At 64.7% G+C, this 82,289-nt stretch carries 79 protein-coding genes, 1 tRNA gene and 1 pseudogene (1 of these 81 only partly in view); 59 read left to right on the top strand and 22 right to left on the bottom strand.

The window, feature by feature from the left end:
• Nucleotides 1-779, top strand: partial view of an NAD(P)/FAD-dependent oxidoreductase gene (locus Q7T26_05760; protein MDO8531658.1) — the 3' portion only. It extends 607 nt beyond the left edge of the window; only the last 779 of its 1,386 coding nucleotides appear in the window; its start codon lies beyond the left edge, outside the window; its stop codon occupies nt 777-779.
• Between the two features lie 438 nt (nt 780-1,217).
• Here Q7T26_05760 and Q7T26_05765 read toward each other — a convergent pair whose 3' ends face one another.
• The gene (locus Q7T26_05765; GenBank protein ID MDO8531659.1) at nt 1,218-2,168 is read right to left on the bottom strand and encodes an IS110 family transposase; all 951 of its coding nucleotides are present in this window, start codon (nt 2,166-2,168) and stop codon (nt 1,218-1,220) included.
• Between the two features lie 269 nt (nt 2,169-2,437).
• Here Q7T26_05765 and Q7T26_05770 point away from each other — a divergent pair, with 269 nt between their 5' ends.
• From Q7T26_05770 to Q7T26_05785, 4 genes are all read left to right on the top strand, one after another.
• Complete coding sequence (locus Q7T26_05770) at nt 2,438-2,911, top strand: NAD(P)H-dependent oxidoreductase subunit E (GenBank protein ID MDO8531660.1); 474 nt, start codon at nt 2,438-2,440, stop codon at nt 2,909-2,911.
• A gap of 17 nt (nt 2,912-2,928) precedes the next feature.
• Entirely contained in the window at nt 2,929-4,659 is a 1,731-nt protein-coding gene (locus tag Q7T26_05775; GenBank protein MDO8531661.1) for an NADH-ubiquinone oxidoreductase-F iron-sulfur binding region domain-containing protein, read from the top strand.
• A gap of 18 nt (nt 4,660-4,677) precedes the next feature.
• The gene (locus Q7T26_05780) at nt 4,678-7,428 is read left to right on the top strand and encodes a molybdopterin-dependent oxidoreductase (GenBank protein ID MDO8531662.1); all 2,751 of its coding nucleotides are present in this window, start codon (nt 4,678-4,680) and stop codon (nt 7,426-7,428) included.
• Between the two features lie 125 nt (nt 7,429-7,553).
• Complete coding sequence (locus tag Q7T26_05785) at nt 7,554-9,056, top strand: FAD-dependent oxidoreductase (GenBank protein ID MDO8531663.1); 1,503 nt, start codon at nt 7,554-7,556, stop codon at nt 9,054-9,056.
• Between the two features lie 354 nt (nt 9,057-9,410).
• Here Q7T26_05785 and Q7T26_05790 read toward each other — a convergent pair whose 3' ends face one another.
• Nucleotides 9,411-10,037 (bottom strand): DUF1573 domain-containing protein, encoded by a 627-nt coding sequence (locus tag Q7T26_05790; protein MDO8531664.1) that lies wholly within the window; start codon nt 10,035-10,037, stop codon nt 9,411-9,413.
• A gap of 355 nt (nt 10,038-10,392) precedes the next feature.
• On the opposite strand from Q7T26_05790, the gene Q7T26_05795 reads away from it, so the two are divergent.
• Together Q7T26_05795 and Q7T26_05800 are read left to right on the top strand one after the other, a co-directional pair.
• The gene (locus Q7T26_05795) at nt 10,393-10,716 is read left to right on the top strand and encodes a zinc-ribbon domain containing protein (GenBank protein ID MDO8531665.1); all 324 of its coding nucleotides are present in this window, start codon (nt 10,393-10,395) and stop codon (nt 10,714-10,716) included.
• A 193-nt stretch (nt 10,717-10,909) separates the two neighbouring features.
• Nucleotides 10,910-11,689: an enoyl-CoA hydratase-related protein gene (locus Q7T26_05800; GenBank protein ID MDO8531666.1), complete on the top strand. Its 780-nt coding sequence runs from the start codon at nt 10,910-10,912 to the stop codon at nt 11,687-11,689.
• 15 nt (nt 11,690-11,704) lie between these two features.
• Here Q7T26_05800 and mutL read toward each other — a convergent pair whose 3' ends face one another.
• Nucleotides 11,705-13,420, bottom strand: a complete 1,716-nt coding sequence (mutL, locus tag Q7T26_05805) for a DNA mismatch repair endonuclease MutL (GenBank protein ID MDO8531667.1) — start codon at nt 13,418-13,420, stop codon at nt 11,705-11,707.
• A gap of 9 nt (nt 13,421-13,429) precedes the next feature.
• Nucleotides 13,430-14,038 (bottom strand): hypothetical protein, encoded by a 609-nt coding sequence (locus tag Q7T26_05810; protein ID MDO8531668.1) that lies wholly within the window; start codon nt 14,036-14,038, stop codon nt 13,430-13,432.
• Between the two features lie 254 nt (nt 14,039-14,292).
• On the opposite strand from Q7T26_05810, the gene Q7T26_05815 reads away from it, so the two are divergent.
• Entirely contained in the window at nt 14,293-16,515 is a 2,223-nt protein-coding gene (locus Q7T26_05815; protein ID MDO8531669.1) for a PQQ-binding-like beta-propeller repeat protein, read from the top strand.
• A 1-nt stretch (nt 16,516) separates the two neighbouring features.
• Here Q7T26_05815 and mutS read toward each other — a convergent pair whose 3' ends face one another.
• Nucleotides 16,517-19,114 (bottom strand): DNA mismatch repair protein MutS, encoded by a 2,598-nt coding sequence (gene mutS / locus Q7T26_05820; GenBank protein ID MDO8531670.1) that lies wholly within the window; start codon nt 19,112-19,114, stop codon nt 16,517-16,519.
• Nucleotides 19,115-19,249: 135 nt separating this feature from the next.
• Between mutS and Q7T26_05825 the strand changes: the two genes are divergently transcribed.
• The 5 genes from Q7T26_05825 (at nt 19,250) to Q7T26_05845 (ending at nt 22,489) form a co-directional block, all read left to right on the top strand.
• A tRNA-Arg gene (locus Q7T26_05825) sits at nt 19,250-19,324 on the top strand.
• Nucleotides 19,325-19,379: 55 nt separating this feature from the next.
• Nucleotides 19,380-19,964: a 2-oxoacid:acceptor oxidoreductase family protein gene (locus tag Q7T26_05830; protein ID MDO8531671.1), complete on the top strand. Its 585-nt coding sequence runs from the start codon at nt 19,380-19,382 to the stop codon at nt 19,962-19,964.
• 20 nt (nt 19,965-19,984) lie between these two features.
• Complete coding sequence (locus tag Q7T26_05835) at nt 19,985-20,266, top strand: 4Fe-4S binding protein (GenBank protein MDO8531672.1); 282 nt, start codon at nt 19,985-19,987, stop codon at nt 20,264-20,266.
• Nucleotides 20,267-20,288: 22 nt separating this feature from the next.
• Nucleotides 20,289-21,515: a pyruvate ferredoxin oxidoreductase gene (porA, locus tag Q7T26_05840; GenBank protein ID MDO8531673.1), complete on the top strand. Its 1,227-nt coding sequence runs from the start codon at nt 20,289-20,291 to the stop codon at nt 21,513-21,515.
• A gap of 32 nt (nt 21,516-21,547) precedes the next feature.
• The gene (locus Q7T26_05845) at nt 21,548-22,489 is read left to right on the top strand and encodes a thiamine pyrophosphate-dependent enzyme (protein ID MDO8531674.1); all 942 of its coding nucleotides are present in this window, start codon (nt 21,548-21,550) and stop codon (nt 22,487-22,489) included.
• A 100-nt stretch (nt 22,490-22,589) separates the two neighbouring features.
• On the opposite strand, the gene Q7T26_05850 is transcribed toward Q7T26_05845, so the two are convergent.
• From Q7T26_05850 to Q7T26_05865, 4 genes are all read right to left on the bottom strand, one after another.
• On the bottom strand, nt 22,590-23,642 hold the full coding sequence (locus Q7T26_05850) for a hypothetical protein (GenBank protein MDO8531675.1): 1,053 nt from the start codon (nt 23,640-23,642) through the stop codon (nt 22,590-22,592).
• A gap of 152 nt (nt 23,643-23,794) precedes the next feature.
• A complete protein-coding gene (cofC, locus tag Q7T26_05855) occupies nt 23,795-24,499 on the bottom strand; it encodes a 2-phospho-L-lactate guanylyltransferase (protein MDO8531676.1) in 705 nt (234 codons plus the stop codon).
• On the bottom strand, nt 24,496-25,434 hold the full coding sequence (gene cofD / locus Q7T26_05860; GenBank protein MDO8531677.1) for a 2-phospho-L-lactate transferase: 939 nt from the start codon (nt 25,432-25,434) through the stop codon (nt 24,496-24,498). The genes cofC and cofD overlap by 4 nt, the downstream gene beginning before the upstream one ends.
• 15 nt (nt 25,435-25,449) lie before the next feature.
• Nucleotides 25,450-25,920, bottom strand: coding sequence for a pyridoxamine 5'-phosphate oxidase family protein (locus Q7T26_05865; protein ID MDO8531678.1), 471 nt, complete (start codon nt 25,918-25,920; stop codon nt 25,450-25,452).
• A gap of 107 nt (nt 25,921-26,027) precedes the next feature.
• Between Q7T26_05865 and npdG the strand changes: the two genes are divergently transcribed.
• The 8 genes from npdG to Q7T26_05905 all read left to right on the top strand — a co-directional run bounded on the left by npdG (nt 26,028) and on the right by Q7T26_05905 (nt 31,730).
• Nucleotides 26,028-26,675 (top strand): NADPH-dependent F420 reductase, encoded by a 648-nt coding sequence (gene npdG / locus Q7T26_05870; protein MDO8531679.1) that lies wholly within the window; start codon nt 26,028-26,030, stop codon nt 26,673-26,675.
• A gap of 201 nt (nt 26,676-26,876) precedes the next feature.
• Nucleotides 26,877-28,088, top strand: a complete 1,212-nt coding sequence (locus Q7T26_05875; protein ID MDO8531680.1) for a CaiB/BaiF CoA-transferase family protein — start codon at nt 26,877-26,879, stop codon at nt 28,086-28,088.
• 116 nt (nt 28,089-28,204) lie between these two features.
• Entirely contained in the window at nt 28,205-29,293 is a 1,089-nt protein-coding gene (locus Q7T26_05880) for a hypothetical protein (GenBank protein MDO8531681.1), read from the top strand.
• A gap of 54 nt (nt 29,294-29,347) precedes the next feature.
• A complete protein-coding gene (locus Q7T26_05885) occupies nt 29,348-29,656 on the top strand; it encodes a hypothetical protein (GenBank protein MDO8531682.1) in 309 nt (102 codons plus the stop codon).
• Between the two features lie 21 nt (nt 29,657-29,677).
• Nucleotides 29,678-29,920: a hypothetical protein gene (locus Q7T26_05890; GenBank protein ID MDO8531683.1), complete on the top strand. Its 243-nt coding sequence runs from the start codon at nt 29,678-29,680 to the stop codon at nt 29,918-29,920.
• 114 nt (nt 29,921-30,034) lie between these two features.
• Nucleotides 30,035-31,102: a hypothetical protein gene (locus Q7T26_05895; protein MDO8531684.1), complete on the top strand. Its 1,068-nt coding sequence runs from the start codon at nt 30,035-30,037 to the stop codon at nt 31,100-31,102.
• A gap of 55 nt (nt 31,103-31,157) precedes the next feature.
• On the top strand, nt 31,158-31,463 hold the full coding sequence (locus Q7T26_05900; GenBank protein MDO8531685.1) for a hypothetical protein: 306 nt from the start codon (nt 31,158-31,160) through the stop codon (nt 31,461-31,463).
• Nucleotides 31,464-31,484: 21 nt separating this feature from the next.
• Entirely contained in the window at nt 31,485-31,730 is a 246-nt protein-coding gene (locus tag Q7T26_05905) for a hypothetical protein (protein ID MDO8531686.1), read from the top strand.
• 76 nt (nt 31,731-31,806) lie between these two features.
• Here Q7T26_05905 and Q7T26_05910 read toward each other — a convergent pair whose 3' ends face one another.
• The 3 genes from Q7T26_05910 to Q7T26_05920 form a co-directional block, all read right to left on the bottom strand.
• On the bottom strand, nt 31,807-32,730 hold the full coding sequence (locus Q7T26_05910) for an ABC transporter permease (GenBank protein MDO8531687.1): 924 nt from the start codon (nt 32,728-32,730) through the stop codon (nt 31,807-31,809).
• A gap of 10 nt (nt 32,731-32,740) precedes the next feature.
• Entirely contained in the window at nt 32,741-33,688 is a 948-nt protein-coding gene (locus Q7T26_05915; protein ID MDO8531688.1) for an ABC transporter permease, read from the bottom strand.
• Nucleotides 33,689-33,750: 62 nt separating this feature from the next.
• On the bottom strand, nt 33,751-35,538 hold the full coding sequence (locus Q7T26_05920; GenBank protein ID MDO8531689.1) for an ABC transporter substrate-binding protein: 1,788 nt from the start codon (nt 35,536-35,538) through the stop codon (nt 33,751-33,753).
• A gap of 231 nt (nt 35,539-35,769) precedes the next feature.
• Between Q7T26_05920 and Q7T26_05925 the strand changes: the two genes are divergently transcribed.
• The 8 genes from Q7T26_05925 to selB all read left to right on the top strand — a co-directional run bounded on the left by Q7T26_05925 (nt 35,770) and on the right by selB (nt 44,538).
• Entirely contained in the window at nt 35,770-36,648 is an 879-nt protein-coding gene (locus Q7T26_05925) for a cyclase family protein (GenBank protein MDO8531690.1), read from the top strand.
• Between the two features lie 28 nt (nt 36,649-36,676).
• On the top strand, nt 36,677-38,407 hold the full coding sequence (locus tag Q7T26_05930; GenBank protein MDO8531691.1) for an ABC transporter substrate-binding protein: 1,731 nt from the start codon (nt 36,677-36,679) through the stop codon (nt 38,405-38,407).
• A gap of 76 nt (nt 38,408-38,483) precedes the next feature.
• On the top strand, nt 38,484-38,747 hold the full coding sequence (locus tag Q7T26_05935) for a hypothetical protein (protein MDO8531692.1): 264 nt from the start codon (nt 38,484-38,486) through the stop codon (nt 38,745-38,747).
• Between the two features lie 18 nt (nt 38,748-38,765).
• Entirely contained in the window at nt 38,766-39,446 is a 681-nt protein-coding gene (locus tag Q7T26_05940) for an ABC transporter permease (protein ID MDO8531693.1), read from the top strand.
• Between the two features lie 6 nt (nt 39,447-39,452).
• Nucleotides 39,453-40,358 carry an ABC transporter permease gene (locus tag Q7T26_05945; protein MDO8531694.1) on the top strand — a complete coding sequence of 302 codons (906 nt, stop codon included), beginning with the start codon at nt 39,453-39,455 and terminating at the stop codon, nt 40,356-40,358.
• A gap of 42 nt (nt 40,359-40,400) precedes the next feature.
• The gene (locus Q7T26_05950) at nt 40,401-41,330 is read left to right on the top strand and encodes an enoyl-CoA hydratase-related protein (GenBank protein MDO8531695.1); all 930 of its coding nucleotides are present in this window, start codon (nt 40,401-40,403) and stop codon (nt 41,328-41,330) included.
• Nucleotides 41,331-41,429: 99 nt separating this feature from the next.
• A complete protein-coding gene (hemW, locus tag Q7T26_05955; protein MDO8531696.1) occupies nt 41,430-42,608 on the top strand; it encodes a radical SAM family heme chaperone HemW in 1,179 nt (392 codons plus the stop codon).
• Between the two features lie 70 nt (nt 42,609-42,678).
• Entirely contained in the window at nt 42,679-44,538 is a 1,860-nt protein-coding gene (selB, locus tag Q7T26_05960; GenBank protein MDO8531697.1) for a selenocysteine-specific translation elongation factor, read from the top strand.
• Nucleotides 44,539-44,723: 185 nt separating this feature from the next.
• Here selB and Q7T26_05965 read toward each other — a convergent pair whose 3' ends face one another.
• Complete coding sequence (locus tag Q7T26_05965) at nt 44,724-45,413, bottom strand: phosphoribosyltransferase family protein (protein ID MDO8531698.1); 690 nt, start codon at nt 45,411-45,413, stop codon at nt 44,724-44,726.
• A 186-nt stretch (nt 45,414-45,599) separates the two neighbouring features.
• Here Q7T26_05965 and Q7T26_05970 point away from each other — a divergent pair, with 186 nt between their 5' ends.
• From Q7T26_05970 to Q7T26_05980, 3 genes are all read left to right on the top strand, one after another.
• Complete coding sequence (locus tag Q7T26_05970; protein MDO8531699.1) at nt 45,600-46,373, top strand: dienelactone hydrolase family protein; 774 nt, start codon at nt 45,600-45,602, stop codon at nt 46,371-46,373.
• Nucleotides 46,373-47,212: a coenzyme F420-0:L-glutamate ligase gene (gene cofE / locus Q7T26_05975; protein MDO8531700.1), complete on the top strand. Its 840-nt coding sequence runs from the start codon at nt 46,373-46,375 to the stop codon at nt 47,210-47,212. Before Q7T26_05970 ends, cofE begins: the two co-directional genes overlap by 1 nt.
• A gap of 151 nt (nt 47,213-47,363) precedes the next feature.
• Complete coding sequence (locus tag Q7T26_05980; protein ID MDO8531701.1) at nt 47,364-47,951, top strand: hypothetical protein; 588 nt, start codon at nt 47,364-47,366, stop codon at nt 47,949-47,951.
• A 67-nt stretch (nt 47,952-48,018) separates the two neighbouring features.
• Here the strand turns inward: Q7T26_05980 and ychF are convergent, their stop codons facing one another.
• Entirely contained in the window at nt 48,019-49,107 is a 1,089-nt protein-coding gene (gene ychF, locus Q7T26_05985; GenBank protein ID MDO8531702.1) for a redox-regulated ATPase YchF, read from the bottom strand.
• Nucleotides 49,108-49,229: 122 nt separating this feature from the next.
• Between ychF and holA the strand changes: the two genes are divergently transcribed.
• Nucleotides 49,230-50,219: a DNA polymerase III subunit delta gene (gene holA / locus Q7T26_05990; GenBank protein MDO8531703.1), complete on the top strand. Its 990-nt coding sequence runs from the start codon at nt 49,230-49,232 to the stop codon at nt 50,217-50,219.
• A 25-nt stretch (nt 50,220-50,244) separates the two neighbouring features.
• On the opposite strand, the gene Q7T26_05995 is transcribed toward holA, so the two are convergent.
• The 3 genes from Q7T26_05995 to Q7T26_06005 form a co-directional block, all read right to left on the bottom strand.
• On the bottom strand, nt 50,245-51,231 hold the full coding sequence (locus Q7T26_05995) for an ABC transporter ATP-binding protein (protein MDO8531704.1): 987 nt from the start codon (nt 51,229-51,231) through the stop codon (nt 50,245-50,247).
• 142 nt (nt 51,232-51,373) lie between these two features.
• Nucleotides 51,374-52,030 carry a PHP-associated domain-containing protein gene (locus Q7T26_06000; protein ID MDO8531705.1) on the bottom strand — a complete coding sequence of 219 codons (657 nt, stop codon included), beginning with the start codon at nt 52,028-52,030 and terminating at the stop codon, nt 51,374-51,376.
• A 32-nt stretch (nt 52,031-52,062) separates the two neighbouring features.
• Entirely contained in the window at nt 52,063-53,427 is a 1,365-nt protein-coding gene (locus Q7T26_06005) for a hypothetical protein (protein ID MDO8531706.1), read from the bottom strand.
• 208 nt (nt 53,428-53,635) lie between these two features.
• Here Q7T26_06005 and ndhC point away from each other — a divergent pair, with 208 nt between their 5' ends.
• From ndhC to Q7T26_06120, 23 genes and pseudogenes are all read left to right on the top strand, one after another.
• Nucleotides 53,636-54,007 (top strand): NADH-quinone oxidoreductase subunit A, encoded by a 372-nt coding sequence (gene ndhC, locus Q7T26_06010; GenBank protein ID MDO8531707.1) that lies wholly within the window; start codon nt 53,636-53,638, stop codon nt 54,005-54,007.
• A gap of 102 nt (nt 54,008-54,109) precedes the next feature.
• Nucleotides 54,110-54,619 (top strand): NADH-quinone oxidoreductase subunit B family protein, encoded by a 510-nt coding sequence (locus Q7T26_06015; GenBank protein MDO8531708.1) that lies wholly within the window; start codon nt 54,110-54,112, stop codon nt 54,617-54,619.
• Nucleotides 54,620-54,633: 14 nt separating this feature from the next.
• Entirely contained in the window at nt 54,634-55,113 is a 480-nt protein-coding gene (locus Q7T26_06020) for an NADH-quinone oxidoreductase subunit C (protein ID MDO8531709.1), read from the top strand.
• Between the two features lie 10 nt (nt 55,114-55,123).
• The gene (locus Q7T26_06025; protein MDO8531710.1) at nt 55,124-56,230 is read left to right on the top strand and encodes an NADH-quinone oxidoreductase subunit D; all 1,107 of its coding nucleotides are present in this window, start codon (nt 55,124-55,126) and stop codon (nt 56,228-56,230) included.
• A gap of 93 nt (nt 56,231-56,323) precedes the next feature.
• Nucleotides 56,324-57,418 carry an NADH-quinone oxidoreductase subunit NuoH gene (gene nuoH / locus Q7T26_06030; protein ID MDO8531711.1) on the top strand — a complete coding sequence of 365 codons (1,095 nt, stop codon included), beginning with the start codon at nt 56,324-56,326 and terminating at the stop codon, nt 57,416-57,418.
• A gap of 1 nt (nt 57,419) precedes the next feature.
• Nucleotides 57,420-57,914, top strand: a complete 495-nt coding sequence (locus Q7T26_06035; GenBank protein MDO8531712.1) for an NADH-quinone oxidoreductase subunit I — start codon at nt 57,420-57,422, stop codon at nt 57,912-57,914.
• Complete coding sequence (locus tag Q7T26_06040) at nt 57,908-58,387, top strand: NADH-quinone oxidoreductase subunit J (GenBank protein MDO8531713.1); 480 nt, start codon at nt 57,908-57,910, stop codon at nt 58,385-58,387. The genes Q7T26_06035 and Q7T26_06040 overlap by 7 nt, the downstream gene beginning before the upstream one ends.
• An 18-nt stretch (nt 58,388-58,405) precedes the next feature.
• Nucleotides 58,406-58,717: an NADH-quinone oxidoreductase subunit NuoK gene (nuoK, locus tag Q7T26_06045; GenBank protein MDO8531714.1), complete on the top strand. Its 312-nt coding sequence runs from the start codon at nt 58,406-58,408 to the stop codon at nt 58,715-58,717.
• Nucleotides 58,718-58,765: 48 nt separating this feature from the next.
• Complete coding sequence (locus Q7T26_06050; GenBank protein MDO8531715.1) at nt 58,766-58,957, top strand: DUF2007 domain-containing protein; 192 nt, start codon at nt 58,766-58,768, stop codon at nt 58,955-58,957.
• Nucleotides 58,958-58,959: 2 nt separating this feature from the next.
• Nucleotides 58,960-60,954 (top strand): NADH-quinone oxidoreductase subunit L, encoded by a 1,995-nt coding sequence (gene nuoL / locus Q7T26_06055; protein ID MDO8531716.1) that lies wholly within the window; start codon nt 58,960-58,962, stop codon nt 60,952-60,954.
• A 28-nt stretch (nt 60,955-60,982) separates the two neighbouring features.
• Nucleotides 60,983-62,449 (top strand): NADH-quinone oxidoreductase subunit M, encoded by a 1,467-nt coding sequence (locus Q7T26_06060; GenBank protein ID MDO8531717.1) that lies wholly within the window; start codon nt 60,983-60,985, stop codon nt 62,447-62,449.
• The gene (locus tag Q7T26_06065) at nt 62,446-62,925 is read left to right on the top strand and encodes an NUDIX domain-containing protein (protein MDO8531718.1); all 480 of its coding nucleotides are present in this window, start codon (nt 62,446-62,448) and stop codon (nt 62,923-62,925) included. The genes Q7T26_06060 and Q7T26_06065 overlap by 4 nt, the downstream gene beginning before the upstream one ends.
• Before the next feature lie 23 nt (nt 62,926-62,948).
• Nucleotides 62,949-64,391 carry an NADH-quinone oxidoreductase subunit N gene (locus Q7T26_06070; protein ID MDO8531719.1) on the top strand — a complete coding sequence of 481 codons (1,443 nt, stop codon included), beginning with the start codon at nt 62,949-62,951 and terminating at the stop codon, nt 64,389-64,391.
• Nucleotides 64,392-64,450: 59 nt separating this feature from the next.
• Nucleotides 64,451-64,591, top strand: a pseudogene (locus tag Q7T26_06075) (DEAD/DEAH box helicase family protein).
• A 289-nt stretch (nt 64,592-64,880) separates the two neighbouring features.
• Nucleotides 64,881-66,650 carry an ABC transporter substrate-binding protein gene (locus tag Q7T26_06080; protein MDO8531720.1) on the top strand — a complete coding sequence of 590 codons (1,770 nt, stop codon included), beginning with the start codon at nt 64,881-64,883 and terminating at the stop codon, nt 66,648-66,650.
• A 78-nt stretch (nt 66,651-66,728) separates the two neighbouring features.
• On the top strand, nt 66,729-67,871 hold the full coding sequence (locus tag Q7T26_06085) for an acyl-CoA dehydrogenase family protein (protein ID MDO8531721.1): 1,143 nt from the start codon (nt 66,729-66,731) through the stop codon (nt 67,869-67,871).
• The gene (locus tag Q7T26_06090; GenBank protein ID MDO8531722.1) at nt 67,868-68,692 is read left to right on the top strand and encodes an amidohydrolase family protein; all 825 of its coding nucleotides are present in this window, start codon (nt 67,868-67,870) and stop codon (nt 68,690-68,692) included. The genes Q7T26_06085 and Q7T26_06090 overlap by 4 nt, the downstream gene beginning before the upstream one ends.
• Nucleotides 68,693-68,721: 29 nt before the next feature.
• Nucleotides 68,722-69,636, top strand: coding sequence for an enoyl-CoA hydratase-related protein (locus Q7T26_06095; protein MDO8531723.1), 915 nt, complete (start codon nt 68,722-68,724; stop codon nt 69,634-69,636).
• A 42-nt stretch (nt 69,637-69,678) separates the two neighbouring features.
• Nucleotides 69,679-70,614 (top strand): enoyl-CoA hydratase/isomerase family protein, encoded by a 936-nt coding sequence (locus tag Q7T26_06100; protein MDO8531724.1) that lies wholly within the window; start codon nt 69,679-69,681, stop codon nt 70,612-70,614.
• Between the two features lie 11 nt (nt 70,615-70,625).
• Complete coding sequence (locus Q7T26_06105) at nt 70,626-71,483, top strand: enoyl-CoA hydratase/isomerase family protein (GenBank protein MDO8531725.1); 858 nt, start codon at nt 70,626-70,628, stop codon at nt 71,481-71,483.
• 54 nt (nt 71,484-71,537) lie between these two features.
• Entirely contained in the window at nt 71,538-72,494 is a 957-nt protein-coding gene (locus Q7T26_06110; GenBank protein MDO8531726.1) for an ABC transporter permease, read from the top strand.
• A 10-nt stretch (nt 72,495-72,504) separates the two neighbouring features.
• A complete protein-coding gene (locus Q7T26_06115; GenBank protein MDO8531727.1) occupies nt 72,505-73,395 on the top strand; it encodes an ABC transporter permease in 891 nt (296 codons plus the stop codon).
• Nucleotides 73,396-73,492: 97 nt separating this feature from the next.
• The gene (locus Q7T26_06120; GenBank protein MDO8531728.1) at nt 73,493-74,275 is read left to right on the top strand and encodes an enoyl-CoA hydratase/isomerase family protein; all 783 of its coding nucleotides are present in this window, start codon (nt 73,493-73,495) and stop codon (nt 74,273-74,275) included.
• Nucleotides 74,276-74,284: 9 nt separating this feature from the next.
• Here the strand turns inward: Q7T26_06120 and Q7T26_06125 are convergent, their stop codons facing one another.
• The 3 genes from Q7T26_06125 to Q7T26_06135 all read right to left on the bottom strand — a co-directional run bounded on the left by Q7T26_06125 (nt 74,285) and on the right by Q7T26_06135 (nt 76,182).
• Entirely contained in the window at nt 74,285-75,193 is a 909-nt protein-coding gene (locus Q7T26_06125) for an enoyl-CoA hydratase-related protein (protein MDO8531729.1), read from the bottom strand.
• A 6-nt stretch (nt 75,194-75,199) separates the two neighbouring features.
• Nucleotides 75,200-75,628 carry a hypothetical protein gene (locus tag Q7T26_06130; protein ID MDO8531730.1) on the bottom strand — a complete coding sequence of 143 codons (429 nt, stop codon included), beginning with the start codon at nt 75,626-75,628 and terminating at the stop codon, nt 75,200-75,202.
• A 98-nt stretch (nt 75,629-75,726) separates the two neighbouring features.
• A complete protein-coding gene (locus tag Q7T26_06135; GenBank protein ID MDO8531731.1) occupies nt 75,727-76,182 on the bottom strand; it encodes a MaoC family dehydratase N-terminal domain-containing protein in 456 nt (151 codons plus the stop codon).
• 268 nt (nt 76,183-76,450) lie between these two features.
• On the opposite strand from Q7T26_06135, the gene Q7T26_06140 reads away from it, so the two are divergent.
• From Q7T26_06140 to Q7T26_06150, 3 genes are all read left to right on the top strand, one after another.
• Nucleotides 76,451-77,257 (top strand): glucose 1-dehydrogenase, encoded by an 807-nt coding sequence (locus Q7T26_06140; GenBank protein ID MDO8531732.1) that lies wholly within the window; start codon nt 76,451-76,453, stop codon nt 77,255-77,257.
• A gap of 432 nt (nt 77,258-77,689) precedes the next feature.
• On the top strand, nt 77,690-78,898 hold the full coding sequence (locus Q7T26_06145) for a CoA transferase (GenBank protein ID MDO8531733.1): 1,209 nt from the start codon (nt 77,690-77,692) through the stop codon (nt 78,896-78,898).
• 2 nt (nt 78,899-78,900) lie between these two features.
• The gene (locus Q7T26_06150) at nt 78,901-80,100 is read left to right on the top strand and encodes a CoA transferase (GenBank protein ID MDO8531734.1); all 1,200 of its coding nucleotides are present in this window, start codon (nt 78,901-78,903) and stop codon (nt 80,098-80,100) included.
• 159 nt (nt 80,101-80,259) lie between these two features.
• Here Q7T26_06150 and Q7T26_06155 read toward each other — a convergent pair whose 3' ends face one another.
• Nucleotides 80,260-80,997 carry a glucose 1-dehydrogenase gene (locus Q7T26_06155; protein ID MDO8531735.1) on the bottom strand — a complete coding sequence of 246 codons (738 nt, stop codon included), beginning with the start codon at nt 80,995-80,997 and terminating at the stop codon, nt 80,260-80,262.
• A gap of 93 nt (nt 80,998-81,090) precedes the next feature.
• Nucleotides 81,091-82,207 (bottom strand): IS630 family transposase gene (locus tag Q7T26_06160; protein MDO8531736.1). Its coding sequence is split into 2 segments (ribosomal slippage): nt 81,091-81,790 and nt 81,789-82,207, totalling 1,119 coding nucleotides; the frame shifts between segments, so codons are not numbered across the junction.
• Between the last annotated feature and the right edge of the window lie 82 nt (nt 82,208-82,289).

Genomic DNA, 82,289 nt, shown 5'->3' on the forward strand with positions numbered 1-82,289 from the left:
CGCTGGAGCAGCGCATCCGCGCAATGGGCGGAGAGGTCCACGCGCCCGCACAAATCAACCGGATTGTGGTGGAGGACGGGCGAGCCGTCGGACTTGAGCTGGGCGGCGACGGCGGGCCGACGGTGCGCCGCTTTGACCGGGTGCTCGCCACCGTGCCGTCGTACGTCTTCCCCCGGCTTGCGCCGGACCTACCCCCGGCCTACCTGGACAAGCTCCAGCGCGTGCGCTACCACACGGCGTTCTGCCTCATCCTTGTCATGAAACGGCCCCTGAGTCACATCTACTGGCTGAACGTGGCCGACAGGACGATTCCCTTCGTGGCGGCCATTGAGCAGACAAACTTCATCCCGCCGGAGCAGTACGGGGGCAAGCACATCGTGTACCTGTCCAACTACCTGCCCAAGACGCACCCTCTGTACGCCAAGAACGCGGACGAGATGTTCCAGGAGTTCCTCCCGCACTTGCGGCGCATCAACCCCCAGTTCGACCCGTCGTGGGTGGAGGAGAAGCACTTGTTCAAGGACGAGGCCGGGCAGCCCATCATCACCACCAATTACCTGAAGCAGATTCCGGAGCACAAGACGCCGTTCCGCGACCTGTGGCTCGCCAACACGACGCAGGTGTACCCGGAGGACAGGGGGACCAACTACAGCGTCCGGCTGGCGCGCAAGGTGGTCATCCTGATGCTGCGCGACGCGGGCCTGGACGTGCCCGCCAAGATGCTCCCCGGCCGGGTGCCGCGCTCCCTCGTGGGCCTGGAGCGGGAGGGCCTCTCCTGAGTGAGCTTTCCACGAAGCTTCGCGTGGCCTACGAATACACGTCGCCTGTGCGTCCGCTCATGGTTCCACATGTCCACCACAAGGGGGCTAGAGAATCGGGCATTGGAAGGCAGGTACTGGTTGTAGGGAAAGCGTCTCTCTTTTCCATTTACTGTTGCTTCCCCGCTCAAAAGAAATCTATGCAACTTAGTGGACGGAGATCCCCATATGACTCGCGAAAGTTCACGTCAATCTGAAAGAATGGAGATAATGCGGCGAGTGTGGGCCCTTGTGGCCGGGGTGGGCTGGGAGAATGCGCGGCGCAATATAGCGAGACTGTTTCATGCTGCTGTAGAGCGTGAGATCCCTTACCTAAGTAACTTGGGTGAAATATGGGTCAACAAAGAAAAGGAATGGACCGACCTACGGCGTGAGAAATACAAGCAACTGTCTTGGATGTCAAGAAGTGAAGGCATAATCTACCTGCCAGGGGACGTGATGCTTCAGCATGGCGTTCAGGATAGTAAGCAGCTTGTGCATGCAGGCGGTGAGGGCTACCTTTTTAGGCTTACCGGCAGCGCACAGCCGTTGGTAGAAGCTGCGGATCAGCAGGTTGTACCGGCTGGCCACCAAGGTTGCCATGTACAGCGCCGCCCTTACCGAGGCCCTACCACCCCAAGTAGTGCGCTTCCCTCGCAAGGTGCCACTGTCCCTGTTCAGTGGTGCCACCCCTGCCAGAGCAGCTATCTGCCGCCGATCCAGGGTTCCCAGCTCCGGCAGTTCTGCCAGCAGGGTCATGGTGAGCACCGGCCCTACCCCAGGCACACTGCGCAGCAGGTCCTCCTTCTCTCGCCACAGGGGACTCTGTCGCAGAGTACGCCCCAGTTCATCATCCAGCTTGGTCAACTCCTGTTCCAGCCAGTTGATATGGTCCTGGACCCCTGGCTTCACTCTGGGCAGTGCCGATCCCAGTCGGTTCTTCTCGGCTGTCCGCATCTCCACCACCTGACGCCGCCGTGCCAGCAAAGCTCCCAAGGCTTGGGCTTCGGCGTCGGGCAAGGGACGTGGCGTGGGCCGGACCCGCTCGGCAAACAGGGCCAGGGTCTGGGCATCCAGCCGGTCTGTCTTGGCCAGCCTACCCATGGCCTTGGCAAAGTCCCGCACCTGGCGGGGATTGACCACCGTCAGGGGCACCGCAGCGGCAGCCAGGGCAGCTACCAAGGGCAATTCCAGACCTCCGGTGGCTTCCAAGACCACCAGCGCAGGTTGCAACTCCTGCAAACGGGTCACCACTTGAGCAATCCCCGCTCCATCATTGGTGGCCCGCCATTGTGCTTCCGTGGGGGTCACTGCAACATCCAGATGGGCCTTGGCCACGTCAACTCCCACGTATTGTGGTATGGTTTCCATCAGTCACCCTCCTTTCTGGCCCGACCTTGCATGATACGGGCTCATATGGCCCTGACAACTGTTCGGGCTCTAACCAATATAGGGTGGGACGACCTTGCTGAGCTACGGTCTCATTGGACCTAGGATGACACGGCCTATCACACCCCTTACTAAGATACAAGGGTGAGCGGCGATTTTCCGAGATTGCTCTTGCCGCATTCCCCGCGCCCATGCTAAGATAAACAGCCCATTGTGCGGGAATTCACGACCCTGGTCTGCAAGGAGGGTCTATGGCGACTGCCCTGGCGGATGTCATCGCCGCTTTGAAGAAAGAGTCTGAAGTCACCGTCCTCTCCGCCCTCATCGAAGTCCAGGAGCAGCTTCACTACCTGCCGCCCGAGTCCATCCCCGCCGTCGCTGAGCTGACCGGCCTTTCCGTCAACGACGTGTACACGGTCGCCACGTTCTATACCCACTTCCGCTTCAGTCCACCCGGAGAGCACGTCGTCGAGGCGTGCTGGGGCCCGTCCTGCCACCTGCGCGGCGCTTCGGAGGTGATGGCCGCCATCGAGAAGGCGGTGGGCGCGACGTTCGACAGCGATACGCCCGACGGCAAGTTCACGCTGCGCAGGCTCTCGTGCGCGGGCGCCTGCGGCCACGGGCCGGTGGTCGTGCTGGACCACAAGATGCGCGGCAACATAGGCCCGGCGGACGTGACCGCCTTTGTTGAGCAGGCACGGAAGTCCGGCGGCGAGCATCATTAGGCGAGGGTGAGGAAGCGATGCCGAGCACATACGATGAGTTGAAGCGACGCGCCCTCGCCGAAGCGCAGGTAGCGGGCCTGGGCGGCAGGCCCGTCATCACGGTGGGCATGGGCATCTGCGGCGTCTCCGCGGGCGCCCGCGAGGTGTACGCCGCCCTCCAGGATGAGCTGAAGAAGCAGGGCGTTGACGCCGTGCTGCATCCGGTGGGCTGCGTCGGGTTCTGCTACGCGGAAACGCTGGTGGACATCGCCCGGCCCGGACAGCCGCGCATATCGTACAAGAACATCACGCCGGAGCGCGTGCCGGAGCTGGTCCGCGACGCCGTCACGGGCGCCAACCTCCGCTCCGACCTGGCCCTGGGCGCATGGGGCGCATCGCCGTCGCCGGCCATTCCGAACATCCATGAGTTCCCGGAGTGGAAGCACCAGGTCCGCATCGCCACGCGCAACTGCGGCGTCGTGGACCCGGAGAACACACTGGACTACATCGCACGGGGCGGGTATGCCGCGCTGAACAAGGCGCTGTTCGACATGAAGCCCGACCAGGTCATTGACGAGGTCATCAAGTCGAACCTGCGTGGTCGCGGCGGCGCGGCCTTCCCGACGGGCCAGAAGTGGAAGTTCCTGGCGGGCTCGCCCGGCCCGGTCAAGTACATCCTCTGCAACGGGGAAGAGGGCGACGCCGGCGCGTTCAACGACAAGGCGCTGCTGGAGAGCGACCCGAACACCGTGCTTGAGGGAATAATCCTGGCCGGTTACGCCACACGGGCCACCAAGGGGTACATCTTCATCCGCTGCGAACACTGGCTCCCCATCCAGCGGGCGCGTCGCGCCATCAAGCAGGCGTATGATCTGGGTATCCTGGGCAAGAACATCATGGGCTCTGAGTTCAGCTTTGACGCCGCGGTAGCCCAGACGGGGGAGTCCTACGTCTCTGGTGAGGAGACAGCCCTGATGGAGGCCATCGAGGGCAGGCGCGCCATGCCGCGCCCGCGACCGCCGTTCCCCGCGGCGGTCGGACTTTGGGGCAAGCCCAGCAACATCAACAACGTGAAGACATACTCGTATGTGCCAGAGATAGTGGCCAGGGGCGGCGCGTGGTACGCCTCCGTTGGCAGTGAGCGCAGCAAAGGCACGGGCCTGGTCTGCCTCTCCGGCGATATTCGCAAGCCCGGCCTATATGAGCTGCCCTTCGGTCTGCCGCTGACCGCCGTCATCCGGGACGTCGGCGGAGGCTGTCCGGACGGCAAGAAGGTCAAGTTTCTCCAGACCGGCGGCCCGCTGGGCGGCTTCCTGCCCGCCTCGCTGATGGAAAAGACGCCCATGGACTTCGATGCCATGAACGCCACGGGCGCCATGTTCGGCTCCGGCGGCATCATCGTCGGCAGCGAGGACGCGTGCGTGGTGGATGTGACCAGGGTGCTGACCGAGTTCAACGCGGACGAGTCCTGCGGCAAGTGTTTCCCGTGCCGCCTGGGCACGCACCACATCAACCAGATCATGAGCCGCATCGCCGAGGGCAAGGGCAGGCCCCAGGATATGCAGACGGCGCTGGGCCTGGCGCCGAGCCTGGCGGCGTCGCTGTGCGCCCACGGCCAACTGGCCACGAATCCCATACGCACCGCCTATCAATACTTCAAGGATGAGATCGAAGCGCACATCAAGGAAAGACGCTGTCCCGCGGGCCGGTGCGCCGCCATGCGGTCCCACGGGTCGGGAGCGCTCGCGGGCGCCGGCAACAAGCGGTAGAGATAGGAGACGGCGACCATGACCCAGCAGCAGAGCAAGCTGGTTACCCTCACCGTTGACGGTGTCGAGGTCAAGGTGCCGCCGGGGACCACTATCCTGGAAGCGGCCAAGCAGGTGGGCATCAACATACCGTACCTGTGCTACCACCCCATGCTCAAGCCCTACGGCGCTTGTCGCATGTGCGTGGTGGAGGTGGAGAAGCAGCGCGGTCAGCCTGCCTCCTGCACCTCGCCTGTCTCCGAGGGCATGATGGTCAAGACCAACACTCCGGACGTGCAAAAGACGCGCAATGACATCATGGACCTTGTCCTGTCCGAGCACCCCCACGGCTGTCTCACATGCTGGCGCGTGATTCACTGCGGGCCGGAGGACATCTGCCTGCGCAACGTCAGCGTCATTGATCGGTGCGTCATCTGCCCCAAGAACTATCGCTGCGAGCTTCAGTTCATGGCCTGGGACTTCAAGGCGAAGGACACGCCCCTGGGCTATCACTACCGCAACATCCCGCTGTGGAACAAGAATCCCCTCATCGACCACGACATGAACCTGTGCATCGTCTGCGGGCGCTGCGTCCGCGCCTGCAACGAGATAGAGGGCGTGGACGCCATCGTCTTCATCCAGCGGGGCGGCAGGACCATCGTGGGCACGTCGCAGGCCGGCAGTCTGGCGGAGTCCGGCTGCACCTTCTGCGGCGCGTGCGTGGACGTCTGTCCCGTGGGCGCTATCGTGGAGAAGGACAGCAAGTGGGCCGGCCCGGCGCGGCGCACCGCCACGACGATATGTCCGCATTGCCCTGTGGGCTGCCAGCTCGGCGTGGGCCTGGACAAGGACGGCAAGATCATCCGTGTCATGCCTGACCTGGACGGCCCCGTGAACCGGGGCCACGCCTGCGCTTGGGGGAAGTTCGGCATCGTGGACTACGTGCACAGCAAAGATCGGCTGACGACTCCGCTTGTCCGCAAGGACGGTCAGCTTGTGCCCGCCACATGGGACGAGGCGCTGGAGGCCGCGGCCAGGGCCTTCGCCTCCCACACGGGAAGCGAGGTCGGAGTCGTCGCTTCGCCGCGCTCCACCAACGAGGACCTGTTCGTCCTGCAGAAGTGGGCGCGGGTCGTCGCGCTGACTAACAACATTGACCATACTGACCACATGTTCCTGCCCAGCTCGCCGCAGGGCATCTCCAGGGCCCTCGGCGGCGCGCAGATGACGGGGAACTGGCAGGACATTGAGAAAGCAACCTGCCTCCTGGCCGTGGGCGCGGACCTGATGGCGGACCAGCCGGTCATCGGGGCGCGTGTGCGCAAGGCGGTCCAGCGTGGCCAGAAGCTCATCGTCGTGGACCCGCGCCGCACCGAGTCGGCGCTGCTCTCCACTGTGTGGCTCCGGAACAGGCCCGGCACAGAGGTGGCCGTCCTGGGCGGCATCATGCGCGTCCTCCTGGACGAGCGCCTGTGGAACGCGGCGTACGTGGAGCAGAGGTGCGAGGACTTCGCTGTCGTGCAGAAGGCGGTCGCCGCTTTCGACCTGGACACCGTCGAGAAGACAACGGGCGTGCCGAAGGCCCACATTGAGCTGGCGGCGCGCCTGCTGGCGAAAGCCAGCCCTCCGTGCATCGTCTATTCCGCGCGCACGAATTTGCCCGGTCACGACACGGACATAGCGGCGGCGCTGGCGGACATGGCCCTGCTCACCGGCGCCATCGGCCGGCCGGGCGGAGGGCTGAACATCATGCGCCGCGAGGCGAACGGACAGGGCGCCACGGACATGGGATGCGTGCCTATCGCCCTGCCCGGCTCCGGGCATCTGGACGACGTGGCTGCGCGCACTCCGTTCGAGCGGGTGTGGGGCAAGGCCCTGCCCAGTCAGCCGGGGTTTTTCGTTCGGGATATGCTGGCCGCCGCGCGCCAGGGTAGCCTGAAGGCCATGCTCGTCGTGGGGAACGGCGACCTGGCGGCCCGCTACGCCGCCTACGGAGCGGAGGAAGCGCTGCGGTCGCTGAAGGCGCTGGTGGTGGTGGACATGGCGATGACGGATATGGCCCGGCGGGCGGACGTCGTTCTGCCCGCGGCCTCGTTCGCCGAAGCGGACGGCAGCTATACCAACGTGGAACGGCGTATCCAGCGGCTGCGCAAGGTCCTGGACGCGCCCGGGCAGGCCAAGCCTGCCTGGTGGATTATCGCCAAGCTGGCGGAGAAGGCCGGCGCTCAGGGGTTCGACTATCACGCGCCCGTTGATGTGCTGAAGGAGATCACCGGCCTGGTCCCCACCTACGAGGGCGTCACCTACGCGGGCATCGAGCGGGGCGGCCTCCAGTGGCCGGTCGCCGGAGCGCGACACGCAGGCACACCCATCCTCCATACCGAGACGTTCTCGCGCGGCAAGGGCCGCTTCCAGCCGTTCCAGCACAAGGCGCCGCAAGCGCCGCTCGCGGACGGACGCCTGACCGTGATGACGGCGCTCATGCGTGAGATTGCGGGCGTGCGGGAGCTGAAGCACAGGAACCTGGCGGAGGTGCACCCGGAGGACGCCGCGGCCCTTAAGCTTGTGGAAGGGGACCTGGTGGCTGTTCAGACCCCCGCGGGCGTCGTTGAGGCCCATATCAGGGTGACGGCCGAGGCGGCCAGAGGCTATGTGATGCTGAGCCTCTCCATGGGCGATGTGGAGCCGCCAGCCATCCTCTCCCAGCCCGTCGGCAACCCTGCCGCGGCTCTTGCGGATATCGTCGTTGCGCACGTGGCGCTGGAAAAAGCGGCGGCGCCCGTGGTATAATGAGCCATGATATGAGTGGAGTGAACCACATCTCCGCGCCTGACAAAGTATCCAGCAGGCCCATTACGACTGCCGGAGGAAGGGTAGTTTGACCGCAACCGCGAGGGTGCGGTCGTTTCTTTTGTATGACCACTATAGCGACTGAGGCGCCCAAGAAGAAAGCACAAATTCGCCTTGTAGCTCCGTGCACACGCGACTGCCCCGCGGGCATTGACATCCCGCGGTACATAGGCTACGTGCTGCAGGGCCGTTACTCGGAGGCGATGGCTGTCGTACGTGAGCGGATGCCGTTTCCCTCGGTGTGCGCGCACGTCTGCTACCGCCCCTGCGAGACCGGATGCCGTCGCAGCAAGCTGGACGAGCCGGTGGCCATTAACGCGCTCAAACGCGTGGCCGCGGACAACGACGTGAAGAAGGTCTGGCGGCGTGACTGGAAGCTCGCCCCGCCCACGGGCCGGCGCGTTGCCATTGTCGGCTCGGGGCCCGCGGGGCTCACCGCCGCGTACTACCTGTCGAAGGTGAAGGGACACGGCGTCACCATCTTCGAGGCGCTGCCGGAGCTGGGCGGGCAACTGCGCATCGGCATACCGGCGTACCGCCTGCCACGCACGCTGTTGGACGAAGAGATCGACATCATCGTGGAGGCGGGCGTCAAGGTCGTCCGCAACACGCGGCTGGAGCGCCCGACCGACCTGCTGGACATGGGGTTCAACGCCGTGCTCATTGCCTGCGGCACGATGAAGCCGAACACGATGGGCATCCCCGGCGAGGACCTGTCGGAGGTCATTGACGGCGTGCGCTTCCTGGCTGACGCCAACTTGGGCCGCCGCACATCCGTCGGCGCGCGTGTCGCGATCATCGGCGGCGGCAACGTCGCCCTCGACTGCGCGCGGGTGGCGCTGCGCCTGGGTGCCCAACACGCCGTCATCATCTACCGGCGCACCCGGCAGGAGATGCCCGCGTATGACTTCGAGGTTGAGGAGGCGGTGCGCGAGGGCGTGGACCTGATGTACCTGGCGTCGCCGCAGAAGATTGAGCAGGTGGGCGGCGCGCTGCGGCTCCATCTCCAGCGGATGCAACTCGGTGAGCCGGACGCGTCGGGCCGTCGCCGCCCCGTGGCCGTCCCGGGTGAGACGTTTACCATGGATGTGGACAACGTTCTTGCGGCCATCGGGCAGTCGGCGGACACCGCGCCGTTCGGCCTGGATGTGAACAAGGACGGCACGATCAAGGCGGAAAAGGGGTCGGTCAAGGCGTCTATGCCCGGTGTGTACGTCGCGGGCGACGTTCTGACTGGCCCGGTGAGCGTTATCGAAGCGATAGCCGGCGGGCGGACTTCGGCGCAGGCCATCGACAAGTACCTGGGTGGCAATGGCGACATAGGTGAGACGCTGGCACCGCCGCCGGGCGAGGAGCTGCTGATGCCCGCCACAGTGGCGCCCAGGGGCGAGAAGCGGACGCTGGTGATAGAGCTGGACCCGAAGGAACGCATTCAGAGCTTTGGCGAGTGCGCTCTGGTCCTCACCGAGTCTGAGGCGCACCGCGAGGCCCTGCGCTGCATCCACTGCGACCAATGGCGCGCGCAGGGCGTGCCCTCTGTCTGGCCCAAGGGTGTCAAGACTGATTAGGGCTTACCCGTCGTTAGTCAAAAGAGGGCAGGCCGCGCGGCCTGCCCTCTTTGTTTGCGTGCGCCATACCGCGCGAGTCGCTCGCGGTTGGGAGCATCTGTCCCGGTTTTAGGATTCAGGGCGCCGGGGCCATGTGGCTGCTGGCCGCGCGGGTGCTTGCTATTGCTTCACGTCCTGCACGTTGAAGCGCCAGCGAAGGGTCTGCACCGGTTCCACCGGGTCGTTGCTGCGCACGTCAATAGCGAACACGTGTGGTCCGCCCATTCCCTGGTGCATGCCCATCCACAGGGGCACCTCAAGGATCGTTCTTTCACCCTGTTGCAGCGTGGTCGCACCGACCACGGCTTCGGGCGGTCAGCACCCCTGCTCGACGCGCACGACGGGCGCCTTGTTCAGCACGAGTGGCGAGGTCCCAACGTTGCGCAGGGTGAACTGCTCGTACATCGGCCAGTCGTAGGGCACGGTGCCGACGTCTATGATACCTTTGTCAACCTGCAGTCTCGGCCCGGAGCCTGACGGCGGCGCGTCGTTCGCTACCGCAAAACGCAGGGACAGTGTGGTCATCGGCTTCGCGGGGTCGTTCGACGGCACTTTCACGAGGAGCCGGTGCGGGCCAAGCTGCGTGTGCCGACTGAATGTGATGGGGAGCAGCACCGCGTCATTGGGCTGGATATCGGTGGTCTTCTCGACGGTCTTTGCCGTCGCGCATCCCTGCTCGACGTCAATGCTGACCGGCCCCACGCGGAGCGGCTTGTCGCCGCGGTTCATGACCACGAAGGTCTGCACGCCCATCTGGTCCTGCGGCACCATGCCCATGTCCACGGCGAGCGTGTCAAAGTCCAGCGCAGGGGCGCCGCGAACGGCGGGCGCCGCGGGCTTTTGCGCGCTGGGCGCGGGCGCGGCGGGCGCGCATGCGGCAGCAACGGCTGCTGACAGCGACGCGGCCAGGACAAGCGATGCCCTGAGGCCCATCTTGCTCATGACGTTCTGACTCCTTGCGGCCAGCGGTGAAGTCTCTGGACTGTTTGCTGTGCGGGAGTGGACTCGCTCGGTGGACGGGCCACGCCGCTGGCTGGCTCTCACGCTATTGTAACATCCGCCAGGTCGCCCGCCCGCGCGCATTGCTTTCCGAGCAGTTCAGCGGACATAACGTGTCTTGATGGCCTCAGTGTAAGGGATGTAGTGGACGAGTACAACCCGTTGCTTTGACCGACGAATTGTGGTATACCACACCCGGTGGTTTCTGAGAGGGATCCGTTATCCGAACAGTTCCTCGGGAATTGCGTCGGCCCGGATGGCCTCCCTGGAACCAACTCCTGGAGAAAGGAGGTCATTCGTGAGCTACACTGACAAGACTTTGACTTGCAGTGACTGTGGCGCGACGTTTACGTTCAGCGCCAGTGAGCAGGAGCTCTTCGCGCAGAGGGGCTACACCCACGAGCCCAGGCGGTGCGCCACGTGTCGCGAGACGCGCAAGTCGGAGCGGACCGGGGATACGGGCAGCGGCGGCGGTTTCGGCGATCACCCGCGCCGCGAGATGTTTGAGGCTGTGTGCGCCAGCTGTGGACAGAAGGCCATGGTCCCGTTCCAGCCCCGTGGCAACAAGCCTGTGTACTGCGGCGACTGCTACCGCAAGGTCCAGCAGTCGTCCAATCGCTAGGATAGTCACCTGACAGGTAAGGCGAGGGGCTTTGTACCAACATGGCCCCTCGTTGTTTTAGGCGGCCACTCCGGGGGTTGCCCCCGCGCTCGGATTGTTCGGATGGCTTTCCCGCGACGCCTGGCGAGGGTCGGTTGACATCCGCTTGACCCCGGCATAGAGTAAGGCCACACTACTGGCAAGGAGAGCAGACATGACCAGGAAGACCTACGACGGCCTTTTGCTGGAAAAGAAAGGCCACGTCGCCGTCATCACCTTGAATCGCCCCGAGAAGCTGAACGCCCTGAACATTGATATGCGCGTGGGCCTTGCGGAGTTCTCCCGGGAGCTCGAGCGGGACGTGGATGTCCGGGTGGTGGTGCTCACGGGCGCGGGACGGGCCTTTTGCTCGGGGGCCGACCTGTCGGCTCCTCCCGGAGCGTTCAAGGCGGACATCGCGGAGGCGGCGGGTGCGTGGGTCGTGCCCTTGTTCAAGCTGGAGAAGCCAACCATCGCCGCAGTCAACGGCGTGGCCGCGGGGGGTGGTCTCTCCGCGGCGCTTGTCTGTGACATCCGTATTGCGTCCGACCAGGCGCGCTTCACGGCGGTATGGAGCAAGCGGGGTCTGATACCTGACAGCCTGGCAAGCTGGCTGCTGCCTCGTCTTGTTGGCATGTCCCATGCCTGCGAGCTGTCGTATACCGGACGCATCATTGACGCACAGGAAGCCGCGCGCATCGGCATGGTGAGCAGGGTGGTGCCCCACGACAGGCTGATGGCGGAGACGATGGCCCTCGCTGAGGAGATCAGCCAGCAGGCGCCCATTGCGCTGCGCCTGACCAAGCGCGCTTACCAGAGCGGAGCGGCGAGCAGCGCGGACGCGCAGGTATTTCACGAGTCGTCGTCCGTAGCCATCTGCCACAGCACGGAGGACTACCTGGAGGGACGCAAGGCCTTCCTTGAGAAGCGCGCTCCCGTGTTCAAAGGCAAGTAATGCCTGCGGGCTGGCCTATCTGCGCCCGAACTGGCGCTCCAGGTCGGCGGCGCTCAGGTGGACCATGGTGGGTCGCCCGTGAGGGCATGTGTGTGGCTGCTCCGTCTGCTCCAGGAGGCGCAGCAGTTCCTCCATCTCCTCGCGGAGCAGCACCTTCCCCGCGCGTATGGCCCCGTGGCAGGCCAGAGAGAACGCCACACGGTCCTCCCGCTGCACCGGCAACTCCTGGCCCAGAAGCTCCAGCACCTCCCGTAGCGCCTCGACGGGCGCGGAGGCTTGCACCGCCGCGGGAATAGAGCGGACCAGGTACGTCCGCTCGCCGAAAGGCTCCAGCGCGAAGCCGAATGCCTCCAACTCCTCTCGGTGGGCCTGGAGCATTTGCTCCTGCGCGGGCGACACCTCCACCGGCGCCGGTTCCAGCAGCCCCTGCGTCTCCACTGACCTGCGCCGTCGCTGCTCGCGCAGGCGCTCGAAGAGCACCCGCTCGTGGGCGGCGTGCTGGTCAATGAGATAGACGCCGTCCGGCCCCTCCGCGATGACGTAGGTGCTGGCCACCTGGCCCAGAGGCCGGAGGATGGGCAGCGCCATCAAGGGTTGCGCCTGTGGCAGATTCGCGGGCTGCACTGGCGGCGCGGAGGGCATGCGGGCGTGCGCGTCCCACGGGGCGAGAGGGTGCGCCGTCGCGGGAGCGGCGGGCGACGGAGCCGACATCGCCTGCGCGGGCAGGGCGACGCTCTGCGCCGGCGCCTGTCGCAGGAGCGCCTGTCGCACGGCGTCCCGCACCGCCGCAAAGGCTTCTCCCTCGCGGCGGAAGCGGACCTCCGCCTTCGCCGGGTGCACATTCACGTCCACGTCCTCCAGGGGCAAGTGGATATGCACGACGGCGATGGGGCGTCGTCCGGTCATGAGCATGCCCTCGCAGCCCTGTTCCAGGGCGGCGGTGAGCGTGCGGCTCTGCACCCAGCGCCGGTTGACAAAGAGGCTGATGCCGGTGCGGCTGGCCCGGCTCAGCGAGGGCGGGCTGACGTACCCGCTGACACGCACCGGACCGTCGCCTGGCGTGACCTCCAGCAGAGCGGCGGCGGTCTGCGCGTCAAAGACCCGCGCCAGAGCGTCCCGCGCGTCGCCGGAACCGGTGCTGGAGAAGGTGGCGCGCCCCTCTACTTGCAGGGTGAAGCGCACCTCCGGATAGGCCAGCGCGTACTGGGTGACAAGGTGGACAATGCGATGCGCCTCGGCGGGGTCCGACTTCAGAAACTTGAGGCGGGCAGGCAGATTGCGAAAGAGGTTGCGGACGGTGACGACCGTGCCCGGGGAGCAGGCCCGCACGCCGCGCTCTGCCACATGGCCGCCCTGCAGCAGGACGTACGTCCCGCCCTCGGCGTCCGCCGTGCGCGTGACCATCGCCACCTCGGCAACGGCGGCGATGGTCGGCAGCGCCTCGCCCCGGAAGCCCAGGGTGATGATGGCGTCCAGGTCTTCAGCGCGGCTGATCTTGCTGGTGGCGTGGCGCTGAAAGGCCAGCTCCACCTCTTCAGCCGGGATGGCGCTGCCGTCGTCGGCCACGCGAACCATCCGCACGCCGCCGCCCAGCACCTCGATGGCGACGGCTCTTGCGCCGGCGTCCAGCGCGTTCTCCAGCAGCTCCTTGACCACCGAGGCCGGCCGCTCGATGACTTCGCCTGCGGCGATGCAGGCGGCGACATCCGGGGCAAGGAGACGGATGGGCATGGCGTGGGCCTAGCCTTGGGCCTTGTTAATGGACTCCAGGCCCCAGCCCGCCGCCCACTTGTTCCAATAGGCGTCGCTTATGGCGCCGCTGACGCGCAGGAAGGCGTCCTTGACGCCCTGGCTCTTGATCTCAAAGAGCTTGAACCGCACCTCAAGCTCGAAGGTCACTTTGCGGCCTGACCCGTCCGAAGTGTTCTCCAGACGGCGCGCGATGTGGTTCAGGTGCTCGCGCGATATTTCGAACTCCCAGAAAAGGTGGAATGCCTGCTTCGGCTGGACTGAGAGGTCAATGATGTTCAGGTAGTATGTGACGCCGCCGGGAAGGGCGGGCGAGTTGAAGCTCTTTCCTTCGCTCCGGCTGACGCCGACGGTCATCTCGTAGTAGCCGGCGCTCATGAAAATGAATTCGTCGAAGACCTTGAGCAGGCCGGAGCCGGGCAGTAGGTTGATCTGCTCGTCCGTGCTGTTGCGGATGACCACGCTGGCCTGGATGCGTGGCTTGTTGAAGGGGGGCAGCGCCTCCACGGCGATATTCTCTACCGCTAGATAGGGCATCAGCTCCATGGCCGGGCGTGCATCCTCGGGCGGCTTCTGGTCCTGCCGGGGCGCCTGCTCCACGACTGCCTCCTCATGCTGACATCAAGTTTTGCGCTTCGCCTTCTCTGGTGTGCCAACATCATAGGCTACGTAGGCGAGAGGGTCAATCGGGGCGCGGTCAGGCGGGCTTGCTGGCGGCCATCGGATGCAGGATGCAATCCAAGGCTGGTTATAATTCGTACCTCTTTATAACACAGGTCCGCCGCCTGTCCAGGCCGGGCGTTGCGCGGCAGGCCCGTCGGTTACAATAGCGTGGGGACCAGGGAGGGAGTGCGATGCGTTATCCGCTGGGACGCGCGGGAAGGCCGTTCCTTGCCGCCCTCGCTATCGTCGCGGTCGCCCTCGTCGGGCTGACGCCGCGCTCCGCGAGTGCGCTCCCCGCCGCGCTCATCGCGTTCGTGTCCTCCCGCGACGGCAACAGCGAAATCTACGTTGCACGGGCCGATGGCGCGGGAGCGACCCGCCTGACATCCAACCCCGGCTGGGACTGGCAGCCCGCGTGGTCGCCGGACGGCGCGCGCCTCGCGTTCACCTCCCGCGTGGACGGCAACACCGACATTTACACCGTTCGCGCCTCTGATTTGGGCATGACGCGCCTGACCACGGACTCCGCCGATGACCGTGATCCCGCGTGGTCGCCGGATGGCAAGCGCATTGTGTTTGTCTCGCGACGCGACGGCAATCCTGAGATATACGTCATGAACACGGACGGCTCGGGGCAGACGCGCCTGACGAACAACCCTGCCTGGGACTGGAACCCCGTCTGGTCTCCCGACGGCCAGCGCCTCGCTTTTATGTCGTACCGCGACAACAGTTATGAGATTTACGTGATGCGAGCGGACGGGACGGGGTTGGCCCGCGTCACGACCAACCCGGGTGGGCACCTTGCGCCGGCGTGGTCGCCGGATGGAGCGCGCATCGCCTACGTGACGGAGAAAGGGCGAACCGCCAGCCTGTGGGTGGTCAACGTGACCACACTGGAGGCGCGGATGCTGGCGTCGCCGGGGGAGAAGGTCAAGCAGGCGGCATGGTCTCCGGACGGGAAGCTCCTGGCGATCACCGCGCTCGAAGGATGTCCCGGGACCGAGTGCTACGATGCCCTGTACCTTGTCAACGACGATGGCTCCGGTCTCCGGTATCTGAACATGTTTCCCCCTGCCGACGGCGAGCTGGCCTGGTCGCCCGACGGCCTCTGGCTCGCGTACACCACGTCGGGTGGCGCGGCACAGGCATACCAGGTCTGGATTCGAGAGATAGGCGGGTCCGGCCAGTCCGTCCCGTTCCTGGACGGAGAGTCACCGGTCTGGCAGCCAGCCGCGGGCGCTCTGTGGCCGACTCCCACGCCGACTCCGGTCGCGCCAACTCCCACCGCCACGCCGACGCCGACTCCTATGCCCACGCCCGCCGGTGCGACACCTACTCCAACCGCCACTCCCGGACGCAGGACGGTGGGCCTGACGTACCTGTTCTGGCCCATGTACCGCCGCGACGCTCAGCATACGGCGCGGCACCTGTATTTGGGGCCTCAGGCCCCCGCGCTCAAGTGGGCCTTCGGCACGTTGAACGTTATCCAGTCCTCGCCAGCCATAGGGCCGGACGGAACCATCTACGTCGGCTCCAACGACAACAGGCTCTACGCCCTCAGTCCCGGCGGCGTCCTCAAGTGGAGCTTCCCCACGGGGAACTGGGTATGGTCATCCCCGGCCATCGGGGTTGATGGCACTGTCTACGTCGGGTCTTTCGACAAAAAGCTCTACGCCGTCGCGTCCAACGGCCTCTTGAGATGGAGCTTCCCCACGGGGGATATCGTGTACTCTTCTCCGGCCATCGGCGCGGACGGCACCGTCTACGTAGGGTCGAACGACCACAACCTCTACGCTGTCAACCCGAACGGCTCCCTCAAGTGGAGCTTCGGCACCGGCAGCATCATCCACTCATCGCCCGCCATCGGATTCGACGGCGCCATCTACGTCGGCTCTTTCGACAAGAAGCTGTATGCCGTCAATGCGGACGGCTCCCTCAAGTGGAGCTTTACGACGGGCGGCGCCATCCAGTCGTCTCCCACCATTGGAGAGGGGGGCGCCGTGTACGTGGGGTCCACGGACGGAAATCTCTACGCCATCAACGCGGACGGCTCCCTAAAGTGGAGTTTTCCGGTCGGCGCCGCTATCCAGTCTTCGCCTGCCATCGGAGCGGACGGCAACATCTACGTGGGGGCGGATGACCGTAACCTCTACGCGGTCAGCTCGAGCGGTGCGCTCAATTGGAGCCTCTCCGTCGGCAGTATCATCTCCGCGTCCCCCGCCGTTGGAGCGGACGGCACCATCTACGTCCACTCCATTGACCACAAGCTCTACGCCGTGCGGCCGGACGGCTCTCTCAGATGGGGCTTCACAGCAGGAGCGGGGATTGTAACCGTGTCCTCTCCGGCGATCGGCGCCGACAACATCCTGTACGTGGGGTCGGGGGACGGAAAGCTCTACGCCATCGGGCCGTAGCTTAGTGTGCGGCCTGGCCGCCTTCACCCTTCGCCTTCCGTTGTAGCTCGTAGAGCCTGGTCAACGCCTCCAGAGGCGTCAGCCCGTTCACGTCCAGGGCCAGCAGTTCCTCCAGCCAGGGCGGCGTCTTGCCGAAGAGCGGCATCTGCTCCCCTTCCGTGGAAGGGTCGGCGCGGGGGGCGGAGCGTCCACGCCGCCAGTCGGACTGGGCGCGGCCATCGGCGCTCTCCAGTTCCGCGAGCACCTCGCGCGCCCGGTGGACCACGGGGCGCGGAAGCCCGGCGAGCTGCGCCACATGAATGCCGTAGCTCTTGTCCGCGCCGCCCGGCGCGATGCGGTGCAGGAACACCACGTCTCCACCCTCCTCCGCGACGGCTACGTTGTAGTTACGCACGCGGGGCAGGTAGCGGGCCATCTCCACCAGTTCATGGTAGTGCGTGGCGAAGAGGGTGCGGGCGCCCAGGCGCGGGTGATTGTGGATGTACTCGATGACGGCGCGGGCGATGGCCATGCCGTCGTACGTGCTGGTGCCGCGTCCTATCTCGTCAAGAATCAGCAGCGAGCGGGACGTGGCGTTGTGCAGAATGTGGGCCGTCTCGATCATCTCCACCATGAACGTGGACTGGCCCGTCGCCAGGTCGTCCTGGAGTCCCACGCGGGTGAATATGCGGTCCACGAGGCCGACGGTGGCGGCCTGCGCCGGGACGAAGCCGCCCATCTGGGCCATGAGGACGATAAGCGCCGCCTGGCGCAGGAAAGTGGACTTGCCCGCCATGTTGGGGCCGGTGAGGACGACCACCTGGGCGTCCTTGCAGGAAAGGAGAGTATCGTTGGGCACGAACTCTCCCCCGGACAGGAAGCGCTCTACGATTGGATGGCGCCCCGCCTTGATGTCCAGCGTATCGCCGTCCGTGAGGGTGGGACGCACGTAGTTGTAGCGCGCCGCGGCCTCCGCCAGCGCGGAGAGCGCATCGGCGTGGGCGAGGGCGTCGGCGGTGTCCAGGATGCGGTCGGCCATGGCCGCCACCTGGGCGCAGACCTGCCGGAACAGCGCGGCCTCCATCTCGGCGATGCGCTCCTGGGCGTTCAGCACCAGGGACTCGTACTCCTTCAGCTCCGGCGTGTAGTAGCGCTCGGCCCCGGAGAGCGTCTGCTTGCGGATATAGGTCGCCGGGACCAGCGCCAGGTGGGGCGTCGTCACCTCGATGTAGTAGCCGAAGACCCTGTTGTAGCCCACCTTCAGGCTTTTGATGCCTGTGTGCTCGCGCTCGGTCTTCTCCAGTGAGGCGATGTAGTCGCGGGCGTTGCGGGACGCCGAGCGCACCTGGTCCAGCTCCGGCGAGAACTCCTGGCGGATGACGCCGCCGTCGCTCAGCAGGGCCGGCGGGTCCTCGACGATGGCGTAGGCGATAAGCTCGACGGCGTCGGGGCACGCGTCCAGCCGCTCCACGAGCCAGGCCGGGGCGCTCTCCAGCGCCTGCCGGACGGGCGGCGCCGTCTCCAGGCTGCGGCGCAGGGCCGCCATGTCCCGCGGCGACGCGGCGCCCGCGCGGACGCGCACGGCCAGCCGTTCGATATCCCCCACAGTGTGTAGCATCTCCAGCACCCGCGTCCGCTGGATGGCGTGAGCGTGCAGCCATGCGACGGCCTCCTGGCGCTTCAGGAGGGGGGCCAGCTCGCGCAGGGGCTGCCCCAGCCAGCGCCGCATCAGGCGGCCGCCCATTGGAGTGCGGGTCAAGTCGAGCACCGCATACAGCGAGTGCTCCGTACCGCCGTTGCGCCCGCCCTGGAACAACTCCAGGTTTCGGCGGGTCTGGGAGTCAAGGGCCATGTACGATTGGGGCGACACGGTGGACAGGCGATTCAGATTCGGCAGGGCCGCCTTCTGGGTCTCCGCCACGTACGCCAGGATGGCGCCCGCGGCGCGCACCGCGCCGGCCATCCCCTCGCAACCATAGGCCTCCAGGCTGGTGGCGCCCAGGTGGCGCAGGAGCAGCGCCCGGCACTCCTCCTCGTCGAAGGTGCGCGCGTCGCGTTTCGTGACCGGCGCGCCACCCGTTGCGCCGGGCGGCGATGCGCCCTCCGGCAGCAGCACCTCGGCGGGTCGCAGCCGCTCCAACTCCAGCGCGGCGTCCTGGGGAGACAGCTCCGCGGTGGCGAACTCGCTGGTGGACAGGTCTATGTAGGCAAGACCCCATCTGTCTCCGGCGGGCGCCAGGGCCACCAGGTAGTTGTTGGCCTTCTGTTCCAGCAGGTTTGGCTCCAGCACTGTCCCTGGCGTGACCACCCGGACTACCTCGCGGTCCACCAGCCCCTTGCTGGTGGCGGGATCGCTCATCTGCTCGCAGATGGCGACGCGGAAGCCCCGCCGGATGAGCTTGGCCAGGTATCCGTCCAGGGCGTGGTACGGGATGCCGGCCATGGGGTAGCGCTGGCCCTTGCCCAACTCCCGGCCGGTCAGGGTCAGGCCCAGTTCGCGGCTGATGGTGCGGGCGTCCTCGTCAAAGGTCTCGTAGAAGTCTCCCAGGCGGAACAGGAGCAGACAGCCGGGGTGCTGCTGCTTGGCCTGAAGGTACTGACGGCGTATGGGGGTAGACACGTTCTGCCTCGCGCTCTTCTGCGCCTATTCTACCGGACAACGCGCCGCGCAGGAAGCGCGTAGCGACCCGACTCGCCCATCCTTGCTCTTGCGAGAGTATGGACAGCGGGAGTATGATAGATAACGATTGAACGTGCCCCTGTAGCTCAGCGGATAGAGTACCGGCCTCCGAAGCCGGGTGCGGGCGTTCGAGTCGCCCCAGGGGTACCATAACAAGCACTTCTCTTTTCTTGCGGGGAGGCAAGGGAGCGGAAAGGACGGCTTAATGGTCCGCACCCGATTAGCTCTCCTTGAGGTACGTTGGCATGGCCGCGGAGGCCAGGGCGTGGTAACCGCCAGCGCCATGCTGGCCGACGCAGCCCTGGAAGAAGACCTCTACTTTCAGGCCTTCCCGGAGTACGGAGCGGAGCGCTCCGGAGCGCCGGTCACCGCCTACAGCCGCCTCAGCGAGTCCCCCATCAGTGTCCGCAGCCAGATTACCGAGCCCGACGTTGTCGTCGTCGTTGACCCTACGCTCCTCGGCAAAGTTGACGTCACGCGCGGCCTCAAGCCCGAAGGCATCCTCTTAATCAATACCACGCTCTCGCCCGCGGAGGTGCGCAAGCGTCTGAACGTCCAGGGCGGGCGTGTTTTCACCGTGGACGCCACGGGCATCGCGCGGGCGACGGTGGGCCGCCCGATTCCGAATACGCCTATGCTGGGCGCTCTGCTCCGCATCACCGGCGTGGTCAGCAAAGACGCCGCGCTGCGCGCGGTACGGGGCCGTCTGGGCACACGGCTCAGTCCGGACGTCATCCAGGCGAACATCCTCGCCTTTGAACAGGCGTACGCGGGTATCCAGGAAGGGTAAGCCAGGAAAGGGGAGGGCATATGTCACAAGATTGGAGAAAAGTCGCGCCCGGCGGGACCGTCACCGAGCCGGGGAGTGCCGTGACCGTTGAGACGGGCACGTGGCGGTCCAGCAGGCCCGTCGTGGACTACGACCATTGCGTGCACTGCATGATCTGCTGGGTCTTCTGCCCGGACGACTGCTTCCAGACGGAGAACGGCAAGCTGGTCGGCGTGGACTACTTCCACTGCAAGGGCTGCGGCATCTGCGCCGTCGAGTGCCCCAAAAAGTGCATCTCCATGCAAGAGGACGTCCTGGCGTAGCCGTCCTCGGAAGAGGTTTTGTATGACCCTCAAGGCAAGTGAGCGCCGCAGGGCCCGTTCCGCCACGGGCCGCGCCGTCGCCATCAACGGGGCGACGCTGGTGGCGCATGCCATGCGTCAGATCCATCCCGACGTGGTCGCCTGCTATCCCATCACGCCGCAGACCATCATCACGGAGACGTTCAGCGAGTTTGTGGCGAACGGGCTGGTGCAGACGGAGTTCGTGGCGGTGGAGAGCGAGCATGCCGCCATGAGCGTGTGCATCGGCTCGGCGGCGGCGGGCGCCAGGACGCAGACCGCCACATCAGGGCCGGGCCTGGCGCTCATGTGGGAGCTGCTCTGGGTGGCCTCGGGAAGCCGCCTGCCCATCGTCATGCACCTGTGCACCCGCGCCCTGAGCGCGCCGCTGAACATCCTCTGCGACCATAGCGACGTGATGGGCGCGCGGGACACGGGCTGGCCCATCCTCTTCAGCGAGGACGGACAGGAAGCCTACGACAACGCCATCCAGGCGGTGCGCGTCGCCGAGCACCCGGACGTGCTGCTGCCTGTCATCAGCACGCAGGACGGCTTCACCATCACCCACGGCATCGAGCGCGCGGAGATCCTGGATGACGCTTCGGTCCGCTCCTTTGTCGGCGAGTATTCTCCGCATCGTCCTCTCCTGGACGTGGAGCATCCGACGACCTACGGAGCGTGGGACTATCACGACTTCTATTTCGAGCACAAGCGCCAGCAGGCCGACGCCATGGAGAAGGCGCTGGGTGTCATAGAGGCGGTGGGGCAGGAGTTCGGGAAGCTGAGCGGGCGCTCCTATGGCCTGGTCCAGCCCTACCGGCTGGACGACGCGGAGTTCGCAGTGGTGGTGCTGGGGTCGGCGGCGGGCACTCTGCGGTCGGTGGTGGACGATCTGCGCTCTCGCGGGGTCAAGGCGGGCATGCTCCGGGTGCGCGTCCTTCGACCGTTCCCGACGAAGGCGGTGGCGGAGGCGCTGGCTGGAGTCAAGGTGGCGGCGGTCCTGGACAGGGCGCTCGCCTTTGGCGCGCCAGGCGGGCCGCTCTTTGAGGACGTGTGCGTGGCCCTGACGACGAATGGCGTCGGCCCGCGCCTGGTCAACTACGTGTACGGACTTGGAGGCCGGGACACCCTGCCGGCGCAATTCCTGCAGGCGTTTGAAGACATCCGGCGCATCGCCAAGGGGGCCAGCGCTCAGCCGGTCGTGCGCTACCTGGGCCTGCGCGAGAGCTAGGGTTCCGGGAACGTTCTCGGGAGGGAATACCAATGGTCAAGACGCTACGCGAGATGACGGAGCAGGCGGAGGGCCTCTCCTCCGGACACTCTTTGTGCGCTGGGTGCGCGGAGTCCATCATCGTCCGGCAGGTTCTGCACGCCGTCGGCCAGCCGGTGGTCGTCGCGTGCGCCACGGGCTGCCTGGAGATCGCCACGAGCCGCTTTCCCACCACCGCGTGGAATGTTCCCTGGATACACAGCGCCTTCGAGAACGCCGCGTCCACCATCAGCGGCGTCGAGGCGGCGTACCGCGCGCTGGTGCGCAAGGGGCGCATGCCTGAAAAGAACATCAAGTTCGTCGCCTTCGGAGGCGACGGCGCGACGTATGACATCGGCCTGCAGTGGCTGAGCGGAGCGCTGGAGCGGGGGCACCGCTTCATCTACATCTGCCTCAACAATGAAGGCTACATGAACACGGGCATTCAGCGGAGCGGCGCCACCATCCAGGGGACGTGGACGACGACCACGCCCGCGGGCAAGGTGGTGCCCGGCAAACCCGAATGGCGCAAGGACCTCACCGCCATCATCGCCGCGCACCACATCCCGTACGTGGCGCAGGCGGCCGCCCATGCGTGGAAGGACCTGGAGACGAAGGTGGAGAAGGCGGCTGCGGTGGACGGCCCCGCGTTCATCAACGTTCTCTCACCGTGCACCCGCGGCTGGCGCTACGACCCCAGCAAGACGATGGAGATTTCCAAGCTGGCGGTCGAGACGCGCCTCTGGCCCCTTTTTGAGGTGGAGAACGGCGTCTGGCGGCTCACCTACAAGTCCACGGCCCCCAAGCCGGTCACCGACTGGCTCAAGTCGCAGGACCGGTTCGGCCACCTGCTGCGCCCGGAGAACGAGCACGTGGTGGAGTCCATTCAGCGCAACGTTGACAGGGAGTGGGCGTGGCTCCAGCGCCAGTGCAGCCTGGCCACCGTTACTGCTTAGGCGGTACGTTCTGTCTATAGTGGGGCCTCTCTTTCATCCCAACGGATGAAATAACCGGACTCCAGAAAGCGCGGCTTTTGCCGTCTGGTTGATTGAAATGTTAGGTATTATCGGAGATTGGCGGTTTCTTTAAGCGCAGCCGTTCGAGATTCCATTCTCTAGCAAAGAACCAGTTGTAGTGTTCAGTAATGCGCCGGTACACGCGAGTGATGGCCGCATCTAGGTCGCAGAAAAGACCGTCTATTCGCTCGTCTGTCATGGTCGGGTCAAGAGCCGCTCTGTGAATAAACTCGTGACGGCTGAGTACAAGAGACTCAAGCGACTCAAAAAGTGACCGAGATCGCCGATGATAAGGTTTTCGTAGCGCACCTGCGATATCGAGCTTCGTGTCGAGTGCCTCGAAGTGGCGGCAGACAGCCGATAATCTTTGAAATGACAAGGTCTCGGAGATTTGTTCTTCGACGGTGGATTGGCCATTTGATACAGCGAGCAGCTGTTCTCCTTGAAGGTGAATACTCTTTAGTACCGCGTCTTTTCGCGCCGAGTACCGCAGAAGAGCGATAAATGTAGATTTGAAGTAATCCTCTATGGCCGCGACAAGGAACAGCACAAGAGTATTATTGGCAAGTGTTCTCGGATCCATATTTGGGAGAAACTCTATACCCTTCTTCCACCCGTCGGCGCTGCGGAGAGGATGGTTAGGAAAGTCGCGTGTTTCGTGATAGGTATGGGCCATAAAAAGATTGTGGCCGAAGCGATTGAATGCAAGGTAGCACCCCGACGCTGGAGCAGGAGGCGGTTCGCCTCTAGGCCTCAAATATCTCCCACGTCCTTCATCTGTTGCGAACTCGCCTCCAAACCGCTTTCGAATACCGGAAATGGTATTGTTCTGATGATTGAGGTCGAAATAGCTTCGGCGTATCGGCGTGTGAGTTTCAACTGCAAGCCTTTCTTCGTCAACACGGTAGATTGAAAGCCCGACCCCTGTCCATGATCGGTAGTCGGTGGCGTCAAACCACCGATACTCTTCGAATTGACCGTATTCCTCAGATTTCAGTGCACCGGACTTCGCATAGCCCAACAGCAGCACAAACTCACGAACGTCCTGAATACGCGTGCCTGGTGCGAGAATACTTTCGGATGAGTAGCTCATGAATTCGTTACTTATTGCGACCTACCGACTCGGATGATTTGGAAATCACACTGGTGATTTCCTGCTGTGCCCCGAACGCCGCCATTCTAAGGCGTCCGTCAACTCCGTGTCCACCGCCACGGTCGTGGAGCGCAGCGGGCGAACGAGAGCCGCTACTGCTTAGCGCGCAGGGAGAAGGGCAGCTCCGCCAGTCTCTTGGCCAGGCCAAGGCGCTCCAGCGCGGCGTAGGCCCGCGTTGTCCGCCTCGGTCGCAACGACGGGACGTTCTCATACGCCACGAACAGCCCCAGGTCGTCAGGCGTGTCCACGTCCAGCTCCAGCCGGAAATTGCGCACTGTCCTGACGGGTATGCCGCACGCGGCAGCCTCTTCCTGGTGCTCGCGGAAGCTGGTCGCGCCGAAGTGCGACCCGATGGCGTCCGGCGGGCGCCGGAGCACGGCGTTGGACCCCGTGCCGTCCCGCGAGGACACCAGCACCAGCCCCGGCTGGCCTGAGTCGGCGGCCAGCACTGACTGGACATCCTCGGGCCGGACAAGCGGCGCGTCGCCCGGGATCACCAGCATGGCCGGAATGCTCCGCTGAACGCACTGCCGCGCCGCGAACTCCACCGCCGCGCTCTCGCCGCTGTTGCGCTCCTCCCGCCAGATCTGCGCCCCGACTGCCTGGGCCAGTGCCTCCGCCTCAGGGTCGCGGGTGATGACGGCGATGCCGTCGAGCGCCGGCGTGTTCGCCAGCGCGTCCAGCACGTCGTGCAGCATGGCGACGGCCAGTGCATGCCGCTCGTCGGGCGACAGCACGTCGGACAGGCGGTTCTTTGCGCCCGCCAGGTCCTTGACCGGCACCACGGCCCAGATCATGTGTCTCGCGCCTGGGCCAGCAGGCCCAGCACCGCGTCCGCGACGCGCGCCGCGTCCTCCGGCGTGGGCATCATGGTGTCCGTGATGGCGGTGCGCACGCCCAACTCCGCGATGCGCTCTTCCAGGGCGGCGTCGCGCTGGTCAATGACGAACCCGTCCAGGAAGTCGCTGTACAGGTGCGCGACCCCGTACGCCGACGGCTCGACGCCCTGCGCCGTCAGCATGGGCACCGAGGGGCCTTTCACCGCCGCGCCCGCCACGATGGGGCTGACTCCCACCACCGGCGCGTCCGTCAGCCGCAGCGCTTCCCGGACGCCCGGCACGCTCAGGATGGGGCCGATGCTGATGATCGGGTTGCTGGGGCAGACGACGATTCCCTGCGCGGCAAGGATGGCCTCGATGACGCTGGGGCCGGCGTGCGCGCCCTCGATGCCGTGCACATAGACGCGCTGGATGGCGCCCTCGGCGTGGTCGCGGGCCAGGAACTCCTGGAGGTGCATGTCGCCGCGCTCCGTCACCACGCGCGTCTCGACCGGGCTGTCGGTCATGGGCAGGACGCGGACGGCGAGGCCCCACGCCTCGCACAGCGCGAAGGTGACCTCGGAGAGGGCATGGCCGCGGCCCAGCAGCATGGTCCTGTGGATGTGCGTGGCGAAGTCGCTGTCGCCGAGAGCGAACCACTTCTGGTGCCCCAGGCGGCCCAGGGCGCGCAGGACGTGAAAGGTGTCGCCCTTCAGTCCGTAGCCCTTCTCGTCGTCCACGGCGCCCGCCAGGGTGTAGATGATCGTGTCAATGTCGGGAGAGACGTGCAGGCCGTGGAAGACGGCGTCGTCGCCGGTGTTGACGATGACCACCAGGTCTTCCGCCTTGACGCGGCGGAGCAGGCCCCGCAGGAACCGGGCGGCGCCCACGCCGCCCGCAAGTGCAACGAGCATGGCTTGAGAGACTTTCTAGCGCCCCGATCCATCGGGGGCCAGGCGGATTTTGCTGTTGTCCCAGGTGCGCACCTTGTCCGGCGTCACCTTCAAGATGACCCAGGGGCCCGCGTAGTGGTTTCTGATTCGCTCAGGGAGGAGATGTTCGGGGCGCTTCAGTCCGGCGTACTTGCGGTTGTAGGCGGCGTCAAAGCATGCTATCTGCTCAGGGTCTTCAATGACGCTGCACCGTCCCTGGATGGCCACCCCCTTCAGTTCCTTCCACGCGTCTCCGGCTTCTACGACAACGCAGACGCGCGGTTCCCTCAGGGCGTTGCGCACTTTGGCGCCGGACTTCAGCGAGTGCATGTGAATGCAGCCGTCCTGGTAGATAAACCACATGGGGACGGAGACGGGGGAGCCGTCCTTACGCAGGGTGGTCAGCACAAGGGTCTTCTTCTGCTGAAAGAATGCCTCTATCTCCTGGGAGTCCAGTGTAATCGCCATGCGCGCCTCCGAATGGTTTTATACGAGAGGGAGTGACGCACGGTTGCCCGTGGTGTCCCGTCTGTTATTATAGATGGGCAGTCCGCCAGCTACAAGGAGGCGTATTCATGCTTGCCTTTCTCGGAGGGACCGGCCCGGAGGGTCTGGGACTGGCCGCCCGCTTTGCGCTCGCCGGCTACGAGGTCGTTATCGGCTCGCGCTCGGAGGAGCGCGCGCGGGAGGCGGCAGAGAAGGTGCGGAAGCTCGTCCCGAAAGCCAAGGTGCGCGGCGACGGCAACGAGGGGGCGGCCCGCAAGGGCGACATCGTGTTCATCTGTGTCCCCTTTGAGGGGCATAAGGCCTTGCTGGAGTCCCTGCGCGGTGAGTTGAAGTACAAGCTGGTCATTGACGTGGCTGTGCCGCTCGCTTTCGAGAAGGGCAAGGGCGCCTGCGCCGTCCCCGTCCCGGAAGGTTCCGCCGCCGAGCAGGCCCAGGCGCTGCTGCCGCGCGCCCGAGTCATAGGCGCGTTCCACAACCTTTCGGCCAAAGAGCTGCAAGACGTGGGGCATCCCATCCCGTGCGACGTGCTGGTGTGCGGCGACGACGAGGAGTCAAAGAAACAGGTGATGGCGATGGCGCAGCAGATGACGGGCATCCGCGCGGTGGACGCCGGACGTCTGTCTAGCGCGCGGTACGTCGAGAACTTGACCGTCATGCTCCTCTCCATCAACCGGATATACAAGGCCCAGGCGGGCATCAAGATTGTAGGTATCTAACGTCCTGTCCCTGAAGTACGCGTACTGATTCATGCATGAGAAGCTGTTCGAGGAAACGCCCCTGGACACTTACCGTCTTTCCGGCGAAAGCCGGAATCCAGCGTTCCCTGGTGCTTCTCTGGATACCGGCGGAAGCCGGTATGACATGGAATAAGGAACAGATTGTCGAAACGGAACGCTAACGCGAAAGGGGACCGCTCTATGACTTTGCCTTTGGACGGCGTTCGCCTCATTGACATGACCAAGAACGGGCCCGGTCTGTACGCCGCCATGCTCCTCGCGGACATGGGCGCCGACGTCATCAAGGTGGAGGAGGTGGGCGAACCCACGGGGCGCCGCGCCGAGCAGGCCAAGGGCGCCGCCTCTCTGCAGACCACGATGGGCCGCTGTCCCCGGGACTCGGAGTTCTACGCGCCCAACCGGAACAAGCGCAGCATTTGCCTGAACCTCAAGGACCCGGCGGCGCGGGACGTCTTCCTTCGTCTGGCGAAGACCAGCGACGTGGTGCTGGAGGGCTTTCGCCCCGGCGTCACCAAGCGGCTGGGCATCGGCTATGAGGCGCTGAGCCAGCTCAATCCGCGCATCATCTACTGCGCTCTCACGGGCTATGGCCAGGACGGCCCCTACCGTGACCTGGTGGGCCATGACCTGAACTATATCTCCTTCGGGGGCGCGCTTGCCATTACGGGCAAGCCGGACGAGGCGCCCACGATGCCGGGCTTTCAGTTGGGCGATTTCGGCGGGGGTGGCCTGCACGCCGTCATTGGCATTCTGCTGGCCCTCATGGCGCGGGAGCGCACCGGACGGGGCCAGGTGGTGGACATCGCCATGACGGACGGGGTCATCTCGTTCCTGAGCACGATTGTCTCCGACTACCTGTGGGGCAAGCGTGTCATGGTGCGTGGTGGAGAGAACCTGAACGGCGGCGCGCCCTTCTACAACGTGTACGAGTGCAAGGACGGCAAGTACCTGTCTCTGGGCATCGCCGAGCCGTGGTTCTTCGCCAACCTCTGCCGCGAACTGGGCCACGAGGAGTTTATCCCGCTTCAGCATACAACCGGCGAGCCGCGGGAGAAGATATTCCAGACCTTCCGCCAGATATTCAAGACAAAGACGCGGGACGAATGGTTCAACCAGCTATCGAAGATTGACACATGCGTGGGCAAGGTCTACACCATGGACGAGCTTGCGTCCGACCCGCACATACGGCATCGAAAGATGCTAACCGAGTTCCATGACCCCAAGCTGGGCGCTGTCCCACAGGTGGGCGTCGGCATCAAGCTGTCGGACACGCCGGGCAGCATCCGCAGCATCGCACCCAAGCAGGGCCAGCACACCGAGGAGGTCCTGCGCAGCCTGAAGTACACGCCCGAGCAAATAGCGGCAATGCGCCAGGGGGGCGCCGTCAAGTAATAGCCGCATGGCTGACTTGGCGATGCCCTTGACACTGGAAAGGGGGCTGAGTAGAATCGCCAGAGTCCCGTTAGTATTCCGCCTATCTATGCATCTTGTCGCAGGAAGGACGTCTCATGAAGCAAGTCGCTGACCGGATCAATGTGACCGACCTGGACGCAGCCGTTGAGCTGATGTTTGAGAAGCGCTGGACCGACGGCCTGCCAGCCATTCCGCCGACAGAGGCCGCGGTCGGCAGAATGCTGTCCTACATTAAGCGCTCGCCAGACGAGGTCATCGGCCCCGTGCCGCCGCGGGACGCCCCCGCGACCATCGAGAAGATTGCCATCAACTGCGTCATGGCGGGCTGCAAGCCGGAGTACATGCCCATCGTTATCGCGGGGCTGGAGGCGATGCTCGCCCCGGAGTTCAATCTGAAAGGCATACAGACGACCACGCATTGCGTGGCGCCCATGACCATCGTCAACGGGCCGCAGATCAAGGATCTGGGGTTCCACTACGGGGACGCCGTCTTTGTGGCGGGCGCCCGTCCCAACGGGACAATCGGGCGCGCGCTGCGGCTCATCCGGTGGAACGTCGGCGGAGCGTACCCCGGCGAGACGGACCGCTCCACGATGGGACACCCGGGCGAGATATGCTTCTGCATCCCGGAGAACGAGGATGAAAACCCCTGGGAGCCGCTCCACGTGGAGCAGGGCTTCAAGAAGGAGCAGAACGCCGTCAGCGCGTTCGGGTGCGAGTCGCCGCACCACATCATGACCGGCCCCGGCGACGCCCACTGTATCTTGAACAGCCTGTCGGACTCCATGGCCGTGCTGGGCAACAACAACACGCACATAGGCGGGTGGATGCTCGTCGTCATCGGTCCCCGCGCGGCGGCCCACCTGGTCAAGGGAGGGTTTACATCCAAGAAGCAGGTCAAGGAGTACCTGTTTGAGAAGGCCCGTATCCCGGTAGCGAAGCTGCGTCGCGGCCCGGGCGTCGGGCGCGACCAGGCCACGGACGCTCCCACCTGGCTGCGCTGGCCCATTGACCCCGAGGACGACGACGCGCGCGTGCCGGTGGTGCGCCGACCAGAGGATTTCGTTATCATGGTTGCCGGCGGATGGGGCGCCGCCGCCGCCTTCTGCGCCATCTGCCCCGGCTGGGGCTACATGGGAGGGCAGCTGGTGACCCGCCTTGTGACGCCGCCGGGCGGCAAATAGCGCGACCCGCGAACATACCAAGCGATTTACCGTCACACCTGTAAGGAGGGCACTATGAGCACTGGGGCAACGTCCAAGGGGATGGTCCTGCTGGACCCGGTAGGCTATGTCCCGGAGGAGGCGGCCAAGAAGCTGACCACCCGCCTGTCGGACCTCACCAACAAGAAAGTGGGGTTTGTCTTTGACGGTCATTACATGGCCGAGCACTTCTGGCCGGCCATGGAAGAGGACCTGGTGAAACGGCTTCACCTGGCGGGCAAGGTCTCTCGCATCAAGCCCAACGTGGGCGCGCCCGCGCCGCAGGCGATGGTGGACGAGGTGGCCTCGCAGGTGGACATCGCCGTCACCGGGATGGCGGCCTGAGGGAGCTGCACCAGTGGCGCCGTGCGCGACGCTGTAGCCATGGAGAGGAAGGGCATTCCCGCCGTCGTGATTGCTCACGACAGGTTCGAGAAGGCGGCCAGGGCCCAGGCGCGAATGCTGGGCATGCCCGACCTGCCCGTGATCGTCGTTCCGCAGCCCCAGTCCTGGACGACGAAGGAAGAAGAGGTCAAGAACGCCGCCGACGCCGTGGTGAAGATCCAGGCCGCGCTGCAGGCGCGGCCATCAGCTCAGCCGGCCCGTTAGACGTTGCCCGGCGGCGCGTCCCGCAAGCCCGTCGTGGTCTGACAGGTGGGCGGTAGCGCGTCTCAGTTCCGTGTCCCCGGGCGTCTGGCCCAGGGGGAGAAAAGAGGACAGGTTATGGCCTTGGACATGAAAGCCGCCCGACTTGACGTGGGCGACTACTTCGAGTGGCTGGAGATGGCCTTCGAGAAGCGCTGGACGGACGGCCTGCCCGTGGTCCCGCCCACTCCGGAGCGCGTCCAGGCGTTCATAGACTATGTGGGACGCGACCCCTTGGATGTCGTGGGTGAGGTGCCGCCCAAGTACGGCATCGCTACCATCGAGAAGCTGGCCGTGAACGCGGTGATGGGCGGGTGCCGCCCTGAATACTTTCCCGTGGTCATCGCCGCCATTGAGGCCATGCTGGAGCCGCAGTTCAACCTGAACGGCGTCCAGACCACCACCCACAATAACGAGCCGCTCGCCATCATCAGCGGGCCCATCGTCAAGCAGATAGGATTGAACGCGCACACGCGCGCTTTTGGCTCCGGTTACCGGGCCAACGGGACCATCGGCCGGGCCATCAAGCTGGTCCAGTGGAACCTGGGAGGCAGCTATCCAGAGGAGCCGGACAAGTCCTGCTTCGCCCATCCCGGTCAGTGGACCTACGTTCTGGCGGAAAACCAGGACGCCAACCCGTGGGAGCCGCTCCACGTGACCCGTGGCTTCCCCGCGGAATCAAGCTGCGTTACGGTCTTCGGCTGCGAGGCGCCGCACAGCGTGTTCAGCTACGGCACAGCCGTCCAGGTGCTCAACGGCATCGGGCATGCCATGGCGACTCCCGCGAACAACAACGTCCAGCTCATGGGGGAGATACTCGTCGTCCTCAATCCGTTCAACGCGGCCGCGGTGGCGGGAGAGGGCTGGAGCAAGCAAGACGCCAAGGTCTATCTATGGCAGCACGCGCGGGTGTCCCGGCGCATCCTTGATGAGTGCTCGTTCCACTGGGACTACGCCAAGCACTACTGGCCCAAGTGGATAAGCCTGGACAACCCCAACGAGATGATCCCCCTTACTGAGCGGCCGGAGGACATTCATGTGGTTGTGGCCGGCGGGGACAAGAAGTTCTGCATGGTCTGCCCCGGCTGGGGCAAGATAGGCGGCCTGGCGGCGACCAAGGAGATCAAGCTGCCGCGCAAGAAATAGGACGGACGCCGCGTTAGGCTATGGTCAACACAGACAACGCATAAGGGAGGCGGCAATGGCGACAAAAACAGCTCAGATGACGGTGCTTGATCCGGTGGGTATCACCCGCGCCGAGATGGAGAAGCGGACGGTGACGCGCCGGCTGGACGACCTGCGCGGCAAGACCATCGGCTTTGTTGACGACGGGTTTTCCGGCGCGGACTATTTCATCAAAGGCGTTCAGTCCCTCGTCGAGCAGCGCTTTCCCGGCGTCAAGACTCACTACTGGCTCAAGCCCATGATGTCGAGGCCCGCTCCGCCTCAGCTCATCGAGGAGGTGGCGCGCTCGTGCGACGCGGTAGTGGTCGGCATCTGCGCCTGAGGGTCCTGCACGTCGGGCAGTGTGCACGACACGGTGGCGCTGGAGAAGAAGGGCATACCCGCGGTGGCCGTCTCTTATACGACGTTTGATGGCGCGGCCCGCACCCAGGCCAAGCTTATGGGCCTGCCGGACATGAAGCTCGCCGTGATTCCTTTTCCCACGCCCGTGGACCCTGAGGCGGTGAAGAAGGAGCGCGTGAACCAGCTATTCGAGATGGTGGTCAAACACCTGACGGTGGACACCGCTCCCAAAATGCCTGCGCGGTAGAGCCGCCTCGCGCCCTCAGGGGACAATACAAAGCCCCTGGCCGTGGCCAGGGGCTTTGCCTTTGCTGGAACGATGTTCAGGTGGAGCCTTGGGAGCCTTTGAGTCGCGGGTCCAGGACATCCCGCAGGGCGTCGCCCAGCATGCTGAAGCCGAAGACGGTCAGGCTGAGGGCGATGCCCGGGAAAAGGGCTATCCACGGGGCCTGCTCCATCAGCTCGCGGCCCTTGCCGCTGATCATCCGGCCCCAGGACGGGTCGGGCGGCGGCACGCCAAAGCCCAGGAAGCTCAGTGAGGACTCGGCCAGGATGGCCTGTGCCCACGTCAGGCTGGCGATGACGATGAGGGGCGCGAAGGTGTTGGGCAGGAGGTGGTGCACCATGATGCGCATGCCGGAGCTGCCGATGGCCCGGGCGGCGTCTATGTAGGCGTTCTCCTTCAGGCTCAGGACCGCCGCGCGCACGACGCGGGCGTTCTTCACGCCCAGGACAAAGCCCAGGGCGATGAACAGGTTCTCCATGCTGCTGCCGAACATCATCATCAGCGTCAGCATCAGGATGAGGAAGGGGAACGCCATGATGGCGTCAACGATGCGCTGGGTCAGGGAGTCGAACGTGCCGCCCAAGTAGCCGCTGAGGATGCCGACGGCTGAGGCGATGATGGTGTTGATGACAACCGTGCCCAGGGCCACATACAGCGAGACGCGGGCGCCGAAAAGCACGCGGCTGAGTACGTCGCGGCCCTGCTCGTCGGCCCCGAACGGGTGCGCCGTTTCGGGCGGAAACAGACGCCAGTCGGCGCGCACCTGAATGGGGTCGTAGGGGGTCAGGATAGGCGCGAGGACAGCGACGAGGATGAGGAAGACGACGATGATGCCGCCGATGGCGCCGAGCGGTTTGTTCCGGATGAAGGACATGGTCCACCGCCACGAGCGTACCGTCGCCGACGGCACGGGCCGCCGCATCACCAGGACGTCTCGGGACGTTACGCCGCTTTGCTCCATGGTTTAAATCCTACTTATAGCGGATGCGCGGGTCGAAGTAGGCCAGCGACATGTCCACCGCGAGGTTGATGCCCACGGTGAACGTAGCCAGCAGCAGGTTGACCGCCTGGACCGCCGGGTAGTCGCGCGCAAGGATCACGGTGTAGATATAGTGCCCCAGCCCTGGCAGCGCGAAGATAGGCTCGACGACGACGGCGCGCCCGACGAGAGACGCTATCTCAATGCCCAGGATGGTCACGACGGGGATGAGGCTGTTCTTCAACGCGTGGCGCACGAGCACTGTCCGCTCCCTCAGTCCCTTGGACCACGCCGTCCGAATGTAGTCCTGGCGGAGCACCTCCAGGAGGCTGGTGCGCATCATGCGCATGACGATGGCGCCGGTGTAGAGGCCAAGGATAACCGCTGGGAAGATGAACTGCTGGAAGTTCTCCCAAGGCGCGTCCAAGACGCTTTCGTAGCGGAGTGGCGGTATCCAGCCGAAGGCAATGGTGAACATAAAGATGGCCATGGTGGCGAGCCAGAAGGAGGGTATGGCCAGGCCGCCAATGGCGAAGCTGCGTGTGAGGTAGTCCGCCCAGGAGTCCTGCCGGATGGCGGAGATGGTGCCGATGGGCACGCCAATGAGCAGGGCCACCACGAGGCTCATGAGCACAAGCTCGACGGTGACCGGTATGCGCTGCTCCAGGTCCTTGATAACGGGACGGTTGCTGGACAGAGACCTGCCCAGGTCGCCCTGCAGGACGTTGCCGAACCAGACGACGTACTGGAGATGAATAGGTTGGTCCAGCCCCAGGCGGTGCAGCTCCTTTTGTATCTCCTCCTGGCTTGCGCCTGCGTCGCCGACGAGGATGGAGACCACGCTGCCCGGAAGGAAGCGGACAAACGAGAAAACCAGGATGCTGATCAGGATGATCGTTGGCACGAGGAGCAGCAGCCGGCGGAGCAAGTACTGTTGCATAGCGTGTCTATAGACCCCGCAATATGTTCAAGGGCAGCCTGCTACGTGTGCCCATGCCGTCGTTACCGGTCAATCCAGACAGAGGCGGTGTCACCCCATCTCCGGTAGACGCTGGGCTGCACCACCACCCAGGACTGGTTCGGGAGATAGGTCTCACGGGTGTGCAGCCACATCTGCGGGTACAGGCTCCACAGCTTCTCCTGGGCTTGCATCACGAGTTGCTTGCGCTTGGTTACATCCAACTCCTGCCGCTGGGCGTCCAGGAGTTTGTCCAGTTCAGGGTTGCTCAGCTTCTGGAAGTTCCGGCCCGCGCCCGTGTGGTGGCGCGTGAATAGCTGGGCGTCCGGCTCAACGGGCGCCGTATAGCCTCGGGTACGCAACAGGAAATCGCCCGAAGCATCTGAGTCGAACCACTGGGTCCGCTCCATCAGCTTGATGGTGGCGATGTCAATGTAGACCTTGCGTAGCTCGGACTTGGCTATTTCCGTGGGCGTCAAGTTGATGTACGCGAAGACCTGCGTCCCTTCCGCCTCCACGACGAGAGGTTTGTCGGGGCCGTATCCGGCCTCGCGCATCAGGCGCTGTGCCTCGGCAATGTCCTTCTGGCCGTCGGGCGTATCCTTGGGCCGGAAGCCCTCGCGTTTCAGAAGCTCTTCCTCCGTCCACGTCCACCCGGGAAAGAGTCGGGGCGACATCGGCCCGCTCAGATGGCCTCCGCCGCCTATGTTAACCTTGAGCATCTCTTGCCGGTCCAGAGCCAGGAACATCGCCTTGCGGATGCGGATGTCATCAAAAGGCTTGCGGTTCACGTTGGGGATCAGGGCGAGGGGGTATGGGTCCGGCGCGGCGGTGAGCTTCATGCCCGGGTTGGTCCGCTCCAGGTCGCGCTTGGCGACGACGTCGAAGGCGGCCGCATAGCTGATAATCGAGTCCACCTTGCTCGTGCGAAACGCGGCGATCATAGTGGCGGAGTCCGGCACGATGAACATTTGAACGCCGTCCAAGTAGGGCTTGCCCGTGTTCCAGTAGTCCGGGTTGCGCACCGCCTCGGCGCCCACGTCGCGCGTGTAGGACTTGATCATGAAGGGGCCGGTGGAGCGGGCGTTGGTCAGCGTCTTGTAAGCGTCCTCGCCGCCCAGCTTCTCCTCCACCTCCGGCGCAAGCATGAGCTGGTTTGCCGCTGGCCCGCCCTTGAGGTAGGTCAGAATGGGCGCGAAGGGAAACTTTGTCTTGACCTGAACTATATATTTGTCCGGCGCGGTGAACGTGTCCACCGGCTCAAAGTTGCTCTTCCAGAGGTACTGAGCGCCGGGGCGCCTGATGCGCTCCAGGTTCCAGACGATGTCCTGCGCGGTGAGTTCGCGGCCATTGACGGGCGGGAGGTTGTGGAACTTGACGCCCTTGCGTATGGAAAGCACGAGCGTTTGCGGGTCCTTGAACTCCCACTTTTCCGCCAGCTCCGGAATGGGTAAGCCGTCGTTGATGTTAAAGTTGACGATATAGCTGCCCAGGTAGTCCCAGAACCCGATAGTTCCGGGGGAGCGGTGCGGGTCGCTGTGCGCCTCCTCAGACGGCGCCACCATCTTCAGGACGCCGCCGCGCTTGATCTGGACCGCCGGCGCGGGCGTGGGCGCGGCGGGCCGCGCTGTCGGCGTCGGCGCGAGTGGCGGGCTTGTCGTAGGCGCTGCGGCAGGTCGCGCCTGGGTGGGCGCAGCGGCGGGAGCGGTGGTGGGATTCGGCGCCGGAACCGGCTGCGCGGCGGGGGAGCAGCTCGCGGCGACGAGAGACAGCATGGCGATTCCGTAGAGACTGTAAGCCCAAGCCTTGCGGTGGACGTTCCTGCGAGTCATGGAAACCTCCCGTGACGTGCGAACGAGGACGATAGGCCTGTCACCACACTGGGAAATGTATGCACAGTCTAGGGGGCGAGGAAGCCGTTGTCAATCCCTGGACTGGGGGTCTGAGTACGGTGGTGCGGACGCTGGCCGCGGCCAGCGTCCGCACCCTTGACAGGGGCACCCCCAGACGATAAGGTAGGGGCGCTCTGACAGCGTGTACGTACAACTCCAGGAGGTGTCGCGATGAAATCCCAGGCAGCGTTGGAAGTCAGTAACTGGGGTCGCTGGGGCCCGAACGACGAGCGAGGCACCCTCAACTGGATCACGCCCGAGGTCATCGCCAAGGCGGCGCGGCTTGTGAAGAAGGGCAAAGTCTACAGCCTCTCCGTGGAGATTCACAAGGACACGCCCTGCGCGCCACACAAGAACACGCCCTGGAAGCAGGGCCTCGTCAGGGAAGACCACACTACCAGCGATCGGGTGGTCTTCCAGGACGTCATCATGATAAACACACACGGGGCCACCCACATGGACCCCCTGTGCCATGTCACGTACGGGCGCAAGCTGTACAACGGGTTTCCCATTGAGGGTAACGTGAGTGAGGGCGGCGCGCTGAAGTGCGGCATTGACAAGGTGGGAAGTGTGGTTGGCAGAGGCGTACTGCTGGACCTGGCCCGGCACAAGGGCGTGGACGTCGTGCCCCTGGGGTACCCCATCACGCCCGCCGATCTGGATGGGTGCGCCCGCGCTCAGGGCGTGGAGATAGGCCAGGGCGACATCGTGCTGCTGCACACGGGCTACCTCCGCAAGTTTGAGAAGGATCGCTCGCTGTACTCCTCGGCGCCGGGCCTGGGACGGGCCTCCATCTCGTGGCTTGCGGAAAAGCGGCTGACCGCCGTGGGCGCGGACACCGTCGGTGTGGAAGTGAAGCCGCCGGAAGACCCCAGCCGTGCGCTGGTCGTGCACGAACACTTCATCCGTGACTTGGGCGGCTATCTGCTAGAGCTGTTGGACCTGGAGGAGATAGCTCGGGACAAGGTCTACGAGTTCCTGTTCGTCGCCGCGCCGCTGCGCGTCCGCAACGGCATGGGCGGCCTGATCAACCCGTTGGCGATTGTGTAGCACGATAGCCAGCCATAGGAGGAAACTCATGTCTCTGGCCCTGCGGAAGAAACTTGGCCTCTCCGTCCTGGCGCTCGGCCTTGTCGTTGGCGCCTGCGCCCCGGCCGCCGCGCCTGTTCCGGCGGCGCCAGCCGCGCCGTCAACCGCGCCTGTGGCGCCCTCGGCGCCCGTTCCCGCAGCCCCTGTGGCTCCGGCCGCGCCACAGGCCCGCGCTACGCCGGCTCCCGCTCCCGCCGTGATTCCGACCTCGACGCCGCTGCCTCGCGCTCAGCAGGAAGGGCCGCGCCGTGGCGGCATCCTGCTCGCCTCGAACTCCGGCGACCCCGGCCACCTTGACCCGCACCAGCGGCGGGGCATTGTGCTGCATTCTCTGAGCAACGTCATCTACACGCAGGTCGTGAAATGGGACCCGGAGAAGCCCCAGAGCGTCATGGCCGACCTGGCGGAGCGATGGGAGACCAGCCAGGACGGCACCACGTACACGTTTTACCTGCGTAAGAACGTGAAGTGGCAGGACGGCAAGCCGTTCACCTCCGCGGACGTCGTGTGGAGCCTCAACAGGCTGCGCGACGAGACATCCCCGTTCGCCGTCCTGCTCGCCGCTGTGGACAAGGTAGAGGCGGTGGACGCGTTCACTGTGCGCATCAAGACCAGGTTCATCACCGGCTCCATGCTTTACAACCTGGCGACAGGCTGGATTGTCATCGGGCCGAAGCATATCGGCGACGCGCAAGGCAACTTGCGCACCACAGCTGTCGGCACCGGGCCGTTCAAGTTCAAGAGCTTCACGCCCAACGTGGTGTTTGAAGTGGTGCGCAACCCGGACTACTACGTGAAGGGTTCGCCCTACTTGGACGGCATCCGCACGTTCCTCATCGCGGACGCCAGCACGCGCCTAGCGGCGTTCCGCACGGGCCAGGTCAAGTGGATTGACGCGAGCGTGCCCCTCAACCCGAAGGACTCGGAGACAATCAAGAGGGCGATGCCCGGCGCGGTGGTGTACGAAATTGACCGCCTGAAGGGCAACGTCTTCTTCATGAACGCGAACCAGAAGCCGTGGAACGACGTGCGCGTCCGGCGCGCGATGTACCTCGCGTTCGACCGGCAGGGAGCCATTCAGGTGCTCGGCGCGGGCGTCGGCACGCTGCGCCTGGCCATGCTGACCGGCGACTGGGCGATGCCCTCCAGCGAGGTCGCCAAGCTGCCGGGCTTCCGCCAGCCCAAGGACGCGGACAGGGCGGAGGCGAAGAAGCTGCTGGCCGAGGCGGGCTATCCCAATGGCTTCGAGACAGTCATTCTGACGCGTTCGGATGATCCCGCGTACGTTCGCATGGCCGAGTTCTCCGCGAACCAGCTCGGCACCATCGGCATACGCGCCCGCATAGACCCGCAGACGAGCGCAATCTACCTCGACCGTAAGGACAGGTTGCAGTACGACTCCATGGCCATCACGCCGGTGCTGGACAACTTCGACCCGGATGGCGGCTCGCGCTACTTCCGCTCGCCGAACGAGTCCGGATTCAAGGACCCGGAGATGGACCGGATATTTGACCTGCAGGCGCAGACGCTGGACACGGCCAAGCGCCGCGAATTGACATTGCAGTTGGAGAAGCGGGTGATGGACCAGGGCTGGTACGTCACCACGCACTGGGACACCAACTACATGTTCGGGTGGCCGGAGGTGCGGAACGCGACGCCGCGCTTCCTGGGATCCAACAGCAACGCACGTTTGCCCGAGTATATATGGCTGGCCCAGTAGTCCGGTAAGCAGCAGTCTGGTAAGATAGAGAGCGGGCGGCCCCGTCAGGGCTGCCCGCTCTCTATCTGTGTAGGCTATGCATCAGTACATTGCCCGGCGTTTGCTGATGTTCCTGCCCGTCCTATTCGGGGTATCCGTGCTTATCTTCCTGCTCATGCGCGTCATTCCCGGCGACGTGGCGCGCCTTCTGCTCTCCGGCGGAGGCGAGGGTGGCACGGTGAGCGAGCGGGCGGTCCAGAAGGTGCGGCAGGACCTTGGCCTGGACAAGCCGCTGCACGTGCAATACGTCAACTGGATCGCGAGCCTGGCCCGGCTGGAGGTCGGCAAGTCGTACTACTGAGGCAGGCAGGTGCTCCTGGTGATTGCGCAGCGATTACCCCTGACCGTTGAGCTCGCGGCGTTCACTATCGTCATCGCGGTGCTGATCGCGGTGCCGCTGGGGGCGCTGGCCGCGGTGCGCCAGGATACGTGGCTGGACTACGTGCTGCGCGTCGTCAGCATCGGCGGGCTGGCCATGCCGACGTTTTGGACGGCGACGCTCATCATCCTCGGCCTGGCGGTCATCTTCGGCGCGCTGCCTCCGCTGGGCGTCACCAGCAGCCTTTTTGACGACCCGCTGAGAACCCTGCAACAGCTTGTCTGGCCCGCGCTTGCCCTCGGCTACTACGACGCGGCGATGATCAGCCGCATGACGCGGTCGCAGATGCTGGAGGTGCTGCGGCAGGACTACGTGCGCACGGCGTGGGCGAAGGGGCTCCGCGAGCGGATGGTCCTCGTGCGCCACGCGCTGCGCAACGCCTTGCTGCCCGTGGTCACCATCGTCGGGTTGCAGTTCGCGTACCTGCTGGGCGGGACGGTCATCATGGAGAAGATATTCTTCCTGCCGGGCATGGGCAGCGCGCTGGTTGACTCCATTATCCGGCGCGACTATCCGATGATTGAGAACATTGTCGTGCTCTTCGCCTTCATGGTGCTGGTCATGAACCTGCTCATCGACATTCTGTATGCGTGGCTCGACCCGCGCATCCGGTACGCCTAGCGCGCCGTGAGCGACGTTCCGCGCTCCGCTGGCGCCATAGCTGTTCCGGCTGTGTTCGCGTCGCGCGGTCCGAACGTGCTGCGCGCGGCGCTCACGCTGGCGCGGAGCAAGCCTCTGGGCGCGTTCGGCGCGGTGGTGATTCTGCTTGTGCTTTTCGTCGCCATCGCCGCGCCGCTCATTGCGCCCTACGACCCGCTGGCCATGAACTTTGACGCGCCGTTCGCGCCGCCGAGCGCGCGCTTCCTGGTGGGCGCGGACGAGTTCGGGCGGGACGTGTTGAGCCGCATCATCTGGGGTTCGCGCATTTCGCTGTACGTGGGGGTCGTTTCCGTGGTGCTGGGACAGTCCATCGGCGGCGCGCTGGGAGTCGTGAGCGGCTTTATGGGCGGGAAGGTGGACGTGCTCGTCCAGCGGTTCGTGGACATGCTCATGTCCTTCCCCATGCTCGTTCTGGCGCTGTCCATCGTCGCGGCGCTGGGGCCGTCCCCGATCAACGTGGTCCTCGCCATCTCCATCGTCCAGGTCCCGCGCTCCTCGCGCATCATCCGGTCGGCGGCGCTGCTCGTCAAGGAGATGCAGTACGTGGACGCGGGGCGCGCCATCGGCGCGTCGGGCGCGCGCATCCTGTGGCGTCACGTCCTGCCCAACTGCGTCGCGCCGTTCATCGTCATCGCCAGCACCACCATGGGCCTGGCGATTCTCACCGAGGCGTCGCTGAGCTTCCTGGGCGTCGGGACGCCGCCGCCGGACCCGTCGTGGGGCGCAATGCTCTCCGGCACCGGTCGCTCGTACGTGGAAATCGCGCCCTGGCTGGCGATCTTTCCCGGTCTGGCCTTGACCCTGACCGTGTTTGGCTTTAATCTACTGGGCGACGCCCTTCGCGATATCCTCGACCCGCGACTGCGCAAGTAGGCGACGCGGGCGTGTGGACCAGGGAAACGAGAGGAGCATGCAATGGCCCTTCGAGACAGCTACAAGTTCCAGTACCAGACCGACCAGACGCTGAACAAGGACTACAAGAAAGACCCGCCGCAGGTCGTCATCTACGACAATGTGACGCCGAAGATCGCGCGCATCACCTTGAACAGGCCGGAGAAACGGAACGCCTTCAACGACCGGATGTTCTGGGATGTGCTGTCCAGTCTCCACCGCGCGTATGACGACCCCGCGGTACGAGTGATCATCATCCGCGGCAACGGTCCCGTCTTCAGCTCGGGCCATGACCTCTCAGGCCCCAAGGACGAGAAAGGTCAGCCGGAGGAGACGCCCCCTATCCCGCCGGACATCAAGCCGGTCATGCGCGACTACTTCAACGTGGAGCGGCGGCGGTGCGGCAAGCACGAAGACCTGTTCCATTTTCCCAAGGTGACTATTGCTCAGGTCCACGGCACGTGCATGGGCGCAGGCGAGCACATCGCTTGGTCGTGCGACCTGACGGTGGCGACGGAGGACGCCCAGTTCGGGCAGGTGGGCTTTGGCCGCTTCCCCGGCGGCGCCGGACGATGGATGGGCGCGTGGCCGCTGGGATCAAATGTCTCCCGGTGCGGCACGGTGCTCGACCAGGTGTCAGGCAAGGCCGCCTATGACGCCGGCCTCATCACCCTGGCCGTCCCGAAGGAGCGGCTGGAGCAGGAGACCCTGCGCCTTGCCCACGGGGTCGCGGAGCTGCCGCCGGATGCCCTGGCGTTGTCCAAGGACCTCTGGGGCGGCGTGAACGATATCCAGGGTATTGGGAGGGCCTGGCGCTCCCACTACGGGTGGCACATGTGCCTTCAATTCGTGCGCTTCCCGCCCGGCGAGACCAACTTCTACAAGCTGCGTCGCGACAAGGGCCTCAAAGGCTACTTTGAGCAGCGCCGGACCGCGGCCACGCCCAAGGCCTAGCTGAAGCAGGGGATGGGAGTAGTGGTGAGGGCAACGACTTCCGCGCAAGCAGCAGCCCGCCAGCAGGCGGGGGAGACTCCGCAAGGCGGAGCCGAGGGCGTGGCCCTCTACGTCCATGTCCCCTTCTGCGCTACCAAGTGCCGCTACTGCGACTTCAACGCCTACGCCCGGATGGAGCGGCTCATCCCGGCTTTCGTGGAGGCCCTCCTGCGGGAATTGGAGGCGTGGAGCGGCATCCTGGGGCCAGTCCGCGTTCCCACCATTTTCTTTGGTGGCGGCACGCCGTCCCTGCTGCCGTCCGGGGACGTGGCCCGATTCCTGGACGCGGCGCGTCGCGTCTTCAGCCTGGACCCCGCGGCTGAGGTCAGCCTGGAGGCCAACCCGGACGACGTCACGGAAGCCAGGCTGCGTCAACTCCGGGAGTCCGGGGTGAACCGGCTCAGCATGGGCGTCCAGAGCTTTGACGACGGCCTGCTGCGGTCCCTTGACCGGCGTCACACCGCAGCCGAGGCGGCGGAAGCCTTTCAGATGGCGCGGGCTGCTGGCTTCGACAACATCAACCTGGACCTGATATATGGCCTGTGCGGCCAGACGCTGGCCCAGTGGGAGGCGACGCTGGAACGCGCGGTGGCCCTGCGCCCGGAGCACCTTTCACTGTACGCTCTGACCATCGAGGAGCACACGCCGCTCTGGGACGACGTGCGCCGGGGCCGCAGTCCGGAGCCGGACCCGGACCTGGCCGCGGACATGTACGTCATGGCAGAGGACCGCCTGGCCGCCGTGGGATACCGCCACTACGAGATCTCCAACTGGGTGCTCCCTGGCCGGGCCTGCCGCCACAACCTGGTGTACTGGCGAAACCAACCCTACCTGGGACTGGGGCCCGGCGCCCACTCCCGCATTGGCGCGTATCGCTTCCATGACGTCCTCTCGCCCGCGGAGTACACGCGGCGCGCCGCCGGGCTTTCGATAGCCGCGGGGCCGCAACCGCTGAGCGCCGAAGTCGTGCGTGGCCTGCCGACTGTCGCTGGCGTGGACGAAGTGAGCGCGGCCACGGATGCGGCGGACACCCTCATCCTGGGACTGCGTCTGGACGAGGGCGTTGACGCGGGTGATGTGGCGCGGCGTTTCCCAGACGCGGAGGTTGGTCGGTGGGACAGCGTCATCCGTGAGATGTGCGCGGCGGGCCTCCTGGAGCGCGAGGGCGGCGTCCTGCGGCTGACCCGGCGCGGACGGCTGCTGGGCAATGAGGTCTTTCTGCGCTTCCTGCCCGGCTAGCTTCGCTCCTCCCGTCTCCGCCCATTGCCTCTGCTTCAATCACTCCGCTATACTCGATGCAGGTGAAGCTATGTATGTCATCGGCACCGCCGGACACGTCGACCACGGCAAGTCCACCCTCGTCAAAGCCCTGACCGGCATTGACCCCGACCGCCTCCGCGAGGAGAAGGAGCGGGAGATGACCATTGACCTGGGCTTCGCCTGGCTGCTTTTGCCGAGCGGGGCCGAGGTCAGCGTGGTGGACGTGCCCGGCCATGAGCGCTTCGTGAAGAACATGCTGGCGGGCGTCGGAGGCATTGACCTCGCGCTGCTCATCGTCGCCGCCGACGAGGGAGTCATGCCCCAGACTCGTGAGCATCTGGCTATCCTGGACCTCTTGCGCGTGAAGCGGGGCATCGTGGTCATCACCAAGAAGGACCTGGTGGACCAGGAGTGGCTGACTCTGGTCATGTCCGACGTGCGGGAGACGCTCAAGGGGACGGCGCTGGAGGATGCGCCCATGTCCGCCGTTTCGTCGGTGACGGGCGAGGGCATCAAGGAGCTGACTCAGCTTATTGAGACGGAGCTTCAGGCCACGCCCCGTCGGCGCGACACGGGTCGTCCGCGGCTGCCCATTGACCGGGTGTTCAGCGTCGTGGGCTTCGGCACCGTGGTCACGGGTACGCTCACCGACGGTCGGCTAACCGTGGGCGAGGAGCTGGAGGTCCTCCCCAAGGGGCTGAAGGCGCGCGTCCGCGGGCTGCAGTCGCATAAGAAGAAGGTGGACGAGCTGCCGCCGGGCACCCGCGCGGCGGTCAACCTGACGGGCGTGGACGCGGACCAGTTGGCGCGCGGCGACGTGCTGACCACGCCGGGTTGGCTGCGTCCCACCGAGGCGGCGGACGTGAAGCTGCGCATCCTGCCCAGCGCCCCCATGGCCGTCGGGCACAACGCCTCGGTCATTCTCTACATTGGCACGTCGGAGGTGCCGGCCCGGGTCCGCCTGCTGGACGCGGATGAGCTGAAGCAGGGCGAGACCTCGTGGGCGCAGGTGCACATGGAGAAGCCCATCGTCGCGGTCAAGGGCGACTACTTCATCATCCGCAACTCGGCGGGCACTCTCGGCGGCGGCGAGATCGTGGACCCGCACGCGCGGCGCCACCGGCGGCGCCAGCAGAGCCTCCTGGACCGGCTCACCGTGATGGAGCAGGGATCGCCGGAGGAGATAGTGCTGAAAGCGATGGAGGCGGCGGAAGGCTCCGAGGCCCGCGGCCTGGCAAGCCGCGCGAACATGGCGTGGGCGGACATCCAGGGTGTTCTCCAGACCCTTGCGGAGAGCAAGCGGGCCGTCGCGCTGGCGGAGCGAGTGAGCCAGAACACGCTGGTCTATTCAGCGCAAGGTTGGAAGTCCCTCCAGGAGAAAGCGCGACAGGTGCTGGAGCAGTACCACAGGCAGTACCCGCTGCGCCGGGGCGCGTCCAAGGAGGAGCTGCGCAGCCGTCTGAATGTGACGGCCTCCGCCTTCGTGTCCATCCTGCGGCGCCTCCAGGCCGAGGGCGCGCTTGTGGAGGAAGGCGCCACCGTACATTTGCCCGCGCACCATGTCCGGCTCGCGCCGGAGCAGCAGGCCGCCGCCGACCGCTATCTGCGCGCCCTGATCGAGAAGCCGTACTCGCCCTTCGGCGACGCGGCGATTGACCAGGACCTCTTGAGCGTGCTCATTGACCAGCGGAAGGTCGTCCGGTGCAGCGAGGACGTGGTGTTCGCCGCCGCGGCCTACGACGACATGGCGCGCCAGGTGGTGGAGCGCATCAAGCAGCAGGGCAAGGTCACGGTGGGCGAGATGCGGGACATGTTCAGCACGAGCCGCAAGTATGCGCTGGCGCTGGCCGAGTATCTGGACCAGCAGCACGTCACGCGCAGGGTGGGGGATGAGCGCGTCCTGCGGTAATCGCTAATGTCCTGTTTTGGAAACACGTTCCCTAGTCCATGTCATACCGGCGGAAGCCGGTATCCAGAGAAGCACCGGGGAACGCTGGATTCCGGCTTTCGCCGGAAAGACGGTAAGTGACCAGGGGCGTTTCCTTGAACAATTTCTCATGCATGAAACAGTATGCGTACTTCGGGGACAGGACACTAGGCCGGGGAGTCGCCGGGCCGCTTCTCGGCGGCGGCCTCCGCCCTGTGGGTCTCCATGTAGTCCAGGCTTTGCCGGTACTGTTCCTCGGTTATAAGCCCTTCGGCCATGTAGAAGTTGAGCATGACCTTGAGGCTGAGGAGCCGCAGGACGCCGTACCCGTGGAGCTTCAAACGCTCGATGCCCCCCTGGTCGCGGTCCACCAGCACGACGGCGTTGCGGACCCGCAGGCCGGCGGCCTCCAGGGTGCGGGTGGTCTCCAGAAGGCTTCCGCCGGTGGTCATCAGGTCGTCCACCACCAGGACGCGCTGGCCCTGCTGGAACAGCCCCTCGATGCGTGGCGCGCCGTTCTTCTGGTGGTCCGGACGGACGTACATCATAGGGACCTGCGCGTGAAGGGACAAGGCCGTGGCCAGGTGCAGCCCGCCGACGGGGACGCCGGCGACAAGCTGAAAATCAGCGCACTCAGGGCGCGCCATGAGCTGCTTGGCTCTGATGTCCTCCAGCATGATGCGGGCGACTCGTCGGAGGACGTTTGGCTTGCTGATGAGCACACGGGGGTTGATATACACGGGCGAGTGGCGGGTCGTCCGGCCCAGGGTGAAGTCGCCGAACTGCACGCCGCCAAGGTCGAAGAGCTCTTTGGCGATCCACAAGTTACCTGGGGGGAGAGACTTAGGAGAGGACATATTTACTCTCTTGGTGCGAAAATCGCCACATTGTGTATCATTCTAGCAGAGACGGGGAATGCCCAGCAAGGCGAGGCCGCGGGTATGCAAGGCCATGTCGCCCTTGTTGCGGGCGCTTCGTCCGCGCTGGTACAATCGTGCTCTGCGTTCAGACGGGCAGGTGTGCGAGACCAAGGAGGGAGGGTCATGCCGGTTGAGATAATTGCCAGCGACGCCAGCATCCCGGGCGAGGGCGGCAAGACGATGGCGGCCCACGTGGCGCGTCCCAAGGCCACCGGGAAGTACCCCGTGGTCGTGGTCATCATCGAGGCCTTCGGCCTGAACCGCCATATTGAAGATGTGGCGGAGCGCTTCGCTCGCGAGGGCTACGTGAGCATTGCGCCGGACTTCTACTATCGGGAGGGCCACAAGGCGGCTGCGGCCTACGCCGACCTCGTCAGCGCGCGCCGATTGATGAGCTCGATAGTGGACAGCAAGTACGCGGAGGACATGCGGCGCGTCCTGGACTTCTTGAGGGAGCAGGACTATGCGTTGGTGAGCAGGTTGGGCACCGTGGGCTTCTGCATGGGCGGGCGCCTGTCGTACCTTGCCGCTTGCCAGGCGCCGGGCGACGTGAAGGCCTGCGTGGTGTTCTATGGCGGGCGCATCGTCACGCGGGACCGCACCGCCAGCGCGCCTGTCCCGCCCGTGGAGATGACATCCAACCTCGAGGCGCCTGTCCTCGGGTTCTTCGGCGACCTGGACGCGGGCATTCCCTTGGACGATATCAAGGAGTTGGAGGCCACGCTCAAACGGCTTGGGAAATCCGGCGAGTTCCACGTGTACAAGGGGGCGCCTCACGGCTTCTTCTGCGACGAGCGCGGCACCTTCCGTCCGGAGGCGGCGAAGGACGCATGGCAACGCACGCTCGTTTTCTTCCAGAGGCACTTGAAGGCGGGAACGCCCACGGGGAGCCGTTGATGATGAAGGACGCGCGCGGGCAATCGGCCCGCCGTCCCTCAGGCGACGTGAAGGCGGCCCGAGGCCGCGAACCTGCCGTGGCTGCCGTACCGGCGCTGCATGTTTTTGGCGTAACGGATATGCCGGAAGTCCGGTCTGGCTCCGACCTGGCCGCCTTGATCATCGAGGCGCTGGCCCGCCAGAAGACTCCGCTTCTATCCGGCGACGTGGTGGTCGTGACGCAGAAAGTGGTCTCAAAGGCGGAAGGCCAGTTGGTTAGACTTGGCGGCGTGCGTCCGTCCGCGTTTGCTCGCTATCTGGCTGGCTGGAGCGGCAAAGACGCCCGCCGAGTGGAGGTCGTGCTCCGCGAGACGCGGCGTATCGTGAAGATGGACCAGGGGCTGCTGGTCTGTGAGACGCACCACGGCCTCGTCTGCGCTGACGCGGGGGTGGACGAGTCCAACGTGCCGGGGCCCTCCGTCGTCACCCTCCTGCCCAAGGACCCGGACGCCTCCGCCCGTCGGCTGCGCGAGACCCTGGAGCGCCACTATGGCGTGCCCCTGGCAGTCGTCATCTCGGACACCTTCGGTCGGCCGTGGCGCAAGGGCATCACGAACGTGGCGATCGGCGCGAGCGGCATTCAGACGATGCGGGACTACAAGGGGGAAAAAGACCCCTCCGGCTACGTGCTGAAGGGCACGGTCATCGCCGTGGCCGACGAGCTTGCGGCTTCGGCTGAGCTGGTTATGGGGAAGCTGCAGGGTGTGCCTGTCGCCGTGGTGCGCGGGTACGATTACGAGCGTGCGGACGGGGGCGCCAGGGAGATGGTCTGGGAGCCGGATCACGACCTTTTCAGATAGCAGGCCCGCCGCGTGGTCCAGGCTCTCCGGGTACCGCGTTGTCTCGCGGGAAGCCGGACTCGTCATGTCAGCACTTTTCGTATAACGTATAATAGGACTTGAGTACCATGCAACAGACTGCGGCATGGGAAGTCTTTAAAGGAGGGCCGTCATGGATAAGCCCCTCATGTTCGTGCATGACCGGCGCATGGAAGGCGTCTGGCCTCTGATTCTAGCGCCTCTGATTGCAATTCTCATCATCGTGGCCAGCAAATCGTATGTGGTGATGGACCCCGCCATCGCGCCCATCGCCCTCGTACTGATCGCCATCCCAGGCCTCTATCGCGTTTTCTGGGGCAAATCCGAGGTTGTCGTTGACACGTCCAAAGGCGCGGTCTCGCTGCGTCAGGGACCCGGGAGGCAGGAGAAGAAGCTTGCTTCCCTCGCGGATGTCCAGCGAGCGGACGTGGCGATGGTGTACCGCGGCAAGACGCCGCTCTATCGGCCATATCTTCTGCTCAAGAACAACACACGGGTGGAGCTTATGCCCGACTGCGACAAGATGCAGCAGTCCCATGCTCCCGCCGCTGCCGTCAACGATGCGATCAGCCTGGCGCCCGAGGTGCGGGCCAAGCTGGCGATGATGAGTCAGAAGGCCAGCGGCGGCGGCGTCTCCAGCCAGGCTGCCATCCTCTGGGTGGTTGTCATCGTGCTCGTTGTGATCACCATTGTCACGCTGGCGGTCACCACGGGGACATAGGCCCTGCCGAGAGGAAAGGTGTCCGCCCGCTGTGCCGCGAGGCGGCGAATTCCGAGAAGGCCTCGCGTCACACGCTGAACAGGATGTTCATCACGTCCCCGTCCTGGGGCACGTAGGCCTTGCCCTCCAGCCGCAGCAACCCCTGTCGCTTGGCTTCGGTCAGGCCCCCGCACTTGAGCAGGGTGTCCGCAGAGATCACCTCCGCGCGGATGAAGCCTCGCTCAAGGTCCGAGTGGATTTTGCCCGCCGCCTTGGGAGCTGAGCTTCCCCGGCGGATTGTCCAGGCGCGCACCTCGTCCGGCCCCACGGTGAAGAACGAGATGTACCCCAGCAGCTCGTAGGAGAGGCGGATGGCGCGCTCCATGCCGGGCGCCTGGAGACGCATGCTCTCCCGGAACTCCGCCGCATCCGCGTCGCTCATCTGGGCCAACTCCATCTCCAGCTTGCCGCACATCAGCACGCAGGCCCGGCCCGGCCGGTTGTAGCGCGTGCGCAATTCCTTCTCCCACGCCTCGGCGCGCGCCAGGTCCTCCTCGCCGATGTTCATCACCAGCAGCAGGGGCTTGGACGTGAGGAACTGGTATGCGGTGAGCGCGCGCGCCTCGTCCTCCGTGAAGTTTTGCTCCCGCACCGGCACGTCCTTGCCGAGGGCGTCCTTTATGCGGTTCAGCAGCGCCAGCTCCCGCAACATCGCGTCCCGTTCCCCCGGCTTGGCCGGCTTGAGGCTGGCCTTCAGCCGTTCCAGCCGCTTCTCCAGAAGGGCCATGTCGGCGAAGGTCAGCTCCATGTCCATCGTCCCGACGTCCCTGTGCATGTCCACCGAGCCTTCGAGGTGGGGCACGGTGGGATCGCCGAAGGCGCGGACGACGTGCATGATGGCGTCCACATTGGCGAGGTTGCGATAGAAGGCGCCCGTGATACCCTCGCTCTTGCCCAGGCCTTGAGGCGCCGCCGGCACTTCAGTGTACTTGACCTCCGCCGGGGTGAATTTCTTGGGGTTGAACAGGGTGGCCAGGGCGCTCAGGCGCGCGTCAGGGACCTTGGCCACGCCGACGTTGGACTGGCCTGATGCGTTGACGGCGGCGTGTCCGCGGGTCAGGGCGTTGAAAATGGTGGTCTTGCCACACTGGGGAAGTCCGATAAGTCCGATTTCCATTTCCTCATCTTACCTGAAGATGGCCCTGGCTGCACGGTGCTGTGCTACAATGGCGCAGGCATTGATCTCGCCCTCTGAAACATAGCGCGGCCAAGCGGCGCAACCTTTGGGTGCATCAAGATATGCTCTACGTACTGCACGGCGAAGACGCGTACTCCCGGCGCCAGGCGCTGGAGGCCATCCGGACGGGACTCGGCCCGGCCGACGCTCTGATCACAAATACGACGGTGCTGGACGGCGCGAGCGTGTCCGTGTCGCAGATCAAGCAGGCGTGCGAGACTGTGCCGTTCCTGTCGTCACACCGCCTCGTGATTGTCGAGGGCCTGCTGGAGCGCTTCGAGGAGCGTAATACGGACAGGCGTCGCGGCCGGAAAGGCGGCGCATCGGCGGACTCCGCGGAGTGGGTGCCCTTCGCCGAGTACCTGCCGACCGTCCCGCCGACCACCGTGGCGGTGCTGGTGGACGGAGAGCTCAAGCGCAACCCCCTGCTTCGGGCGCTGTCCAAAGCGGCACAGGCGCAAGAGTTCCGTCCGCTGCGATTCGATGCCCTGCTGGGATGGATTGGGGAGCGCGTGGCGCACCAGGGTGGGACCATCGAGCCGCAGGCTGCCCGTCTGCTCGCCGAGCTTGTCGGCCCCGACCTGTGGCAGATTACTCAGGAGATTGACAAGCTGCTGACGTTCACGCGGGGTGACCCTGTCAGGGAAGCCGACGTGCAGGCGCTGGTGAGCAACGCCCGTGACGCGAACGTCTTCAGCCTTGTGGACGCGGTCATGGATCGGCGTTCCGCGCTGGCGCTGCGCCTGTTGGAGCATCTCCTGGGACAGGGGGAGAATCCGACCCGTCTGCTCGGCATGGTGGCCCGACAAGCGCGGCTGGTGCTTCTGGCGCAGGACCTTCAGGCGCGGAGCGTGCCCGCCGCCGACATGGGCCGTCGGCTGGGCATTCACAGCGAGTACCCATTACGCAAGACCCTGGAGCAGGCGCGCGCCGTGCCCCCGCGCCGCGCGATCGTGCTGCTCGAACGGCTGCTTGAGACGGAGCTGGCCATGAAGACGGGGCGCCTTGACGAGGGCGCGGCGCTGCATATTCTTGTAGCGGAGTCGGCGTAGAAAAGGCGGTACAGCGGCGTAAGGGCTAGTCCCAGTCGTGCAGGACGGGGTTGTAGCACGCCGCCATGTGCCCTGGCTCCCGCTCTCTGAGGGGTGGGTGCGGGTTCAACCGGCACTCGTTGCGCGCCTTGTGACACCGGGGGATGAAGGCGCACTGGTCGGGCAGGTCCACAAGGCTGGGCGGCATCCCTGGCAGCGCGGTCAGGTGGCGGCCCGGCCTGTCCAGACGGGTCACCGCCTGGAGCAGCCCCGACGTGTAGGGATGAGCGGGCTTGTGGAAGATGCTCACCGTGTCCGCCTGCTCCACGATGTGCCCCGCGTACATCACTGCCACCTCGTCCGCCATGCGGGCGATGACCCCCAGGTCGTGCGAGATGATGATGATGGACGAGTCGCGCTCCGCCTTCAGGCGGCGTAGCTGCGCCAATATGTCCGCCTGGAGGGTCACGTCCAGGTTGGTGGTCGCCTCGTCGGCGATGAGCACCTGAGGCTCCAGCACGAGGGCGATGGCCAGCATGATGCGCTGGCACATGCCGCCGCTGAGCTGGAACGGGTACTGATTGACGACCCGCTCAGGGTCGGCCATTCCGACGCGCTGCAGCACCTCCATGGTGAGCTTCCGGGCTTCCCGCCGGGAGACGCGGACGTGGCTGGTCACCATTTCCTCTACCTGCGCTCCCACGGGCAGGACGGGGTTCAGCCCGCTGACGGCGTCCTGAAAGACCATGGCGATCTCCTTGCCTCGGAGCCGCCGCATCTCCTCCTTGCCCATCTTAAGCAGGTCGTGGCCGTTGAAGAATATCTGGCCCTGCGTCACGTGGCCCGGAAAGGGACGGTGAGATAGGATGGAGTGGGCGGTCATGGTCTTGCCGCAGCCGCTATCGCCCACGTTGCCTAGGATGGTCCCCCGCTTGAGCGTGAGGTTTACCCCGTTGACCGCCTTCACCACGCCCTCACGCGTGGGAAACTCGGTGTAGAGGTTGCGGACGTCCAGGACTGGTTCCACTGTCATGGCTGTATCTGCGGATGCTCTAGAACCCGTTCCAAAATTCGGCTTCAGGGTTCGACAAGCTCACCATGAACGGAAGAACCACCGCTGAGCTTGTCGAAGGGTGAACAGGCATTTTGAAAGGACTTCTAGCGCTCTTTTTGCATTATACAGCGCCCCGCGCGTGCAGGTGGACGGGCCGGAAGCGTCCGCTCTTGAGGCAGTCGGTCAGGTCTCGCAGGCTCTCAATGCGCTGGTCGAAGTGCGTGGCGCACACCCCGATGTCTTCCGGGTCGTGCGCGTCGCTGCAACCCACGGCGGGCAGCTTCAGCTTGTGGATGACCTCCTGAGAGAAGGCGTTCTCCCGCGCGGAGCCGCGCCCGTTGTACGCCTCCGCGGCGTCCGCAATCTGGAACACAGGCTCGGCGCAGGCCCGGGCGACGCACGCGTCATGGTAGGCGGGGTCTGCGCGGGCGCTTTCTTCCAGGAAGCGACGCCGGTAGGGGTGGGCGGCGACCATTGCGCCGCCCGCCTCGTCCACCATTCGCTTGACGAAGGTGGCACGGTGCATCCCGAACACGTACCTCTCCAGGCCAAAGACAAGCAGGTGGCCTTCTTCCGTGGTGATTTCCACGCCGGGGAGGACCAGGAATCCCTCCTCCTGGCTCAGCCGGGCGATGTCGTCAGGGGGCCAGAACCAGTCGTGCTCCGTGATGCAGATGCCGTCCAGTCCCGCCTGCCGGGCGCGGCGCACCAGCTCCTGCGGGCGCAGGAAGCTGTCCCACGACAGGGGATTGGTGTGGGTGTGCAGGTCAATCAGCATGCGCGGCGCACGACTCGGAGCTTCGCGGACTCCTAGGGGTATGTGAAGCGCAGGGCACTGGTTTTCTCCGTGGATGTGATGGTCGCGAGGAACTCCGCGCCCTGCTGCTGAATGGTGAAGCCGTCCGCGAGCGAGAAGCTGATGTCTATGGCGCGGCTCACCATCTGGCGTGCTCCAATCGTGCCGACGGCGATGGTCTCGGAGTCCTTGCCGTTGACCGCTATGCGCTTGCCCCGCGAGGATACTTCCAGCTTGACGCTCACGTTGTGCGCGTCTGAATCGCCGGTGTTGGTCATCTCGGCGGTCATGCGACGGCTTGTCAGGCCCGTCTCCTCCACCTTGGCGATGCGGAGCTGAAAGTCCACTGGCCGGGCTGCCGAGACTGGCGTGGTGGTTGGCACGGATGGTGGAATAGCTGGCGTGGCGGTCGGCGCGGACGGAGGGAGCGTCGGCGTAGCGCCTACGGGCGGACCTTCGAGCGGGACCGCGATGGTCACGGGTGAAGGGGAATAGTAGTCACGGAGCGTCCACGTGCGCGCCTTGGGGCTATCAGCGGGGAATGTGTCCAGCCGCGTCTGCCCGCGCATGATGTCTATCATGGTCACGCGCGACGTCGTCTCGCCGCTCAACCCCTCCAGTTTGTAGCTATAGCTGTACATGCCGAGGACGGCGGGAACGAAGGCCACGTCCAGCACGACGGCGACCGTGGCCGACTGGCCCGCTGGCACGTCCAGACGCGCATTGCCGCTGACGCGGTCGTCGCCGCGGGCGGCGGTCGCCGTGACCGACCCTTCCACCCGGCCGTTTGTTTTGTTGGAAAGCTCCAGTCGCCAGTCCTCCGTGTAGTTGATCAAACCGCGTGGGCTGAAGAACTCCCAGTGGGCATTTCTGCCCTTGTCCGCTACCCCCATGACGCTGGTGTCGGCGAGCGGCGTTATAGCCCCGCTTTCCTGGGCGCGCTGGACGGCGCGGATGTCCGGGGACTCCACCGCGCCGCTGATGGGCAGGTCGGCGCGGGGCGTCTGCGGGTCGTTGCTCTCCACGGTGAGGATGCCGGACAGGGATGCGGCGGCGCTCGTGTCCACGGTGAAGGGGAGCGTGACGCGGTTGCCGGGGCCGATGGTCAGCGGCAGGCTGGCTGTCACGCGCAGGGCGGGCAGAGACGAGGGGAGCGAGCGTATCACGAGATTGGCGTTTCCTCCATTGCCTATCTCCAGCGAGCCGTTCACGACGGCCAGTTGGGGAACGGCGCCCAGCGCCAGTCCGCTCCTGGGGACGAGAAGACGCGGCGCGGCGGCCTGGGCCGGCGGCGCGGCGTCCACGAGCGCGGGACGGAAGCCGCCGACAATCAGAGCAAGTGTCAGCATGGCGGCGAGGGTCAACGCCTGGCGTTTCATGGTCTGCTCCTATACTCACTGTTCATCGGCGCTTGCCGGCTAAAACGCATCGTATTCCGTTGGGAGATGATTTAGTGTGTCATCTTGACGCGGTACCGTCAATAGCGCATCATCGTATGGACTAAGGATTGTGTTCCTTTTCACGTGTTGTTGCATTTTGCGGGGCCCCATGATATATTGGGTGCCCATCAGCTAAGGAGGACATAGCTTGCTCGCCCAGTACGGATACGTAGGTATCTTTCTGGTCATAGCCGTCCTCATCCCCACCTTCATGCTCCTTCTCTCATGGCTCATGTCGTTCGTCGGGGTCCGTCCGCAGAAGCCGTCCGTGGTCAAGAGTGAGACGTACGAGTGCGGCATGGAGACCATCGGCGGGTCATGGGTCCAGTTCAACTTTCGGTACTACTATTTCGCTCTGCTCTTCGTGATATTCGACGTCGAGACGGTCTTCCTGTACCCCTGGGCCGTGCATTTCAAGCAGCTCGCTCTGTTCGGGTTGGTGGAGATGGCCGTCTTTATGGCAATCCTGTTGGTGGGATATCTTTACGCCTGGAAGAAGCGGGCGCTGGAGTGGAGGTAGGCAGTGCAGGACATAACGACTGAGGGGGGCCTGCCGCTCTATCTGACGACCCGTCACCTCGATACCGCCGAGGGCGCGGAGATCGAGAAGCTGCGGCTGACCATGCGGGAACCGCAGCCGGTCGAGGATATCCAGGTCCCCGCGGACCTGAAGCGAAACGTGCTCGTCACATCGGTGGACGCGCTGGTCAACTGGGGCCGACAGGGCGCCGTGTGGCCCGTCACCTTCGGGTTGGCCTGCTGCGCCTTTGAGATGATTGGCAGCGCCATGTCGCGCTTCGATATCGCGCGCTTCGGCATGGAGGCGTTCCGGGCGTCGCCGCGCCAGGCCGACCTCATGATTGTGGCGGGGACAGTCACCTGGAAGATGGCTCCGCCCATCCGCCGCCTGTACGAGCAGATGGCCGAACCCAAGTGGGTCATCTCCATGGGCGTATGCGCCACCGCGGGCGGCCCGTACTTCGACTCCTACAGCGTTGTCCCCGGCGTGAACCGGATCGTCCCGGTGGACGTCTATGTCCCCGGCTGTCCGCCCCGTCCGGACGCGCTGCTGTACGGCATCATGATGCTGCACGACAAGATAAAGCGGTACTCCATAGCTCGGAAGGGCTAGGAGAGCAGGCGGGAATGACTCGTCAGTGGCAGGGCGCGGAGCTGGCGCGGGCCATCAGTGGCAAGCTCGCAGAGGCTGTTGTCGAGGCCAAGGACAACGCCGTGTGGGTCAAGCCCACCGGGCTGCTGGACGTGGCGAGGCTGCTGCGCGAGGGGCCGGGGCTGGAGTTCGACTTCCTGTCCTCCGTGACGGGCGTGGACTACATTGACTTCTTCGAGGTGGTGTACCACCTGGCCTCCATCACGCTTAACCATAGCTGTATTGTCAAGGTGCGCGTCCTTGGCCGGGACGAGCCTGTCATGCCTTCCGTCTTCTCCGTGTGGCAGGGCGCCGACCTGCAGGAGCGGGAGGTCTATGACCTGGTCGGCATTCGCTTTGAGGGACATCCCAACATGAAGCGCATCATGTTGTGGGAGGGGTTCCCCGGCCACCCGCTGCGCAAGGACTTCGTCCTGGAGCGGGAAAAGGTCGAATACCCCTATCTGAGAGGATAGTGACGACGCTGTGCCGCTGAAAAGCCAGCCCATTATCGTTAATATCGGGCCGCAGCACCCCAGCACGCACGGGGTGTTCCGCCTGCGCGTCTCCTTCGATGGCGAGACGGTGCAGGACGTGGAGCCTGTCTTCGGCTACCTGCACCGCGGCTCGGAGAAGCTGGCCGAGGAGCGCACCTACACGCAGATCGTGACCCTGACGGACCGCCTGGACTACGTGGCCTCCATGACCAGCAACCAGGCGTACGTCTTGGCGGTGGAGAAGCTGGCGGGCATCGAGCCGCCGGAGCGCGCCAGGTACGTCCGTGTGCTCATGGCGGAGCTGATGCGTATCGCCAGCCACCTGATGGCGACGGGCTTCTTCGTCAACGACATCGGCGCCTTCGCGACGCCTCTCATGTACTGCTTCCGCGAGCGCGAGAAGATTCTGGACATGTTCGAAATGTGCTGCGGCGCGCGCATCACCTACAACTACATGCGCGTGGGCGGCGTCAGCCATGACCTGCCAGAGGAGTTTTACCCCGCGCTCAGGAGCTTCATGGCGGAGATGCCCGCCCGCATTGATGAGTACGAGGAGCTGCTGACCGAAAACGAGATACTGGTGGCGCGCACGAAGAACGTGGGCGTCCTCTCGCCGCAGAAGGCCATCAACTGTTCCATCAGCGGCCCCGTGCTGCGGGCCAGCGGGGTGAAGTGGGACCTGCGCAAGGCCGATGCCTATGAGGTGTACGACCGGATGCAGTTTGACATCCCCGTGGGCTCCGCGGGCGACTGCTACGACCGGTACAAGGTGCGTATGGAGGAGATGCGTCAGAGCCTGCGCATTGTGCAGCAGTGCCTGGAGCAGATGCCGCCCGGCCCCGTCCTGGCGCGGGCGCCGAGCTTGGTGCGCGCTCCCGCGGGCGCGGAAGCCTACGGACACATCGAGTCGCCCAAGGGCGAGCTGGGCTTCTACCTGGTCAGCGACGGCGGCATCTCCCCCTACCGGTGCAAGATACGCTCGCCGTCATTCATCAACCTGACGGCCCTGCGGGACATGCTCCTGGGGTGGAAGCTGGCCGACCTCATCGTCATTCTTGGCAGCATTGACATCAACATGGGCGAGGTGGACCGCTAGATGGACGTCATCTACAACATCTTCGCCATACTGGAAAAGGCCATTGTGGACGGCCTCACGCCGGGGCTTGGCGCTGAGGCGGCCCTGGCCGTCATGGCGTTCATCAAGATAGTCCTGGTCGCCAACGTCGGCCTGATCATGGTCATGGTCTTCATCTACATGGAGCGCAGGGTGCTCGGCCGGTTCCAGGTGCGCCTTGGCCCCAACCGCGTCGGCCCGGAAGGCATCCTCCAGCCGCTGGCGGACGCCGTGAAGATCATGATCAAGGAAGATATCATCCCAAAGGCGGCGGACCGGCTTATATTCAACATGGCGCCCATCATGGCCTTCGTGCCCATCATGCTCGTGTTCGCCGTCATCCCCTTCGGCGTCGGCGTGGCCGGCGGGCAGACGTACTACATGACGGTGGCCAACCTGGATATCGGCATCCTGTACGTGCTAGCCGTCACGTCCCTTGGGGAGATCGCCGTTTTCATGGCGGGCTGGTCTTCCAACAACAAGTTCGCCCTGTTCGGGGCCATGCGCGCGGCTGCTCAACTGGTGAGCTACGAGATACCGCTGGTGCTCGCCGTGGTGGGTGTGGTCATCGTGACCGGCTCGCTTTCGCTGGTGAAGATTGTGGAGGCGCAGGCGGTGCCGTTCATCTTCATGCAGCCGCTGGGCTTCGTCATCTTCATCACCGCCGTCTCGGCGGAGCTGAACCGGACGCCGTTTGACCTGCTTGAGGCTGAGTCCGAGCTGGTCACCGGCTACCACATCGAATACAGCGGCATGAAGTTCGGCATGTTCTACCTGGCGGAATACCTGGCCGCCTTCGCCTTCTCCGCGGTCATCAGCACCCTTTTCCTGGGCGGCTGGATGGGGCCAGTCCTCCCCAGCTACGTCTGGCTTCTGCTCAAGGCACTGTTCGTCTTCTTCCTCTTTGTCTGGGTGCGGGCCACTCTCCCGCGCGTACGCATTGACCAGGTGATGGCGCTGGCGTGGAAGTTCCTGCTGCCTCTGGCGCTGATAAACATCGGAATCACCGCCGTGGAGGCGCTGCTCTGGCCGACGTTCCCGTGGTTCCTTGCCCCCGTGAACATCGGCATCGGGGGGCTGGTCACGTGGGCGCTGGCGGCGGCCTTCCGCAAAGTCTGGGAGCCTCGGTGGAAGCCGGGCCAGTTCGCGCCGACGCCGGTGGGAGGCTAGCATGTACGGACTGGGCATTCTGAAGGGCATGGCGGTCACCTTTCGCCACCTGTTCAAGAAGCCGATCACCGTGGAGTACCCGGAGGAGCAGGTCCCCCGCGCGGCGCGCTTCCGCGGTTACGAATTTGTCTGGTACGAGGAGCGCTGCACCGGCTGCGCGTCCTGCGCCAAGTTCTGTCCCCTGGGCATCATCCGCATCGAGACAAGCCCGGAGCAGGACCCCGGCGTGGGAGGCAAGTACAAGCTGGAGAAGTTCGATATTGACACAGGGCGCTGCATGTTCTGCGCCCTGTGCGTGGAGGCGTGTCCCTATGATGCGCTCTTCATGGGCAGCACGTTCGAGCGCGGCAGCTACAGCCGCGCGGGGCTTGTGGTGCACAAGGAGGACCTGAACAACGGGGTCAAAAAGCCCAGCGTGTACTATCGCCCACACCTGGAGGCGGCGGGCTACCACAGCGAAAAGGAGCTTTCCGCCAAAGAGGTGGGCCGATGGTAGCCACCCTGGCCTTCTGGCTCCTGGGTGCCATCACCGTCATGGGCGCGCTGGCCGTCCTCTTCTTCCGCGACCTTTTCCGCGCGGCCATCGGCCTGATCTTCTCCTTTATCGGCGTGGCCGGCCTGTACATCCTGCTGAGCGCGGACTTTCTGGCCGCGGCCCAGGTGCTCATCTACGTTGGCGCAATTGCCGTTCTACTTATCTTCGGCATCATGCTCACCCGCGAGAGCCACCGGGGAAATCCCAGCAATCGCATGGCGATTCCGGGGCTAATCGCCACGGCGGCGCTCTTCGCGGCGATGGCGTTCGTGGTCACGTCCACGCGATGGAACATCTCGGCGCAGCCGCCGCAGGAGCCGACCACCGACGCCTTGGCCGCGGCGCTGTTCACCACCTACGTCCTGCCCTTTGAGCTGGCGTCCGTCCTGCTGCTGGTGGCCATCATTGGCGCGATAGTGCTGGTGAAGGAATAGCGAGCGAGATACAGCGATATGCAAATTGGACTTGAGCACTTCCTTGTCCTGTCGGCGGGCCTCTTTTGCCTGGGCTTGTGGGGCGCGCTGACCAAGCGGAACGTCATTGCAATCCTGATGTGCGTGGAGATCATGTTCAACGCGGTGAACATCGCGATGGTGGCGTTCTCCCGCTACATAGTGCCCACGCTCCTGACGGGCCAGGTGTTCGCCATCTTCATCATCACCGTGGCCGCGGCCGAGGTGGCCCTGGGCCTGGGCATCCTGCTGGCCCTGTACCGGAACCGGGAGACGGTGGACACGGCGCACATTGACCTCATGAAGGGCTAGCCTCCAGGCCCCGTTAGCGACGCGTAAGGGAAGAGCACGACGATGTGGATGGAGTACAAAAAGGCTCCGAACCAGATGATGGCCGAGATGTGGAAGGAACTCCTCGAGGCCGAGGGGCTTCCGTGCCGCATTCTGCCCGAAGGTGACGTCCTGAACAACTGGAGCGAGGTGTCCCGCTGGCGTGTGCTGGTGCCCCGTGGCCGCGAGCACGTAGCCGACGAGATCCTGCGGAAGGTCTAACGATGTCCGAGACGCTCGGCTGGCTCATCCTGGTTCTGCCGCTGCTCGCGTTTGTCCTCACCGGCCTGGTCTTCCGGCCGCTCGTGGGCAGCCGCACGCGCGTGGCGGCGGCGCTGACCATCCTGAGCATCGGCGCGGCGTTCCTCCTGTCGGTGGTGGTCTTGCAGGCGGTGCTCCAGGCTCCCAACCACCACATTGAGTTCAACCACGAGTGGCTGGCCGTCGGGCCGCTGACGTTGAGCGTGGGCCTGCTCTTCGACCCGCTGACGGCGGTCATGCTGATCGTCGTCTCAGGGGTCAGCCTGCTCATCCAGATTTACTCGCTGGCTTACATGAAGGAAGACCCCAGCTACGCGCGCTTCTTCGCGTACATGGCGTTGTTCACCGCTTCCATGCTGGGGCTGGTGCTTGCCAACAACCTGCTCATGGTGTACGCCTTCTGGGAGTTGGTGGGCCTGTGTTCGTACTTGCTCATCGGCTTCTGGTTCCACAAGCCCGCGGCGGCCGCGGCGGCCAAGAAGGCCTTCCTGGTCACACGTCTGGGCGACTTCGGGTTCCTGGCAGCATTGGTGTTCACCGCCGTCACCGTGGGGACGCTCAACCTGGGCGATTTGAACGGGCTGGCCGAGGCGGAGAAGATCGGCGCGGGGGCGCTGACGGTCCTGGCGCTGGGCGTCTTCGCGGGCGCCGTGGGGAAGTCCGGCCAGTTCCCGCTGCACGTCTGGCTGCCCGACGCCATGGAAGGCCCGACTCCTGTCAGCGCCCTTATCCATGCGGCCACGATGGTCGCGGCGGGCGTGTTCCTGGTCGGACGGCTGTTTCCCCTGTTCAGCCACTCGCCGGACGCAATGCAGGTCGTCGCCATCATCGGCGGGTTCACGGCCATCTTCGCCGCCAGCATGGGCCTGGTCGTGAACGACATCAAGCGGGTGATGGCCTACTCCACGGTCAGCCAGCTTGGCTACATGATGAGGTCGCTGGGCCTGGGCGGGTACGTGGCCGCCATCTTCCACCTGTTCAACCACGCCTTCTTCAAGGCGCTCCTCTTCATGGGCGCGGGCAGTGTCAGCCACACCTCCGGCGGCACGTTCAACATGCAGTACATGGGCGGCCTGCGCAAGGCCATGCCCTGGACGTTCACCGTTCTGATGGTCGCCTCCCTCAGCCTCTCCGGCATCCCGCCCTTCTCCGGCTTCTGGAGCAAGGACGAGATACTGGCCCAGGCGTGGGCGCGGAACCCGGTCCTGTTCTGGATGGCGCTGGCCGCGGCCTTCATGACCGCGTTCTATGTGTTCCGCATGATGTTCCTCACCTTCGCCGGTGCGTACCGCGGCGGCGCCGAGGCGGAGCAGAAGGCTGGAGCGCACCCCGCCTTGCGGGGCACGGTGGCCCAGGGCGCGCACGACGCATCCGTCCACGCATCCGCAGCGCAGGGTCACGGGGAGCGCCACGGGCTGCACGAGTCGCCGTGGGTCATGGTGGCGCCGATGGCGCTGCTGGCCGTCCCCGCGCTGCTGTCCGGCCTGGTGAACGTGCCGTTCAGCGGCCTGGGCGTGCCCGCCCACTGGCTGGGCGACTTCATGGGCGAGAGAAAGCCGGAGGAGTTCAACGTGCAGGTCTCGCTGCTCGCGACGGTCGTCGCGCTGACGGGCATCGGGGCCGCCTACGTGGTGTACGGCGCGAAGTGGCTCAGCGCCGAGGCCTTGGGCCGCACCTTCAAGCCCGTGTATATTCTGCTCTCGCGTCGCTACTTCATTGACGACCTGTACGAGAAGGTGCTCGTGGGCGTGGTGTTCTACGGCGGGGTCTGCCGTGCCCTGGACTGGTTCGACCATACGGTCGTGGATGGCGTGGTGAACAGCGTGGGCTGGGTGGGCCGGAACACTGGCCGGGGCGTGGCGCGTATCCAGACGGGGCAGCTCCAGGCGTCCGCGGCGGGCATCACCGTCGGCCTCGTGGTCATCGTGATCGCGTACCTGCTGCTGGCGAGGCCATAACGATGTTCCGCTTGAGGAGCGTAGCCGTATGACTTTCCCCTGGCTCTCGCTCATCGTCTTCCTGCCCGCCGCGGGAGCTATCGTCATCGCGGTCTTTCTGCGCGGCGTGCGGACGATCCGCTGGACGGCTGCGCTGTTCTCCGGGGCCACGCTGGTCCTGACGCTGCTGCTGGCCGCTGACTTCAATCTGGCGAATGCAACGTTGCCCCAGTACGTGGAGAAGGCCGCGTGGCTGCCGCAGCTTCACGTCCAGTACTTCCTGGGTGTGGATGGGCTGAGCGTGCCTCTGGTGGCGCTGACCGGCATCCTGGGGTTCTGCGCCGTCCTCGCTTCGTGGAGCATCACCACGCGCGTGCGGGAGTATTTCCTCTGGCTCCTCCTTCTGGAGACCGGCGTGATGGGCGTCTTCACCTCCCTGGACTTCCTTATGTTCTTCCTGTTCTGGGAGGTGGAGCTGGTGCCCATGTACCTGCTCATCTCCATCTGGGGCACGGGGCGCAAGGAATACTCGGCGATGAAGTTTCTCATCTACACCATCATGGGCAGCGCCTTCATGCTCGTCGGCATCCTGGCGTTGTTCTTCTCCGCCGGCACGTTCGACATGACGGAGCTGGCGAAGACGCCCCTTCAACCCGTTATCCTGAGCGCTCAGGCCATCTTCTTCCTGATATTCCTGGCGTTCGCCATCAAGCTGCCTATCTGGCCTCTGCACACATGGCTTCCCGACGCCCATACCGACGCGCCGACCGCCGTCAGCATCATGCTGGCGGGTGTCCTGCTGAAGATGGGCGGCTACGGGATGCTCCGCATCTCCCTGACTATCATGCCGGACGTGGCGAAGCAATGGGCGTGGTTCCTGGTGGCCCTGGCGGTGGTGAATATCCTTTATGGGGCCGCCGTTACCCTGCGCCAGACGGACCTCAAGAAGATGATCGCGTACTCCAGCGTGAGCCACATGGGGTACGTCCTGCTCGGTATCGCCTCGCTGGGACAGGTGGGGCTGACCGGTGCATCGCTCCAGATGTTCACGCACGGCACCATCACGGGCCTGCTGTTCCTGATGGTGGGCGTCACCTACGAGCGGACGCACACCCGTCAGATACCGGAGATGGGCGGTCTGGCAAAGCGCATGCCCATCATCGCCGTGGGCTTCGTGCTGGCGGGGCTGGCATCGCTGGGACTGCCCAGCATGAGCGGCTTCGTCGCGGAGCTGACGGTGTTCCTGGGGGCCTTCCCCATGTGGCCGGTGGCGACGGTCCTTGCGATTTTCGGCGTGGTGCTCTCCGCGGGCTACATCCTGTGGACGCTGCAGCGGGTATTCTTTGGGCCGGAGAGCGGCCATTTCCACGACCTGCGTGACGCCCGTCCCGTGGAGGTCATAGCCATCCTGACGTTGCTGGCGCCCATCTTCCTAGTCGGCGTGTACCCGGCGGTCCTGATAAGCTACTTCAATGCAGGGGTGATGCCGATTGTCGCCCGGCTGGTCCAGATATGACGTTGGCTCAGGCCGTGGACAGCGCGATGGGGGTGGGCCGCATCATCGTGGCGGTGGGCGCCGTCATTGAGGATCGAAGCGGGAGCGTCCTGCTGGTGAGGCACAGGCCGGAGCGCAAGGGCTTCTGGCAGGGGCGATGGATCTGCCCCGGCGGCAAGCTGGAACTGGGTGAAGAAATCCGCGAGGGCGTCCTGCGCGAGGTGTGGGAGGAGACCCGCTTGGAGGTGGAGTTGACGGAGCCTTTGCCTCCCTTTGAGCGCATCGTGAGGGACGGGGACGGGACGGCCTTGCACGTCATCTACATAGACTACAAAGCCCGGCTGGCGGGCGGCGTCCTCCGGCCCGGCGGCGACGTGGGAGAGGCGCGATGGGCCGCGCGCGGCGAGATGCCCCTGCTGCTGCCGGAGTTGCATGAGGACACGGCGAAGCTGCTGCGCCTGGCGGGCGTGCTGCCGGCGCGGGCCGGTCGAATCTGATACGCAGTGGGGCTGACTGACCGATGAACCTGTATTACATAAGCCCGGAACTCAGCATGATCGTGCTGGCGATTGTGGTGGTCTTGCTGGACCTGGCCGTGCAGAAGAAGGGCATCCTGACGGCGGTCAGCGTCGTGGGCCTGGCGGTTCCCCTCTACCTCACGCTGACGCTGTCGGGCGCGGTGGCCGGAGCGGCGGGCGGCCGCGCGCTCACGTTCTCCGACATGTTCATCGTGGACTCGTACAGCCTGTTTTTCAAGGTGCTCTTCATCGCCGTCGCCGCGCTGGTTATCCTGGCCTCGCAAGACTACATGGTCAAGATGAAGCGCTTCCACGGCGAGTATCTGGCGCTCGTGCTGTTCTGCACCTCCGGATTCATGTTCCTTGCGTCCTCCGGAGAGCTCATCACCATCTATCTCTCGCTGGAGCTGACGGCGCTCTCCCTGGCCGTCCTCATCTGCTTCCTGAAGGACGGCCGCTCGACTGAGGCCAGCATCAAGTTCCTGCTGCTGAGCGCCATCAGCTCGGCGGTGATGCTCTATGGCATGGCGCTCGTCTTCGGGCTGACGGGCACGACGAAGTTGGGGGAGATAGCCCAGAGTATCGGGAGCGTTTCCCACATGGTCCAGCAGCCGGCGCTGCTGATGGGCGTGGTGTTCATCATAACGGGCTTCGGCTTCAAGGTGGCAAGCGTGCCGTTCCAGATGTGGGTGCCGGACGTTTATGAGGGCGCGCCCACGCCGGTGACGGCCTTCCTCTCCGTGGCGTCCAAGGCGGCGGGATTCGCCGTGCTGCTGCGGGTGCTCTACATGGCGTTCGGCGCCGTGAGCGAGGACTGGGGTCTGCTCTTCGCGGTGCTGGCGGCTTTGTCCATGTTCCTCGGCAACCTGGTGGCCGTAGCGCAGTCGAACGTAAAGCGCATGCTGGCGTACAGCACCATCGCCCACGCGGGGTACCTGCTCATCGGCCTGGCGGCCACGTCCGCGCTGGGAACCGGCGCTGTCCTGTTCTACTTGGCGGCCTACGCTATCACCAACCTGGGCGCTTTCTTCGCGATCATAGCCATCACCAACAAGACGGGCAGCGACAACATCGCCGACTTCACGGGCATGGCCCAGCGCGCGCCGGTGCTGTCCTTCGTGCTGGCCGTATGCCTCGTGTCTCTGACGGGCGTCCCGCCCACGGCGGTATTCTGGGCCAAGATATACTTGTTCAACGCCGCCATTCAGAGCAACCTGGTGTGGCTGGTGGTCGTGGGCGTGGCGAACAGTGTCATCTCCGCCTACTTCTACATGCGTGTCATCAAGGTGATGTACCTGGGCCAACCCGCCTCCGACGAGCGCGTGCCCTCCTCTGGCGCCCTGCGGCTTGCCCTGGCCATCACGGGCATCGGCGTCATCGTCATTGGTCTGCTGCCCGCTCCTCTGCTGCGGGCCGCGGAGGTTGCTCTCACCCGCTTCCCATAGGCCGCTTCCGTTCCTATACTGCGACGCCTGCGGAATCCCGGTTCTGTCTGGTTTGGTGGATGCGGCGTATCCTGTCAAGACGTTTGGTGCAGGGCAGGGCTATCCAAAACATGGAGCGCCCCCTCGCCGAGGGAAGGCCTCGGTCCCTGGTGCAGATGGCGACTGGCAGCGGGAAGACCTGCATGGCCTGTCTCATTACGTCGCGGAGGACTCGTTCAACCCTGTCCTGGACCCCAAGGTCACACCCGTGCCCAAGGTGTACTACAAGAGCGAGTCGGCCCCTGAGGCAATTCGTGCGCTTGACAACGTCACACCATCGTGATAAATATGAGCGGACTCGATTCAGCCCAGGCGACAAGGAACCCGCCACCGACGGCTTCCATCGTCTGTTCAAGCGAAAAGTCCGCGAAAACGCGCTTGGCGCTCTACCAACTGGTGGCGTCTTGCTTCTCAATCAGCCGGAGAACTGGTTTCACAGGAGGCAGACCGATGACCTCTCTAGTTTCGATGACGCGAACGCTGAGCGCTTTGATCCTTGCCGCCCTTGTGGTCGCGGCCTGCGCGCCCGCCGCGTCGCCTGCTCCTTCAGCGCCGTCCCAGTCTCCCGTGGGGCCTGCCGTGGCGGCGACCCCGGCGGCAGCACCGGCGCCGACGCGTCCCGCGGCGCAGCCTTCGCCCACGCCTGCGCCGGAGCGGCCCGCGGCTGCGGCTCCCCCTACCCCTGTCGCCGCGCGCACGGGCGAGACACCCAAACGCGGCGGCGTGCTTACGTACTGGTCCAGAACGAGCGCGCCCACCTTTGACCCCCACCGGAACCGCCTGAGCCTGACGTACGGGGCCGGAAGTCCTATCTTTGACACCCTCGTGCGCCACTCCTTCGACGACAAGACGGTCATCCAGCCCGCGATCGCTTCGCGCTGGGAGGTGAGCGGCGACGGTACTGTGTACACTTTCTCCCTGGACCCCGCCAATCGCTGGCATGATGGGAAGTCCGTGACCGCCGAGGACGTAGTCTTCAGTCTGGAGAAGATGGTGGACAAGAACCGGGCCGTGGACACCGTCCGCCTCTTTCCCACGTTCAAGAAAGCGGAGGCTGTAAATGCCCAGACGGTGAAGGTGCAGCTCTCCAGCGCCAGTTCCAATTTCCTGAACTTTTTGACGGTAGGCTATTCCGTTGTCCTTCCCAAACACGTGGCCGGTGCAGACGTGAGCGATAAGTCCACCGCATTTCTCGTCGGGTCGGGCCCCTTCAAGCTGAAGCGGGACATCCCCGGCGTCAGCTGGGAGGTGGAACGCAATCCCAACTACCACATCCAGGGGCTCCCGTACTTGGACGGGATCAAGAACTACGTCATCGCGGACAGGGGCACGCAGATTGCGGCCCTGGTCACCGGCCGGGTGGACATGGCCCACCCCTCAGTCGCCTACAGCGCCAAGGAGGAGATAGACGACCTGATAGCCAGCGCTCCGAAGGCGATTGTCCAGTACACGGCCTATCCCACCTTGCGGAACGTCTGGCTCAATTTCAAGACCAATGACGCTCCCTGGCGCGACGCGCGCGTCCGCCAGGCCCTGCGCTTGGTCGTGGACCAGAAGGAGATTATCCTGGGCGCCTCGGGGAGCGAGAAGTTCGGCACCGCTGGAGGGTACGGAGCGCCGGGTACGCCGTTTGCCTTGCCGGAGGCGGATCTGAACAAGGCCCTGGGCTATGATATGCCCAACGCACAGCGGGTGCAGAAGGCTAAGGACCTCCTGAAGGAAGCAGGCTATCCAAACGGGTTCAAGGCTAAGCTCCTGGTGCGCTCCGCCAATCCTCTGTTCACTCGCGTTGCGCAAATCGTGGCGGACCAGGTCAAGCGGATAGGGGTGGAGCTGACGCTCGACCATCAAGAAGTGGCCGTCGCCTCGGGCCGCGTCCTGAAGGGGGAATTCGAGTGGTATCTGGAGGCCGTGACCGGCACTATAGGCGACCCTGATGAGCTAATCAGCGCCTGGCGCACCGGCGAGGTGAGCAACTACGGCGGGTATACCAATCCTGCCTTCGACAAGCTCTACGCGGAAAGCCTCCGCGTCCTGGGAGCCGAGCGGGTAGCAAAGGTGCAGGCGGCGGAGCGGGAGCTATGGAAGGATATCCCTTCTCTGGGTCTCTACTACACCGGGTATGCCATGGCCTGGCAGCCATATGTGAAGGGGTTCCGAAACCCGGACACGTTCTACTTTTCCTGGAGCCTCTTCGACAAGGTCTGGCTGGACAAATAAAATCGGCCTGAGGCCTTGCTCTCCTCTGGCGGAAATGCGCCGCGTGAAGAGGACATCCCATAAGGAGAGACGAAAAAAATGGACTTCGCTCTCGCGCCGGCGGACCTGGAGCTGAAGGAGCGCGTCGCCCGCTTTGCCCGCGATGTTCTGGCGCCTCTCGCTCCGGAGGCCGACGAGTCCCATCAGGTCCGGCGGGACGTGGCCCAGGCCTTGGCCCGGCAAGGGATATTCAGGTACGTCGTGCCGACGGAGCACGGCGGCGCGGGCGTCCGCGTCGTGGCCCTGTGCATCATTCGGGAAGAGCTGAGCAAGGTGTGCGACCACGCCGACCTGCTTTTCGCCATGCAGGGGCTTGGCTCCTTCCCTATCGCCCTGCACGGATCGCCCGATCTCCAGCGCCAGTATCTGCCTCGCGCCGCCTCGGGAGAGGTCCTGGCGACCTTCGCGCTGACGGAGCCTGAAGGCGGCTCGGACGTCCTGGGCATGCGGACGACGGCGGTGCTGGCCGGGAGCGAGTGGACCATCACCGGCAGCAAGCGGTACGTGAGCGAGGCCACGGATGCCGACTTTTTCACCCTGTTCGTGAAGACAGACCCCGATAAAGGGAGCCGCTCCCTGACGGCCTTCGTCCTGGACCGCACGATGCCGGGGGTAAAGGCCACACCTATCCGGATGGGCGCTGTGCACCCCATCGGCCAGCTTGACTTCCAGGGTTGCCGCGTACCCGACGCCCGGCGGATAGGAGAGCGGGGGCATGGCCTGCGGGTGGCCCTGGGCACTCTGGACACCTTCCGGACGACGGTCGCGGCCCACGCCGTCGGCATGGCCCAGACGGCCCTGGACCTGGCGCTGGCCTACGCTCGTCAACGCCGCGCGTTCGGCAATCCCCTAGTCGAATTCCAGGCCATTCAGTTCAAGCTGGCGGACATGGCGTGCGACGTGGATATCGCCCGCCTGGTCACCTACCGGGCCGCCTGGCTCAAGGACAGCGGGGCGCCCTCCGTAGTCAAGGAAAGCTCCATGGCTAAGCTCATCGCCACGGAGGCGGCGCAGCGTGTCGTGGACGAGTCGCTGCAAATCCACGGGGCGCGGGGCCTGGAGCAGGGGAGCGTTATTGAGCGGCTCTATCGCTCTGTCCGTGCGCCGCGCATCTACGAGGGCACCAGCGAGGTCCAGCGGTTGACCATCGCGCGGCAACTCCTGCGGGAAGTCGCGCCGTGATCGTGGACAGCCACACTCATGCCGCCCCGGACAAGATCGCCCGGGCGGTGGAGCAGGCCAGCCAGAATACACTCCAGGCCGGCGGTGTCCACCTCCATGACTCCATGACAGTGGGGGCGCTTGTAGCTGCCCTCCGGCGACACGGGATAGACCGGGCCGTGGTCTTCTGCGTGGCGGAAAAGCCCTCCGTCGTGACGAAGGCCAACGACTTCCTCTTCGGCGCCGCGGCGGAGCACCCCTTCCTGGCCGCCTGCTGCACGATTCACCCGGAATCCGAGGATGCCGAGCGGGAGATCGCCCGCATCCGCCGACTGGGCGGATGCGGCATCAAGTTCCATCCCGTGTTTCAGAGCTTTCTGGCCGATGAGCCACGAATGCTCCGCATCTACGAACTGATGGGCGCTGACCTGGTGGCTTACTTCCACTGCGGCCACGACCCCTCCCGGCCCGGACAGGAGTCCGGGGTGACCCCGGCGCGACTGGCCCGCATCCGGGAGCTTTTCCCTCAGTTGAGGATTGTGGCGGCCCACCTGGGCGGGTACGGCATGGCCCAGGAGGTCCGGCGCTTTCTTGTGGGGAGGGACTTCTTCTTCGATACATCGTGGGTGCCCTCGGTGGCTGATCTGAACCCCCGGGAAGTCGTGGCCCTGGTTCGCGACCACGGGGTCCATCGCGTCCTTTTCGGCTCCGATTTCCCCTGGACAGACCTGACGGCCCAGTTACAGTGGGTCAGGGGCCTGTCCCTCACCGAGGAGGAGCGGGAGTTGGTCCTGGGGGGCAACGCCAGCAGGCTCTTCTGGGGACGGAGCAGCGCGGCCTGAGCTAAAGGTTCAAGTCAGGAGGAGGCATCATGCCGAACTATCGAGCGCTGGACTACGAAGTCCGGCCACCTGTCGCAAGGATTACCTTCAACCGGCCGGAGAAACTCAACGCCTTCAACAACACTCTGTTCCGGGAGCTGGTGGACGCCGTCCACGAAGCCGAGAGGGACCGCCAGGTGCGGGTCATCCACCTGCGGGGCGCGGGGACGTCCTTTTCCGCGGGAGAGGACCTGGGCACTGAGGACACGGACCAGGTCATTCCGCCCAATCCTTCAACGAAGCCCTACCTGCGGGAGGTTTTCTCGCGGCAGCAGTGCCTCCGGCAGGGCTGGCAGCACCTGTACGACTGCTACAAGCCCATCATCGCCGAGGTCCACGGGTACTGTCTGGGATGCGCCGCGGAGCTGGTGCTCTTGTGCCACACCTCGGTAGCGGCGGAGGACGCCGTCTTCGGCACGCCGGCCCTGCGCGCGGGGTGCACACCGCCCAGCCCTCTGTGGGTTTACCGGCTGGGGGTACGGAAGGCCCAGGACATGCTCTTCACCGGGCGCTACATCACAGGCAAGGAGGCCCAGCGCCTCGGGCTGGCGACCCTGGTAGTCCCGCGGGCCAGTCTGGAGGAGCGGGCGTTGGAGGCGGTGGACTTTGTGGCCAATGAACAGGGGCTGGGCGGCCGGGACGGCACTATTCTGGGCATCGGCGGAATCCACCCCAACTTCAACGCGCCGATGGCGCGGCGCATCACGCTGGACGCCAACGGGCTGGCGGCCGCCTGGGGCTTTTTCTCCAACATCTCCGCCCTTAGTTCCATCCAGCGCTATGGCTTCCGCAAGGACGAGATGCGTTTCTGGGACGTACGGGATACCGAGGGCGTGCGCGCAGCCGTGCGGCGGCGCGACGAGCCTCTCCAGAGCTATTTTCCCTTCCCTCGCCCCGCGCCCTAGAGATTGCAGGACGGCTGAAAGAAGCGATTAGGAGAGGAAAACATGGCCATCATCGAGCGGTATAACTTCCATTTCCAGAAGGACAACACGGCCACCATCCCGCACGAAGGCCGGAAGCTGGTCCACGCTGCCTACGAAAAGAAAGGTCCCATCGTCCACCTGACGATCAGCATGCCGGAGAGGCGCAACCCGGTCAACATGGCCACCATGTTGGACTTCATGGCGGGCCTGCACCGGGCGCGCGAGGACGACGAGGTGCGCGTGGTGGTGGTCAAAGGCGCGGGAACGGACTTCGGGGCGGGATTCGACATCAGCTCGCCGGCGGGGGATGAGCTCGCTCCCATCCCGCCGCAGCTTAAACCCACGGTCCGAGACTACTTCAACGTGGAGCGACGCCGCTGCGTGAAGTTCGAGGACCTGATGTATTACCCCAAGTACACCATCGCCCAGGTCCAGGGCCGCTGCATCGGCGCCAGCGAGGCCCTCGCCGCCTCCTGCGACTTCACCGTCGCGGCGGAGGACGCTACCTTCGGGCGCACCGCCCACGGCCAGCTCGTGTGGGGCATTGAGCACTGGCCCATGTGGCCCCACCTTTCGGAGAAGGTGCGCATGAACCGGCTGGAGCTGGAGCTGTCCGCGAAAGAAGCAGCGGAACTGGGCTTTGTCAACAGGGCTGTGCCCGCCGGCCAACTGGACACCGAGGTGGAGCGCTGGGCGCAGGCCCTCTGCCAGGTCCCCCGAAAGGCGGCCCTCTTGGGCAAGGAGTGGTTCGGGTCCCTGATGGATATGGCAGGCCGCAGCAGCGCCTTCCGCGCCCACTATCTGGCCCATCTGGGGCTGCAGTGGGTCCGGTTCGATCCCGACGAGATCAACATGTACAAGGTCCGCAGGGATAAAGGGCTCCGCGGGTTCTTCCAGGAGCGGGAGCGGCACGCCCTGTCGCCGCTCAAGCATCGTGAGACCGAGGAGAAGGAGTAGGAGGTAACCCGGTGGACCAGCAAGTTTTTACGACCCTTCTGTACGAGCGCCATGGCGATCTGGCCCTCGTCACTTTGAACCGTCCGGAAAGAGGCAACGTGTTTGACGACGCCCTTTTCCGGGACCTGGAGGAGGCTTTCCTGCTCGCGGAGCAGGACATAGACGCGAAGGTACTTCTGCTCCGCGCCCGAGGCGCCGACTTCTGCATTGGTGACGACCTGGCGGGCCAGGGCGCCAGCGAGGTCGCCCCCGCCGATCCGTCTTACGCCGCCCCTCTCTGGGAGCGGAGCGAGCGCGAGCGGCAACGGTTACGCAGGCTGGAAGGTTTCCTCAACTTCCCCCGGCCCGTGGTGGCGCAGGTGCAGGGCAGGTGTTTCGGGACGGGCCTGCACGTAACGACCTTCTGCGACGTGGTCATCGCCGCCGAAAACGCCCTCTTCGGCGACCCCGGCATTTTCGCGGGTCTGACGCCCAGCAACCCCCTTGTTCCTCTCCTCGTGGGCGCCAAGAAAGCGCGAGAGCTTCTGCTGGCCGGGCGGCCCTTTACCGCCGCCGAAGCCGACCAGTGGGGCCTTGTCACCACAGTGGTTCCAGCGGACCGGCTGGAGGAGACGGCGATGCGCTATGCCCGGGCCATATGCCTGGCGCCCGGCGACGCCCTGGCCTGGATGAAGGAGGCGTTCATCTCGCTTCTTGAGGCCCGAGGCGGCGGCGCAGGCTGGCGTCACGGTGTGACCTCGTCCGTCCTGGCCGACGTAGCGAGTCCTCTCGCCCAGCCCGGCGAGTTCGACTTCTGGGCCGTGCGTGGGGAGCAGGGATTGGAGGAAGCGATGCGGCAACTGCATGCCCGTACGGAGGCCCTGCGCTAGCCCATAACAGGCTGTCGAGCTACGTGGCCACCAGAAGGTGAGGGGAGCGGTCTGGTGCGAACCTATCTCATGACCCGCCTGGTCTGGACGGTCCCCGTGCTTATCGGGGCCGTCACCGTCATCTTTGTCATCATGCAGATTCTGCCGGGGGACGTGGCCCTAGTTATCCAGGGGGGCGACGAAGGCAGCCGGCTCTCCGCAGAGGACATGGAACGCTTGCGGACGAAAATGGGGCTTGACCGCCCCATCCACGTCCGCTATTTGGAGTGGTTAAGCGGTGTCGCGCGGTTGGACCTGGGGGTCTCCCTGTGGACTGGCCAGCCCGTGATTCGGGAGGTGGGACTTCGCTTTCCCGTGTCCCTGCAGTTGGTGATCATGTCGGTGCTCCTCAGTGCGCTCCTGGCTATTCCCATCGGCATTTTGAGCGCGCTGAAGCAGGACAGCTTCACAGACTATGCCCTGAGAAGCCTGCTTATTGGAGGCCTCTCCATTCCTAACTTCTGGCTGGGGATGCTCGTTATCCTCGGCCTCATGTCCGCCTTCCGATGGATGCCGCCCCTGGAGTATTCCACTATCTTCACCGATCCATGGACCTCTTTCCAGCAGTTTATTTTCCCTGCCCTTGTCTTGGGGTACCGGCAGACGGCGGTGAGCGCCCGCATGACGCGGTCCGCCATGCTGGAGGTCCTACGCGCGGACTACGTGCGGACCGCCCGGTCCAAGGGCTTGCGTGAACAAATCGTCGTCTGGCGCCACGCCTTCGGCAACGCTATCCTGCCCGTGGTGACCATATTCGGCCTGGAAATGGCCGTCCTGTTCAGCGGGGCCGTGGTCATTGAGAAGGTGTTCACGCTCCCCGGTATGGGCAGCTTCCTGGTGGACGCCATCGCACACCGCGATGTCCCTGTGGTGCAGGCCGTGGTGGGCCTTATCGTTCTGTTTGTCGTCGCAGCCAATCTTCTTGTGGACCTGGCCTACGGCTTTTTCGACCCGCGCATACGCTATCGTTAGGGGGGCATCGGTGGAACAGGGCTTGGCGCTGCGCTCCGCGGGGGGCGCGCGCCTGGGAAGGCAGTTCCTCCAGATCGGGCGGACGCGGCCTATGCTGCTCATGTCCGGCGTCCTCCTGTTCCTTCTGACCACCTCCGCAGTCATGGCGCCGGTCCTCAGCCCGTGGGACCCTGTCGCCACCAATATCCCGCAGCGGCTATCTGCCCCCTCGGCGTCGCATCCTTTTGGCACCGATGAGCTGGGGCGGGACATCCTGAGCCGGGTCCTGCACGGGGGACGGGCCAGCCTCTACGTCGGGCTGGTCTCCGTGGCGCTGGGGACCACTATGGGCGCAGTTCTGGGCGCCATCAGCGCCTACTGCGGCGGCAAGGTGGACCTTTACCTCCAGCGCCTGATGGACGTCTTTCTGGCGTTTCCCGCCCTTGTCCTGGGGCTGGTCATCCTGACGGTCCTGGGGAGTCATATCAATAACGTGGCCCTGGCCGTGGCGCTGCCGTTTGTACCCCGGACCAATCGTGTCGTGCGTTCGTCCGTGCTCAGCATCAAAACGTTCCTGTACATCGAAGCGGCGCAGACAATGGGCTGTGACATGGCGCGAATCCTCAGGGTCCACATCCTTCCCAACGCCCTGGCCCCTTATCTGGTCATTGCCACGAGTCTGCTCGGTTCCGCCATCCTGGTCGAGTCGTCCCTGAGCTTCCTGGGTCTCGGCGTGCCTCCGCCTGCGTCGTCCTGGGGACGAGGCCTTTCAGAGGCGATGCCCTTCATGCGCGGGGCGCCCTGGGCGGCCATCTTCCCCGGCCTGTTCATCAGTCTGACGGTGTACGCCGTCAATATCCTGGGCGACATCCTGCGGGACACCCTTGACCCGCGCTTGCGCGGGAGGCAGTCAAGCCCATGAATTCATCGACGCTCGGGGCAGGCTTTGTCGAACCATGGGGGCGGACCAACCGACGGTTTTCGGGATAGGCGCTTAGGAAGAAGTTTAGGACAGGTAAATGTCTTACACGATGGTCACCTTTGAACGGCGCGACCGGGTGGCGTGGCTCACGCTCAATCGGCCTCAGGCCATGAACTCTCTGCATCCGGACATGGTGGAGGAGATGCACGCGGCCCTGGATCAGGTAGCTCTGGACCAGACGCTGCGGGCGCTGATCATCTCTGGCGGCGGCGGAAAGGCGTTTTGCGCGGGGGCGGACCTCAAATTCATTGAAGCGGCCCTCCACGACCTCCGGCCTTTCAAGGCCTACGTGCGGCGTCTCAATGAGGCTCTCTTTCGGCTGGAGGCGCTGCCCATCCCGGTCATAGCCGTGGTGCGCGGCTTCGCCCTGGCGGGTGGCCTGGAGCTGCTTCTGGCCTGCGATTACACGCTGGCTGCCGAAACCGCCAAGATAGGCGATCAGCACCTGAACTTTGCGCTTCTGCCTGGCGCGGGGTCCAGCCAGCGGCTGCCCCGGCGCATTGGCCTGCAACGCGCCCTGTACCTCATCACGACGGGCGCGCGTCTCTCCGGCAAAGAGGCCCAGGAGTGGGGTATAGTTCTGCGGGCCGTGCCCGAAGAGAGCCTTGACGCCGAGGTGGAGCGCCTGCTCGACGCGCTGCGCACGAAAAGCCGCGACGCGCTGAGCGCCGTGAAGCGCGCTGTCCGCAACGGCCTGGAAATGCCTCTGCGCCAGGGCGTGGACTACGAGGGCGAGGTGTTGCTGGCCCACATGGAAACGTCACAGGACGTGCGACGCGGGCTGCAGGCATTCCTTGAAAAGCGCCCTGTTTCTTTCTGAACAGAGGGGTTAAGATTTGGGGGAGTCCGGGGACTTCCCCGATTCCTCCCTGAGCTTGCGGTGGAATTCCGCTTCCTGCTTCCGGATGGCCCAGAAACGCGGCTTCCGCTTCTCCAGGAAGGCCATCGCCCCCTCCTTCCCCTCGGGCATGTCGAACCAGTCGGGGTACATCATGCCGGAAACTACGCCCAGCTCCGGGAACATGTCCATTTCCTGATCGAAGGCGGCCTTGAGGGTCTCCAGGACTCCGGGGCTCACTTGCAGCAGCTCCTCGCACCACTTGTCGACTTCTTCTTCAAGCCGGTCCAATGGCACGACGCGGTTCACAAGCCCCATTTCCCGTGCCTCGTGGGCAGTGTAGCGCCGACAGAGCATCCACATCTCTCTCGCGCGCTTGGCGCCAATCACGCGGGTCAGATACGGAATGAAGTAGCCGTCAGCGGGGCTGGAGACCCTTGGGCCGTTCTGTCCTAGGATGGCGGTGTCGGCTGCGATCGTGAAGTCGCAGCAATAGGCCAGGTGGTTTGACCCGCCGATGCAGTAGCCCTTCACCATGGCGATGACGGGCTTCCGGCACATGCGCACCAACCTGTTAGGTGTATAGCGCCAGTAGAACTGCTCCCGCAGCCCCCACTGCTCCCACGCCACGTCGCCGCCCGCTCCGAAGTGGTCGCCGACGCCTGTCAGAATGACGCTTCCGATCATCGGGTCGTGGCTGGCGTCGTAGAACGCCCGGAACATTTCATCCAGGGTGTGCATTGTGAAGGCGTTGTAGCGCTGGGGGCGGTTGACGGAGACACGCGCAGCCCCGCCCTCGAACTCCTTGTGGTGTTTCTTCTCGTAGAGGATATCGGCGAAATCCAGGCCAGGCCCGGCGACTTTCTCCCACGTCGTCCATGCCATTTCTCTGTTGCTCACTTTCTTCTAGAGAGTCCCAATGACCCGCTTGGCTTCACGGAGGAGTCTCAGGGCTGTCTTGGCGTCGATCGCCTGGAATCCCGCCGGCAGTTGGCCGTCCAGGCCCAGGAGATTCGACCACCAGGGGCACCCATAGAACGGGACACCCTTTTCCCGGGCTCTGGCGATAAGCCCCTTGGGGTCTAATTGCCTGCTGTCACTTCTGCCCAGCACCGGAAGCCCCAAGGCTTTCCCCCTATCGGCCAGGGCATAACGCACATCCTGACCCGACATCTCGCGTGGCCATGTGAAGCTGCCTCGCGCGGCGGCTGCCAGGGCTTCCTGGGTGAAGAGGACCCCCACGTCCAGACCCTCCTCCTTCGCCTCCAGCGCCGCGAGAAGCGTGCCGACGACGGAACTGGCGAGGGCGTCCCGCAAGATGAAAATGATATCCACCGCATTTTCCTTTCTAGTGGCAGCAAGTGGTGAAAAGGAGGCCCGCTCGCTGCGCAGTAGCCCTTCTGCAGGCGGTGCGTCCGCCTTTGGGCGGGAGGCTACGTTACGCCTTTGCGCCGGATCATGCGTGTCACGTCGAAGCTCATGATCTCTTCGCCGCTCTGGTTCACCACTCTATGGTGGGCAGTGACGATTCCGCGACCCGGGTCCTTCGTCTCACGGCGCTCCTTGACATCCACTTCCACCCAGATGGTGTCGCCCGGGCATGTGGGGCGGCTGATGCGCCAGTTGTCCATCCCCAGAAGAGCCATGCCCGACCTGTGGAGCCAGCCCTGCTGGATGACCAGGCCCTCCGAGAGGATGTAGACCAGAGCGCCTGGAGCGATACGCTTTTGGTAGGGTGTGTGCTTTTCGTAATACTCTTTGTTCATGAAAAGCTCTTCATACATACCGGAGAGTTGAACGAAAGCGCTAATATCATGGTCGTACACTGTCCGGCCCAGGGTCTTCAGCTTGAGTCCGGGGGTGAAGTCTTCCCAGTACAGCGTGGACATGGTGCTCTCCTACTTACGACTAGGATAACCCGTGGCCGGGTCGAAGGAATACACGAGCGCTAACGGTGTCAGAATAAACCTGCCACACAACTCCGTCAAGATGGCGAGCGCTCGATAGCAGGCACGTATAGGCTTTCAAGAGCGCGTTCTGAGAATGACTACATAGCCTTCACTGGGTATTGAATAGCTCGTACAGCTTGTCGCGCCGTCAGGGTGTCTCTATAATGCGCAGGAACAGATTTTCCACGCATGAATCAGGAGGAGAGCGATGGACCTGAAGTTAGCAGGCAAGACAGTCATTGTGACGGGTGGCGGCTCGAATATTGGGCGGAGTATCGCTTTAGCTTTTGGCACGGAGGGAAGCAACGTCGTCCTCGCTGACCTGGATGAAAGACAGGGCGTTCGCGTAGCTGACGAAATCATGGGGGCGAAGGGACGCGCGCTGGCAGTGAAAACGGACGTCACCGACCCCGCTTCGGTCGCGCGCATGGTGGATATCACGCTCAAGAGCTTCGGCAGGATTGACGTGCTGGTCAACAACGTTGGGTGGACCAGAGACCTGCTTTTCATGGAGAAGACGCGAGAGGAATGGGAAAAAGAGGTCAAGCTCAACTTCTGGAGCGTTGTCAATTGCACCCGCGCGGTCCTGGACCATTTCATCGCTCAAAAGAATGGCGTCGTGGTCAGCATGGGCTCTGACGCGGGACGCATGGGTGAGTTTCGGGAGGCCGTCTACGGGGCGATGAAGGGCGGAGTCATCGCGCTAAGCAAGGCGCTTGCGCGGGAGAACGGGCGATACGGCATTCGCTTCAATGTCGTGTGCCCCGGCATGACGCTCCCCGCCAGCCAGGAGCACGTCAGCGCGGGGAGCATGTGGAACACAAAAGAGGGAGGCGTGGGCGCCTGGGTCATCAGCGACGCAGATGTTATCGAGCGCGTCAAAAAGGGTTATCCGCTCCGGCGGATAGGCCGTCCCGAAGATATCGCCAACGCCGTGGTGTTTCTGGCTTCGGACGCGGCCAGCTTCATCACCGGTCAGACCCTGAGCGTGAGCGGCGGCTACACCATGATGTAGCGCTGTGGCCCTCTCAGCTTATGCGTTATGCGACAACAGTCTGGCCTTCGACGATGACGATCTCGGCCTCGGTCACGGAGCCGTCTGCTGAGATCGTCAGATAGAGAACAGCACCAATGAGGCACGTTTGACGCCGCCAAGCGTACTCCACTTATTCAACAAGCGAGACACCGGACTCTGATATCGGCCACGCCGCTGCTTTCGTGAAGAGCGCACCAGAGGTCTTCGAGACCAACAACGTGCAGGAGATGTGGCTGGAATTGGACGCTGCGAAAGGATTCGCCTTGAGAGAGGAGGCCTTGTCCGACATATCTTGACCCAGTACATGTGTTTGACACTGGGGCGAGGCGTGGCTACAATCAGCACGAACTACACTGGTAAGCAAGCACCCCTCTCCCGCTGACAGTCGGAAACCCTGTCGAAGGAGGCCCTGTGCCCGGCACGGCGCTTGGCGGCGTTCGCGTACTTGAACTGTGCGATATGGTGTCCGGCCCTTACTGCGGACGCATCATTGCGGACATGGGCGCTGACGTAGTCAAGGTCGAGCAGCCGCACACCGGCGACCGCTCTCGGCGCTATGGCCCCTTTCCCGGCGACAGTCCCCATCACGACACGAGTGGACTCTTCCTCACCGTAAACCTGAACAAGCGCGGCGTCACGCTGAACGTCACGGCGCTCACTGGCCGCCGCATCCTCCTTGACCTTGCGCGCCGCGCGGACATCGTGCTTATTGACCGCCAGCCTGCGGACTTGCGCAAACTCGGCCTGACGCCTGAGGCACTGCGCACCGTCAACCCTGCGCTTATCGTCACGACGATCACACCTTTCGGATGGACCGGGCCTTACGCGGATTACAAAGCTTCTCCGCTCAACACGTTCCACGCCGGTGGCGAAGGCTATTTCCTGCCCGGCGGCGCATGGACCGATCGTCCGCCCGTCCACGGCGGAGGCGGCTTTGTGGGCGAATACGATGCCGGGCTGGCGGCGAGCATCGCGACCGTCGCGGCGCTCTATGAACGCGACCACACCGACCAGGGCCAGCACGTGGACATCTCCCGGCAGGAAGTCAACATGGCGCTGAACGGGCTGGACATTACCAAATGGCAGAACATCAGCCAGGCGGAGTCACGCGCTGACCGAGGGCCGCGCCTGGGCAGCACGTTGCGCTGCAAGGACGGCTACATGGAGATCAATGTGAACTTCAACCACCATTGGGAGGCCCTGGTGCGCGCCATGGGTAACCCGGAGTGGACGCTGAAGGAGGTGTTCAAGTCCAGTAATGGGCGCGTTGGCAACGACAAAGAGTTGCGCGCGAATTTCGAGGCGTGGGCGGCGCGCCTGACGCGCCGCGAGGTGACCGAACGTGCGCAGGACGCAGGCTGCCCCGCGGGCGGCGTGAACGACGCCGCAGAGGTGCTCTCCTCTCCGCAGATGGCGGCGCGCGGCTTCTTCACGGAGGTCAACCATCCGCTGGCCGGCTCGTACAAATATCCTTCCGCGCCGTGGAAGATGTCGGCGACGCCCGTGCGTCTCGAGCGCCCCGCCCCGCTGCTGGGCGAGCACAACACAGAGGTCTACTGCCCTGAACTGGGACTGACGCCCGTGGAGCTGTCGGACATGCGACGCGCGGGGATTATCTAACCATGGACACTACCACCACTCGCTTGCCGCTCACCGGCGTCCGTGTCCTGGACCTGACACAGATGGGAGCAGGGCCATATTGCACGGAGCTTCTCGCCTTTCTGGGCGCGGAGGTGATCAGGCTGGAGACCGCCGAGCGTGCAAAGCAGCAGAGGAGCCGCACGGCGCAGCCGTGGGTTCTTGACCAGCTCAACATCTACAAGTTCAGCGGAACGCTTGACCTGACTAACAAGCAGGCCGTGGAGCAAGCGAAGAACCTTGTCCCGCTTTGTGACGTAGTGGTGGAGAATTTTCGGCCCGGCGTTCTCGACCGCATGGGTCTCGGCTACTCCGTCCTGCGCCGACTGCGGCCGGACATCATCCTTGTCTCCGCGTCCGCATGTGGCGGAGAGGGGCCGTACCGTCATTTTGGGGGGTTCGCGCCAATCTTTAGCGCGCTGGGCGGCCTGTCTCACCTGACGGGCTATGATGACGGCCCGCCGACGGAGATGCGTATCAGTATCGACCTGCGGGCGGGCACGGCCAGCGCTTTCCCAATAGTCGCTGCGCTGCGTTATCGCCAGCGCACCGGCGAAGGGCAGTTCATCGATGTGTCCTTCGTGGAAGCGGTCGCATGCGTGGTGGCCCATACGACGATGGATCCGCAGATGACGGGGCGCATTCCCGGACGACGCGGCAACAAAGACAGCACGATGGCCCCGCACAACTGCTATCCGTGCCAGGGGACGGACCGCTGGATCAGCATCGCAGTCGGCATCGAGGGTGAATGGCGCGCGTTCTGCCACGCGATCGGTCATTCTGAATGGGCGGACGATCCGCGATTCGCAGACGTCTCGGCGCGTAAACGGAATGAGGCCCTGCTGGATGCGCTTATCGCCAAGTGGACGCGCGAGCGGACCGCACACGAGGTTATGACGCTGCTTCAGCAGGCAGGCGTGGCCGCCGCGCCGTCATTCGACGCGCGGGACCTAGCGGAGGACCCGCACGTGCAGGCGCGCGGCTTCTATATTCCCTACGCAACGGCAGAGGGGGCGCCCATGGTGTCCGCCGGCGCGCCATGGCGCCTGCTGGATGCTCCTCCAGACACGCGGGAGCGCGTCATCCCTTCGCTGGGACTATGCAACAAGTACATATTTCAGGAGCTGTTGGGACTGCGGGACGACGACCTGGAGCGCCTTGTCCAGGCTAAGGCGATGTCCTAATACAGCACGCCGTTCGCAGGTACTGGTGGTTGGTCTTCTGACGCACGGCCCGTCGCGCATCACTAATCGCGGCGCCAGAGGTCGTGGCCCCGGTCGCCGCCAGCTTCGTGACCGGCCTGACCCTTATTGTGAGCGACGACTATACGATAACATAGCCCGCTACGCAACAATGGTCATGCCTCCGTCAATGACGATTTCCGCCCCGGTAACAAAGCTCGCCGCCGGGCTTGCCAGGTACACGACGGCGCCTGTTATCTCGTCCGCGTCAGCCCATCGCGGCATAGGCCCGCGCTCCACGAGAGTCTTGCCGAATTTGGGGTGTTGGTGAAGGCCCTCGGTAAGCTTCGTGGCGACCCAGCCGGGAATAACGGCGTTGGAGCGGATGTTGTACTGCCCCCATTCGACGGCACAGCAGCGGGTGAGCGCAAGCAGGCCGGCTTTCGCGGCGGCGTAGGGAGCCGTGCGCGGGACTCCGCGGATGCCAGCAACGGAGCAGACGTTGATGATCGCTCCCTTCTTGCACTCTGCCATATGTGCTCCCACTGCCTGGCAGCAGAAGAAGACGCCTTTCAGGTCAATGTCAAGGACATGGTCCCAGTCCGCTTCTGAGACCTGCTCGATTTTCTTGAAGATGGGATTCACGCCCGCGTTGTTCACGAGGATGTCAATGCGCCCGAACGCGGATACAGCCTGGGACACCATGCGCTGGACGTTTCCCGTAGTGCACAAGTCCGCCGTCACCACGGCTGCCTTGCGTCCCAGGTCGCCTATCTGCCGCGCCACGTCCTCCAGGTCGTTTTGGGTGCGGGCGCACAGAACGACATCCGCCCCGGCCTCCGCCAGCGCCACCGCGATGGCCCTGCCGATGCCCCGGCTTGCGCCTGTGACAAGGGCCACATCCCCTGCCAGGGAGAACCTTTTTTCTAGCACGTGTACTTTCCCCTTATCTTCCCTGCTGGCCTAGCGCCCCACGAAATGGCTAGTACTCAGTCACGCTGAAATTGAAGGGTAAAGATGGCGAAGTCGGTGGCGTGCATCCTTTGCAGTGAACTGCCAGTGGATGATCTCCCGATCGGCGTTGCGTTGCCCCTCCAAGACCGCCACCTCCCGTTTGAGAGTCGCCTCCTCTCCTATCCGCCTGTTGAGACATTGGCGGCTCACCACGCTCAACTCGATCTCGGCCATGTTCAGCCAACTGCCGTGCTTGGGGGTGTAGTGGAACTCCAGGCGTTTCAGGATGCGTCGCGCCTCAGCCGGTTCGAAGGCTTCGTACAGCGACGCGGGGCGGTGGGTGTTCAGGTTGTCGAGCACCACCCGAATCTTCTCCGCGTCAGGGTACGCCTCCTCCGCCAGCCATTGCATCTGGTGGGCGAAGTCTCGCATGGTGCGTTGCTCGGTGACGGCTACGTGTCGCCAGCCCCGCAAGGGCTCGCAGAGCATGAACAGGTTGCGGGTCCCGTTGCGCTGGTACTCGTAGTCAAACCGCTCCTGTTGTCCCGGTCGGGCGGGGATGGGCACGCGCTTCTCCTCAATCAACTGCGTGGAGGTTTCGTCGAAGCACACGACGGGCCGCTGGGCGTCGTAGGGCTCCTCGTACAGCTCCAGCACATCTTCCATGGATGCCACAAACGCGGCGCTCACTTCAGGGATGCACCATTCCTTGCGCTGCCAGGGCTTCAGGTCGTTTTTTAAGCACCCGGCGCACGCTCTCCCGCGAATATGCCTCGGTGAGCCCCAACTCCACTACCTTGCCCGCCAGGAGGCGCAAGGTCCAGCGGGCACGGCCTTCGGGAGCCTGGCTGCATGCCAGCGCAATGAGATGGGCTTCTCCTTTGCCATCCAGTTTAGCCCGATGCCCTGGACGGGGGAGCTCATGGAGGGCGCGGTCCAAGCCTTCTTCCACGAAACGCTTCCGGGTACGCCACACCGTGGTCTCCCCGATGTCCAGAGCTTCGGCGATCTGGGGGTCACTCCACCCCTCGTCCGCTTTGACCAGAACCCTGGCCCGGGCGACCTTGCGGGCCGATGATTTCCCGCGGCGGATGACCGCGTTGGCTTGCTCTCGTTCCTCATCCGTCAGCCTGACCACGTACTTGAGCACTGACATACAGGGATCTCCTCCTTGTTCAGAATGCTCCCATCGTACACGAAGTTTTGAACTATTCAAAATTAGAGTGACTGAGTACTAG

It is taken from the genome of Dehalococcoidia bacterium (genome assembly GCA_030648205.1).
In the GTDB taxonomy this organism is placed as follows: Bacteria; Chloroflexota; Dehalococcoidia; order JAUSIH01; family JAUSIH01; genus JAUSIH01.

What these genes read in the sequence shown, in the direction of transcription:
- Q7T26_05765 (MDO8531659.1), bottom strand. Translation starts at nt 2,168, where the DNA reads ATGGAAACCATACCACAATACGTGGGAGTTGACGTGGCCAAGGCCCAT.
- Q7T26_05770 (MDO8531660.1), top strand. Translation starts at nt 2,438, where the DNA reads ATGGCGACTGCCCTGGCGGATGTCATCGCCGCTTTGAAGAAAGAGTCT.
- Q7T26_05775 (MDO8531661.1), top strand. Translation starts at nt 2,929, where the DNA reads ATGCCGAGCACATACGATGAGTTGAAGCGACGCGCCCTCGCCGAAGCG.
- Q7T26_05780 (MDO8531662.1), top strand. Translation starts at nt 4,678, where the DNA reads ATGACCCAGCAGCAGAGCAAGCTGGTTACCCTCACCGTTGACGGTGTC.
- Q7T26_05785 (MDO8531663.1), top strand. Translation starts at nt 7,554, where the DNA reads ATGACCACTATAGCGACTGAGGCGCCCAAGAAGAAAGCACAAATTCGC.
- Q7T26_05790 (MDO8531664.1), bottom strand. Translation starts at nt 10,037, where the DNA reads ATGAGCAAGATGGGCCTCAGGGCATCGCTTGTCCTGGCCGCGTCGCTG.
- Q7T26_05800 (MDO8531666.1), top strand. Translation starts at nt 10,910, where the DNA reads ATGACCAGGAAGACCTACGACGGCCTTTTGCTGGAAAAGAAAGGCCAC.
- mutL (MDO8531667.1), bottom strand. Translation starts at nt 13,420, where the DNA reads ATGCCCATCCGTCTCCTTGCCCCGGATGTCGCCGCCTGCATCGCCGCA.
- Q7T26_05815 (MDO8531669.1), top strand. Translation starts at nt 14,293, where the DNA reads ATGCGTTATCCGCTGGGACGCGCGGGAAGGCCGTTCCTTGCCGCCCTC.
- Q7T26_05830 (MDO8531671.1), top strand. Translation starts at nt 19,380, where the DNA reads ATGGTCCGCACCCGATTAGCTCTCCTTGAGGTACGTTGGCATGGCCGC.
- Q7T26_05835 (MDO8531672.1), top strand. Translation starts at nt 19,985, where the DNA reads ATGTCACAAGATTGGAGAAAAGTCGCGCCCGGCGGGACCGTCACCGAG.
- porA (MDO8531673.1), top strand. Translation starts at nt 20,289, where the DNA reads ATGACCCTCAAGGCAAGTGAGCGCCGCAGGGCCCGTTCCGCCACGGGC.
- Q7T26_05845 (MDO8531674.1), top strand. Translation starts at nt 21,548, where the DNA reads ATGGTCAAGACGCTACGCGAGATGACGGAGCAGGCGGAGGGCCTCTCC.
- Q7T26_05850 (MDO8531675.1), bottom strand. Translation starts at nt 23,642, where the DNA reads ATGAGCTACTCATCCGAAAGTATTCTCGCACCAGGCACGCGTATTCAG.
- cofC (MDO8531676.1), bottom strand. Translation starts at nt 24,499, where the DNA reads ATGATCTGGGCCGTGGTGCCGGTCAAGGACCTGGCGGGCGCAAAGAAC.
- cofD (MDO8531677.1), bottom strand. Translation starts at nt 25,434, where the DNA reads ATGCTCGTTGCACTTGCGGGCGGCGTGGGCGCCGCCCGGTTCCTGCGG.
- Q7T26_05865 (MDO8531678.1), bottom strand. Translation starts at nt 25,920, where the DNA reads ATGGCGATTACACTGGACTCCCAGGAGATAGAGGCATTCTTTCAGCAG.
- npdG (MDO8531679.1), top strand. Translation starts at nt 26,028, where the DNA reads ATGCTTGCCTTTCTCGGAGGGACCGGCCCGGAGGGTCTGGGACTGGCC.
- Q7T26_05875 (MDO8531680.1), top strand. Translation starts at nt 26,877, where the DNA reads ATGACTTTGCCTTTGGACGGCGTTCGCCTCATTGACATGACCAAGAAC.
- Q7T26_05880 (MDO8531681.1), top strand. Translation starts at nt 28,205, where the DNA reads ATGAAGCAAGTCGCTGACCGGATCAATGTGACCGACCTGGACGCAGCC.
- Q7T26_05885 (MDO8531682.1), top strand. Translation starts at nt 29,348, where the DNA reads ATGAGCACTGGGGCAACGTCCAAGGGGATGGTCCTGCTGGACCCGGTA.
- Q7T26_05895 (MDO8531684.1), top strand. Translation starts at nt 30,035, where the DNA reads ATGGCCTTGGACATGAAAGCCGCCCGACTTGACGTGGGCGACTACTTC.
- Q7T26_05900 (MDO8531685.1), top strand. Translation starts at nt 31,158, where the DNA reads ATGGCGACAAAAACAGCTCAGATGACGGTGCTTGATCCGGTGGGTATC.
- Q7T26_05910 (MDO8531687.1), bottom strand. Translation starts at nt 32,730, where the DNA reads ATGGAGCAAAGCGGCGTAACGTCCCGAGACGTCCTGGTGATGCGGCGG.
- Q7T26_05915 (MDO8531688.1), bottom strand. Translation starts at nt 33,688, where the DNA reads ATGCAACAGTACTTGCTCCGCCGGCTGCTGCTCCTCGTGCCAACGATC.
- Q7T26_05920 (MDO8531689.1), bottom strand. Translation starts at nt 35,538, where the DNA reads ATGACTCGCAGGAACGTCCACCGCAAGGCTTGGGCTTACAGTCTCTAC.
- Q7T26_05925 (MDO8531690.1), top strand. Translation starts at nt 35,770, where the DNA reads ATGAAATCCCAGGCAGCGTTGGAAGTCAGTAACTGGGGTCGCTGGGGC.
- Q7T26_05930 (MDO8531691.1), top strand. Translation starts at nt 36,677, where the DNA reads ATGTCTCTGGCCCTGCGGAAGAAACTTGGCCTCTCCGTCCTGGCGCTC.
- Q7T26_05935 (MDO8531692.1), top strand. Translation starts at nt 38,484, where the DNA reads ATGCATCAGTACATTGCCCGGCGTTTGCTGATGTTCCTGCCCGTCCTA.
- Q7T26_05950 (MDO8531695.1), top strand. Translation starts at nt 40,401, where the DNA reads ATGGCCCTTCGAGACAGCTACAAGTTCCAGTACCAGACCGACCAGACG.
- selB (MDO8531697.1), top strand. Translation starts at nt 42,679, where the DNA reads ATGTATGTCATCGGCACCGCCGGACACGTCGACCACGGCAAGTCCACC.
- Q7T26_05965 (MDO8531698.1), bottom strand. Translation starts at nt 45,413, where the DNA reads ATGTCCTCTCCTAAGTCTCTCCCCCCAGGTAACTTGTGGATCGCCAAA.
- Q7T26_05970 (MDO8531699.1), top strand. Translation starts at nt 45,600, where the DNA reads ATGCCGGTTGAGATAATTGCCAGCGACGCCAGCATCCCGGGCGAGGGC.
- cofE (MDO8531700.1), top strand. Translation starts at nt 46,373, where the DNA reads ATGATGAAGGACGCGCGCGGGCAATCGGCCCGCCGTCCCTCAGGCGAC.
- Q7T26_05980 (MDO8531701.1), top strand. Translation starts at nt 47,364, where the DNA reads ATGGATAAGCCCCTCATGTTCGTGCATGACCGGCGCATGGAAGGCGTC.
- ychF (MDO8531702.1), bottom strand. Translation starts at nt 49,107, where the DNA reads ATGGAAATCGGACTTATCGGACTTCCCCAGTGTGGCAAGACCACCATT.
- holA (MDO8531703.1), top strand. Translation starts at nt 49,230, where the DNA reads ATGCTCTACGTACTGCACGGCGAAGACGCGTACTCCCGGCGCCAGGCG.
- Q7T26_05995 (MDO8531704.1), bottom strand. Translation starts at nt 51,231, where the DNA reads ATGACAGTGGAACCAGTCCTGGACGTCCGCAACCTCTACACCGAGTTT.
- Q7T26_06000 (MDO8531705.1), bottom strand. Translation starts at nt 52,030, where the DNA reads ATGCTGATTGACCTGCACACCCACACCAATCCCCTGTCGTGGGACAGC.
- Q7T26_06005 (MDO8531706.1), bottom strand. Translation starts at nt 53,427, where the DNA reads ATGAAACGCCAGGCGTTGACCCTCGCCGCCATGCTGACACTTGCTCTG.
- Q7T26_06015 (MDO8531708.1), top strand. Translation starts at nt 54,110, where the DNA reads ATGCGGGAACCGCAGCCGGTCGAGGATATCCAGGTCCCCGCGGACCTG.
- Q7T26_06020 (MDO8531709.1), top strand. Translation starts at nt 54,634, where the DNA reads ATGACTCGTCAGTGGCAGGGCGCGGAGCTGGCGCGGGCCATCAGTGGC.
- nuoH (MDO8531711.1), top strand. Translation starts at nt 56,324, where the DNA reads ATGGCGTTCATCAAGATAGTCCTGGTCGCCAACGTCGGCCTGATCATG.
- Q7T26_06035 (MDO8531712.1), top strand. Translation starts at nt 57,420, where the DNA reads ATGTACGGACTGGGCATTCTGAAGGGCATGGCGGTCACCTTTCGCCAC.
- Q7T26_06040 (MDO8531713.1), top strand. Translation starts at nt 57,908, where the DNA reads ATGGTAGCCACCCTGGCCTTCTGGCTCCTGGGTGCCATCACCGTCATG.
- nuoK (MDO8531714.1), top strand. Translation starts at nt 58,406, where the DNA reads ATGCAAATTGGACTTGAGCACTTCCTTGTCCTGTCGGCGGGCCTCTTT.
- Q7T26_06050 (MDO8531715.1), top strand. Translation starts at nt 58,766, where the DNA reads ATGGAGTACAAAAAGGCTCCGAACCAGATGATGGCCGAGATGTGGAAG.
- nuoL (MDO8531716.1), top strand. Translation starts at nt 58,960, where the DNA reads ATGTCCGAGACGCTCGGCTGGCTCATCCTGGTTCTGCCGCTGCTCGCG.
- Q7T26_06060 (MDO8531717.1), top strand. Translation starts at nt 60,983, where the DNA reads ATGACTTTCCCCTGGCTCTCGCTCATCGTCTTCCTGCCCGCCGCGGGA.
- Q7T26_06065 (MDO8531718.1), top strand. Translation starts at nt 62,446, where the DNA reads ATGACGTTGGCTCAGGCCGTGGACAGCGCGATGGGGGTGGGCCGCATC.
- Q7T26_06070 (MDO8531719.1), top strand. Translation starts at nt 62,949, where the DNA reads ATGAACCTGTATTACATAAGCCCGGAACTCAGCATGATCGTGCTGGCG.
- Q7T26_06080 (MDO8531720.1), top strand. Translation starts at nt 64,881, where the DNA reads ATGACCTCTCTAGTTTCGATGACGCGAACGCTGAGCGCTTTGATCCTT.
- Q7T26_06085 (MDO8531721.1), top strand. Translation starts at nt 66,729, where the DNA reads ATGGACTTCGCTCTCGCGCCGGCGGACCTGGAGCTGAAGGAGCGCGTC.
- Q7T26_06095 (MDO8531723.1), top strand. Translation starts at nt 68,722, where the DNA reads ATGCCGAACTATCGAGCGCTGGACTACGAAGTCCGGCCACCTGTCGCA.
- Q7T26_06100 (MDO8531724.1), top strand. Translation starts at nt 69,679, where the DNA reads ATGGCCATCATCGAGCGGTATAACTTCCATTTCCAGAAGGACAACACG.
- Q7T26_06120 (MDO8531728.1), top strand. Translation starts at nt 73,493, where the DNA reads ATGTCTTACACGATGGTCACCTTTGAACGGCGCGACCGGGTGGCGTGG.
- Q7T26_06135 (MDO8531731.1), bottom strand. Translation starts at nt 76,182, where the DNA reads ATGTCCACGCTGTACTGGGAAGACTTCACCCCCGGACTCAAGCTGAAG.
- Q7T26_06140 (MDO8531732.1), top strand. Translation starts at nt 76,451, where the DNA reads ATGGACCTGAAGTTAGCAGGCAAGACAGTCATTGTGACGGGTGGCGGC.
- Q7T26_06150 (MDO8531734.1), top strand. Translation starts at nt 78,901, where the DNA reads ATGGACACTACCACCACTCGCTTGCCGCTCACCGGCGTCCGTGTCCTG.